This is a genomic window from Microbacterium dauci, from assembly GCF_030065535.1.
Classification (GTDB): Bacteria; Actinomycetota; Actinomycetes; order Actinomycetales; family Microbacteriaceae; genus Microbacterium; species Microbacterium dauci.
The window spans coordinates 282,913-389,878 of the sequence record NZ_JASJND010000007.1 but is presented as its reverse complement, the minus strand read 5'-3'; the positions used below and the strand labels follow the sequence as shown (position 1 = coordinate 389,878).

The following is a 106,966-nucleotide window of genomic DNA, read 5'->3' as shown; positions in this document are numbered from 1 at the left end:
GGTGATCGTCCAGGGGCCGTCGTCGGCGTTCACTCGGAACACGACGACCTCGCCCGCGCCCCACGAGGCACGGGCGTGGGGCGCGGCGGCGCCCCCCCCGCAACTCGGGTTCCATCTCGAGCTTCTTCAGCGCCTTAACCACGATCTTCCGCGCGGCACCATCCAGATCGCGAAGATCCTCTTTCGCGTCATCCGTTAGCTCCACACGAGCCATGGTCGGGTTCCTCTCAGTCGTCGAGTTCGATCCCCAGGTCGCTGATCACATCATCAAGGCTGTGACGCACGCCGGAATCGGCCGCCATACGCACGAGGGTCGCTGCAAAGAGGCGCAAGTCCTCTTCGAGTTCCTCCAAGTGGTCGAGTCGTTCCATCCGCTCGACCCCAACGATCGCTGCCTGGGGCTTGTTGTTCTTGAGCACAACGAGAGTCTCACCCTCACGCGCTCTGTCGATGTATGTAGTTGTGTTCTTCTTCACCTCTGTCACGGACACGAGGTTCTCAAGAGCCCACATCAGTTCTCCTCCGGTATAGGGGTTCGGAGACCCCTCACTACGAATAGTACATCGTTCGCGGCACCTCATGCAGTACCGAATTAGGTATCGAATCGCACACGTTGCTCATCGCGGCGCTGGCACGGGAGTGAAACCCGCCTGCGGCGAACCAATCTGCAGCTTCACGAGACTCTCGTTCGCCCGGTAGGCGTTCCATGTCCGGAACAGGTAGAAGAGCGCTTGCCCTGGCAGGATGCGCCGGGACGCGCCCGCCTGCAGGTCGTTGCTCACACGGCGCGAAAGCGTCAGGAACGGGTCGCCAGGACCGTTCTGGATGCCGTCACGGATGCGGTTGAAGAACTCGGCCGTGTCATCGACGTCGAGTTCGGAGAACTCGAGGAACGCGACGCCGAGCGCGCTGACCGGAAGTCGCAGGTATCGGTACATCAGACGGGCGTGGCGCGCCGCAAAGTCGATGTTGGGGATCGCCATCACCGCCTCAGCCATCTCCGTCTTCGTGAGCTGCGAGCTCCCGCCGATGTGCGATGCCGCGTGCTTCACGTCGCCGGCCTTCCACGCCACGTGCAGACGCGCGATCGCGCCGACGTCCTTCGCGTCAGCCTTCTCGGCGAGGCCGGTGATGATCAGCATGTCCCCCGTGTTGCGCGCGGAACCGGAGTCGAGCACCACAAGCGCTTCCTCGCTGATCCCCCGCACAACGAGCACCCACGCGCCCATGCCCGCCCCGATGATCGCGTGGCAGCGGTTCTGCCCGTCGATGAGTCGACCTGTGGTGTCGAACTTGATCGCCTCACCGGTGAGCACCCAGTTGTCGCTCTGGATGTCGCGGACGTAGCCGTTGATGCGACTCTTCTTGACGTTTCGGTTCCGGTCGATGTTCGCCGCGAGCCACGAAACAGCCATCTCCGGCGTCACGAAGACGTACTCGGCGGTCTCTCCGTTGGGCCCGATCGCGATCGAGTTCGAAGATTCGTCAGATTCCTGTGTTGTTGCAGCCTGAGCCGCGCCATTTTGCCTGGTCATACGGCTTTAGTACTGGGACAACGGAGCGGATGCACTATTGCACGGGGCGGAGAATCGATATTGCACAGATGTTGCACGGACTCCCCCAAGCAACAAACAACCCCCGGTTTATCGGGGGTTATCTTGTGCGCGATACTGGGATCGAACCAGTGACCTCTTCCGTGTCAGGGAAGCGCGCTACCGCTGCGCCAATCGCGCCTGTACAGGCTGTTGAGTTGTGAGTGGAGGTGGCGACGGGATTCGAACCCGTGTGGACGGCTTTGCAGGCCGCTGCCTAGCCACTCGGCCACGCCACCGTGTGTGGTTTGACCCACGTGACGCGATCTCCCCTGAGGGAGATCCCCACACTCGAGCGGATGACGAGATTCGAACTCGCGACCCTCACCTTGGCAAGGTGATGCGCTACCACTGCGCTACATCCGCGTGCCCCCTGGTTGCCCCGGGAACTCGATCTACATTAGACGAGATTCGGCCGGGCGCAAAACCGACGGCACCCCGCGCGTGTCCGCCTGCCCGGTTCGGGAGACGGCCTCGGATCCGGTATGCTCGATCACCGGCCCACGTGGCCGAATGGGCGATTGGCGCAGTTGGTAGCGCGCTTCCTTCACACGGAAGAGGTCGTGGGTTCGAGTCCCGCATCGCCCACCACAGAAGCCCCGCTGCACTGGCAGCGGGGCTTCGTCGTTCCGCCGTCATTCGACCGTCCAGCCCAGGCGTTCCGCCAGTTCCAGCGCAACCCGGTCGAACGTCTCCTGCGATACGGCCGCGCCTTCGCGTCTGACGCCGTCACGCGGCACGAGGTACGCCTGGTCGATATCGACCCAGGAGGCGCGCCCTGCACGGTCCCAGGGGCCGCTGCCGATGCCGATCGCGGCATCCGCTCGGTCAGGCGCGCGACTTGTGAGCTTCATCGCGAGCATGCGGCCGTCGTCCGACCGTGCGAGCAGCAGGAGCGGGCGGTCCTTCCCCTGCGATGGGTCCTCCTGGAACGGCACCCATCCCCAGACAACCTCCCCCGCGTCGGGCCGACCATCGGGCTGCGCCGCGTAGCGGAGACGGACGGACGCGGGCACGGGGATCTCGACGATGGAGCCCGCACCGGCCGACGGTGCCGCACCCTGCCCGATCATTCCGGGCACCTGGGACGACCTGGCATCAGGACGCTCCGGCGCGAAGATGCGGAGGACTCGCGAGAGAAGACCCATGGCCGCCACGGTAGCCGACGTCGGGCACGACAGAAGGGGCGCCGCGTAGATCCGCGACGCCCCTTCTGGGGAGAGCTGAAGGTCAGTCGACCAGCGCGTAGCCCTCTTCACCGTGAACGGTGGTGTCGATGCCTGCGACCTCGTCTTCGTTCTTCACGCGGAAGCCGATCGTCTTCTCGATCGCGATGCCGATGATGAAGGCGCCGACGAAGGAGTAGACGAGGACCGCGAGCGCCGCGACCGTCTGCGAGACCAGCTGGCCGGCGTCGCCGCCGGTGAACAGGCCGGTGCCGGTGGCGAAGAAGCCGAGGTAGATCGTGCCGATGAGGCCACCGACGAGGTGCACACCCACGACGTCGAGCGAGTCGTCGTAGCCGAGCTTCCACTTGAGCTCGATCGCCAGGGCACAGACGGCACCGGTGATGACACCGAGCAGCAGAGCCCAGCCCGGCGCCAGCGCGGCGCACGCGGGGGTGATGGCGACGAGACCGGCGACGGCACCCGAGGCGGCGCCGACCGAGGTCGCCTTGCCGTCCTTGAGCTTCTCGATGAGCGTCCAGCCGAGGATGGCCGCGGCAGTCGCACCGAGCGTGTTGATGACGATCGTGCCGACAGCCTGGTCCTCGGTGCCGAGGAGGCCGAAGGTACCTTCAGCGCCGGCGTTGAAGCCGAACCAGCCGAACCAGAGGATGGCAGCGCCGAGCATGACGAGCGGCACGTTGTGGGGCTTGTGGAGGCCCTTCTGGAAGCCGACGCGCTTGCCGAGGACGAGCGCGAGAGCGAGGGCGGCTGCACCGGCGTTGATGTGGACAGCAGTACCACCGGCGTAGTCGATGACGGCCGGAAGACCGGTCTCGTCGCCCCAGTTGAAGATCCAGCCGTCGCCCCAGACCCACGCAGCAACGGGGAAGTAGATCAGCACGGCGAAGAGGCCCGCGAAGAGCATCCAGGCACCGAACTTGGCGCGGTCTGCGATCGCGCCCGAGATGAGGGCGACGGTGATGATCGCGAAGGTCGCGCCGAAGGCCGCACCGACGAGCGTGTCGCTGTCAGCAGTGGCGAGACCGAAGTCCGCGAAGGGGTTGCCGGAGAAGGCGAACGTGCCGCCGCCGAGGCTCATGTTGAATCCGAAGAGGATCCAGAGCACGCCGACGAGGCCCATCGCGCCGAAGCTCAGCATCATCATGCTGACGACGCTCTTCGCCTTGACGAGTCCTCCGTAGAAGAACGCCACGCCGGGCGTCATGAAGAGTACGAGGGCTGTCGCGGCGACAGACCACGCGAGGTTTCCGCTGTCCATGAAGTTCCTCACTCATGTGATGTGTATCTCGGTCCCGGAGCAACGCTGAACATCGGGAGTCGCGAAGCTTTCGGGCGCGATCAGTCTGACGGTGCGCCATTACCGCTGGCGGGCGCGTCGCGTTTCGTTCGTGTTACACGACCACCGGTCAGGTAAACATCACGTTTCGTGAGGCAGTGAGCTCGCTACGCGCCGACCGGGGAATGCGTGAGAGCGACGAGGCGCGAGATGGCGCGCAGATACTTCTTGCGGTAACCGCCGGCGAGCATGTCGTCGCGGAACACACGGTCGAGCGCGACGCCCGTCGCCCGGATCGGGATCTGCGCGTCATAGGCGCGGTCGACGAACGCCACGAAGCGCAGCGCGGCGGACTGGTCGTCGAACGTTGTGACGTCTCGGAGTCCGATCGCGCCGATCTCTTCGATCAAGCGGATGTAGCGGGAAGGGTGCACGGTCGCGAGGTGCGCCACGAGCGCGGCGAACTCGTCGTCTGCGACGAGCGTGTCACCCGCGGCATCCGCGAGTGCAGCTTCGTACTCCTCGGAGTCGAGCACGATCGCGTGCCCGTCGACGGCGCGCTGACGGTAGTCGGTGCCGTCGATACGGAGGGTCTGGAAGTGTGCCGACATGGCGTGGATCTCGCGGAGGAAGTCCTGCGCCGCGAACCGACCCTCGCCGAGTGCGTTCGGGGGCGTGTTCGACGTCGCGGCCAGCTTCGTGCCGGTCGGCACGAGCTCGGCGATCAAACGGGTCATCACCATCGTGTCGCCCGGGTCGTCGAGTTCGAACTCGTCGATGCAGAGCAGGTCCGCACCGCGGAACAACTCCACGGTCTTCTGGTAGCCGATGGCGCCGACGAGCGCCGTGTATTCGATGAACGAGCCGAAGTACTTCCGTCGCGCCGGCATCGCGTGGTAGATCGAGGCGAGGAGGTGGGTCTTGCCAACACCGAACCCGCCATCGAGGTAGACGCCCGGCTTCATCTCGGGCTCGCGCTTGGCCCGACGGAACAGTCCGCCGCGCGCCGGCACTGCTCCCCCGCCGCTGAACTTCTCGAGCAGGTCCTTCGCTTCCTGCTGCGACGGGTACGCGTCGTCGGCGCGATACGTCGCGAACGTCGCGCCGTCGAACTGCGGCGGAGGGGTGAGCGCGGCGACCATCTCCGCGCCGGTCACCTGGGGGTGACGGTCGGTGAGACGCACGATGCCGGTGGAGGTGCGGGACACCCCTCAACAGTAGTCGCGTGCGAGGATGACGACGTGTGGGTGACCGAGGTGCTGCCGTCGACCGCTGATCGAGTGGATGCCGCCACCGCAGTCGGCCGCGAGTGGCTCGAGCGGCGCTACGCCCGTGACGATCGCGCGTACGTCCGACTCAACATGATCACGACCCTGACGGGCACCGCGGCGGGCACGGACGGAACCAGCGAATCGCTGACGAATCGTGTCGACCGGACGATCCTCGGCATCATCCGCGCGGCCGCCGACGTCGTCGTCGTCGGGGCGCAAAGCGTGCGGGCCGAGGGCTACGTCGTGCCTCGACGCGCGAGGCTCGCCGTCGTCTCGCGGTCAGGCGACCTCGCAGGGCACCGGCTCACGCTCGACCCGGACGGCCCTGAAGATCAGGTACTGGTGCTCGTGCCGGCATCCGCTCCGCCGGTCGATGCGGTCCCCGGCATGACCGTCGTGCGACTCCCGGATACCGAGCAGATCACGCCCGTCCGCATCGTCGAGGCGCTGTCGTCGCGCGGGCTCACCCGCATCGTCTGCGAGGGCGGCCCATCAATCGCGACGCAGTTCGCCGACGCAGGGATGATCGATGAGTACTGCCTGACTGTGGCACCGGTCGTGACCCCGAGCGGGACGCCCATCGTCGCACCAGCCACGCAGCCCGCGACCGAGCCGGTCGGGATGCTCGTCGATGGGGCGGGATTCAGCTACCTGCGGCTGCGGGTGCGCTGAGCCCCTGGCCGTCGAGCCACTCGCGCACCACCGAGGCCCAGCGATCCTCGTCGTAGTTCCAGAGCTTCGTGTGGCGCGCGATTGCGAAACGCTCGAGCTGCACGATGTCGGGGCGAGCGGCAGCCAGCGCGTATGACGCGCTCGGCGGGACGAAGTCGTCGCCGTCACTGTGCAGGATGAGCGTCGGGCGGTGCAGCTCGTCGGCGCGGGCGACCAGGTCGAGCTTCTCGAACGGGATCGCCGCGTCCGCGCCGGTGACGCGGCTCCCCCACCCCTGGTGCAGCGCTTCGAGCGCGAGCTCCGCCAGGGGCTTCGGGACCTTGATCTGCCGCGCCTGATACGTGAGGACACGACGCCAGTCGACGACCGGTGAGTCGAGCACGACGCCGGCGATCAGGTCGCGGTGCGCGGAGTTCAGCGCGAGCTGGAGCGCGATCGCCCCGCCCATCGACCAGCCCATCAGGACGATCCGACGCGCACCTCGACGCCGCGCGAAACCGAGCGCGCGGTCGACGTCGCGCCACTCGGTCGCGCCGAGCGCGTACGAGCCGCCACGGCTTCGCGGCGCCTCACCGTCGTTGCGATACGAGACCAGCAGCGAGGTGATTCCGGCCGCTCGGAACACCGGCACCGCACGGAGCGACTCGGAACGGGTCGTCCCGCGACCATGGATGTGGATCGCCCACACGTCGGTCGCCTCCGGCGCCGGGAAGAGCCAGGCAGGGCACGAGCCGAGCGCGGTCGGGATCGATTCCGAGCTGAAAGGGACGTGCAGCTCCTCAGGCGAGCTGAAGTACCACCCACTGAAGGCAGCCTCGCTCGCGAGCCGATCGGTCGGACCGATCTGCGTGAGCAGTTTGCGTGTGACCTGCGTGGCATCCGCCGACAGCACCGTGCCGAGCTTCACGTAGTCCTGCGTCCCGGTCGTGAACAGCCCGTACCGGCCCGGCAGCACGGTGTCGGGGGTGCGGTTGACGGTGATCGTCTGCGCCGCCGTGTCGACGTCGAGCAGTTGGATGTCCGGCACCCGAACCGCCGGCATCACGACGCGGCGGGCGACACGACCGGCAAGGAGTGCGAGCAGCCCGGTGACGCTGATCAGTGCCGTCGCGAGGGCGACGACCACACTGCGGAGGGCGATGACGGTGCGCTCGTCGGCCGCGACGGGAACGGCGCGCCTGGAAGCCTTCATGGTGCCCTCACTCTAGTCTGTCGACGTGAACGAACCCGCGGACGGCTCTCTCGCCTTCCTTGCCGCCGCCGAGTCGTTGCGCGCGCTGACGTTCCGATCCGACTTCGTGGTCCGCGAGATCCCGGCGCCGTCGCAGCTCGCGCCCGAGGCGATCGCCTTCGCCGGCGACGTCCGGCCCGAAACCCACGACGACTCGCCCTACGGCACGGGCCGCATCGTGATCCTCCACGATCCCGCCGAGCCCGACGCGTGGGGCGGTCCGTGGCGGATCGTCTGCTTCGCGCAGGCGCCGCTCGAGCCCGAGATCGGGACCGACCCGCTGCTCGCAGATGTCGCGTGGTCGTGGCTCGTCGATGCGCTCGCCGCACGTGGGGCGACGTTCCACGCCGCATCAGGGACGGCGACCAAGACGCTCTCGAAGGGCTTCGGGACGCTCGCCGCAGAAGGAGACGGTGCGCAGATCGAACTGCGTGCCTCGTGGTCGCCGGACGGCGACCTCGCACGACACATGGACGCCTGGGGAGAGCTGGTGTGCATGCTCGCCGGCCTGCCGCCGGGGTCCGAGGACATCGCCGTGTTCGGCGGACAGCGGAGCTTGCGTGGCTGAGTACGACGTCATCGGGGATGCCACGACAGCGGCATCCGCTGCAGCGGCATTGGCGGCGGGCACCGGTCCCGTCGCCGTCGACGTGGAGCGCGCATCGGGGTTCCGATACTCCCAGCGGGCGTATCTGATCCAGGCCTACCGGCGCGGCGCCGGCGTGTTCCTCTTCGACCCTCCCGCTATCGGCGACATGAGCGCGTTGCAGGACGCCATCGGCGACGAGGAGTGGGTCCTCCACGCCGCCAGCCAAGACCTCCCCTCATTGCGCGAGGACGGCCTCGAACCGCCACGGATCTTCGACACCGAACTCGCAGCACGCCTGCTCGGCCACGAGCGTGTCGGTCTCGGCGCAGTCGTGGAGCACACGCTCGGCATCACCCTCGCGAAAGCGCACAGCGCGGCCGATTGGTCGACCCGCCCGCTGCCGCAGTCGTGGCTGGAGTACGCGGCGCTCGATGTCCTCCACCTCGTCGACGTCCGCGACGCGCTCGTGGCTGAGCTCGAGGAGCAAGGGAAGACCGAGTTCGCAGCCGAGGAGTTCGAGGCCGTGCGCACGCGGGCGCCGAAGCCGGCGCGCGAAGAGCCGTGGCGACGACTGAGCGGACTCCACAGCGTTCGCGGGCGCCGCGCGCTCGCCATCGCCCGCGCACTCTGGACGGCGCGCGAGGAGTATGCGCGCGAACAAGATGTGTCCCCCGGTCGACTCGTTCCCGACCGCGCGCTCGTCGCCGCCGTCGCTGCGAACCCCGCGACGAAGGGCGACCTCGCACGGGTGAAGGAGTTCACCGGCCGCGCGAGCAGGTCGCAGCTCGACCGCTGGTGGGCGGCGATCGAGGCCGGCCGCGCAGACCCCGCACTGCCGTCGGAACGAGGGTCCGGCGATGGGATGCCACCGCCGCGGGCGTGGGCGGATCGGAACCCTCCTGCGGACGCACGGCTGAAGGCCGCGCGGCCGGCCGTCGAGGAGCTGGCGACGGCCCTCGCTATGCCGACGGAGAACCTCCTCACCCCCGACACGCTCCGCCGCGTCGCGTGGAACCCCCCTGCCGAGATCACCGTCGAGACCGTCGGTGCCGCGCTCGCGGAGTGGGGGGCTCGGGACTGGCAGATTGGGCAGACCGCACAGGTCATCGCCGCTGCGTTTGTGGATTCCGTCAACGCGCCCGACGAGGCATCCGAATCTCCTTCGTAGGTTCGAACCAACCGATTTTCACGGGCGGAGGGCCTCCATAGGCTGGGTGCGAACCCAATCATTGGAGGCAGTGTGGCCGAGCTTTCGGACGTCTACTTCGTCGACGGAATGCGGACCCCTTTCGGGCGCGCCGGCGAGAAGGGCATGTACTGGAACACCCGCGCCGATGACCTCGCCGTCAAGGCGACCATCGGCCTGATGGAACGGAACCCGTCGGTTCCCGCTGAGCGCGTCGACGACGTCGCGATCGCGGCGACGAGTCAGACGGGCGAGCAGGGCCTCACCCTCGGGCGCTCCGTCGCGATCCTCGCGGGGCTCCCGCAGACCGTGCCCGGCTTCGCCATCGACCGGATGTGTGCGGGCGCGATGACCAGCGTCACGACGATGGCGGGTTCGATCGGCATGGGCATGTACGACGTCGCCCTCGCCGGCGGCGTCGAGCACATGGGGCACTACCCGATCGGTGGCAACGCCGACCCGAACCCCCGCTTCGTGGCCGAGAAGATGGTCGACCCGGGCGCGCTCAACATGGGCGTCACGGCCGAGCGCATCTTCGACCGTTTCCCGCAGCTCACGAAGGAACGCTCCGACCGATTCGGCATGCTGAGCCAGCACAAGGCGCAGGCCGCGTACGACGCCGGCAAGTTCCAGCCCGACCTTGTGTCTGTGGCCGTGAAGGATGCCGCCGGCGCGTGGGGCCTCGCCACCGAGGATGAAGGGCGTCGCCCGCAAACCACCATGGAGGACCTGGCCGCGCTGAAGACGCCGTTCCGTCCGCACGGTCGCGTCACCGCCGGCACCTCCTCCCCGCTCACCGACGGCGCGACGATGTCGCTCCTCGCCGGCGGCGGCGCCGTCAAGGAGCTCGGCCTCAAGCCCAAGATGCGCCTCGTCTCGTACGCCTTCGCCGGCGTTCAGCCCGAGATCATGGGCATCGGTCCGATCCCCTCAACCGAGAAGGCCCTCAGGAAGGCCGGCCTCACCATCGACGACATCGGTCTGTTCGAACTCAATGAAGCCTTCGCGGTCCAGGTCATCTCGCTGCTCGACCACTTCGGCATCGCCGACGACGACCCGCGAGTGAACCAGTGGGGCGGGGCGATCGCGCTCGGTCACCCGCTGGCGGCATCCGGCGTCCGCCTGATGATCCAGCTCGCGGCGCAGTTCGCCGAGCGCCCCGACGTCCGCTACGGCCTCACCGCCATGTGCGTGGGTCTCGGCCAGGGCGGCTCGGTCATCTGGGAGAACCCGCACTACAACGGCAAGAAGAAGTGAGACAGCCGCAATGACGAACTACGAAGCGATCGACTTCTCCCCGCTCCTCGCGATGTCCGACACCGAGGTCGTGACGCAGTCGCCCGTGCGCGACGTGACCCTGCCGAGCGGCAAGGTGCTCGCGCTGATCACGCTCGACAACGGTCGTGACCACACCCGCCCGAACACGCTCGGCCCAGCGACCCTCACCGCTCTCGGCGGCGTCCTCGACGGGCTGGCCTCGCGTGCCAAGGCCGGTGAGATCCACGCCGTCGGCATCACCGGAAAGCAGTACATCCTCGCCGCCGGCGCCGACCTCAGCGAGGTCGGCAACGTCGGATCGAAGGAGAACGCGCGCCTCATCGCGCAGCTCGGCCACCACGTGCTCGGTAAGCTCTCCGACCTCGGGGTGCCGTCGTTCGCGTTCGTCAACGGCCTGGCCCTCGGCGGCGGTCTCGAGATCGCGCTCAACTCGACCTATCGGACGGTGGATGCCTCGGCCGCGGCGATCGCACTCCCCGAGGTGTTCCTCGGCATCATCCCCGGCTGGGGCGGCGCGTACCTGCTGCCGAACCTCATCGGCATCGAGAACGCGCTCGAGGTCGTCGTCTCGAACCCGCTCAAGCAGAACCGGGTGCTGAAGCCCGCGCAGGCGTTCGAGCTCGGCATCATGGACGCGATCTTCCCGGCAGCGACCTACCTCGAGGACTCGCTCCGCTGGGCGGACGGGGTGCTCGGCGGCTCGGTGAAGGTCGTGCGGAAGAACGAGCCTGGCAAGATCGAGCGCCTGACGAAGTGGCCCATCGCGATCAAGGTCGCGCGCGGCATGCTCGAGTCGAAGATCGGCACCGTGCCCCGCTCCCCGTATGTCGCGCTCGATCTGCTCGACAAGGCGAAGGGCGGCTCGAAGGCAGACGCGTTCGCCCGTGAGGACGAGGCGCTCGCCGACCTCGTGACGGGTGATCAGTTCGCGGCATCCATGTACGCCTTCGACCTCGTGCAGAAGCGCGCGAAGCGTCCGGTCGGCGCCCCCGACAAGGCGCTCGCGAAGAAGGTCACGAAGGTCGGCATCATCGGTGCCGGTCTGATGGCGAGCCAGTTCGCGCTGCTGTTCGTGCGGCGCCTGCAGGTGCCGGTGCTCATCACCGATCTCGACCAGACCCGCGTCGACAAGGGTGTCGCGTACATCCACGATGAGATCGGCAAGCTCGAGGCGAAGGGTCGTCTCGACGCGGATGCCGCGAACAAGCTGCGCGCGCTCGTGACCGGTACGACGGACAAGAGCCTGTATGCGGACTGCGACTTCGTGATCGAGGCGGTCTTCGAAGAGGTCGGCGTGAAGCAGGCCGTCTTCGCCGAGATCGAGGCCGTCGTCGCGGAGGACGCGATCCTCGCGACGAACACCTCCTCGCTCTCGGTCGAAGAGATCGGCGCGAAGCTCGCGCACCCCGAGCGGCTCGTGGGGTTCCACTTCTTCAACCCGGTGGCGGTCATGCCGCTGATCGAGATCGTGAAGACGCCGACCACCTCGGAAGCCGCTCTCTCGACCGCGTTCGTCGTCGCGAAGGGCCTCGGCAAGAACGCCGTGCTCACCGCCGACGCACCCGGTTTCGTCGTCAACCGGCTGCTCGCGAAGGTCATGGGTGAGGCGGCGCGCGCGGTCTACGAGGGCACTCCAGTGGCCGACGTCGAGAAGGCGTTCGGCCCGCTCGGCCTGCCGATGGGGCCGTTCCAGCTCATCGACCTCGTCGGCTGGAAGGTCGCGGCGCACGTGCAGGACACGATGGTGCGGGCGTTCCCGGACCGGTTCTACGCCAACGAGAACTTCCACGCGCTCGCCGAGCTCGGCGACGTCGTCGAGAAGGACAAGGGTGGGCGCGTCACCGGTTTCACGAAGGAAGCCGCGAAGCTCGTCGCCACCGTCGCCGGTTCTACGCCGACTCCCGCCGCAGAGATCCTCCGTCGGGTGCAGGACGGCCTCGCCCAGGAGATCAAGCTGATGCTCGACGAGGGCGTCGTGCCCGAGGTCGAGGACATCGACCTGTGCCTGATCCTCGGCGCGGGGTGGCCGTTCATCGACGGCGGCGCGACGCCATACCTCGATCGCGAGGGCTCGAGCGAGCGCGTGTTCGGTGACACATTCCACCACCCGCCGATTCGCGGCGTCGCAAACTGACGCGAACGCACGACAGCGGCCCCGGGCTTCGGCTCGGGGCCGCTTCGCGTTGACAGCTGACCTGGCTCGGGCGTAGTTTCTGAACATGTTCAGTTCTGAGCTTTCGACCGGCTCGACCGAGACCAAGAGCGACCGGACACGGCGGCTGCTCCGCGACATCGCGCTGCGCTCGTTCCGTGAACGCGGATACGACGCGACGACGATCCGCCACATCGCCGCGGAGGCGGGCGTCTCGGTGGGCACGACGAACTACCACTTCGCCTCGAAGAACGATCTCGTCCAAGAGCTCTACCTCGACGTCCAGGACGCGCACGCGGCACGCGCCGCCGAACTGTCGGGCAGCACGACCGGCCTGATCGACCGGCTCCGGATCGCCTACGAGACGGGGCTCGACGAGATCGAGCCGTACCATCCGCATGCGCCGGAGTTCCTCTCCGCCGCGATGTCACCGCGCTCGCCGATCAACCCCCTGTCGACCGACTCTGCCGATGCGCTTCGCATCACCGAGTCGGTGTTCCGTGCCGCGGTCACCGGAGCGGACCACCGGCTCCCCGCCGACATCGCCGAGAAGCTCCCCCGCGTCTTCGTGCTCGGGCACCTGCTGCTCGCGCTCTTCTGGGTATACGACTCGTCGCCGGAGCAGCGGCGAACGCGCCTGCTCCTCGGCGCAGGTCTCACGCTCCTGGGCCGGGTCCTCCCGGTCGTCGGTCTTCCCGGTGTGCGTGGTCCGGTCCGGCAGCTGCTCGACCTCGTCGACGAGGTACAGGCGTGAGCGTCGGCGCCGTGTCGGTCTCGCCTCGCACCGCTGCGGAACCGATGGCGTTCACGGGAGCGGAGTTCCGCCGCGGGGCAACAGAAGCGTGGGGGTGGTATCTGCTCAGCGTCGTTGTGTGCTCCGTGATGTACGGACTCATTGCGATCCCGATCGCACTCCTCTGGGCAACGCCGGTATCGCTCGCGGCAACACTCGTCTGGGCACCGATCGCGTATGCCCTCGGACTGGCCCTGCGGCGAACCCGCGCGATCGCCGTCCACCTTGCGGCGTTCACCCTGCTCGGCGGGGTCGCCGGAGTGGTCACGATGCTGCTCTTCCTCGCGGCGACCGGGGACATCGACATGGCGAACGGGTGGCTCTGGCTGTACGGACCCTTCGCATTGACTCCCACGCTCGCCGTCCCGTTCGCGTGGTGGCGAACCGCTCGCCGTGCGTTGCGCTCGGACCGTGGCGAAGTGCCCATCAAGCGCGACCCGGATGCCGCCGCTGAGGACGCCTCGGTGATCCGACTCACCGAGCGCACGGACGAGTTCGACGCGCGGTGACTCTGCTCAATCCTGCGCGGCGCGTACCCGCAGATCGCGGGCCAGGTGGTCGCGCTGCTCCAGCAAGATGCGGCGCAGTGCCCCAGGGGCGTCGGTGTTCGCCTCGAGCCACGCGTCGACCGCGGTCGTGTTGTCCGTCGCCGGGAAGAGTCCCCGCACCAGGCGGGCCGCGAGCTCGATGCTCCGCCCACGCCACGTCGGCAGGATCCGCGCGAAGTAGTCGTCGTCGAAGGCGCTGATGAGGTCTCGCCGTCCGGCCGAGCGGATGCCGCGGATCGTGGCGTCGAGATGGTCGTTCGACAGCGACTCGTCGTTCCAGGCGCGGACCCATGCCTCGGCGCGGGTCGCGGCATCGGGCGCAGCCGCGCGCGCAGCGACCGCAGCTGTGCGGCCCGACGCCGTCCCATCGCGCTCGAGCATCGCCGCGATCGCGTCCTCGCCCGCCGTGCCCGTCGCAGCACCGGCGACGACGAACGACCAGCGCAGGTCGGGGTCGAGCACGAGACCCTTGGGAGCCGCGTCCGTCAGGAGCCGCTCGATGTCGGCGGACTTCGTCGTGCTGTGTTCCGAGGCGGCCGCGACCGCGCGTGCCCAGATCAGCTGCGCATCGGATGCCGGTGCGGCATCCGTCATCGCGTCCCACGCCACCGCGAGCCACGCGTCAGCCGCGGACTGGCGCCCGGCAGCCGGCACGTAGTGCGTGACGGTGAAGAGTGCCTGGGCGACGACGTCGGCGAGCAACGCCGCGTTCGTCTCCGCCGGAGCATGCCGAGCCACGATCGAGAGGAAGCGGCTCGCAGGCAGCTCGCCATCACGCGTCGCGTTCCAGAGCGAGGCCCACACGACGCCGCGCACGAGTGGTGCCTCGAGGGTCGAGAGTCCGCGGTCGACGGCATCCACCGATCGCGGATCGAGACGGACCTTCACATACGAGCGGTCGTCGTCGTTGAGGACGAGCAGGTCGGCGTCCGCGAGCTGGGATGCGTCGACCTGCGTGGATGCGCCGACAACGTCGAACTCGGTACCGCCCGCAGGCGCGAGCACCTCGCCATCGAAGCGATAGGCGCCGAGGCGAAGTCGGTGGGGCCGGACGATGTCCTGCGCCACCGTGAACGTAGCTCGCTCGAGCGAGACGGTCGGCAGCCCCGTCGTCTCGAGCCAGACCGCACTCCAGGTCCGCAGGTCGCGACCCGACGCGCGCTCGAGCGCGACGAGCAGATCCTCGAGGGTCGTGTTGCCGAACGCATGCTCTGCGAAGTAGCGCTGCGCGCCGCGGAAGAAGGCATCCTCGCCCACGAAGCCGACGAGCTGCTTCAGCACCGACGCGCCCTTGGCGTACGTGATGCCGTCGAAATTCAACTTCGCCGCCTCGAGGTCGGGGATGTCGGCGACGATCGGGTGCGTCGTCGGCAGCTGGTCCTGCGCGTACGCCCACCCCTTCCGCCGGCTCGCGAACGTGACCCAGGCGTCATCGAATCCGGCCGCGGCGGCAGCCGTGTGCGAGCCCATGAAGTCCGCGAAGGACTCCTTCAGCCACAGGTCGTCCCACCACCGCATCGTGACGAGGTCACCGAACCACATGTGCGCCATCTCGTGCAGGATCGTGTTCGCCCTCGCCTCGCGCTGAGCCCGCGTCGCGCGGCCACGGAACACGTACGCCTCGGTGAACGTGACGAGGCCGGGGTTCTCCATCGCACCGAGGTTGTACTCGGGGACGAAGATCTGATCGTACTTGCCCCACGGATAGTCCTGCCCGAAGGCCTCGGTGAGGTACGACAGCCCGCGGCGCGTGACCTCGAGGATCTCATCCGCATCGAGGTGCTCGGCGAGCGATGCGCGGCACAGGATGCCGAGCTCGACGCCGCCCCACTCGCCGCCGACACGGTGGTACGGACCGGCCGCCACTGCCGTGATGTAACTCGAGATGGGCAGGGTCTCGGCGAACGAGACCCGCATGCCGCCGTCGATCGATGCCCGCTCGAGCTCCGCCCCGTTGCTCAGGACGACCCACTCGCTCGGCGCGGTCACGCGGAAGCGCCATCGAGCCTTCATGTCCGGCTGCTCGAAGCACGGGTACACGCGTCGGCAGTCCGCAGGTTCGTATTGGGTGTAGAGGTAGACGGCGTCGTCCACGGGATCGACGAACCGGTGCAGGCCCTCCCCCGATGCGCTGAAGCGGCCGCGCGCCGTGATGCGGACCTCGTTCTCGGCAGAAGGTCCTCGGAGCAGCACACGAGCACCGTCCCATTCGACGGGCACGTCGACGCCGTTGACGCTCACCTGATCGACGGCATCGCCGATGAAGTCGACCCAGGTCTCCGCGGTGGTCGCCGAGAAGCGGAGCGTGCTCACCGTCGCGAACGTCGACTGCGCGGCATCCGTCGCCGATCGCAGATCGAGATCCACGTCGACGGTGTGCAGCCGCACCGCGGCGGAGCGGGCAGCGGTCTCATCACGGGTCAGGTTCGCGGAGCTCATCCGTCCATCGTGTCACGCGGATGCCGCAGCGCGACCCAGCTCAGGACTCGCCGTGCCGTGCTTCGTCGGCGAGCCAGATCGCGCCCGTATCGGTCGCGGGACGGGCCATCGGGATGCGCGTGCCGAGCACCTGGGCCACGACGTCCTGCGCGATCTTCGACGGCGACAGACCGGCGTCGTCGAGGATCTGCTCCCGTGTCGCGTGATCGATGAAGCGATCGGGCAGGCCGAGCTCGTCGACCGCGGTCGAAACCCCCGCCTCGCGGAGCACTTGGCGCACACGCGTTCCGACACCGCCGACGCGGATGCCGTCCTCGATCGTGATGACGAGGCGATGGCTCCGCGCGAGTTCGACGATGGAGGGCTGGATCGGCACCGCCCACCGTGGATCGACCACCGTGGCACCGATCCCCTGTGCCCGCAGGCGCTCGGCGACGTCCATCGCGAGGTGCGCCATGGGGCCGATCGCGACGATCAGCACGTCCTCGGCGTCGCTGCGGTAGAGCACGTCGGCGCCGTCTTCGCGTCGCTCGACCGCGTCGAGCGTGACCGGAACCGCACCCTTCGGGAAGCGGACGACCGTCGGCGCGTCATCGACCTCGATGGCTTCGTCAAAGAGCTCACGGAGTCGCTCGCCGTCGCGAGGAGCCGCGATGCGGATACCGGGCACGAGTTGGAGCATCGCCAGGTCCCACACGCCGTGGTGACTCGGCCCATCCGGCCCGGTGACGCCGGAGCGATCGAGCACGAACGTGACGCCGGCCTTGTGCAGCGCGACATCCATCAGCACCTGGTCGAAGGCGCGGTTCATGAACGTCGCGTAAATCGCGACGACGGGATGCAACCCGCCGTATGCGAGTCCGGCCGAAGAAGCGACGGCGTGCTGCTCGGCGATGCCGACGTCGTACACACGGTCCGGGAACCGCTGTGCGAACTCCTGGAGACCGGTCGGACGGAGCATCGCGGCAGTCATCGCGATCACATCCTCGCGGCGCTCGCCCGCTGCCACGAGCGAGGACGAGAACACGTCCGTCCACGCGACGGCGTCCGAGGTGCCGATCGGCTCGCCGGTCGAAGGGTCGATCTTGCCGACGGCGTGGAACTGGTCCGCCTCGTCGCGGCGTGCGGGTTCGTACCCGCGTCCCTTCTCGGTGATGACGTGGACGATGACCGGCGCGCTGTATTCCTTCGCCAGCTGCAGCGTCTCTTCGAGCGCCTCGAAGTCGTGGCCGTCGATGGGGCCGAGGTACTTGATGTCGAGATTCGAGTAGAGCGCCGCGTTGTTGGTGAACCGGGACAGGAACCCGTGCGTGCCGCCGCGGACCCCGCGGTATACCGCCCGGCCCATGGGACCGAGCAGCCGGAAGAACCGTGCCGAGCTCTCGCGCAGGCTCTCGTAGCTGTCGGCGGTGCGGACGCGGTTCAGGTACCGCGCCATGCCGCCGATCGTCGGCGCGTACGAGCGGCCGTTGTCGTTCACCACGATGACGAGATTTCGGTCGTTGTCGTCGGTGATGTTGTTGAGCGCTTCCCACGTCATGCCGCCGGTGAGGGCTCCGTCGCCCACGACCGCGACGACGTGACGGTCCTTCCGACCGGTGCGCGTGAGCGCACGGGAGACACCGTCAGCCCAGCTCAGCGAACTCGACGCGTGCGAGGACTCGACGACGTCGTGCTCGCTCTCCGAGCGCTGCGGGTAACCTGCGAGGCCGCCGCGCGAGCGGAGCCCCGAGAAGTCCTGCCGCCCGGTGAGGAGTTTGTGGACGTACGACTGGTGGCCGGTGTCGAAGATGAACGGGTCGTTCGGCGAGTCGAAGATGCGGTGCAGCGCGATGGTCAGTTCGACGACGCCGAGGTTGGGACCGAGGTGACCGCCGGTGCGCGCCACGTTCTCGACGAGGAAGTCGCGGACCTCGGTCGCGAGGGTACGCAGCTCATCTCGCGAGAGCCCATCAAGGTCTCGCGGACCGTGGATGCGCTCGAGAAGACTCATGACCCGAGTCTACGCGGGCAGACGCAGAGAGCCCCGACGCGAGACGGCGTCGGGGCTCTCTTTCAGGCGATCGTTCAGACGAGCGAACGCAGCACGTACTGCAGGATGCCGCCGTTGCGGTAGTAGTCCGCCTCACCGGGGGTGTCGATACGGACGATCGCATCAAACTCGATCGTCTGCTTGCCCTCGGCCGAGAACTCGCTCGGCTCTGCGGTGACCTTGACCGTCTTCGGCGTGACGCCCTCGTTCAGCTGCTCAAGACCCGAGATCGAGACGATCTCGGTGCCGTCGAGGCCGAGCGACTTCCAGCTCTCACCGGTCGGGAACTGCAGCGGGACGACGCCCATGCCGATGAGGTTCGAGCGGTGGATGCGCTCGAAGCTCTCGGTGATGACCGCCTTGACGCCCAGCAGGCTGGTGCCCTTGGCCGCCCAGTCGCGCGACGAACCGGAGCCGTACTCCTTGCCACCGAAGACGACAAGCGGGATGCCCTGCGCCTGGTAGTTCTGGCTCGCGTCGTAGATGTACGACTGCGGGCCACCCTCCTGCGTGAAGTCGCGCGTGAAGCCGCCCTCGACGATCTGGCCGTCGTTGACGGCAGACACGAGCTCGTTCTTGAGGCGGATGTTGGCGAACGTGCCGCGGATCATGACCTCGTGGTTGCCGCGACGCGAGCCGTAGGAGTTGAAGTCCTTCTGCGCGACGCCGTGCTCGGTGAGGTACTGCGCGGCGGGCGTGCCCGCCTTGATGTTGCCGGCCGGGCTGATGTGGTCGGTGGTGACCGAGTCGCCCAGCGTCGCCATGACGCGTGCACCGGAGATGTCCGAGACCGGGGTCAGGTCCATCGACATGCCGTCGAAGTACGGCGCCTTGCGGACGTACGTCGAGTCCTCGTCCCATTCGAAGACGGGACCGGTGGGCGTGGGCAGGTTCTTCCAGCGCTCGTCGCCGTCGAAGACGGTCGAGTACTGCTTGATGAACTGCTCGCGGGAGATCGAGTGGTCGATGACCTCCTGCACCTCGTCGGGCGAGGGCCAGATGTCCTTCAGGAACACGTCGTTGCCGTCCGCGTCCTTGCCGAGGGCGTCGGTCTCGAAGTCGAAGTTCATCGACCCGGCGAGGGCGTAGGCGACGACGAGCGGCGGCGACGCGAGGTAGTTCATCTTCACGTCGGGGCTGATGCGGCCCTCGAAGTTGCGGTTGCCCGAGAGGACGGCTGTGACGGCGAGGTCGTTCTCGTTGATCGCCGCCGACACCTCTTCGATGAGCGGACCCGAGTTGCCGATGCAGATGGTGCAGCCGTAGCCGACCGTGTAGAAGTCGAGGCCCTCAAGCGCTTTGTCGAGACCGGACTTCTCGTAGTAGTCGGTGACGACCTTCGAGCCGGGGCCGAGCGTCGTCTTGACCCACGGCTTGCGCTTGAGACCCTTGTCGACGGCCTTCTTGGCGAGCAGGCCCGCCGCGATCATGACCGACGGGTTCGACGTGTTGGTGCACGACGTGATGGCTGCGAGCGTGACCGCACCGTTGTCGAGCAGGTAGCTCTGACCGTCGGGGGTCGTGACCTTCACCGGCTTGGATGCCGCGTGGCGCGCCCCGCTCGAGATGAGCGACGGCACGTGCTCGTGCTGGTGCGAAACGCCGCCGACGGCGACGTGCTCGTGCTCGACACCGGGCGCGGTGCCGGGGTCGGACGCGGGGAAGGTGCCTTCGAGCTCGACGGAGTCCTCTTCGGCGGCATCCGCGTAGTTCAGGATGTCCTTGCCGAACTGGCTCTTCGCCTCGGAGAGGAGGATGCGGTCCTGCGGACGCTTCGGGCCGGCGATCGAGGGGACGACCGTCGAGAGGTCGAGCTCCATGAACTCGCTGAACTCGAGGTGGCGGGCCGGGTCGTGCCAGAGCTTCTGCTCCTTGGCGTACACCTCGACGAGGGCGACGGTCTGCTCGTCGCGGCCCGTGAGGCGCAGGTAGTCGAGCGTGACATCGTCGATCGGGAACATCGCGGCGGTCGAGCCGAACTCGGGGCTCATGTTGCCGATGGTCGCGCGGTTCGCGAGCGGCACCTGAGCGACACCTTCGCCGTAGAACTCGACGAACTTGCCGACCACGCCGTGCTTGCGGAGCATGTCGGTGATCGTGAGGACGACGTCGGTCGCGGTGACACCCGACGGGATCTCGCCGGTCAGCTTGAAGCCGACGACGCGCGGGATGAGCATCGAGACGGGCTGGCCGAGCATCGCGGCCTCGGCTTCGATACCGCCGACGCCCCAGCCGAGCACGCCGAGGCCGTTGACCATCGTGGTGTGCGAGTCAGTGCCGACGCAGGTGTCGGGGTACGCACGGAGCACGCCGTCGACGGAGCGGTCGTAGATGACCTTTGCAAGGTGCTCGATGTTGACCTGGTGGACGATGCCGGTGCCCGGGGGGACGACCTTGAAGTCGTCGAACGCCGTCTGACCCCAGCGGAGGAACTGGTACCGCTCGCCGTTGCGCTCGTACTCGATCTCGACGTTGCGCTCGAGTGCGTTGTCGGAGCCGAACAGGTCGGCGATCACCGAGTGGTCGATGACCATCTCAGCGGGCGAGAGCGGGTTGATCTTGCTGGGGTCGCCGCCGAGCGCGGTCACGGCCTCGCGCATCGTGGCGAGGTCGACGATGCAGGGCACACCCGTGAAGTCCTGCATGACCACGCGTGCCGGCGAGAACTGGATCTCGGTGTTCGGCTCGGCCGCCGGGTCCCAGTCGCCGAGCGCCTGGATCTGCTCCTTGGTGACGTTCGCGCCGTCCTCGGTACGCAGGAGGTTCTCGAGCAGCACCTTGAGGCTGAACGGGAGCTTCTCGTAGCCGGGGACGGTGTCGACGCGGAAGATCTCGTAGTCGGTGTCGCCGACGGTCAGTGTGCTCTTGGCACCGAAGCTGTCAACAGTGGACACGTGTGCTCTCCTTCATCGGCGGGCGCGGGCGACATGGCCCACACTCCCCCATCTTCCCCGCGCTCGCCGTCGGCGGCTAGTGAGGCCGTCCTAACCTGCGAGGTGCGGAAAACTATCTTGATGTCGAGATAAATCTATCACGCGTCGCGACGCGGATACACCGCACGCACGGCGAGCCATGTGACCGCGACGAGCGGCGCGAACAGCGGCAACCCCATGATGAGTTTGAGGGTGCCGAGAAGCGCGACCTCGCCCGCCAGGTAGAGCGGCAGCTGTACCGCAAGCCGAGCGAAGAAGAGCGCGGCCCACGCGATCGCGAGCCAGAAGAACACGCGTCGCTTGCGCTGATCCCGGCGCCACGCGACACCCTCGTTCATGAGGAACCCGACGGCGAGGCCGATCAGCGACCAGCCGATCACGGCCGAGACGAGGAACGCCGTGCCGTAGACGGCATTGGTGATGAGGCCGGGGACGAAATTGTCCTCGCCTCGCCCCGTGAAGAGCGCGAGGGCGGCGGCCACACCGGCCGCGATCAGCCCACCGAACGCAGCACTCGCGGGCGAACGCTGGATGAGTCGGACAGCGGTGAACACCACGGCGAGGCCGACCGATCCGGCGAGCGAGATGACGAGGTCTTGTCCCGTCAGCGTGTAGAGCAGGACGAAGGCGAGGCCTGGGAGGACCGACTCGACGACACCGCGCCAGCCACCCATCGCCCGCCAGACCACACGACCGGTCGTCGCCTCATCCGCGGGATCGAGCCCGGCGCGTCGCGCGGCTTGGCCCAGTGCCTGCCCGACGAGTTCGGACGCGGACGGCGACGGCGGCTCGAGTCCCGGGCGAGCGTCGTCCGGGCGCTGCGACTCGCTCATGCGCCGGGGGTCGCGGGCATCTTCAGCGGGATGAGGTCGCGCGGGGGCATCGGGGTCCCGCCACGGACGACGACGATCGAGCGGAACAGGTCCTCGATCTGTGCCGCGGCGGCCGGGTCGCCGGCAGCCGCGCCACCGACGACGCCGCGGAGGAACCAGCGGGGGCCGTCGACGCCGACGAAGCGCGCGAGCCGCTTGCCTGCGGCGCCTTCCGCGCCGACGACCGGCACCTCGGCGAGCAGTTCGGGGCCGAGCGGACCCTCACGCTCTTCCACGCGGCCACCCTGTTCACGGATCTGCGAACGGATCTGTTCGCGCGTCTCCTCCCAGAGCCCCGAGGACCGCGGCGCGGCGAACGGCTGCACCTGCAAGGTCGAACCGGCGTAGTCGAGGCCGATGGCGACGATGCGCTTGGTCTGCTCCTCGACCTCGAGGCGAAGGTTGAGTCCCTCGCGCGGGAGGATCTTCACTCCGCCGAGGTCGATGTAGGGGCGGACCGGGTTGGCCTCGGTCTCGTCGAACGGGCCGTTCTCGGCTCGATCGGACGGCGCGGACTTGAGGGCGATCTCGTCGGTCATGCGGTGAGTCCTGTCGTGTAGCCGGTCGATCCGAAGCCACCCTCGCCACGCACACTGTCGGGGAGGGTCTCGACCGGGATGAAGTTCGCGCGCGGGACGGGCATCACGATCAGCTGCGCGATGCGGTCGCCGGGCGCCACGTCGAACGATTCCGTGGCATCCGTGTTCAACAGCGTCACCTTGATCTCGCCGCGGTAACCGGCGTCCACGGTGCCCGGGGAGTTCACAACGGTGATGCCGTGCTTGGCGGCGAGGCCGCTCCGGGGGACGACGAAGGCGACGTACCCGTCGGGCAGCGCGATGCGGACGCCGGTGCCGATGAGTGCACGCTGTCCGGGTGCGAGATGCGCGGCCTCCGAGGCCACCAGGTCGGCGCCGGCATCGCCCGGATGGGCGTAGACCGGGACCGCAGTCGAGATAATGGGAACGTCAACGGATTCCGTCACCCCCCGAGGCTAATGCACAACGTCGAACACGCCACGTCCGCCAACGCCTATCGCGAACGGCTGAGTCCATCGCTCTGGTTGCTCGTCAGCGCGGCGGTGTGCGCCCCGATGGCAGCCATCGTGTTCGTCCCGGTGGATCAGACGCTCGCGCTCGCGATCGGACTCGCCGTCGGCGTCGCGATCGTCGTCGCCCTCATCGGGAGCGCACCGGTCGTGTCGATCAGCGGCGACGAGCTGCGGGTCGGCCGCGCCCGCATCCCCCTGGCCGTGCTCGGCGAGCCTGAATCGCTCACCGGAGAGGAAGCTCGCGCGGCCCGTGGACGCGACCTCGGCCGCGATGACTGGCACCTGCTCCGCGGTGGCATCGACGGCGTCGTGCGTATCGCCGTGAAGGACGAGAACGACCCCACGACGCGATGGGTGTTCTCGTCACGCACCCCGGAACGGGTGGCGGCGATCATCACCCGCGCGCAGCGGGGTCGTTGACGTCAGAACCGAGCGTGTCGCTCAGGCGCACTCGGTGCAGATCGCACCGACCGAGGTCTGGTGGTCGATCTGGGTACGGTGCTTCACCAGGAAGCACTCGATGCAGGTGAACTCGTCTTCTTGAGCCGGGAGGACGACGACGTCGAGATCGACGTCGGAGAGGTCTGCGCCGGGGAGCTCGAAGCCGGCCGGGTTGTCGGAGTCCTCGTCGCCCGTCGACCCGGACAGCTTGTCCGGAACGCGCTCCTTGAGGGCCTCGATCGACTCACTGTCGTCTTCGGTCTTCCGGGGGGCGTCGTAATCCGTTGCCATGCGAGGATGTCTCAACTTTCGGGGTGTTGCTGTGGTGTTGTGGGAACCGTCGTCGGCGTCCGGCACCCGATCGGGCGGCCATAGTTTGCATCACCCACGTGGGATTCGCAAATGGACGGTTCCGCAGCGCCGTCATTCGAAGGCACGCCACCGCAAACTTGCGGCACGCCCGCGATATTCCCGTGCGCCGTCGAGGGTGCGTGCGACCATGTCAGCGCAGGTCGAAACGGCCCACGCTGAATCGCCGCGACCTAGGAGAAAGGGTGTTCGCATGGAACAGCTGAAAGTCATCGGCACCGAAGACGGCCGACTGATGCTCGCCACCGACGCGGGCGACCGCTTCTCGCTCGCGGTCGACGAATCGCTGCGCGCGCAGTTGCGCCGACTGCAGCGCGAGACCGAGCCGCGGGCCGTCCGCCCCAGCCCTCGGGACATCCAAGCGCACATCCGATCGGGCATGTCTGCCGAAGAAGTCGCCGAACTCCTCGGCGTCCGCCTGGAAGACGTGCAGCGCTTCGAAGGTCCGGTGCTGGCGGAACGTGAGCACATCGTCGGCCAGGCGCTCGCGGTGACCGTCCTCATCGGCGGCGAACTCGACCCCGGCGCGCAGCCGACGTTCGGTAACGCGGTGCGGGCCAAGCTCACCGAGGCGAATGCCACCGGTGAACGCTGGACGAGCTGGCGCGACCAGTCCGGCTGGGTCGTCAAGCTCGAGTTCACTGCGAACGAGGTCGACCACGATGCGCGATGGAGCTTTGACCCGCGCCGATCGAGTCTGTCGCCGCAGAACTCCGACGCGGTCCAGCTCTCGCGACAGGGATCACTGCCCGAAGGGCTCATCCCGCGTCTGCGCGCGCTCGACTCCTCGCCACTCAAGGACGCCACCCGCTTCGACAGTGCTGCGTTCGGTCCTCGCGGCGTCGTGGAGGTCGACGTCGACGACACCCCCGAAGCGCGCCCCTCCTCGTCGCCCGCCGTGCAACAGGCCGCGATCAAGCGCGCGCCCGATGCGCCTGTGACCTCCGCCGAGACGGCCGACCTGCTCGAAGCGTTGCGCCGTCGTCGCGGTCAGCGCGAGCCGATGCCGAGCGAATCGACGGCACCCGAGCGCGCGTCCTCGCCGGTCGCGCTGTTCGATGCGCTCGAACCCGGCTATGACGAAGCGGATGCCGCTGTCGAGGACGTCACCGACGACGCGGATGCTCCCACCGAGCAGACGCGTCGCAAGGGTCGCACCTCGATGCCGTCGTGGGACGAGATCGTCTTCGGCGCTCGCACCGAAGACGGCTGACCCGTGTCATCGCTCCGGGGGCGTCAGCGTTCCGGAGCGAACGCGCCGAGCCGCACGAGCGGCACGATGCGCTCTTGCTCAGTGAGCGATCCATGCTGGCCGACCATCTTCTGCGGCTTCTTGTCGAGTTCCCGATCGTCGTAGTACGCGACCGCCGAGCGCGCCGCGACGAGCACGTCACCGATACGCGGGACGACCCCAGCGTCGACGGCCGCGCCGAAGAGCCCGGCCTCGATCGCTTCGCTCCGGCTGAGCACCCACGACCGCTGCGCCTCGGCATCGCGCCAGCGCGCAAGCAGTGAGACAGCCTCGCCGTCCTCGGAGTACAGGTGGAGCATCCGGGGCTCGCCCCCGATGAGCCGGACGCCGTCGAGGAGCGGGTCACTGTCGGACAACAGCATCTGACGATGGCGCGGCACGTCGACCATCCCGTGGTCCGCGGTGAGCACCGCACCAGCCGCTCCGCCGAGCGCATCGTCGAGCGCCCGGGCCGCGGCATCCACGATCTCGAGCCCCGCCGACCATTCGTCGCTCTCCCAACCCTTCGCGTGCCCGAGACCGTCGAGCTCCGGCACATACGCATAGACGAGAGCGCCGGGATGCCGCAGCGCGAGATCCGCGGCGACCTCGACACGCTCGGCGATCGTCGACGCCGCGACGAACTGCGCGCCGCGCATGAGGGCACGGGTGAACCCGGTGTCCCGATACATCGCCTTCGTGACGACGAACACCGGTCGCCCATGCTGCGCTTCGCGGTCGAGGATCGGCTGCTGCAGCTGCCAGGTGAGCGGATCAAGCCCGTCCGTCTCGTACCCGCGGAGCTGGTTCGGCGCCTTGTCCGTCCCCGGCACGCGAGCGCGATAGCCGACGAGCCCGTGCGCGCCGGGCGCAGTGCCGGTGAGGAGGCTCCCCAACCCGGCCGCCGTCGTCGAAGGGAACACCGTGCGGGCGGCATCCTTCTTCGTCATCCGCTGGGTGAGGAACCGGGCATGCCCGGCGCGAGCCGTCAGATTGCCCCGACCGAGTCCGTCGACGAGGAGGACGACGCCGGAACGAGCCGGCGCGAACCAGCTGTCCCCACCTTCGAGCGCCGCGATCACATGCGGCACGACACCGGTGAGGCTCCGGGCTCCGGGCGGGTCCGCGGGTAGGCTGTGGGACATCCGGGCAAGTCTCCCATACGGCGCGACGGCCCCACCCGCACCGGCATCCGACCGCCCTCGACCTCGCACGATCAAGGGCTGAGCGAGGCCCGAGAACGATCGAGGACATGGCAGCTCGCAGCACTCCCCCGTCAGCACCCGCCGTCGAGCGCATCGAGGATGTCGACCTCGCCGACGAGATGCAGGGGTCGTTCCTCGAGTACGCCTATTCCGTCATCTACTCGCGCGCACTGCCCGACGCCCGCGACGGACTGAAGCCCGTCCAGCGACGCATCCTCTTCCAGATGGCCGAGATGGGACTCCGCCCCGACCGCGGTCATGTGAAGAGCGCCCGCGTCGTCGGCGAGGTGATGGGAAAGCTCCACCCGCATGGCGACTCCGCCATCTACGACGCGCTCGTGCGGCTCGCGCAAGATTTCGCGCTGCGGGTGCCGCTGGTCGATGGACACGGCAACTTCGGCTCGCTCGACGACGGGCCCGCCGCCGCCCGATACACCGAGGCCCGGCTCGCTCCGTCCGCGCTCGCGCTCACCGAGCACCTCGATGAAGACGTCGTCGACTTCATCCCCAACTACGACGGGCAGTTCCAGCAGCCCGAAGTGCTTTCGGCGGCGTTCCCGAACCTGCTCGTCAACGGCACGACCGGCATCGCGGTCGGTATGGCGACCAACATGGCGCCGCACAACCTCATCGAGGTCGTCTCGGCCGCGATCCACCTGCTCGAGCACCCCGAAGCCACGCTCGACGAGCTCATGGAGTTCGTCCCCGGTCCCGACCTTCCCGGTGGCGGCGTGATCGTCGGTCTCGACGGCATCAAAGAGGCGTACCAGTCGGGTCGCGGCACGTTCCGCACCCGCGCGAAGTCGTCGATCGAGTCGCTCGGTCCGCGCCGCACCGGCATCGTCATCACCGAGCTCCCCTACATGGTCGGCCCCGAGCGGGTCATGGAGAAGATCCGCGACGCCGTCACCGCGAAGAAGCTGACCGGCATCTCCGACATCACCGACCTCACCGACCGCAACCACGGCCTGCGCCTCGTCATCGGCATCAAGACCGGCTTCGACCCGAACGCCGTCCTCGAGCAGCTCTTCCGACTCACGCCCCTCGAGGACTCGTTCGGCATCAACAACGTCGCGCTCGTCGGCGGTCAGCCGCAGACGCTCGGGCTCAAGGAGATGCTGCGGGTCTACCTCGACCACCGCATCCAGGTCATCACCCGTCGCAGCCGGTTCCGCCTCGCACGCAAGCAGGAGCGCCTGCACCTCGTCGAGGGTCTCCTCATCGCGATCCTCGACATCGACGAGGTCATCCAGGTCATCCGCACGTCGGACGACAGCGAGATGGCCCGCACGCGCCTCATGGACGTGTTTGACCTGTCGCAGCTGCAGGCGGAGTACATCCTCGAGCTTCGTCTGCGCCGCCTCACCAAGTTCTCCCGCGTCGAACTCGAGACCGAGCGCGACACGCTCAAGGCAGACATCGCGGCGCTCGAAGAGTTGCTCGGCAGCGATGCGCTTCTCCGCCGTCAGGTGGCGGTGGAATTGGATGCCGCGGCCGACGCCTACGGCACCCCGCGGCGCACGCTCCTGACGAACGGCGGCCCCGTCGCCCCGCGTGGGCGCGCCGCGGCGCCGGCCGACCTCCAGATCGCCGACGCCCCGTGCCGCGTGTTCCTCTCGGCGACCGGCCGGATGATCCGTGCCGAGCTCGTCGCCGATGCGCCCGGCGGGGGCATCGTCACGCCCGCGCGCCGGTCGAAGCACGACGCGATCCGTTCGGCCGTCGACGCGACCACCCGCGGCGACCTCGGCGCCGTGACCAGCGCCGGTCGCCTGGTGCGCTTCTCCCCCGTGGATCTGCCGTCCGTGCCCGCCAACTCCGTGCAGCTCGGTGCCGGCACGAAGGCCGACCAGTACCTCGGGCTCTCGGGCGGCGAACACGTCGTCGCCGTGGTCAGGCTCGACGAGCCGGCACCGATCGCGCTGGGTACCGCACAGGGCGTCGTGAAGCGCGTCGCAGCAAGCGAGTTGCCCGCCGGCAAGCACGATGTCGAGGTCATCTCGCTCAAGCCCGGCGACACGGTCGTCGGCGCGGCGCCCGCCGCCGACGGCACGGAGCTCGTCTTCGTCGCGAGCGACGCGCAACTGCTCCGGTTCGACGCCGCGGCCGTGCGTCCCCAGGGTCGCGCGGCCGGCGGCATGGCCGGCATCCGACTCTCCGACGACGCACGGGTCATCGCCTTCACGGCCGTCACGGCAGGTGATGAGACCGTCGTCGCGACCATCGCCGGATCGACGTCGGCGCTCGCGGGCACCGACGCCGGCTCCGGCAAGGTCTCGGCCTTCGCGGAGTTCCCGGCGAAGGGCCGCGCGACCGGCGGCGTCCGTGCGCAGCGCTTCCTCCGCGGCGAGGACACGCTGACCCTGGCGTGGGTCGGCGAAGACCCTCGCGCGGTCGGCTCGGACGGTGCGGTGCGTCAGCTTCCGGAGCCGGGTGCGAAGCGGGATGCATCGGGGCAGACACTCGACGCCGTCATCGGCGCGATCGGCACCGTCGTCCGCTGAGTCAGCCTGCGAGCTTCGCCTTCACGTAGGCGACGACCGCGTTCGCGTGCCCGTGGCCGAGGCCGTGCTCATCTTTGAGGAGCGAAACGGCCTCCATGTGTGCGCGGGTGTCGAGCGCGCCGGCCGCAATGTCGAGCCAATGCTGGATCGGCTGGCCGTACGTCTTCTCGATGCTCGCGAAGTACGATGCCGGCCCCTTCGGCTTCTCGCCGTCGGCGAAGACCGGGGCCGGGACGCGGTGGGTGCTCACGACCTCAGGCTAGCGGCGCTCAGGCGTCGATCGCCTCGCGGTCGAGGCGATCGGCCGACGACACGATGAAGTCGCGTCGCGGCGCCACTTCGCTGCCCATGAGGAGTTCGAAGACGGATGCCGCCGACTCGGCGTCCTGCATGCGTACACGCCGGAGCAAACGACCATCGCGGGCCATCGTGGTGTCGGCCAACTGATCGGCATCCATCTCGCCGAGGCCCTTGTACCGCTGGATCGGCTCCTGCCACCGACGGCCGGACTTCGTGAGCTTCGCGAGGAGCGAATGCAGTTCCTTCTCGCTGTAGGTGTAGATCGTCTCGTTGGGCTTCGACCCGGGGTTCACGACGATGACACGGTGCAGCGGCGGGACGGCGGCATAGACACGGCCCGCTTCGACGAGTGGGCGCATGTAGCGGAAGAAGAGTGTCAGCAGCAGCGTGCGGATGTGCGCGCCGTCGACGTCGGCGTCGCTCATCAGGATCACCTTGCCGTAGCGCGCTGCCTCGAGGTCGAATGAGCGGCCCGAGCCTGCACCGATCACCTGGATGATCGCGGCGCACTCCGCGTTCGACAGCATGTCGCTGATCGACGCCTTCTGCACGTTCAGGATCTTGCCGCGGATCGGCAGCAGCGCCTGATACTCGCTGTTGCGGGCGAGCTTCGCGGTACCGAGCGCCGAGTCGCCCTCGACGATGAAGAGTTCCGACTCGCCGACGTCGTTCGTGCGGCAGTCCGCGAGCTTCGCCGGCAACGACGACGATTCGAGGGCGTTCTTGCGACGCTGCGTCTCCTTGTGGGTGCGCGCCGAGATGCGCGCCTTCATTTCCGAGACGACCTTCTCGAGCAAGAGCGCTGTCTGCGCCTTGTCGTCGCGCTTGGTCGACGAGAACTTCGCGCCGAGCTCCTTGTTCACGACGGATGCCACGATGTTGCGGACCGCGGGCGTGCCGAGGATTTCCTTCGTCTGTCCCTCGAATTGGGGTTCGGGCAGGCGCACGGTCAGCACGACGGAGAGCCCCGCGAGGATGTCGTCCTTCTCGATCTTCTCGCTGGCGCCGACCTTGAGCTTGCGGGCGTTCGCCTCGATCTGGCCGCGGACGACCTTCATGAGTCCCTGCTCGAAGCCCTGCTGGTGCGTGCCACCCTTGGGCGTCGCGATGATGTTTACGAACGAGCGGCCGACGGTCTCGTAACCGGTCCCCCACCGCAACGCGATGTCGACGTGGCACTCGCGCTGCACCTCCGTCGGCACCATCGCGCCGCTCGGCTGCAGCACGGGCACCGTCTCGGTGAAGTTTCCGACGCCCTCGAGGCGCCAGGTGTCGGTGATCGGCGCGTCGGGTGCGAGGAAGTCGGCGAACTCCGAGATGCCGCCGTCGAACCGGTAGCTGGTCTCGATCGGCTCCTCGCCGCGCTGGTCGAGGATGACGATCTCGAGACCTGGGACGAGGAACGCCGTCTGGCGGGCGCGCTGCTCGAGCTCTGACAGGTCGAACGCGGCATCCTTCGTGAAGATCTGCCGGTCGGCCCAGTAACGGATGCGGGTGCCGGTGACCCCCTTCGCGGCCTTCCCGACGACGCGGAGCTCGCTGGACCGCTCGTAAGGGCTGAAGGCGGAGCTCGGCGCGTCGCCTGCGAACGTGCCCGGCTCACCGCGGTGGAACGACATCGCGTAGGTCTTGCCGGCACGGTCGACCTCGACGTCGAGCCGCTCGGAAAGGGCGTTCACGACCGAGGCGCCGACGCCGTGGAGGCCGCCGGACGCGGCGTAGGACCCACCGCCGAACTTGCCGCCGGCGTGGAGCTTCGTGAAGACGACCTCGACACCCGTGAGCCCGGTGCGCGGTTCGACATCGACCGGGATGCCGCGCGCCTTGTCGCGCACCTCGACGCTGCCGTCGGCGTGGAGCACGATGTCGATGCGCGAGCCGTAGCCGCCGAGTGCCTCGTCGACCGAATTGTCGATGATCTCCCAGAGGCAGTGCATGAGGCCGCGCGAGTCGGTCGACCCGATGTACATGCCCGGGCGCTTGCGGACGGCTTCGAGCCCTTCGAGCACCTGGAGGTGGTGGGCGGAATACTCGGCGGTCACAATCCTCAAGCGTATCCGCGGGTGCCGACGCCGGCGGCTCGACACACGCGCGGTCACGGCACTGATACCGGCAGGTCACACAGGACCATACGCGCACAGCGAAATGTCATCGAATCGCGGCATACCTGCAACAGCACCGTGGTTGTATGTGATGAACGTTCCGCACCCGAACCACTGAGGAGGCACCTGACATGAGCACTTCAACCGCCACCGAGCCCGGAGCCGTCCTCGAATACCGCCTGACCGCGATGGACCGTTGCGACTCCTGTGGAGCGCAGGCCTACATCGCGGCGGAGGTGAACGGCAGCGAGCTGCTGTTCTGCGCCCACCACGGTCGCAAGTACGAGGAGAAGCTGCGCTCCGTCGCGACCAGCTGGCACGACGAGACCGCTCGCTTGAGCGAGGCTCCCTGAACGCTCCTCCCACACGGGAGATGACGAAGGGCCCCACCGATCGGTGGGGCCCTTCGTACGTGCGCCGGGTTCAGAACCCCACGGCCGCCTGGTAGACGGGCAAGAGACCGGTGCGGACACCGGACGCCGACGGCTTCGGCTGGAACACGCTGGAGTTGTGGTTGCCCTCGATGACGACCGGACCGTTCGGCGTGAGCGCGATGTCCCAGCCGACGTAGGGCGCTTCCGGAGTTCGCCGGGCGAGGGATGCCGCGAGGTCGAGCACCCGGTCGTACATCGGCACCTGGAACCCGACGATCGGCGTGCCGGTCGCGGGGTGTTCCCGGTAGACGTTGCTCTGCTTGTCGACGCCGGGGTACATCGCGACGCCCTCGTCGTCGAGCATCGTGAACATGCCACCCGAGGCGAAGTTGTCGATGACGTCGCCGTTGCCGATGCGGAGGACCGCGGCGAGCAGGTGCACGCGGTCGGTCGTGGTGTCGAGGAAGGTGATGATGCGGACCGTGTTGACCGCGTCGGCGTACAGCGTCGACATCTCGGGGTGCTGCACGATGAACTCGTCCAGAACGGTCTGTCCCTTCGCGGCGAGCTCGGCGCGGAACGCGGCGGCATCCGTGTCCGGCGTCACCTCGTGCAGGTCGATCCCGCCACCGCCGTGCCCCTCATTCGGCTTCGCGAGCACCTTCGCGTGGCGACCGAGGAACGCCGACAGCGCGGCGTCATCGATGTCGCGCAGGTCGACGGTCTCCCGCCCGAGCAGGTCGGCGTACTCGCGCGCGAATCGGCGCTTGTCCTCGAGCTTGGACCGCCCCTCGGGCGTGTTGTACATCCGCGTGATGCGGAACGACTTCGGGTGCGTCATCCACGTCGCGCGCTCGCGACCGTTCAGCAGCCGGATGTCCCACACCGCGTAATCGCGGAACGCCATGTCGTACCGGACTGAGCACCACAGCATGTCGGCGATGATGACCGGCACCGGTGCCTTCGAGACCTGCTGCACCGTGCGGGCGAACTCGACGAGGTTGCCGGGCCGGAGCTTCCGGGCACGGCGGATCAGGTACAGCAGTCGGACGCGGATGCGGCGCATGGCGGTTCCTCCGAAACGGGTGCGGTCAGAACCGCATGGCGGCACGGTACCGCGGCAGCAAGCCGCGGCGGATGCCGGAGACGGACGGCTTCGACTGGAAGACGCCCGAGTTGTGGTTGCCCTCGATGACGACGGGACCGGTCGGCGTGATCGCCACGTCCCACCCGATGTACGGGAAGGCCGGCACGCGGCGGGCGAGGCGATCCACGAGCGCGAGCACCTCTTCGTACAGCGGCACCTGGAACCCGGCGATCGTCACACCGGTGACCGGGTGCACCGCGAACGGGCGCCCCTCCTCGTCGCTGGCGGCATGGAGCGCGCGGCCGTCTTCGCCGAGCATCGTGTACATGCCGCCGTTGCTGAAGTTGTCGATCACGCCGCCGTTGCCGATCTTGAGGACCGCCGCCAGGACGTGCACCTCACCGTCAGGGTCGAGGTACGACACCATGCGCAGCGAGTTGACGCTCTGCGGGTAGAGCGAGGCCATGTCCTCGTGCTGGACCAGCACTTCCTCGACGAGCGCCTGGCCCGCGGCGAGCAGCTCCTCGCGGACGGCGGCCGCGTCGGTGATCTCCGCGGTGTCCCGCAGCGAGATGCCGTTGCCGCCGACACCGCCGGGGTTCTTGGCGATGATCCGCGGGTGCCGCGCGACGAAATCCGCGAACGCCGCGGCATCCGTCTGGCGCAGGTCGATCCATTCGCGACCGAGTTCCGCACCGAAGCGCGTCGCGAACTCGAGCTTGTCGTCGAAGATCGCGCGCTGCGCGTTGTCGTTCAGGCGTCGCGACAGGTGGAACGACTTCGGGTCGGTCATGTACGTCTTGCGCTCACGACCCTTGAGGATGCGGAAGTCCCACTCCGAATAGTTCTCGAAGGTGGTCTCGTACCGCACCGAGCACCAGATCATGTCGATGACGACCCACCAGAGCGGTGCGGACGAGAGCCGCGCCGACTGGCGTGCGAACTGCAGTACCCGGTCGGCGTCGAAGTTCACGATGCGCCGCACGAAGAAGCGGACGCGCCGGTAGAGGCGGTGCACGGCGCCCATGATCAGGCCTTCGACGGCCGGATGATGCCGAGCGGCGTGGACTGGTGTCCCTGGCCGAGCGGGTTGTCGGAGAGGATGCGCACGAGGCGCTGCTCCCCCGCGCGGTCGAGTGTGGACCCCAGGATATTGCCGCCGATGTCGTTGATGTCGACGACGGCGACCTCATTGGCGCCGCCCAGGCGCGCCTTCAGCCGCGCTGCGACGCCTGCGGGGTCCTTCGGGCCGAGCACGACGGCCTTGTTGTACGGCGGGATCGTGTGCGGCGTGGGGCCGTCGATCGAACGCGCCTTGTCGCCCGCGATCCGGTAGAAATCGCCGCGGCGACCGAACAGCTTCGTGATCGCGGCGACGCCGGCGGCGAAGACGATGCGGGGCGTGCCGCATTCGCGGAGCGCCATCTCCATCGTCTCTGGCATGCCGAGACCGATGCCGTACTTCGTCTTCACCACGTAGCGGGAGAGGAAGCGGGCGAGCGGGCGCGGCTGGATCTCTTCGACGAGGTAGGAGCGGCCCTGCGTGATCGCAACGATCTTCTCGGTCACGAACAGCAGGTCACCCGGCTCGAGCTCGGATGCCGCGTACTGCGTGACGATCGCCTCGATGTCCTCGCCGGGCATGACGACGTGCGTCCGGATCGGGATCCGGGCGTAGGTCGTGCCGTCGATCGCGCGGGTGAGGTCCTTGCCCTCGTTCGCGACGCCGCTCATTCGAGATAGTCCCGCAGCGACTGCGACCGCGACGGGTGGCGAAGCTTCGCCATCGTCTTCGACTCGATCTGACGGATGCGCTCGCGGGTGACCCCGAACGTGTCGCCGATCTGGTCGAGGGTCTTCGGCTGGCCATCGCCGAGGCCGAACCGCATGCGGATGACGCCGGCTTCACGCTCCGAGAGCGAGTCGAGCAGCGACTCGAGCTGCCGCTGCAGCATCGTGAAGCCCACCGCGTCCGCGGGGACCACAGCCTCGGTGTCCTCGATGAGGTCACCGAACTCGCTGTCGCCGTCCTCGCCGAGCGGGGTGTGCAGCGAGATGGGCTCGCGACCGTACTTCTGGACCTCGATGACCTTCTCGGGGGTCATGTCCAGCTCGCGGCTGAGCTCTTCGGGCGTGGGTTCGCGACCGAGGTCCTGCAGCATCTGACGCTGCACACGGGCGAGCTTGTTGATGACCTCGACCATGTGGACCGGGATGCGGATCGTGCGCGCCTGGTCGGCCATGGCGCGGGTGATCGCCTGGCGGATCCACCACGTCGCGTAGGTCGAGAACTTGAAGCCCTTGGTGTAGTCGAACTTCTCGACCGCGCGGATGAGACCGAGGTTGCCCTCCTGGATGAGGTCCAGGAACTGCATGCCACGACCCGTGTAGCGCTTCGCGAGGGACACGACGAGACGGAGATTGGCGCCCAGCAGGTGGCTCTTCGCGCGCTGACCGTCGCGGGCGACCCACTGCAGGTCGAGACCCAGCTGCGCCGACTTCTCGGCAGCGCTCATGTGCGAGAGCTTCTCTTCGGCGAACAGGCCCGCCTCGATGCGCATCGCGAGCTCGACCTCTTCGGCCGCATTCAGGAGCGGGACCTTGCCGATCTGCTTCAGGTAGTCCTTGACGGGGTCGGCCGTCGCGCCGGTGATCTGCGTCGAGTAGACGGGCACCTCGTCGTCGTCCGCGGAGGAGATGACGATCGCACCGGTGGGGAGCGGCTCGGTGAAGGCGGGCTTCGCGCCCTCCTCGTCGTCGTCGCCCTTGTCGTCCTTCTTGGCGTCGTCCGAGTCGTCGCTGTCGTCGCCGCCGTCGATCTCGGCCTCGTCGACCTCTTCGTCGTCCTCGGGCTCGTCGTCCTCGTCCTTGGCCTTCGCCCTGGAGGCGCGCGCCTTCGCGGGTGCAGCCTTCTTCGTCGCTGCACTCTTCGCGGCGGTCGTCTTCGTCGCGGCCTTGCGTGCGGGGGCCTTCTTCGGGGCGTCCGCCTCCACGGCGGCGGCCTCGGCGCCGTCCACAGCCTCGTCGACCGTCTTCGTCGTACGCGTGCGGGTGGTCTTCGTGCCTGAAGTCACGTCTCGCCTTTCACCGACGATCTTCCGCCGGGGTTCGGACACTAGTAAGACCCTTGTCAAGTCCGGCGCAGTGCAGCCGGAGCGCACCCCACCGTTTGACAACGGGTCATTTCGTCCATTCTCTCATACGTCTCGGATGCATGAAGGACGTGCCGGTGTCAACACCCGGATCGGTGCCCGCATTCCCGCGGGAGATGGTGTCGTCGGGTCAGCCGAGGCCGGGACGACGGTCGTCATCGCCGGACGGCCGGTTCGCGAGGAACCGTTCCAGTTCGGCGGCGAGCTCGTCCGCAGAGGGCAGGTCGCCCGTGTGGATGATCGGCTGTGCGTGAGTGGAACCCGCCATGTACGCGTCGTACCGGTTCTCGAGGTTCTGCAGCATCGTGGTCAGCTCGTCGCTGCCACCGACCTGATCGTCGACCTTCACGAGGTACTCGCGGTTCTCGTCTCGCAGGACGTCGCTGTCGAAGACGAGCCCGGTCGCGACGGAGATGCTGTCGAGTGCCGCGATCGCCGCAGCCGGGAAATCTGTCTCGGCGAGGTAGTGCGGCACGAGGAGGACGAATCCGGCCACCTCGGCGCCGGCCTGCGTGAGCCGGTATTCGACGAGGTGCCCCGCGGTCGCAGGCACCTGCGTGTGCGGCTTCCACACGGAGTGCGCCTCGGTGAGCGCGGTGCGCGTGCCGCTCACCGTCGTGCCGATGGGGCGCGTGTGGGGCACCGGCATGGGGATCGCGTGGACCCAGGTCACCGACCGCACTTCGAGCCCTTCGGCGAGCCCGACGATCGTGTCGGCGAACGCCTCCCACGCGAAGTCCGGTTCATAACCGGCGAGCAGGACGAAGGGCTGTCCGAGCGCGTCGTGCGCGAGCGAGAGCTCGAGCCGCGGCGGCTCGAAGTCGACGAGCCGATCGCCGTCGAAGGTGATGATGGGTCGGCGCGCCCGGTAGTCGAAGAGGACGTCGGCATTGAAGGAGATGACCGGCTCCGGCGCGTGCTCGGAGCGGAGGTGATCGGCGAGGCGGCTCACCGCGGAACCGGCATCCGTGAATCCGGTGAGCGCGATGACCAACGGAAGCCCCGCCGGTACAGGAGGGGCGGAGGCGACGCGCTCGTAGAGGGGTCCGGACAGCGGCATGCCTCCACTGTACGAGGCCTGCCGGAGGGGTCGGCCCGCCGCGTCCCGCTCTGAGCGAACGCGCCGTCCCTAGGATGGAGGTCATGCCGTACCCCGAGCTGACCGTGACCACTTCCGCGCTCCGAGACTCCGGCGCCGACGCCCTGCTGCTGGCTCTCCCGCCGCTCGACGGCGCGGCCGAGGCGATCGCCGACTGGCCCGGGCTCGACGCAGCACTGCGCGGTGTCGGATTCACCGGCGCCGCCGGATCGACCGTTCGCGTGCACGCACCCGAGTCGACCGCGCTCCCGCTCTTCGTCTTCGGGACAGGCGCGACGCCCACCGCAACGAGCCTCCGTGACGCCGTCGGCGCGGCCGTCCGCACTACGACCGGGTTCGCAACCATCGCGATCGCAGCACCCGCCAACGACGAGCTCTGGCGCGCGGCGGCAGAGGGTGCCGTGCTCGGCGGGTACCGGTTCGCCGGATACAAGAAGACGGATGCCGCGAAGCAGCGTGCGACCGCCGTGGTCGTCCACACCGCAGCCGAGGTCGCGGACGCCGATCGTGCCGCTGTCGACGCGCTGGGTGGCGCCGTCGCCCTCGTGAAAGACCTCGTGAACGTCCCCGCCGAGTGGATGGGACCGGCCGACCTCGCGGACCGCGCCGTCGCCGAGACGGCAGACCTGCCGATCGAGGTCGAGGTCCTCGACGAGGTCGAGCTCGCGGCACAGGGCTTCGGCGGCATCCTCGGCGTCGGTCAGGGCTCCGACCGGCCGCCGCGCTTCGTACGTCTCACCTACGCGCCCGCGGGCGCAGCGACCCACGTCGCCGTGGTCGGCAAGGGCATCACGTTCGATACCGGCGGGCTCTCGCTCAAGCCGCCGGCATCGATGGTCGGAATGAAGTACGACATGGCGGGCGCAGCGACGGCGCTCGCGGTCGTCAAGGCTGCCGCACAGCAGGCGCTGCCGATCGCAGTCAGCGCGTGGCTGTGCATCGCCGACAACATGCCGTCGGGTCGCGCGACCCGTCCGGGCGACGTGCTCCGCATGCTCGACGGTACGACCGTCGAGGTGCTGAACACCGACGCCGAGGGGCGACTGGTCATGGCCGACGGACTCGTCGCCGCGAGCCGGACCAACCCGGACGTGCTCATCGACGTCGCAACCCTCACCGGTGCGGTCATCACTGCGCTCGGAAACCGCCACACGGGCGTGATGGGCGACGACGAGGCGGTCGCCGCGTACCTCGCCGCCGCGGAGCGTGCCGGCGAACTCGCATGGCAGCTGCCGCTGCCCGCACACATGGAAGACGAGCTCGACTCCCCCATCGCCGACCTGCAGAACGCGAAGATCGGCGACCCGGCGGGCGGCACGATGTTCGCCGGACTCTTCCTGCGCCGCTTCGTCGGACGCACCGGCGACGACGCGGATGCGCCGCGCATCCCGTGGATCCACCTCGACATCGCGGGCAGCGGGACGACGAAGTCGCCGTTCGGCCCGAGCGAGAAGGGGCCGACGGGAGCGACCGTGCGGACCCTCCTCGCCTACCTGGAAGGACTCGCACGATGAACACCTTCGACGTCGTCGTCCTCGGCGGCGGCAGCGGCGGGTACGCCGCAGCCCTGCGCGCGGCCGAACTCGGCAAGTCCGTCGCACTCATCGAGAAGGACCGCCTCGGTGGCACCTGCCTCCACCGCGGGTGCATCCCGACCAAGGCGCTGCTCCACACCGCCGAGATCGCGGACCACGTCCGTGAAGCGGCATCCGTAGGCGTCGACGCGACGCTTACCGGGATCGACCCGGCGCGGACCGCTGCGTACCGCGAAGGCATCGTCGCCAAGAAATACAAGGGTCTGCAGGGTCTCGTGTCCGGCCGCGGCATCACCGTTGTCGCGGGCGAGGGCCGGCTCGGTGCGGACCGCGCCGTCATCGTCGGCGAGGACGTCTACCAGGGTGCGGACGTCGTACTCGCGACCGGCTCGTACACGCGTACGATCCCCGGCATCGAGGTCGGCGGGCGCGTCCTGACCAGTGAGACCGCGCTCGAGCTCGACGTCATCCCGAACAGCGTCGTCATCCTCGGCGGCGGCGTGATCGGCGTCGAGTTCGCGAGCGTCTGGCGCTCGTTCGGCGCCGAGGTCACGATCGTCGAGGCGCTCGACCACCTCCTCCCAGCAGAGGACGAGACCTCGAGCAAGGCGCTCGAACGCGCGTACCGCCGCCGCGGCATCCAGAGCAAGCTCGCCACCCGCTGCGAGGGCGTGACGACGACGGATGCCGGTGTCTCGGTCGCCCTCTCGGACGGGACCACCGTCGACGCCGAGTACGTGCTCGTCGCGGTCGGTCGCGGTCCGGTCACCGCCGGGCTCGGTTTTGAGGAGGCGGGTATCGCACTCGACCGCGGCTTCGTGGTCGTGGACGAGCGGCTGCAGACCGCAGTGCCGCACGTCTGGGCGGTCGGCGACATCGTCCCCGGCCTCCAGCTCGCGCACCGCGGGTTCCAGCAGGGCATCTTCGTCGCCGAGCAGATCGCGGGGCTCTCGCCCATCGCGGTGCCGGAGTCCTCGATTCCCCGCGTCGCGTACTCGCACCCCGAGGTGGCATCCGTCGGTCTCACCGAGGCGCAGGCCCGCGCGGCCCACGGCGACGCGGTCGTCGCCTACGAATACAACCTCGCCGGCAACGGCAAGAGCGAGATCATCGGCACCGGAGGCATCGCCAAGGTCGTCCGCGTCGCCAACGGCCCGATCGTGGGCGTGCATCTCGTCGGCGACCGCGTCGGCGAGCTCATCACCGAGGGTCAGTTGGCCGTCGGTTGGGAGGCGCACCCCGAAGACCTCGCACCCCTCATCCACGCCCACCCCACCCAGAGCGAGGCGTTGGGCGAGGCGTTCCTCGCACTCGCGGGCAAGCCGCTCCATACCGTCTGACCACCCCTGTCGGGCGGGACTAGGCTAGACAGCACACGCACTTTCTTGAAGGAGACACAGTCATGAGCACATCCGTGGTCCTCCCCGCGCTCGGTGAGAGCGTCACTGAGGGAACGGTCACCCGCTGGCTCAAGAAGGTCGGGGACACGATCCAGGCCGACGAGGGGCTGCTCGAGATCTCGACCGACAAGGTCGACACGGAGATCCCGTCGCCGGTGAGCGGCGTCATCGAGGAGATCCTCGTCGAGGAGGACGAGACCGTCGAGGTCGGCGCCGTCCTCGCGAAGATCGGCGACGGCTCGTCCGCACCGGCCGACGCCCCCGCTGACGATGCAGCGCCCGCCGAGCCCGAGGCAGCCCCCGCGGAGGAGGCTCCCGCAGCCGAGGCTCCCGCAGAGCAGGCGCCCGCCGCCGAGGCAGCCCCCGCCGCATCGGGCGACGCGAAGGATGTCGTGCTCCCCGAACTCGGCGAGAGCGTCACCGAGGGCACCGTCACCCGCTGGCTGAAGCAGGTCGGCGACGACGTCGCAGTCGACGAGCCGCTCCTCGAGATCTCGACCGACAAGGTCGACACCGAGATCCCCTCGCCGGTCGCCGGCACGCTGACCGAGATCCTCGTCCAGGAGGACGAGACCGTCGCCGTCGGCGCCGTGCTCGCCCGCGTCGGCTCGGGTGCTCCGGCGCCCGCCGCCGAGGCTCCGGCTCCCGCCGCCGAGCCCGCGAAGGCCGAGGAGCCCGCGAAGGCCGAGGAGCCCGCTCCGGCCGCCGAGCCCGCCAAGGCCGAGGCTCCGGCTCCCGCCGCCGCTCCGGCACCGGCCGCCGAGCCCGCGAAGGCCGAGGCACCTGCGCCCGCGGCATCCGCTGATGACGACGTCACCTACGTGACGCCCCTCGTCCGCAAGCTCGCGCAGCAGCACGGCGTCGACCTTGCCACGGTCACCGGCAGCGGTGTCGGCGGACGCATCCGCAAGGAGGACGTCCTCAAGGCCGCCGAGGCACCGAAGTCCGAGGCACCCGCCGCGGCTCCGGCAGCCGCAGCGCCCGCACCCCTCGAGGTCTCGCCGCTGCGCGGCACCACGCAGGCGATGTCGCGTCTGCGCAAGGTGCTCGCCAGCCGCGCCGTCGAGTCGATGCAGCAGACCGCGCAGCTCACCACGGTCATCGAGGTCGACGTCACCAAGGTCGCGAACTACCGCGACAAGGTGAAGGCGTCGTTCCTCGAGAAGACCGGCGACAAGCTGTCGTTCATGCCGTTCTTCGCGCTCGCCGCGGCAGAGGCGCTGAAGGCGTTCCCGATCATCAACGCGACCGTCGACGGCGACCAGATCGTCTACCCGGCGTCCGAGAACCTCTCGATCGCGGTCGACACCGAGCGCGGCCTGCTCACCCCCGTCCTCCGCGACGCCGGTGACAAGACCATCGCCCAGATCGCGCACGAGATCGCCGACCTGGCCGACCGCACGCGCAACAACAAGCTGAAGCCCGACGAGCTCGCCGGCGGCACGTTCACGCTGACCAACACCGGTTCGCGCGGCGCGCTGTTCGACACGCCCGTCGTGTTCCTGCCGCAGTCGGCGATCCTCGGCACGGGTGTCGTCGTGAAGCGTCCGGGCGTCGTCTCGATCGACGGCAAGGACGCGATCGGCGTTCGCTCGTACGTCTACCTCGCCCTGTCGTACGACCACCGTGTCATCGACGGCGCCGACGCAGCCCGCTTCCTGAGCGCCGTCAAGGCGCGCCTCGAGGCGGCGCAGTTCGAGGCACAGCTCGGCGCGTAACGCGCACTGGCGTCATGGCTGGTCTGCGAGGTCGTACACCTCGCGGACCAGCCATTCGTCGTTTCGGCGCACGATCACGACGACCTGCGCCGGTGCATCGCCGGACACCCGGAGCGCCGCCACTCCCCCGTACTCGTCGATCACCTCGACGGTGAAGTCCCCGACCGCTGCCGGAATGGATGCCGCCTGGTGCGGCTCTTCCCAGAACCCGTCGCACCGCTCGGTGCACCCCGCGACGGCACGCACGAGCGCCGCACCCTGCACCGCGATGTCGTCGTCGGGGTCGGCGGCCGGCGCGGACGTCGCCGGTGACGAAGGCGGCGCGGGGGTGGTCGACGCGGTCGGGGACGCGGTCGCGGTGGTCGACGAACGCGGGTCGGGGCCCGGGTCGGCTGTCGCCGGCCAGAATAGCCCGGCTGCCACCACGGCGGTTCCGGCCGCTCCGGCGAGGAGCACCGCACGACGTCGGTGTGGGCGCCGTGCAGTCGGACGCGAACGGCTTCGCATCGCGGCGAGGGACACACCCACGCCTCGCAGCCGGTCGGCGAACTGTCGGTCGAGCGCCCCCGCGATCGTGTCGACCAGCGACGCGACGACGCTCGAAGACCGCCGCGCCTCGGGAGCGTTTGCGACGCGCGTGGCGTGCGGCGGCGCGGCATCCGCTCGTGGAGCGAGCTCGAGCGGCCCTGGCAGCGCAACCTCGAACAGCGCCGCTTCGACACGCTCCGCTTCGCGGCGCAGCGACCGTGCGTCCGAGAGCGCTGTCGCTGCATCTGCGAGGAGGGATGAGAGTTCGGTTGATACTCGCGTGCGGAGCGCCTCCAAGATCGACGCGGCCTCGACGCGCCACGCCGCCGAGCCGGTGAGCGCGAGCATCGGCCTGCCTGCGGTGGTCACCCACCACGACCCGACCTCGGCGCCCACCGCGTCTGCCTCCGCAGCCCCGCGGAGCATGCTGACCGCGACCGTCACAGCTGCGCCCGCAGCATCGACCCCGCCCGCCTCCACCAACGCTCCCAGACGGAACGGGCAGTGTTCGACGACGACCCGATCGCCCGCGAGCGTCCGGCCGGCGTCCATCGGCGCCAGCACGTGCTCGGCCTCACCCGCCGCCCAGGCCGGCGAGGACGCGAACACGGCCGCGTCGATCCAGACCGTGGGTGGATCTCCGCCGCAAAGAGTGCCTGCGAACGGCGCATCCGCGAGCGTCAACTCGCGCAACGTCTGCGGTGGTGCGAGGGGGATCGGCTCCATCACCCCAGCGTCACGCTCGCGATGCGGGCCCGTCGGTGCCGCGAGCGCTCCGGTGGAGAGCTCGCGGCCCGGCACGGGTGTGAAGAAGTCGGCGGCACGCAAAAGGTAGGCTGAGCACATGGCATCGCGCAGTACCGCTCCTGAGAAGCGTCCCGGCTTCTTCTCCCAGATCCGCTCGCTCTACACGTTCACGCAGGGCGAGTTCCGGTGGCTGCCGTTCGCGCTGATCGGCGTGATCGTCCTCGGTGTCGGCGTCGGCGTGCTGATCGGGTTCCTGATCCCGCCGTTCGCGATCTGGAGCGTCATCCTCTGGGGCGTCAGCGGCCTGCTCCTCGGCTTCCTGCTCGCGATGATCACCCTGACGCGGCTCTCGACGCGCGTCATGTACAAGAAGCTCGACGGCATGCCCGGTGCCGCCGGCCACATCCTCTCCACCGGCCTCGGCCGTCGCTGGGTGACCAGCGACATGCCCGTCGGCGTGAACCCCCGCACGCAGGACGCCGTCTACCGTGCCGTCGGCCGCGGCGGCGTCGTCATCGTCGGAGAGGGCGCTCGCGGGCGCCTCACGCGCCTCGTCAGCGACGAGCGCAAGAAGGTCTCGCGCGTGGCATCCGGTGTGAACATCGAGGTCATCTACGTGGGCCACGAAGATGGTGACGTGCCCATCTCGCAGCTCGCGAAGACCATCAAGTCGCTCCCGAAGACGGTGGACCGTGCGACGCTCGCCGCGGTCGTCAAGCGCATCGATTCGGTGTCGCAGTCGGTCACGTCGCTGCCGATCCCGAAGGGAATCGACCCGGCACGCGCACGCGCACAGCGCCCGCGGTGATCCGCCGACGCTGATCGCTCAGGCGCGGACGAGGACCGTGCCGACGATCTTGTCGTGGATGCCGCGCTGGTCGGCATCCCAGATCACGGCGGGGATGACGAGCACGAGCAGTGCCGTGCGGACGATCGGCCGCCACAGGCCGACCCATCCCCCACGCTCCATCTCGACTCGCATCCCGAGGATGCGGTGCCCCGGGCTCCCGCCGATCGTCGGGATGAAGATGATCTGGAGCGCCGCGAACACGATCATCGGCGCGAACATCGTCCAGCCGGCCTTTTCAGGCAATGCGAACTGGTCGTACCCGAAGAACGCGGTCGCGATGATGGTCGCGGCCGTCCAGTCGATCAGGAGCGCCAAGATCCGCCGTCCTGGACGTCCGATGCTGCCGCGTCCGGATGTGGGGCGGCCCAGCCGTTCACCGGGGTATTCAGAGGCTGGAGCGGTCACAGAACCCAGCCTAATCGGGCTCGCGTAACCTCCCTGAAACACGCGGGATACTGCAGAGCAACTGGATCGGGATAGGTTCGAGGGGCGCCTGATCCGACAGGCGACGCCAATCGCATCCGATCTTGGAGACTCCATGTTCAAAGATTCATCCGAGGTGCTCGCGTACATCAAGGACGAGGACGTCAAGTTCCTCGACATCCGTTTCACGGATCTCCCCGGTGTGCAGCAGCACTTCAACATCCCGGCCTCGACCGTCGACGAGGAGTTCTTCACGGTCGGCCAGCTCTTCGACGGTTCGTCGATCCGCGGCTTCGCGAACATCCACGAATCCGACATGCAGCTGATCCCGGATGTCACCACCGCGTACCTCGACCCGTTCCGCGAGGCGAAGACGCTCATCATGGTCTTCGACATCTACAACCCGCGCACCGGCGAGATCTACGCCAAGGACCCGCGCCAGGTCGCCAAGAAGGCCGAGAAGTACCTCGCCTCGACCGGCATCGCCGACACCGCGTTCTTCGCCCCCGAGGCCGAGTTCTACATCTTCGACGACGTCCGTTACGAAGTGAAGCAGAACGCGAGCTTCTACTCGGTCGACTCCGAAGAGGGCGCCTGGAACACCGGCCGCACCGAAGAGGGCGGCAACCTGGCCAACAAGACCCCCTACAAGGGCGGCTACTTCCCCGTTTCGCCCGTCGACAAGACGGCCGACCTCCGCGACGACATCTCGCTGAAGCTCATCGACGCAGGCCTCCTGCTCGAGCGTGCGCACCACGAGGTCGGCACCGGCGGTCAGCAGGAGATCAACTACCGCTTCGACACCATGGTGCACGCGGCCGACGACATCCTGAAGTTCAAGTACATCGTCAAGAACGTCGCCGAGGAGTGGGGCAAGGTCGCGACCTTCATGCCCAAGCCGCTGTTCGGTGACAACGGCTCCGGCATGCACACGCACCAGTCGCTGTGGAACGACGGCGAGCCGCTGTTCTACGACGAGAAGGGCTACGGCGGCCTGAGCGACATCGCTCGCTGGTACATCGGCGGCATCCTGGCGCACGCGCCCGCCGTCCTCGCGTTCACCAACCCGACGCTGAACTCCTACCACCGTCTGGTGAAGGGCTTCGAGGCGCCGGTCAACCTGGTGTACTCGGCCGGTAACCGTTCGGCTGCCATCCGCATTCCGATCACGGGCTCGAACCCCAAGGCCAAGCGCATCGAGTTCCGTGCGCCGGATGCCTCGGGCAACCCGTACCTCGCGTTCGCCGCGCAGCTGATGGCCGGCCTCGACGGCATCATCAACCGCATCGAGCCGCACGAGCCGGTCGACAAGGACCTCTACGAGCTGCCGCCCGAGGAAGCCAAGAGCATTCCCCAGGTTCCGAACTCGCTGCTCGACTCGCTCGAGGCGCTCCGCGCCGACCACGAGTTCCTGACCCGTGGCAACGTGTTCACGCCCGAGCTCATCGAGACGTGGATCGAGTACAAGATCGAGAACGAGATCCAGCCGCTGGCCCAGCGCCCGCACCCCTTCGAGTACGAGCTGTACTTCGGAGTGTAGCCAGATGACGCGGAAATCCGGGGCTTAGTCCGCAGGGAGTCCGCAGAATCTCACAGAGAGCCCGTCAGCATCCGTGCTGGCGGGCTCTCTGCCTACCCCGCTATGACGCCAGCACCGGAAGGCCTCACCGTGGTCCCAGAACCGTCGTTCAGCACTCGCGAGATCGCCCTCGCTGGCCTCGCAGACGCCTCACAAGCCATCCGACGCGCAATCGACGCGGACGATGAAGCGAGCATCCTCACTCGGACTGCGGAGGCATTAGGTCATCTGTACGCGCTGTGGAGCGCCTACGGCGTGAATGGGAAGCAGCAGGTGGCATGGGCTGCGTCTGACGTCGAGCGTCGCAATGTTGTCGCGATGGTCTACGTTCGCGGCGAGGTCGCTCATCGGGGCGTGCACGCCGCGATGGCGGTGGGGTTCGGGGAAGGCCCATACGGTGTCGGGCCATTCGGGGGCGGCTGGCTCTGGCGCGAGTGCCCGGCGCGGCCCGGCTACGAGGCCAGCGCAGTGCTCTACGAGGAGCAGGCGCTCTGGTGCTGGGTGTACGAACCGCTCGAGCGGGCGCTCGCATGGTTTGCCACACACGAACCCCCTGCCCGGTAGATCAGCCGGCGTCCGTTGCCGCAGCCACTGGGACTCGCAGTGCAGCGCTCACGGCCGCTCGCGACGATTCGTCGCGGTCGGGCCACATGTGCCCGTAGGTGTCGAGCGTCGTCTTCGCGGACGCGTGGCGTAGTCGCGCCTGGACGGTCTTGATGTCGAGGCCAGCGGCGATGAGCAGGCTAGCGAAGTAGTGCCGCAAGTCGTGAATTCGGAAGCCGGCAGGTAGCCCGTCGACAGCCTCACGCGCAGCAGCGAACGCCTGCTCGATCGTGTAAGGCGCGACGGGCCGACCGAACGCACCCACGACGATCGTGTCACTCCCCCAGCGCACGGGGTTCGCGTTCAGCAGCACCGCGAGCTCGGTCGGGATCGGAACCGGATTCTTCGAGGTGTCAGTCTTCAACGGTTCGGCCGGGTACTGAATAGCCGGCGTCACGATGCCCCGCATGAAGTCGACGTCCCGGACGCGCAGCACGGCGATCTCCGCGACCCTCAAGCCGACGAACGCGCCGAGCAACACCACCGGCCGGAAGTGCTCTGGCAGCGCGTCATGCAACGCCCACACCTGCTCCGTCGTCGCGACGTACGGTCGCTGTTTGGGGGCTGGCGGCGATGTCTTCCGAGAGCACGGCGACTTCGCGACGAGGCCGTCGTCGATCGCGTCAGTGAAGACCTGCGACAAACGACGGTGCAGCGCGTACACCGTCGACGGTGCGTAGCGAGCCTGCAGTGACGTGACCCACGTGCGGATCTCCGAGGGTCGAATATCGCGCATGGGCCGATCCCCAAGCTCCGCGACGATCACCTTCAGGTGGACGCGCGCCTGACGCGCCGTCGATGCCTTGTGGCGCTCGTAACCGCTCATCCAGGTCTCGGCCCACTCGCCAAGCGTCGTACGCGCTCGAGCGGGAGTTACGTGCGTTCCTGCGGCTACCGCGGCCTGCTGCTCGACGAGCCAAGCTTCGCCGTCCCGCTTCTTCGCGAAGTGGCGGGCGTGTTCCTTGCCGGCGTCGTCGCGGTAGCGTGCCCGCCAGGCCCCGTCAGGCCTCTGCTTGATGCTCGCCATCGGCGATCACCTTCGGCTCATATCTAGAAATCAACGCATCAATCGGCCTGACAGATGCCCAGCGCTCCGGGCCGCCCTTCGCGTACTCGATGAAGTGCAGGAGTGCGGCTCTCGCAGAGTCCAAGTGATCAGCGGGCTCGCTCGTGACGATGCCCCAATCCTCGATCTCACTGTCGACCGATTCGCCCGTCTCCTTGCGGTACGCCGCCGCCTCCCGCACGAGTGCGCGTGCTTGCGCTTCGTACCGCGCAGCCCACAGGAGCATCTGGGCGCGCGACTCCTCTGCCCGGACCATCTGGTTGTAGAAGGTCAGAGCCGCCGGGTAGTCGACGAGATCCTGCAAGTCGACCCCGAGCACTTCCGCGATGTCGATCGCCTCGCCGAGACGCAGCGGCCGCTCGCCCTTCTCGACGGCGACGACGGTCGGCTGGGTCCACTTATGGCCCCGCTCACGCATGCGATTCGCAAGCTCGGTCTGTGAAACGGAATCGCGAAGGCGGGCGAGATTCTCACCGATCAGGTCGTCGTGCTGGCTCATGATCGCCAACGGTATCAGGTTTCCCGTGGTTTGACTTGACGAATCATGATTTATGGGTATTGTGATTCTCGAAGTCGAGGTTCGGCTTTCCTGATATTCCGGAGCTACAGATGACAGACAAGTTGCTACTCGTTGATGAGGTCGCCACGCGGCTCCGTCGATCGAAGAACCAGCTCTACTGGATGATCCAGCAGGGCACCGCGCCGAAGCACGCGAAGATCGCCGGCCGACTCACCTTCAGAGAGTCCGACGTCGAGAAGTTCATCGAGGACGCGTTCGAGGAGGTGTCCTAAGTGCCCCGCATCGGCGACCCGCAGCCCGATCTCCAGAAGATCCGGCTAGGACTCGGGCTCACGACCGAGGAAGCCGCGCGACGCATCGGCATCACTGCCAGTGTCCTCGTCCATTACGAGGCGAAGGGCTACGGGTACGACCCCGCGCACGACGCCCTCGCGCTGGACACGTACATCGTCTACGCCATCGGCGCGTACTCCAGCGATGAAGTGTTCCGCGCCGCATTCCCCATCAAAGAAGAAGACCGCCCCGTTGCAGCGGGACGGCCTTCGAGTCACCTGAAAGGCAACTAACTCATGAACACCGTACACCCCACCACCGACACTCCACTGGCCGGCCCGTTCACGAGGGCGATCGCGAAGGAGCTCCGAGCTCGAATCGACGACATCTCGGTCGCGAAGCTCATCCTGATCGCGCACAACATCGGGATGACCGTCGCCGAGTTCTGGGAACTCATCTCGGGCAACGTCGAGATCACCACGAACCAAATCGACTGGATCGCGGACCACCTCGGCGTCACGCCCTACGAGATCGTCGCCTACGCGGAGATGAACGCATGAGCGCCTCGACGCGGTACAGCGACTACACCGTGACGATCGGCGAGGACTACAAGACCGACTGCTACTACACCGAGTTCGTCAACGATCCGAGCCTCACGATCCGTGTGTTCTACACCGTGACGCGCATCCCGTCCCGCAAGGAGTTCGTCATCAAGTTCCTGCGGAACGTGACCCCCGACGAGCGCGCACTCATCACGAAGAAGCTGCTCCCTCGCGCCGCCTACTTCTTCAGCAAGTGGGAGCGCACCATGCGAGGCGGGATCGCCCGCGAGCGCGTCCCCGGATCGACGGCGTGGCAGTACCGGGTCGCGATGGGCAAGGCGGTCAGCGACCCCCTCGTGCAGCTCGAGCTCGAGATGATGATCGACCTCACGCGGGAGGTGTCCACCACCTGACACCAAGGGTGTCCACGGTCACGGACACCCTCCCCCCTCTGTAGCTCAGTGGATGAGCGCCCGCCTTCTAAGCGTGGACGACGTCGGTTCGAATCCGACCAGAGGGACGCAAGAGGAAGGAGCACACGATGACGAACCGAAGGGAATGCCGCATCCGGCGCGAGACCAGCGCCACCAACTCCAACATCATCCAACGACACGAGTTCGACCCCGCATCCGGCTGGTGCGTCTGGGGCTGCGGATGCCGCAACGACGGCCGCACCGTCAGCGCCAAGGACGGCCGGATCTTCGACCAGGGACGCGAGTACACCGCCGAGGACCTGGAGCACTTCCGCGAGTACCTCGCCCACCGCTACCCCCGACCTGTGTCAAATGACACACCCGCCGACGTCGCCCACCTGCGACTCACCGTCCCCGGAGACACCATCCGATGAGGTTCCCGAAGCAGTTCGCCACGAGCGGCGCACTCGCGCGTACGCGCATCAGCGCTGGCGATTCCCGACTGCTGCTCGCGCTCATCAGCCTCGCGGGCGAAGACAACGTCACCGAACCCACCACCCAGACGGAGCTCGCCGACATGGCCGGCCTGTCCCGAAAGAGCGTCCGCGCCTGCCTCGAACGGCTCGCCTTCCACGACCTCGTCGCCTACGAGTCGAAGCGCGGAACCACCACTCAGTACACCGTCATGCCCGCCTATCAAATGGCACCCTCACGGGCCATTAGGGTGCCAACTTATCCACAGGCAAATGGCACCCCTGAGGGTGCCAAATCAGGGGACCAAATGGCACCCCTAGAGGTGCCAACTCCTAAGAGCGAACCCACGCGCGTACTAAACACACCTTCCGGACAGCACCAAAACCACCCGTTTGCGGTGAACGCGCTCCGCACGCTCCGCACCGATCGCAAGCTCCCGCTCTCACCCGAGGAGCTCATGCGCTACGCCTACCGCCTCGGCAACGGCGACCCCTGGGACGGATACCTCCGCATCAAACAAGCCACCGAAGCCAACCTCACCGGCGCAAAAAACCTCGCCGCCGTCATCCGATCCCGATTGGACGCAGCATGACCGTCTGGGCAGAACAACCACGCGACGGCGGCTCAGCCGTCTGGGGATGCACCACCTGCGACCGCGGCGAATGGTGCTGGGACCACACCACCGCCATCCTCGAAGCCCGCACCCACGCACGCACCCACGGCACCACAAGCGTCAACATCATCGGCCGCAAACACGGACCCACACCCAAACACGACACCCGCATCCACGAACTCCACCAACAAGGACTCACCACCCGCGCCATCGCCACACTCATCGGCATCACCCACACCACCGTCGCCAAAGCCCTCCGACGCATCGGCACCACCACATGACCGCCAAACACGCCACACCCGAATGGCGACGCACCGTCCGCCTCGTCCGCGCCCAAGTCGCACAAGCCTGGGCACGCGGCAACGACGTCACCTGCTGGCGACACGGCCACCTCATCCCCGAAGGCGCACCCTACGACGTCGGCCACATCCACCCAGACGGAGGCGAACACATCGACAACGCCGCCCCCGAATGCAGACGCGGCAACCGCAGCCACGGCGGCAAACTCGGCGCACGCATCACCAACGCCCGACGCACACCCACCCGCACCACACGACTGGACACACCCACATGGGCATGACACGAGTTTTTCTAGAGCGACCACGAGCAACCCCCGCCTACGGCTCGACACGCGCCCCTCTCCCCGCAAGTGAGGGCGAATGAAGTCGCCGACGCTGGCGGATCTCGCCGAAGAATCGACTTGGTTGGAGTGGCGTTCGCTGATCCCCGCCCCGGTCCAGGTGACCGAGCTCGTCACGACGGAGGAGACGCGTCGCGAGTTCCTCGAGGGCGCGCGGCTGCTGCGGATGGACAAGCGTCCCCGTGGTGGCGATCGGCAGCCGGGTCCGTCTCCGCTGCAGTTGAACATCGCCGACATGCTCAACGCCGGCCGGAAGTTCAACGGCATCCTCGAGCCGCGTCGCTCGACGAAGACCACCGCCATCCAGGCCGTTATCTTGGGGCGCTGCTCGCTGCGTGAGGACTACTTGGCGGGCTGGACGATGACGAAGAAGGACGGTGGCCAGAAGACGGGCGAACGCTTCCGGAAGGACATCGTCATGCAGCTCGACCGTCTGTACCCGGACCCGAAGACGCGCCCGTTCATCGTCAACACCGGCAAGGGCACCGAGCACATTCGGTGGCCGCACGGCTCGTTCTTCAACGCCTACGCTCCCGGCAATGAGGCCTTCACGTCGGGCGCGTACGACATCGCGTGGGTCGACGAGGCGCAGGACGCGACGCCGCAGATGACCGAAGACCTCATGACGTCCATCCCGCCGACTCTCGACGGCCGCGTCCTTCCTCAGATGGTCGGCTCGGGGACGGCGCCCGACTACCAGCAGGGCAACCTCCTGTGGCAGTTGCTGACGATGCAGAGGGCTGGCGTCATCCGTCACGGCGTGGAGCAGGACATCGACCCCGCGGAGCTCGAAGCCTGGGAGCCGACTGAGGAGCACCCCCTTGGGCACGTGCGGGAACTGATCGAACTGCATCACCCGGGTATCGGGTTCACCACTCCCCTGTCGGACGTCGAGGACAACTTCAATGCGATGACCTCGAAGGCGTTCCAGCGCGAGTACTTGTCACTTCCTGGCGAGGAGGGTTCCGCAACCACATTGATCAAGCAGCCGGTGTGGACGTCCTCCGTCGCTGACATGCCGTTCTCGACGGTCACGCCGCCGCCCGTGCTTGCGATGGCCGTCGCGATCCACAAGGACGGCGCGTGGGCGTCGATCGCGATCGCGTGGAAGGGCAAGAAGGACCGCCGGCACGTCGCCCTGATCCACCACCAGGAGGGCACCGAGGGGTTCCGCAAGCAGGTGCTGCTGAAGGCGCGCTCGCTCCGCCGTCGCGTCGTGTACGACGAGGGACGCCCCACCGAGACGGTTGAGATCTCCCCGCTCCTCGCGGGACGCCCACCGATCCAGGCTCGTGCGCTCCGTCGCGCCGACATTCCCCGCGCCGCGGTGCTGTTCATGAAGACCCTCAACGCCGGAGACCTCGTCCACTACGGGCAGGACCCTCTCGACCGTGCAGCCGAGCTCGCCGTGCGCCGCGGGTTCGGCACTTCGGGGGCGTGGGCTTTCGGTATCCCTGACGAGCGGAACGCTCCCGAGGGCGACGTCACCCCGCTCGAGGCGTGCTCCCGAGCCCTCTACGCCCTCGATGACGAGAAGGCGGCCAATACCCGCGTCGACATCGTCGGGAACTAGCACACATACCACTGGAAACAGTTTCCAACCTGGGGTTTGTCACCATTGAAGGGATGGGACTTTGGAACTGGCTCGTACAGGGGACGTGGAACACACCAGCCCCTGTTTCGCCGTTCTCGCCGCAGGACTCGCTCGAGACCGCGATCGTTGGGGAGCTGTTCGGCGTAGACCCCCGCATCGTCACGGTCGACACTGCGATGCGCGTCCCCGGCCTCAAGCGTGCGATCCAGATGCATCAGGACGTCGTCTCCACGATGCCCCTCGTGCAGTACGACGGTGGCGGTGTGCGGTCCGCAGAGCAGCCCGGATGGCTGCAGTCCTCGGCTTCCGGCGTCCCGCCACTCGTCCGCACGAAGGGCCTGGTGAAGGATCTCGCGCTCGGCGGGCAGGCACTCCTTGGATGTCAGCTCGAGGACGACCGCATCGTGGATGCAATCCACATCCCGCAGGCGTTCTGGAAGATCACGAACGCGCAGCTCGAGGTGCAGGAAGCCATCGACGCGAAGTACCGTCAGCGGCTGATCTACATCCCCCTCGGCGACAGCGGCATCCTGCAGGACGGCGTCGACACGATCCGGCAGGCACGGGCGCTGGATCTCGCGCGCCTCGTGCGGCTCTCGTCGCCTCCGGCCGGCACCGAACTGCACCTGACGGACGCACGGTTCGATGAGATGACTCGCAAGCAGAAGCAGAAGCTCGCTCGCGACTACTCGCAGACCCGCACGGAGACCAGCGTGTCCGTGACTCCCTCGTACGTCGAGGTGAAGGAGCACGGCGACAAGGCGGTCGACCTGTTTGCCGATGCGACCAACAGCATCCGCCTCGACCTCGCGAATCACTGCGCGGTCCCCGCCGCCGCGATCGAGGGTGCAAAGGCCGGCGGCGGGGGCGACATGTCCTACAGCAACACGTCGACCGAACGCTCCGAGCTCTGGGATCTCGGCTCGCGACGCTACGCCGATGCGATCGCCGCACGCCTCTCCCTCGACGACGTCAGCGCACCCGGAACCTACGTCGCCTTCGACGTGTCCGACGCGTTCACCACACCCACACCGACCACCGCACCGGTCCGGGAGGACTGACCTATGGAACCTGTCATCATCGACGCCGGCACCCTCGAGTTCTCCGAGGATGACCTCACCGCCACCGGCCTGCTCATCCCCTACGGCGTCCCCGCGCGCTCGAACCTCGGCACGTTCACCTTCGCACCCGGCGATATCACCTTGGACGAAGATCTCACCGGGATGTCGCTCAACATCGAGCACAAGCGCGAGCACGTCGTCGGTGCCTTCTCGAAGGTCTGGGAGCAGCCCGAGGGCGTCATGGCGACGTTCAGCTATCGCCGCAACGCCGCCGGCAGACGCGCATTCGAGGAAGGCAAGACGGGCGATCGCAAGCACCTGTCCGCCGAGGTCGCTGAGGTCCGCATCCGCGACGGCAAGGCGCTCCCCGGCTCCGTGCTCTTCGCCGCCGCCCAGGTCAAGCGACCCGCCTTCGAGGGCGCGACGCTTCTCGCCGCCGAAGACACCGAAGCCGTCGAACTGGACACGACCCTCGCACCCGACGAGGAGGGGCACCTCACGGTTCTGTCCTCCGCGCTCCCTGCAGACATCACCGTCAACACGCCAGATGGCGAGACGGCGACCTACACCCCCGAGGCCGCCCCGGCTGAGGACAACCCAGAAGGAGGGTCCACCGTGACCGCCACCGCAACCGAGCCGGGGACGCAGACTCCGGCCACGACCGTCCCCACCACCCTGCTCGCGGGTCAGCAGTCCGCCGCCGAAGAGGCATCCCTCGGGACCATCTTCGCCAGCATGGCGCAGGTCAAGACCGGCATGTCCGCACCCGACGCTGAGACGCTGCTCGCCGCGCTCTCCGACATCAAGTACAACGCGACCGGCGGTCTCACCACCGCTGCGTCCGGTGTGCTGCAGCCCGCCTGGGTCGGCAAGCTCTGGCAGGGCAAGCGATACCAGCGCAAGTACCTCGACCTGTTCACCCACACCTACGGCGGCATCCAGCTCGGCGGACGCAAGGGCTTCACCCTCGCGCAGGGCACCGCCCTCGTCCAGAAGTGGAACGGCAACAAGTCCGACATCCCCTCCGGCACCGCCACCACCGGCACGAAGTCCTCGAGCATCCAGCCCTACGGGTACGGCGCAGACGTCGCCCGCGAGTGGTACGACCTCGAAGGCGGCGCTGACGTCCTCCAGGCCTTCTTCGAAGGCGTCGTGGACTCCTACGCGAAGGTCACCGACGAGGACGGCCTCAAGGCAGTCTTCGAGGCCGCATCTCGCACCTCGGCGGCACTCGACCGCCTCGTCGCACCGGGCACCTTCCCCGACGTCGCCGGCCACGACTACCCGACCGCGATGGGCATGGTCATCCAGGCGATCGAAGCGATCAGCGACGCGGACGACGACGCCGCTTCGGTCGTCGTCAACCCGACCGCATGGAACCAGCTCCTCTACACCCCGAAGGAGCTCATCCCCGAGTACGTCTCGTTCGGCGTCACCGCCGGCAGTGGCCAGGGCGCCGCGGACGGCAAGGTCGTCATCAAGAAGGCCGCGCAGTCCTTCTTCCCCGGCACGGTGCCCACCGAACCGCAGGTACTCGCTGGCGCGAAGAACGCGATCGAGTTCCGGGAACAGGGCAGCACCCCGATCCAGATCGACGCGCTCGACATCGCCAAGGGCGGCATCGACAAGGCAGTCATCGGCTACCTCGAGACCTTCGTCGTCCGCCCCGAGGCGCTCGTCCTCATCGGAACGAAGCCGGCCTGATTCATGGCCCGCTGGTTCACACTCCTAGAGGCAGACGGGGAGGCGCGCGCACACGCCGCCCTCCCCGAGCTACCCATCGAGAACGTCGAGCTCTGCGAACTGCTGCTGTCGGTGGCGCGCGAGCAGGTGCTCGACTTCGCGGCGGATGATGAACCGGCGGTCCAGGTCGCTGACCTGCTCGAGAACCTCGGTGTCGAGGAGGGGCGGATCGCTGCGGTCCTCACCCTCCTCGACCTCGAGGCTGCTCCCACCGCCATCCCAGACCGCTACGCGTTCGCGCAACTGCAGCAGGCGAAGAACCTGTGGCTCGCGGGCAAGGGCGAGGACGGACCCGACGGGTTCGCGTACTCACCGCGCCCGCTGACCAAGGACATCCAGCGCATCATCCGCCCCACCTCGGGGGTGCCAGATGTTTTCTGACCTCGCTGGCCTCCGCGCGGACGTGAAGGCGCGGCTCAAGCCGCTCCTGCCAGGCATCCGTATCGAGGATGCGCTCACTCCGGCGGTCGACACAGTCGTGCCGGTTCTCTACTTCGAGTTCACCGAGATCTCATCGTCGGTCCAGGGCGCCGCGCTCGACCGGCAGACAGTCGCACCGCAGATGGACGCGGTCCTCGCCTCCGCGGGCAGCGGCGACGAGGACGGTGCAGACGCACAGATCCTCAACCTCGTACACGCGCTTCAGCGCTCCGACGACATCTTCTGGGACACCGCCCGCAAGGAGCGCCTCGCCAACGGCGCAATCGCCTGGCGGGTCACGCTCACCCTCCTGTCGCACATCCCCATCCAGACCCCCACCGAGGAGTAATCATGGCCACCATCCGAAACGCCGCCTACTTCGGGACGACGGGAACCCTCACCGTCGATGACGACGAGCACTACGGCGTCACCAGCTGCGCGCTCATCCCGACCGCCCCTTCCGAGTCCGTCATCGACATCTCCGGCGACATCCAGTCCTTCGTGGGCGACAACGCCTGGGAACTGCAGATCGCCTTCCACCAGGATTGGAAGACGGCCGGCTCCCTCTCGAAGCGCGCAATCGAATGGCACGGGCAGACGAAGGACATCGTCTACACGCCCCAGGACGGCGGCGACGCGATCGCCGCGACGGTGCGGTTCAAGGCAGCGCAGGTGGGCGGCGACACTGGCCGTCACTCCGCCACCCTCAACCTCGGTGTGATCGGGCAGCCGACGTTCACCGCACCTGTCGGGGGCTGACCGGGATGGCCAGTGGACGCATCAGCCTGCTGGTCGACTCACCTCTGCGGGACATGCTCATCGCGGCGAGGGGTCTGCCCGCCGAAGTTCGCAAGCAGATCGGCGTGCAGACCAAAGCCGCGGCCGAACCGATCTGGTTCGGGGAGACTCGGGATCGCGCCGGAACACGCCTGCAGCAGCGGGCGCTCGTGAACCCGGCACGCGTGGGCGTGACCGCTCGGAACGTGTTCCTCCGCTCCGGGTCGGTCGGCAAGCTCGCCTCTGGCACGCCCGTGTCGGCCATCGCGAAGGCTGCGGAGTTCGGCGCTGACCCCACGAAGCAGATCACGCAGCGATCCCGGAAGGGCAACCGCTACTCCCGGCGCCTCGGCAACGCGTTCGGCATCCCCCGCCGTGGCGGCAACACGTTCCACCCTGCAGCCCGCGACAGCATCCCCCGCTTCGCAGCGCTGTGGGTGCAGACCGCCGTCCGCACGGCGCTCGATGCCCTCGAACTGAAGGGGAAGTGATGGCGTCCGTTCACGAGATCGGGATCGCGGCGAACACCCGAGAGTTCGACGAGGGCATCCGCTCCGGCGTCGTGAAGCCGCTCGGCGACGCGGAGGAGGCATTCACCGACCTAGCGACCGCCGCGGGTCGAGCGTCTCAGGATGGCGCTCGGAGTCTCGACAAGCTCGAGGACGAGCTGCGCGACGTGCAGAAGGCGTCCAAGCGTGCTGACGACAGCATGCGTGACCTCGGCGACGGTGGCAAGCGTGGCTTCGACCGCGTGAAGGGTGGCGCATCCGAGCTCTCGCAGGAGATGGGCCAGAACCTCGGCGAGGCGGTCTCCTCGTTCCGCGGCGACATGTCCGACCTCGGCCAGGTCGGGCAGGACACGCTCGGTGGACTCGCCGCGACGCTCGCCGGTGCTGGACCTGCTGGCCTCGTAGGCGCCGCTGCACTCGCTGCTGGCGCGGTCGGCCTCGGTGCGGTGACCGCCAGCCTGCAGGAGGCCGACGAGAAGCAGCAGGCGCTCGCAGAATCCGCCGCAGAGTGGGCGAGCGCGTACCAGGAGAGCGCCGGCAAAATCGTCTCCGCCTCGCATGTGGTTGCCGAGGTGCAGGACATCGCGACCAACGAGGAGCGCTACAAGCAGGCCAAGCAGAACGCCACCGACTGGGGCACTGATGTGGCCACCGCGATGCGCGCAATGGCCGGCGATGCGACCGCTCTCGAGGTCGCGACGTCGTCGCTGAATGACAAGCAGCGCGAATGGGGCGAGGTGCTCCGTGAGACCTCCACCGGCTCGGGCATGTCCTACGACAAATCGACGATGACTGCAGAGCAGCGCGAGCTCGGCCAGGAGATCGCCCGCGGCACCGAAGCGCTCGGGCTCCAGAGCGAAGCGATGCGTCTCGGGAAGGAGCAGGCCGAGAACGCCTCGCGCGCGCTGTACGACTACGCCACCAGCGCGGGCACCGCGACGGACAAGACCGACGACCTCGGCAACACGATCTACAAGCTCCCAGACGGCAAGGAGATCGTCATCGACGCGGACGCGAAGACCGCGCACGAAGACCTCGACGCCCTCGAGCAGCGTGAGCTTGCCGAGAAGACAGTCACCGTCCGCACGGTCGTCGATGACAGCGACTGGCGGAACTACACGCCCGCCGCGAAGAACGGGACCATCCGCGCCCGCGTGCACGGCGCAAACGGACGGCTCTGGGAGTAGCAATGCACATGATTCGCGAAGCCTCGCTCGGCGGGATGTTTTCCGACCCCAACCCGCCGCACTACTCGAACCTCCCCTGGGTGAACCCCACCGCGGTCGAGGGCTACGAGTCCACCGTGCAATCGCAGAACATCGTCCACCAGATCCTCGGCTCACGGTTCCCGGACGTCACCTTCCGACCCGCCACTCTGCGAACGGGAACGCTCACCCTGCACTTCAACTCGACCCAAGAAGCAATGCGAGCGGAGACGCTGCACAGGTACGGGCAGGTGCTGGCGCTCGACCTGAAACTTCCCCACGGCCTCAGCGATCGCTGGACGCCCGATGGCTCCCGTGCCGGAAACGAGGACGAACGACGCAGCCTCCTCGGCTCCGCGGAGATGTTCTACGTCGTGAGCGGCGACGTCACCAGGACGCTCACCTCGACGCAGTCGTGGCGACTGCGGGTCGACTACCAAGAGGTCGACGGGCCGAACGCCCGAAGGTTGTGGGGCGTGTGGCGATGAACTCAACCCACACCTACACTGCCGAGATCGCGGGCGAGGATCTCCCGATCATCGACGGCAGCATCTCCCTCGATGCTGGCCGCTCCCCCCATGTACAGGCGAACATCCAGGTGCCAATGCGGTTCCTGGAGCTGCTCGACCCGCGCGACGCGCCCCGCGTCATTCTCGACGTCAAAGCGATCTTCCAGGGCGAGGACGGGCCCGTGGTGCAGGAGCGCACCTTCAACCTCGGAGTGCGCCGGCGGCCTGCTGCTTACGGCTCCGGCATCATCACCGTGGATCTCGCGTCCGATGAGGCGCTGCTTGGTGACTACCGCCCGCTCGCGAACGTCACAGCGATGGCCGGGATGACTTCGATCCGCGCCGTCGTCTCGTACGTGCTCGACCGAGCGATCCCGGGCGCAGTCCTCGCGCCCTCCGACGATCGCGCCCCGGTGGGTGAGGACGCCGACGAGGAAGCGCTGCTCTGGAAGGCCGGCGAGTCCGCGATCGAGTTCCTGCACCCGCTCGTGCAAGCTCTCGGGCTCCGTCTCGTGTGCGACGAGGCGCGTGTGTGGACCCTACGTGACGCGAACTACACCGGTGACGGTGACGTCCTCAACCTCACCACCGGCGTCAACCTGATCGAAGCGCAAGACACCATCGACCGGGACGGAGACCTCTGGTTCGATGCCCGAATCACCCGCTACCGGTGGACCGACTCCGGAGGTGCGCAACGGGAGCGAGTCGACGCGTTTGCGCTCCGCACGCCGTACAGCCGCGCCAGTCTCGTGACCCTCAACTCCCCCTACCCTGGCCCGGGCCGATCCGAGTACGCCGTCAGGCGGGCGCAGCAGCGCGGGCGCGAGGTATCGGCAACCATCGTCGCGGACTGGAACACACGAGCCGAGCAGCCGGCCACCTTCACGTTCCCCGACGCCCCCACACAGTTCGGTGCGATCCAGACCGTCGAGTTCAACCTTGCCAACGATGAGATGACTGTCACGGCTCGCACGATGGACACCTCCCAGACACCCGAAGACCCCACTGAAGAGCCCGCTGAACCTGTGCGCCTCCGAGAGACCGTCACCTTCAGCGGCGACAACCGCTATCGGCTTCACCTCCTCATCGAGTCGGTCTCGCAGAACGTGCTCACGAACACGTCACTACTTCGCCGCCGCGTCTGGCTCGAGAAGACCGCAGGCGACGGCAAGTGGAACGCGGATAACGACAGCACCTGGTCGCTCAACATCGGCGGGAAGACGAAGGGCAGTTCCGGTTTCGCCTACGACTTCCGACGGTCAACACCCCAGACGATCTCGCTACTCAACGACACCGTCACGATCACCCACGAGAGCGACGGCACGAAGACGGTGTCCTGGTCAGTGACCGCGACCCTCGATAACGCTCTGCCGATCGGAACCGCCTCCGCCACCGGCTCCCTCGATCTCCCCACCATCGTCCGCACCAGCGGGGCTTGAAAGGCGCTTCAAATGACCTGGCTCGACGACTTGGAAGGGCTCGACTACAGCCGTGAGCTCGCCTTCGAAGCGATGCTCGGCCCAGCCCGGGGTTATGCGATCGCGCGGTGGAATCTCTCAAACAACGTCTACTTCCATCCCGAGGATCGTGCCGCGATTGCATGGCTCGCCCTGACTGAGGTGATCAATCAACTAGACGAAGGGAGTATCGACTTCCGCGCATGGACGTGGGTGTGGGCATGCGTCAAGAACCGGGTCGACAGCGGCATCACCAACGCGAAAGCGAAGTGGGCAACACGAATCACCGACTTCCGAAGCATCTCGCCGCGCCCCGAGTTTCCCAATGCCGATCCGGCCGCGGTCTTCACTTCACTTCGCACTCAGCAGCACGATGGACTCCTTCTCCGGCAGTTGGCGGACGTCATCGCGCTTCTTCCGCGAGTGAACAAGATCCCGCTGGCGCTCTTCTTCTTCGAAGGCATGTCCTCAAGGCAAATCGGTGGGATGGTCGGGGCGACAGACAAGCCCGCACGGACATGGATCCATAACAACACGGCCTATCTGCTGCACCACGCAATGCGCCTCGTGCTCGACAAGGGACCCAACGACGTGCCGCGCGTTCCGGCTATCCGAGAGGACTACGAAACGCCACTGCAGGACGCCGCCGAAGCGTATGTGCAGGAGACCTACGGATGCGACTTGCCCTCATGGCTCGGGTGGGTGCAGATCGCCTACCGAGTGGACGTCTCCTACATTCTGGACATGCTCGATTCTGGCAACGGCATCAAAGTGCAGCCGTCACTGCGCGCCGTGAAGCTTGACTATGACGCCGATGCCAACATCCTCGACGGCCTCAACCCTCCTCCGTCGAGCGTGGCGGACGTTGCGGCTCGCACCGGATGGGCGGAATCGCGTTCCAGGTACGCCATCGCCACGTGGCGAACCCGGCACGGTATCCAAGCCCCAAAGAATGGTGCTGAAGCAAAAGCAGCAGCGTCTGATGCAGGCCGTACCTTGGTGGCATGAGCTACCAGGACCGGGTCACTTTCCACTGCTTCGACATCCTCGTTGCTCTGCAATCCGACGACGACGAGGCGCACACGGCTGCTGACGAACGCCTCAAAGCCTCCGACGTCCATCCAGTGCACGTCGCGGTGAAGTTCGCCGGCATGGTCGAAGCATCTATCCCTGCTGAGCGCCGCGCCGCGTGGCACAAGTACATCGTCGACCAACTTGAAGCAGCACGCCTGCTCGCAGCCGCGGACCTGCCACCGGAAAAGGACGACCCGCTCGGGCCTTAGCCAAACCCCGGCAGGTCGTCTCCCCCGGTTGGTCGTTCAACCCAGGGGATGTCGATGCGTGTCCCGTCCCACCCGCATTCGTAGCCCCCGTCGATCTCACGCATCACGGTGCCGCAGGTTGGGCACTCGGGTTGGCCTGTGTCGTCGAGCGGGTCGGTCATGGCCTCGAGGATAGACCGCCGTTCAAGTCCGGGTAGATGCCGCCTGGAGGTGGACCGGGGCTGAGCGTCGCGATGTAGGCGCGGTGGACGAGCATCGTCGCGTCTCTGAGGCTTGGCGATCGCACGAGCTCAGCGTCGCGAAACCACGCACGGTAGAAGACGAGCTCACCCTGCCGGCGTATCTCGACCCGGCCGTAAGCGTGACCATCCGGGGTCGTAAGCGTCCACGTTCCAGTAGGACGCTCGACCGTGGCAAGCATTGGATGCCACCGTTCTGCCACGCGGATCATCATCACCCCGGGCGCCGACACTGCGAAAGCCGCGGCCAAGTTGGCCGAGGTTCCCTCGCCTCGTCCGCACCGAGTCCGCAAAAAGTCCGCAGAACGCCGGAATCACCCATGATTCCCCGTTGATCTACGCCGCGAAAACACGCGGAACTCAGCATCTCCCACGACACCCCGTCACCCCGGGAGGAGTACGAGCTGTACTTCGGGGTCTGATCCGTCGGATACCGAGAAGCGCCCGCCAGGTTCGCCTGGCGGGCGCTTCCGCGTTGTGCGCTCAGCTCGTGAGTGCGCCGAACGAATGCAGGCCGAGCTCGGCGCTGAGCAGGTCGGCCGCCATGTGGCCCCGCACGCTCGTCCCCCGCTCGTCGAGCGGCGGGCTGATGACCGCTGCGCCGAGGACGCCCGGCGCGGCGAGGACGACCGCTCCCGAGACGCTGGATTTGGCCGGCACCCCGACGCTTCGCATCCACCGACCGGACCCGTCGTAGACACCGCAGGTGGCCATCACGGAGACGACATCACGTGCAACAGCCGGGGACACGACCAGGTCCCCCGTGACTGGATTGCGGCCGCCCGCCGCGAGCGTCGCACCCATCACGGCCAGGGCTTCGGCGTCGACGAGCACGGCACAGGCGCGAGCGTATGCCGCGACCGCATCGTCGGCGGAGATCGCGAGTGTTCCCTCGGACCGCATCAGGTGCGCAAGCGCGTGGTTGCGATCACCGAGAAGATGCTCATCCTCGGCGACCTCCTCATCGACCGACAGCGGCCGTCCGGCGAAGGCGGAGAGGCCGCGAAGGATGCGTTCGCTCCGCTCGTCCGCCGACCCGCCGTGCACCAGCGCGGCGGTGAGGATGGCGCCCGCGTTGACCATCGGGTTCGGTGGTCGTCCGGTACCGCTTTCGAGTTTGACCGCGTCGAAGGCCTCGCCTGTCGGTTCGATCCCGACGCGGTCGAGCGCATCGCCGTCCGTGTCGGCCAGCGCGAGTGCGAAGAGGAAGGGCTTCACCGCGGACTGCACGCTGAACAGCACATCGGCATCACCCCCTGATGACGCCACGCCGTCGACGCCGACGAGCGTGACACCGAGCAGGTCCGGATCCGCTGATGCGAGCGCGGGGATGCTCTCGTCGACGGCGCCACCGCGGTGGGTTCGCACCCGCGCGATCAGCTCGTCGAGATCGACATCCATGATCGATCGCGCGCCCCGACCTTGGTGCGCCGGCGCGGTGCGTTCGACGCGCACGGGTCAGTGACCCGAAAGGTTGAGGTCCTGCGGATCGACCGTCACCTCACCGACGTCGTCCGGCCCACCCGTCCCCGGCGCGACCTGCACCTGCGACTCGTCGATGTCCTCGTCCACAGAGACACCCATGCCTTCGTCCTGCTTGCGCGCGGTCTCGCTCTCGCTCCCCGGGCTGTAGGCAGTGTCGTGAGCGAGGTCATTCCGCGCCGAGTGCTGACTCTCGGTGGCTGGCGTCGGCTCGTCGGTACGATCGTGCTGCGTATCCATATCGGGCACGCTACGGAAGCCTGTCCCTGCGCACCCGGGCCTTGACAGCTTTCGTGCGCGCAGTTGTCGATCAGACGATCGAGGTCACACGGCCGCCGTGGAGTTCGACGACGCGGTCGGCGCGCTCGACCAGCAGCGGGTCGTGGGTCGAGACGATCGCGGCGAGCCCACGCTCGTGGACGAGCGTTCCCAAGAGGTCCATGACGCTCGCCGCGGTGCGCGAGTCGAGCTGCCCGGTCGGCTCGTCGGCGAGGAGCACCTGCGGCGCGCCCGCGATCGCCCGCGCGATGCCGACCCGCTGCTGCTGCCCGCCCGAGAGCTCCGTCGGGCGCTGCTCGGCGTGACGTTCGAGACCGACCAGCCGCAGCGCCTCCGCCACGCGCTCGTCGCGCTCCCCCGCCGCCACCCCGGCGATGCGCAGCGGCAGTTCCACGTTCTCGGCTGCCGACAGCACCGGGATCAGCCCGAACGACTGGAAGACGAACCCGAGGCGCTCTCGCCGGACCGTCGCGAGCGCATCCTCTGACAGCGCCGTGGCATCCACATCACCGAGCAGCACGCGACCGGACGTCGGCCGGTCGAGCCCGCCCAGCATGTTCAGCAGCGTCGTCTTGCCCGCACCCGACGCGCCGCGGAGGACGACCAGCTCCCCCGGCTCGGCATGGATGTCGATGTCCACGCACGCTTGCACCTCACCGGCAGGCGTCGAGAACGTGCGGGTGAGTCGCTCACCACGGAGTGCGGCGATCATGATGCGTCCTCCTCGGATGCCGCGCCGCGCGCAGGCTGCCCCGGCCACACGCCCACGTGATCGGGCTCGAGCGCCAGGCGCACGCGTTCGCGAAGGTCGAGCGCCGCGACGAACTCGTCCGGGAGTTGGAGTCTGCCGACGCGGTCGAGCACCGCGTACTCCTCGGCGATGTGCTCCTCGACACCGTGCTCGTCAACGCGCGTCGACCGCAGCACCTCAGTCGATGTGCGCCCGTCGCGGATCTGCACCGTGCGGGCGACGTGCTCCGACACGGTCGGGTCATGGGTGACGATGAGCGTCGTGACGCCGAGCTCGCGGTTCACCGAACGCATCGCCTCGAGCACCTGGACGCTCGTCTCATCGTCGAGCTCACCGGTCGGCTCGTCCGCGAGCAGCACGCGCGGTTCGTTCGCGATGCCGACCGCGACCGCGGTCCGCTGCTGTTCGCCACCCGACATCTCGGCGGGACGGCGATCAGCACAGTGCCCGATCTCGAGGAGCTCGACCAACTCGGCGACGCGCTGCCGACGACCGGAGCCGCCACGGGTGCCGATCGCGAGCGCCGCGGCGATGTTCTCTGCGGCCGAGAGATACGGGAGCAGGTTCCGCGACGTCTGCTGCCAGACGAAGCCCACGCTGTGCCGCCGGAACGACACCCGCTCCTTCTCCTTCATCGTGAGCAGATCGTGCCCGGCGACGCGCGCGACGCCCGCGGTCGGCTGGTCGAGGCTCGACAGGATCGACAACAGCGTGGACTTGCCCGATCCCGAGGCGCCGACGACGGCGACGAGCTCGCCGCGGCCGACACGCAGGTTGAGTCCCTGCAGCGCCTGGACCTCGATGCCGGGGCCGCTCCGAGACGGCACCTTGAAGATGCGGACGAGATCCGTGCAGAGGATGTCGACCCCCTCATCGTTGCGTGCAGTCATCTCGTCATCCTTCCTCGACGGTACGGAGCGCGGATGCCGCGCCGGTCCGACGCGCCAGCAACAAGGCCGCGCCGGTCAAGACGGCGGCGGTCACGATGAAGCCGCCCGCGGTGGCGGCGAGCAGCAGCGGGTCCACGGCGTAGCCGGGCGGCTCCGATGACCCCGTGAAGGGACGCAGGTCGACCGCGGCCATCACGACGAGCGGGACGAGTGCGCCGAAGAGCGTCCCCGCCACCACCGCGGCAACCGCGGGCGGCGTGATCTCCCACGCCACGAGCCCGCGGGAAACCCGCCGCGGCGCGCCGAGCGTCCGCAACAGCGCGACGATCCGTGCTCGCGGCGCGGCTGCGAGCACGAGGGTGATCGCGACGGCGGCGGCGCTCAGCAGCGCGGCGAGCACCGTCGCCGCACCGAGCGCGGCACGGACCCCCTGGACCGCGGCGCCCTCCTGCACGTCCGCGAGGACATCCGTCTCCGCGTCGATGACAGCGATCGGCCCCACGATCGCGCGGATGGCCTCTTCGACCGCGGTCGCATCGGCCGCCGCGTCGAGGCGCACCACGATCGTCCGATCGGACGGATCCCGGCCGAGCACCTCTTCGGCCGCCGCCGCGTCGATCGCGACCCAGTTCTCGCGCGCCCCGGTCGGGACGGGGCCGCGAGTGACGCCGGCGACGTCGACGGGCACGCCGCCGAGCTCCACCTCGCCTGCGTCGCCGATCGCGTCGGCGGCGACCCCCGAGGCGATGATCGACACTGGTGCGGCGACGGGAGCAGCACCCTCTGGGAGCAGCCCGGGGCCCTCGCCCTGGACGGCGCGAAGGGCTGCGGCATCCACGACGAACACGACCGTGTTGCGGTCACGTCCGTCGATCGACAGTTGCGAGGTTTCCGCGCCCGAGATACCGGTGGCCGCGGCCACCCCATCGACGTCGCCGACAGCCTCGAGCTGTGCGGCCGTGAACATCGCTCCGTCGATGCGCATGTCGCCGCCGATCTGTGCGCGGGAAGACTCACGCGCGCCCGCGTCGATCACGGACAGGAGCACGCCACTCGAGACGGCGACAGCGACGCCGACGACGAGTGCGAGCACCGGCGTGATGCCGATCGCCGGATCGCGGAGCGCCCGAGCCGACCCAAGGAACCCGACCACGCCGGGCCGACGTGCGGCGCGCGTGCCCAACCACCGGAGCGGCAATGGATACAGGCGGAGGGTGAGGACGCACGCGGTCAACGAGAGGAGCAGTGGCGCTGCGGCGAGGAGCGCATCGGGCTGCTCGGCGTAGCCGCGTACGAACAGCAGCGTCGCGGCGACCGCGGTGAGGACGAGCAGCACACCTTCACCGATGACGCGGAGCCTGCTCCCCCGCGCGTCGAGGTCTGCGCGAGCACCGCGTTCGGCAGCGGCGGGGGCCAGCACCGCGAGGATCGCGACCGGCACGATGCCGACGGCGGCCGCGCCGACATACGACGCCGACGTCAGGGGCACACCCCACACCGCAACCGCCACGAAGAACGCCGCGATCGCACCAGCGAGCGCGGGCAGCGTCGCCCAGGTCACGCCCTCGAGCGCGAGGATGCCCCTCAGTTGCGCGTGAGAGGCGCCGCGCGCCGACAGGAGCCGCAGGCTCGCGCGGCGCCCCTCGAGAATGAGCCTTGCAGCGAGGACGAGCACCGCGACCGCGACACCGAGCGGCCCTGCGATGAGCATCGCGACGACGCTCATCGTGGCGGACTGCTGTGCGATCGCGCGTTCGAGTTCCGCCGTCACGCCGGCGTCGAAGCGGAGGCTCAGGATGCCGCTCCCGTCGGCGCTCTCCCCGACGGGGTGACCCACCGCTGTGAACCCTCGCAGCGCCGCGACGACCGCATTCGCGTTCTGCGCATCGATGTCCGGCGTGGAGACCGAGAACCACATGTCAGTCCGGTACGTCCCTGGGAACGCACCGCCGTATCCCATCCCTGCGGGGTGTGCGAACCCGGTCACCGTCACTTGGCGCGGCGCGTTGCCATCGTCGAAGACGTTGGCGTCGAGGATCGATGGAGTGTGCTGCCAATACTCGGCGTCGGGGTCGCGAGGCATGAACGTGCCGACGAGCGTGACGTCGACGTCACCCTCCCAACTCGGCACCGCCCGCGTCGTGTCCACCTCCCAGCCGGCCTCCTCCGCGGCACGATCGGACAGCACGATCTCGACCGCGGCGACCGCCTCAGCGGGATCGGGCAGTCGACCCGAGCTGAGCTCGATCTCCTCCTCGTAACCGGGTGCGTACGCGACACCGACCTTCTGCGGCGCGGGATCCGTCGCCGAGGGGACCGAACGGGCGACGGCGCGCAGCGGACCAAGCACCTCGGGTAGTGGGGCGTCGGCGTCGAGGCGGATCGCCTCGGCGGCATCCAGGAACAGTCCCCAGACCTCGTCTGTCGTGAGCCCCGTGCCGACGGCCGCGATTTGCGGGAACGTGCCGGCCGTGGCGGTGAGGTCGCGGGCCGGCCCCGAGAGGCCGTCGATACGGTCACGGATGGTCGCGTCGGCGAGTTGGACGGCCGCGGTCGGCGCGAGCGCCGCAAGGAAGGCGAGCACCACGGTGATCATGGCGAGCACGGCGCCGCCGCCCGTGCGCGCCCGGAGGTGGCGCGCGAGCAGGCCGAGTGGCCGTGTCCGGGCGCTCATCGGTCACCTTCCGTCACGGTCGCGGTGCGTGCGTGGCGCTGCGTCACCGCGGCGGCTGCGGCGATCACGCTCGCGAGCCCGGCCACGAGCGCCGCCAACGCGATCGCGAGCGGTGGGAGATCGAAGACCATCGACGTCGCACCGATGACACCGAGCCCCGGCGTGGAGGCGCGGACGAGTTCGGGAACGGCGATCAGGCCGATACCGGCGCCGGCGAGCCCGCCGAGCAGGAGCGCGGTCGCTGTGACGGCGGTCAGTTCGCCGGCGCGGATCGCCGCCTGCCGGGTCGCGGTCAGCCCCAGCGCGCGGAGCACGGCGACCTCGCCTCGCCGCGCGTGCGCGAGGGTCTGCGCGCTCGCGAGGACGGCGATCAGCGCGAGGATCGTCGACCCGACCGTCGCGATCCACCACCCAGGGATGAGCGCACCCACGAGGCGCGTGCCGGGGTCGGCGACGGCGGTCAAGACGGGGCGGTCGCCGAGGATCTCACTCACGGATGCCGCGGCCTCGGGAGCGGCATCCACCCACACGGAGTTCGGGGCGACGATCGACGAGCCCCGCTGGAGCTGACTGTGCAGCAACGACTCGAGTGGCGTGAAGACCGCGAGCTCGGTCCCGGCGCCCGGGATGGCTGGGATGATCGACGCGACGACGGCGTCGACTCGACGCCCGCTGCCGGCGTACCGCAGGTCGAGCGGATCTCCCTCGGCGACGCCGGTCCGCGCCGCGAGTGCCGCACTGACGGTGACCGGAAGCGCACCGGATGCCGCGGGTCCGGCCAGCCACAGGACCACATCGGGGCCGTTCGTCTCGAGGGTCGCGGAGCCGGTCACGGCGAGCTCGGTCCCCGCGACGACGTCGTCGATGGTGACGTCGACCTGCCGGGTGCCGAACCCCGGCGGCGTGCCGGCAATGACAGCCAGCAACCGCCATGGCGCCGAGCCCGCCGGCAGCGACGCTTCAGCGGTGAGCACGACCGTGCCGGAACGGATGAGCGGCCGGTCGTCCTCGAGAGGGAGTGTGACCGGTGCGCCGGTGCCGTCGAGAAGGATCGCAGTGAGGCGGATGGTCGGCAGCCCGGCCGACACCTGTGCGCGGTCGCCTTCGACGATGGCAGGCTGCTCCACAGCACCGAGCGTCGCCCGCACCTGGAGCGTCTCTGCGTCCGCTCCCAGCCGGATCGTCTCGACGGGCTCGGTCTCGGGGACGAGCGAATCAGCGGCGCGCAGGCCGGCGGTGTCGATGACGTCCGCGACGGCGGCGGTCGGCAGGGCGATGAGCTCGCCGACGGCGTCCCCGATCTCGACCTCCTGCACCGTCGCTGGGGCGACCGCGGTCACACCCTCGAGGGCTGCGATCTCGGGCAGCCGTGCCGGGTCGAGGGACTGCGGGTCGAGATCGACCCGGACGGCAGCGCCGGCTCGCAGCGCGGCTGCGTCTCGGGTCGCGCCCTCCCACGTTCCGGCGTAGGCCGACACGAACACCGCCTGCGCCGTGGTGAGCGCGACCAGCAGGACCGCGACCGCGGCGACGGGCAGCGTGCGGCTCACTTGCCGGGCCGAGAAGCCGGGCTGCACGGCCGTGCCGCGCGCCGCCAATGGCGCCCACGCGGTCGCGAGGAGCCCGAACACAGCGAGCGCCACGATGGCGCCGGCGGCGAGCAGCACCGTCGGCGCCGCAGCGGCGATCGGATCGGCCACGCCACTCCGGGCGGACGGAAGCTGCCAGAGCACAAGCCCGGCCGCCAGCAGCACGAGCACGACCGCACTGCCCGACGCGATCCGCGTCGCGCGCGCTCGTCTCGCGGCACCTGCCCGCCGAATCGCCAGGGCGAAGACGAAGAGGAGTGCGAGTGCGGATGCCGCCGTCCCCGGCGCTGCGGCGGCGATACCGGAGAGCGGCATCCCGAGCAGTGTCGCGAAGACCGCTGCGGCCACAGTGCCCGTGAGCGCACCGGCGCCCACGACGACCACGCCCTCGACGAGCGCGAGCAGCGTCGCCTGGCCGCGCGACAGGCCGCGGGCGCGGAGCGTCGCGTCCTCGTGGGCGCGCGCGATGCCGACGAGACGCCCGAGCTGGGCGACCGCAGTGGCGCCGCCCAGCACGATCAGGATCACGAGCGCCGGCGCGGCAGCCTCGAGCGCCCGTGCCCCGTCGGCAACTTGCGATACGACGAGCTCAGGGTCGGCGCCGGGGCCGGGATCGACGGTCGACGTCGCGGCGTCGTGCAGCCACGAGAGGGTGAAACCGACCGTTGCCACTGCGACGGCGACGGTGCCCGCGGTGCTGAGGAGCAGCCCCCGCTGTGCGCGCACCCGTGCCCAGAACAGGCGTGCGGCCGGGCGGACCGACGGGGGCGAGGACGTCACGATGTCAGGGCGTCCCCGTCGTCGGCGAGTGCGGTGCGGCGTTATCGTCGTCGTGCCGGTCTGATCCGCCGCGGAGCCGCGAGACCAGCAGGATGACCCCGACGATCGCGAGACCCGCGATGAGGCCGGCGACGGCGGACACGAGCGTCTCCCCGATCCACACGACCACGGGTCCGAGCGCGTGCAGGAGGTGTTCGACCTCGTGCAGCACGTCGGTGAAGAACGTGAGGCCCACGCCGCCGAGGTTCTCGAGGACGAGGTGCCCGCCGACCCACAGCATCGCGACAGTGCCGATGATGCTGATCGCGCGGAAGACCGCGGGCATCGAACGGACGATGCGCGTGCCGTTGTGTCGCACCCGACGGATCGGGCTCTTCGCCATCCGGAGACCGACGTCGTCGATCTTCACGAGGAGCGCGACGACGCCGTAGACGATGCCGGTCATCATCACGGCGATGACGGCGAGGATGGCCAGCGTCTGCCAGATGTCGAGGCCGGGGTCGAGATTGGCGAGCGAGATGAGCATGATCTCGCTTGAGAGGATCAGGTCCGTGCGGATCGCACCCCAGACGAGCTTCTTCTCGTCGCGCGCACCCTCGTCGTGGTGGCCGTGCGAGAACCCGAACCACTCCAGGACCTTCTCGGCGCCCTCGTAGCAGAGGAACGCACCGCCGAGGATGAGCAGGTATGGCAGCACGTCCGGCGCGAACGCGGTCAGCAGGAGCGCAACGGGAATGATCAGCAGGAACTTGTTCGCGATCGACCCGAGCGCGATCTTGCCGACGACCGGCAGCTCCCGTGCGGGCGTGATGCCCTGCACATATTGCGGCGTGACGGCCGCGTCGTCGATCACCACACCAGCCGACTTCGCCGATGCTTTGAGCGCGGCGCTCAGGATGTCATCGACGACGGCGAGCAGACCAACGGACATGCGACCCCCTCATGCGGATGCGGCCGCGCGGCGACCGCAGATCCACCGTAGGACACGTCACCCGTAGAAGAGGGATTCGAAGGAGCGGCGCGCCCGTCGCGCAGTGCGGAGCCAATCCTCCTCGACGACCGTCGCCGAACGCGGCGGGTACTCGAGCAGGCGCCCGATGCCGTCGAGCTTGCCGCGGTCGGCGGGGAGCACGTCGCTCGTCTGCCCCGACAGCAGCGTGTTCGCGGAGCGCAGGCGACTCGCCAGCCACCAGGCATCCGACAGTCGTTTCGCGGATGCCTCGGGCAGCAGGCCCGCACCGAGGGCGGCCGCGAGCGCCGCAGTGGTCGAGGTCGTCCGCAGCCCCTCGACGTCGGCGCCGTGCTGGAGTTGCAGCAACTGAACGAGCCACTCGACGTCGCTGAGCCCGCCCGGACCGAGCTTCAGGTGGCGCGCGCGGTCCACACCCTGCGGCAGCCGCTCGTTTTCGACGCGCGCCTTGATGCGCTTGATCTCGCGAAGCCCCTGTGGGTCGGGGTTCACGGGGAACCGCAGGTCGTCGGCCAGCGCCATGAACTTCGCGATGAGCTTGACACTCCCCGCGACGCCGCGTGCGCGCAGCAGCGCCTGCGCCTCCCATGACAGCGACCACCGCTGGTAGTACTCCGCATAGGACTCGAGCGAACGCGCCATCGGACCGTTCCGCCCCTCGGGCCGGAGGCCCGCATCGAGGTCGAACGGGGCACGGTGGTCCTCGGAGTGCTCACGCAACCCCTGCACGATCTTCAGCGCGAGCTCTTGCGCCCGCTGCGTCGGGACGCCGTTCGCCTCGTAGACGTACATGACGTCGGCATCCGACCCGAAGCCCAGTTCGGCGCCACCGAACCGGCCCATCGCGATGACTGCGAAGTCCATGTCGTCGTCCTCGGGCGGCACGACATCGCGCCACACGGCACGGAGCGTCGCCTGGATCGCGACCTCGTTGATCGAGGTGAGTCCCTCGGCGAGTTCAGCGATGGACAGCTCGCCGAGGAGCGCACCGAGCGCGAGCCGCAGCAACTCGCGGCGCCGGAGTGCCCGCACCGACCGCATCGCGTCGCCGATGTGCTCGTGGCGGGTCTGGATCGCGCGCGCCTCCTGCTGCAGCGCGAACCCCGTTCGCGGCCGCAGCTGCTCCGCCGAGTCGAGCCAGGCGACCGCCTCGGGGATCCACTCCATGAGGTCGGCCGCGTATCGAGAACCCGACAACACACGGGTGAGACGCTCGGCGGCACCCGACGAGTCACGCAACATCCGCAGGAACCACGGGGTGTCGCCGAGCCGCTCGCTGATGCGGCGGAACGCGACGATCCCGGCATCCGGGTCGACGCCGTCCGCGAACCAGCGGATCATCACCGGCATGAGGTGCCGCTGGATCGTGGCCTTGCGGCTGAGCCCGCTTGTCAGCGCGCCGATGTGGCGCAGCGACCCTGCCGGATCGCGGAACCCGATCGCCGCGAGGCGGTCGTGCGCCTGCGACGGCGAGAGCGTCTGTTCGTCGGCAGGAAGGGCCGCGACCGCCGACAGGAGCGGGCGGTAGAACAGCCGCACGTGGATGTCGCGCACCTGCTGCTTCACCGACTCCCAGAGCGCCGCGACCCCGGCAGCGTCGGCAGCGCGGCCGCTCGCCCGCGCGAGCACGCGCAGGTCGTCGGCATCGTCGGGCATGAGGTGCGTGCGCAGCAGGCGCCGCAGCTGCAGGCGGTGCTCGAGGACCCGGAGGGTGCGGTAGTGCTGGCCGAAGGCTGCGGCATCCATCCGTCCGATATAGCCCTCGCTCACGAGCGCTTCGAGCGCGTCGAGGGTGCCCCGCTGACGGATGCGGTCGTCGGCGAGGCCGTGCACGAGCTGCAACAGCTGCACCGTGAATTCGATGTCGCGGATGCCGCCCGGCCCGAGCTTCAACTGCCGCGGCACCTCGGCTGCGGGGATGTGGTCGGTGACGCGTTCGCGCATGCGCTGGACGCTGTCGACGAAGTTCTCACGGGCCCCGCTGGTCCAGACCTTCGGCGCGACAGCCGCGCAGTACTGCTCGCCCAGTTCGAGGTCTCCGGCGAGTGGGCGCGCCTTGAGCAGCGCCTGGAACTCCCAACTCTTCGCCCAGCGGTCGTAGTACGACAAGTGCGAGTCGAGCGAACGGACGAGCGCCCCCTGCTTCCCCTCGGGGCGGAGGTTCGCGTCGACCTCCCACAGCGCAGGCTCGATCTCCACGTCGGCGATCCCGCGCATCGTGAGGGTCGCAAGACGCGTCGCGATGTCGATCGCGCGCCCCTCAGCGAGGTCACTCCCCTCTCCTGCTCCCCCGACGAAGATCACGTCGACGTCGCTGACGTAATTGAGCTCGCGGGCGCCGGTCTTGCCCATCCCGATGATCGCGAGGCGGGTTGCGGCGACCTGCTCGCGCGGGAACATCGCGGAGGCCTTCGTGCGAGCGACGCACAACGAGGCATCGAGCGCTGCGCCCGCGGCATCCGCGAGCGCGGCGGCGACGGCCGGCAGCACCGATGTCGCATCGGACGCCGACAGGTCGAAGGCCGCGATCCGGGCGATGAGTCGCCGGTACCGCACCCGCAGCGCGTTCCATGCGCCGTCATCGGATGCCGCTGCGAAGCCGTCCTCGCCCACACCGACCGATTCGCGGAGTTCTCGCTGCATGTCGGCGGCTGACGGAAGCGCAGCGCCGGCACCGGTCAGTTCACCGAGCTCGGACGGATGCCGCAGGAAGAAGTCGGCCAGCCCCTGCGAGGCGCCGAGGAGCAACCACAGCACCGCGCCCGCGTCTGCGAGAGCGGAGCGGAACGCCGCGGCGTCCCGTCGCGCGATCCGGACCGACGCCTGCACGGCGCCGTCTGGGTCGGCGGCGCGCTCGGCGCTGCGGAGAAGATCCTCGCGCGCGACTCCGGTCAGCTCACTGAGCTCATCCAACGCTTCGGAGGACGCCGACAGGTCGGCGAATCCGGCGCGGGCGAGATCGGTGAGCGCGACCCTGCGCTCTGATGAGGCCATGGCCTCAGAGCATCTCGAGGTTCTTCTGCAGTTCGAACGGCGTCACCTGGGCGCGGTACTCCTGCCACTCGCGACGCTTGTTCAGCAGCACGTAGTTGAAGACCTGCTCGCCGAGCGTCTCGGCGACGAACTCCGACTCCTCCATGTACTCGAGCGCGTGGTCAAGGCTCGCGGGAAGCGACCCGTAGCCGAGCGCGCGACGCTCCGCATCGCTCAGCGACCAGACGTTGTCCTCCGCCTCGGCGGGGAGCTCGTACTCCTCTTCGATGCCCTTGAGGCCCGCGGCGAGCATGAGCGCATACGCGAGGTAGGGGTTCGCAGCCGAGTCCAGCGCACGGTACTCGACGCGCGTCGAGCCGCCCTTGTTCGGCTTGTACATCGGCACGCGAACGAGCGCGGAACGGTTGTTGTGGCCCCAGCAGATGAAGCTGGGCGCCTCATCGCCGCCCCAGAGGCGCTTGTACGAGTTCACGAACTGGTTCGTGACCGCAGAGATCTCGTTCGCGTGGCGCAGGAGACCGGCGATGAACTGGCGACCGACCTTGGAGAGCTGGTACTGCGCGCCCTCTTCGTAGAACGCGTTCACATCACCTTCGAAGAGCGACATGTGCGTGTGCATGCCGCTGCCCGGGTGCCCGCTGAGCGGCTTCGGCATGAACGTCGCGTAGACGCCCTGCTCGATCGCCACCTCCTTGATCACGGTGCGGAAGGTCATGATGTTGTCGGCCGTCGAGAGCGCGTCGGCGTAGCGCAGGTCGATCTCGTTCTGACCGGGGCCGGCCTCGTGGTGGCTGAACTCCACCGAGATGCCGAGGTCTTCGAGCATGCGCACCGAACGACGACGGAAGTCGTGCGCCGTGCCGCCGGGGACGTTGTCGAAGTACCCGGCGGAGTCGACCGGCTCGGGCCCGTTCGGCCCAACAGTCGAGGACTTCAGCAGGTAGAACTCGATCTCGGGGTGCGTGTAGAAGGTGAACCCGGCGTCCGCCGCCTTCGCGAGCGCGCGCTTGAGCACGTTGCGCGGGTCTGCGACGGCGGGCTGCCCGTCGGGCGTAGTGATGTCGCAGAACATGCGCGCCGTCGGGTCGATCTCGCCGCGCCACGGCAGCGTCTGGAACGTCGTCGGGTCGGGGTGCGCGAGCAGGTCCGACTCGTACGTGCGGGTCAAGCCCTCGATCGCCGAGCCGTCGAACCCGAGGCCTTCGGCGAACGCGCCCTCCACTTCGGCGGGTGCGATCGCGACCGACTTGAGGGTTCCCGTCACGTCGGTGAACCACAGCCGGATGAACTTGACCCCCCGTTCCTCGATCGTCCTCAGAACGAAGTCACGCTGCTTGTCCATCGCATCCTTCCCCGCGGGTGGATTGTCAGACTATCGGTCCGACGCGTCGCCCGAGGAACCCTTCGCGGGCGTGCCCCAGTTGTCGTCGGCCGCATCGTCCGCCGCCCAGGCTCGCGAGCGCTCCGCGAGCAGCTCCGGAGCCTTCGCGGCTTCTTCGGCGGTTGCGAAGGGACCGGCTCGGTCGACGGCGGGCGACTCGAAGCCGCGCTCCACCTGCTTCGTCGTGAGGTTGTACCAATACTGCTCGGTGTCGCTCATCACAGCCTCCTCGGCATCGCGGATGCCACCATCCTACGAACCGCTCCCGGCTCGCGGTCTAGGCTCGGTACCATGACTACGAGCGCGACAACGGCCGTCGGCATCGACATCGGCGGGACGGGCATCAAGGGTGCCCTCGTCGATTTGGCGGACGGCAGCCTGCTGACCGACCGCATCAAGGTCCCCACGCCCAAGGGCGCCGAACCCGACGACGTCCTCACCGCAGTGAAGTCGGTGCTCGAGACACTCGAGGTCACCGACGCCTCGGTGCCGCTCGGGGTCGCGTTCCCCGCGATCGTGAAGCACGGTCGCACGATGTCGGCCGCGAACGTCGCTCAGACGTGGATCGGCTTCGAAGCCGAGAAGTTCTTCGAGGACGGCCTCGGCCGCGAGATCCATTTCGCGAACGATGCCGACGTCGCCGGCGTCGCTGAGGTGCGCTACGGCGCCGCGAAGGATCGGGACGGCCTCGTCATGCTGACCACGCTCGGCACCGGCATCGGCACGGCGATGATCTACAACGGTGTACTGATCCCGAACACCGAGCTCGGGCACCTGCACCGGCCCGGCCACAAGAAGGACTTCGAGCACTTCGCGGCGTACTCCGCGATGGAGCGCGATTCGCTCGAGTGGGACGAGTGGTCGGCGCGCCTGCAGCCGTACTACAGCCACCTCGAATTCCTCTTCAGCCCCGACCTGTTCGTCGTCGGCGGCGGGGTATCGAAGCACGCGGACAAGTTCCTGCCGCTGCTCGATCTGCAGACCGAGATCGTTCCTGCCGTCCACCGCAACAACGCCGGCATCATCGGCGCAGCAGCCCTCGCGCTCGCAGGTGAGAAGCCCGGCGCGCTCGAAGGGACCATCGAGGACCTCGCGAGCACCGCGAGTTCCTGACCCGTCGGGAGAGGCGAATGGGCCGGCCTGTACGCCGGGTTCTGTCCGGGGGCCGAAGCCCCGTGGACGGTCATCTCTCTCGGCGACGCGTTGCCGCGCCGCTCCAGCGGCCTACCCGGGGACTCGGCGAGCCGCGTCAACATCCCCTGTCTGGCCTTGCTCCGGGCGAGGTTTACCGTGCGGGTCGTGTCACCATGACCCCGGTGGTCTCTTACACCACCCTTTCACCCTTACCCGGGCCGAAGCCCGGGCGGTCTGCTCTCTGTGGCACTGTCTCGCGGATCACTCCGGGTGGGTGTTACCCACCGCCCTGCCCTGTGGAGCCCGGACGTTCCTCGGTGCGCTTGCGCGCCACGCGACCGTCCAGCCGACCCATTCGCGTCCCCGATTCTACGCGGCGCTCAGTCCTTCGCCGCGTCGGCGCGGATCTGCAGGTCGAGGCGGAAGTCGAGCGGGAAGTCACCGAACAGAAGCCGAGTCGCGGATGCCGCGGCATCCGTCACGGCCGCAGCAGCGTGCTCGGCTTGCTCGGCGGGCGCGTGCACGATGATCTCGTCATGCAGGAAGAACGACAGATGCGCTCGACGTGACTGGAGGATGCCGGAGCGCGGCGCGCCGCGCTCCTCGGCGACCGGCGGCAACGCGGCCAGGCGGGTCCGCACGTCCGCGAGCCACGCGAGCGCCCACTCGGCAGCCGTCCCCTGCACGACGAAGTTGCGGGTGAAGCGGCCGCGGTCGCGCGCTGCGCGCTGGGCGCGCGCTCGGTCCGCGTCGGCGGCGTCCGGATCGCCGGCTTGGCCCTGCGCATCGTGCCACCAGCCTCCCGGCGGCGGGCTCGTCCGCCCGAGCCACGTCGACACGACGCCACCCTCCTCGCCGATGCGGGCCGCGTCGTCGACGAGGCCCATGGCCCGGGGGTACGCACGCCGCAGCGCGGGAACAAGGCGGCCGCTGTCGCCGGTCGTCGCGCCGTACATCGCGCCGAGGATCGCGATCTTCGCCTCTTGTCGTGACGCGACCACGCCGCGCGCGACGATGCCCTCGTAGAGGTCGGTTCCGCGAGCGCTGTCGGCCAGCGCCGTATCGCGCGACATCGCCGCGAGCACACGGGGCTCCAGCTGCGCGACATCGGCGACGACGAGCACCCACCCGGGATCGGCATGCACCGCGGGGCGGAGCTGGCGGGGCAACTGCAGTGCACCGCCGCCAGACGATGCCCAGCGCCCGGTGACGACACCGCCCGGCACGTACACCGGACGGAACCTGCCGTCGGGCGCCCACTCCTCCCGCCACGCCCAGCCGTTCGCACTCAGCAGCCGGGTCAACTTCTTGTACTCGAGAAGCGGCTCGATCACGGGGTGGTCGTACTCCGCGAGCTCCCACTTGCTGGTCGACGCCGCGAGGACACCGACCCGATGCAATGCCCGCAAGAGCTTCGGCTGCGAGTCGAGGCTCGCCGCCGGGTCGCCGAGCGCCGCGCGCACCTCGGCGGCGCGCTCCTCGACCCGGCTCGGCAGGCGCCCCGACGTCGGTCGCTCCCCCAGCAGCCCCGCAAGGATGCCGTCGTGCACGTCGCCGTCCCACGGCACTCCGGCGGCGTGCATCTCGACGGCGATGAGCGCGCCTGCAGACTCCGCCGCAAGCAGCAATCGGAGCGCGCCGGAGGCCGACTCGAGCGCCGCGCGCTGCCGAGCGAACTCCGCAAGCGCCGCGTCGATGCCGTGCGGCACACCTGTCGGACCTTCGACCCAGTCGAACAGGGTCGCCGCTCCTGCGTCGGGTGTCGCGGCAGCGGCATCCCATTCGGTCGCCGCCCGGATCGGACCGGGAACCGACACGGCCGAGCTGTCGCGCAGGATCGCGTGGCACAACCGTAAATCGTGGCATCGAGCGATGCGGACGGATGCCGCGACCAGCGGCGCGTACCAGTGGAAGGCGTCGCTCCACACCCAGCGCGTCTCCGGTGCAACGCTCGCCGCATGCCCGGCGAGCTCGGCCCGCGGCATCCGCCGACGCGAAGACTCGACGCCCGCGGCATCCAACTCGACGAGATCGACGAGCCCATCCGATGCCGCGCCGACGACGACGAAGGCGACACCCTGCGTGGGTGCCGCCGTCTCGCTCACCGCGTCACCGTCGCGATCGGTCTCACAGGCCGGAGTCGTAGTCCCGGACGAGGATGCAGCCACACTCGGGGCAGTGGATGACGGCGTCTTCGGCCGCGGCGCGCACGACGTTCAGGTCGGTGCCGCTGAGGACCATGCGGCATCCACCGCAGGTCCGGTGCTGCAGATAGCCGGCGCCCACACCACGCGCGGCGAGCCGCTCGTAGACGGCGAGCAGCGGCGCCGGGACGGACTCTGCGACTGCAGCGCGATCGCGGGTCGCGGCGTCGAACGCCGCCGTGGCGGTCTCGACGGAGGCCTTGCCCTCGGCGCTCAGCCGGGCACCCTCGTCGTTCGTCGCGGCGATCAGCGCCTCCTGCGCGGCCACGGCGGACTCGGCGCCCTCGAGACGCTCCATCACTTCGAGCTCGGCGTCTTCGAGGTCGCTCTTGCGCTTGGCGAGCGACGCGATCTCGTGCTCGAGGCCCTGCGCCTGCTTCGGGTTCGTCGACGCGGCCAGGAGCGCGGCGTCACGCGCACTGCGCGCGTCGACGATGGCGACGTCCGACTCGATGCGTGCGAGCTCTGCCTTGGCGTCGTCACGCAGACCGAGGAGCCGGGTCAGCTCGGTCGACTGGGTGGCGCGCTCGGCGAGCAGCTCCTTCACCCGCGCGGCCTGCGCCGGGTTGCGGCGGGCGGCGTCGGCACGACGGATGTCCTCGTCGAGGGACGCAAGGTCGAGCAGGCGCTTCTGATCGGCGGGTGCAGCGTTCACGTGGGCCCTGCCGGGATCGAACCGACGACATCCACGGTGTAAACGTGGCGCTCTACCAGCTGAGCTAAAGGCCCTGGTGCGTCCAGTCTACGAGGCGCACCGACGCTGCTCCGGGTCGCGCGCCCGCACGTGAGGTGCGCGGCGATCCGGAGGTGGGCGGAATGGGTAGGCTGAGGACAAGCGAGTTGTGTGAGGCGAACAAGCCCGCACTCGCCCGATCCCTCATTCCTGGCACGATCTGCCAGGCGACGAAAGGCCTCTTGTGACTGTCAACGATCAGGATCCGTACTCGCAGGGCCCGCAGGACAGCGACCCGGAAGAGACGTCGGAGTGGCAGGAATCCCTGCAGCAGCTCGTCGACGCCCGGGGTGCCGGCCGCGGCCGCGAGATCATGCTGAGCCTGCTGCAGCGCTCGCGCGACCTGCACCTGAACGTGCCCCAGGTCCCCACCACGGACTACATCAACACGATCGCTCCGGAGAACGAGCCCGACTTCCCCGGTGACGAGGAGATCGAGCGCCGTTACCGCCGCTGGATCCGTTGGAACGCCGCGGTCACCGTCCACCGCGCACAGCGCCCCGGCATCGGCGTCGGCGGCCACATCTCCACCTACGCCTCCTCTGCAGCGCTGTACGAGGTCGGCTTCAACCACTTCTTCCGTGGCCCGGATCACGCCAGCGGCGGCGACCAGATCTTCTTCCAGGGACACGCCTCCCCCGGCATGTACGCGCGGTCCTACCTCGAGGGCGGCCTGACGGCACAGCAGCTCGACGGCTTCCGCCAGGAGGCATCCGCTGCCCCCAACGGTCTGCCCTCGTACCCGCACCCGCGCCTCATGCAGGACTACTGGCAGTTCCCGACCGTGTCGATGGGTCTCGGACCGATCAACGCGATCTACCAGGCCATGACCAACAAGTACCTCACCAACCGTGGGATCAAGGACGTGTCCGACGGTCACGTCTGGGCGTTCCTCGGCGACGGCGAGATGGACGAGGTCGAGAGCCGCGGCCAGCTCCAGGTAGCCGCCAACGAGGGTCTCGACAACCTGACCTTCGTCGTCAACTGCAACCTGCAGCGCCTCGACGGCCCGGTTCGCGGCAACGGCAAGATCGTGCAGGAGCTCGAGAGCTACTTCCGAGGCGCCGGCTGGAACGTCATCAAGGTCGTCTGGGGCCGTGAGTGGGACGACCTGCTCTCGCGCGACTCGGACGGCGCGCTCCGCAACCTCATGAACGTCACCCCCGACGGTGACTTCCAGACCTACAAGGCCGAGAGCGGCGCGTTCGTGCGCGAGCACTTCTTCGGCCGCGACGAGCGCGCCGCAGCGCTCGTCAAGGACTACTCCGACGAGCAGATCTGGAACCTCAAGCGCGGCGGTCACGACTACCGCAAGGTCTACGCGGCGTACAAGGCTGCGATGGAGCACAAGGGCCAGCCCACGGTCATCCTCGCGAAGACCGTCAAGGGCTACGGTCTCGGTCCGCACTTCGAGGGGCGCAACGCGACGCACCAGATGAAGAAGATGACCCTCGACGACCTCAAGCTCTTCCGCGACCAGATGCACATCCCGGTCACGGACGCGCAGCTCGAGGAGAACCCCTACGAGCCGCCGTACTTCCACCCGGGTGAGAACGACGAGACGATCCGCTACATGGTGGAGCGTCGTCGCGACCTGGGCGGCTCGCTCCCCCAGCGCCGCAGCACGTCGACCGCGGTCAGCCTTCCCGACGACAGCGTCTACGCGCTGCCGAAGAAGGGCTCGGGCACGCAGGAGATCGCCACGACCATGGCGTTCGTCCGCCTCCTGAAGGACCTGCTCCGCGCGAAGGACTTCGGGCACCGGATCGTCCCGATCATCCCCGACGAGGCGCGCACGTTCGGCATGGACGCGTATTTCCCGACGGCGAAGATCTACAACCCGAACGGCCAGAACTACACGTCGGTCGACCGGGAACTGCTGCTCGCGTACAAGGAGAGCCCGCAGGGCCAGATCATGCACGTCGGCATCAACGAGGCCGGCGCCCTCGCCGCCTTCACCGGTGTCGGCACGTCGTACGCGACGCACGGCGAACCGCTGATCCCGGTGTACGTCTTCTACTCGATGTTCGGCTTCCAGCGCACCGGCGACGCCCAGTGGGCAGCCGGTGACCAGATGGCGCGCGGCTTCATCATCGGCGCCACCGCCGGTCGCACCACCCTCACGGGTGAGGGCCTGCAGCACGCCGACGGCCACTCGCACCTGCTCGCCTCGACGAACCCTGCGACCGTGTCGTACGACCCGGCCTACGGCTACGAGATCGCGCACATCGTGCAGGACGGCCTGAAGCGCATGTACGGCGGGGAGCACCCCGACCCGAACGTCATGTACTACATCACGGTGTACAACGAGCCGATCGTGCAGCCGAAGGAGCCCGAGGACGTCGACGTGGATGGCATCGTCCGCGGCATCCACCGGGTCTCTGTCGGTGAGGGTGACGGCCCCCGCGCGCAGATCCTGGCGTCGGGCGTCGGCCTCGCCTGGGCGCACGAGGCCCAGCAGCTGCTGAAGGATGACTGGGGCGTCGTGGCCGACGTCTGGTCGGTCACGAGCTGGACGGAGCTTCGCCGCGACGGCCTCGCCGCCGACGAGCACAACTTCCTGCACCCCGCCGACGAGCCGCGCACCGCGTACATCACGGACAAGCTCGCCGGTTCGGAGGGCCCCGTGGTCGCGGTCAGCGACTTCATGCACGCCGTGCAGGACCAGATCCGCCAGTGGGTGCCCCGCCGGTACGCGACGCTCGGCGCCGAGGGCTTCGGCTTCTCGGACACCCGCGCGGCCGCTCGTCGCCAGTTCAAGATCGATGGCCCGTCGATCGTCGTGAAGACGCTTCAGTCGCTCGCCGAGGACGGCGTCGTCGACCGCTCGCTCGCCGCGCAGGCGATCGAGAAGTACCGTCTGCACGACGTCAACGCGGGCACGTCGGGCAACGCCGGCGGCGAGTCCTGACGATCGGGATGTCCGAACGACCGACCGCCCAGGAGAAGGCGGAGACACTCGCGTGGCTCCGCCGGATCTCGGGGGATCTCGCGACGACCACGCTGCGGCGACTCGAGGAGTCGCTGCCGTGGTACGCCGAGATGCCCCCGGGGCGGCGGTCGGCGGTGGGCCTCGTCGCGCAGTCGGGGATCTCTTCGTTCATCGATTGGTACGACGACCCCGGCTCCACGTCGTGGATCGCAGCGGACGTCTTCGCCTCGGCTCCGCGTGAGCTGCTGCGGAGCATCAGCCTGACGCAGACGCTCCAGCTCATCCGCGTCACGGTCGAGACCACCGAGGACCGGGTCGCCGGTCGTGGCAACGGGCTTCGCGAGAGCATCCTGCACTACTCGCGCGAGGTCGCCTTCGCCGCCGCAGACGTCTACGCCCGTGCCGCCGAGGCACGCGGTCTGTGGGATGCCAGGCTCGAAGCACTCGTCGTCGACTCGATCCTCACCGGCGAAGCCGATGAAGAACTCCCGAGCCGGATCGCAGCCCTCGGCTGGCACGGTCACGGCGAGGTCGCGGTGCTCGTGGGTACGATGCCCCCGCAGCTCGACGTCGACCAGGTCCGCCGCACCGCGCGGAAGCTCGGTGTGGATGTGCTGATCGGGGTGCAGGGCTCGCGGCTCGTCCTCGTGATCGGCCGCGCCGAATCGGGCCGTGACGACCTCGAAGAGCTCGCGTTCGCCGAGATCGCCGCGCGCCTCGAACCGGGGTTCGGTGCCGGACACCTCGTGCTCGGCCCGACGGCGCCCGCGTTGCTCGACGCCGGCATCAGCGCTCGTGCCGCCCTCGCCGGGTTCGCCGTCGCGAAGTCGTGGCGCCATGCGCCGAGGCCGGTCGACGCCGACGATCTGCTCCCCGAGCGCGCCCTCGCGGGTGATCCGCTCGCGAAGGCGACGCTCATCGAGCGGATCTACCGGCCGCTGCAGGCCCACTCCACCGACCTCGTCACGACGCTGTGGAGCTACCTCGACAACGGCCGATCCCTCGAGGCGACGGCCCGCGAGCTGTTCGTGCACCCGAACACGGTCCGGTACCGCCTCAAGCGCGTCTCGGATGTCATCGGATGGGATGCCACGGGTCCGCGCGAGGCGCTGATCCTGCAGACCGCCCTCATCATCGGCTCGATCGGCGGGGACGTCGCTCGTCGCCGTGTCCCTCGCCGCGGGTGACCGCGACCTGACACACTGTCGGTTGTCCGACGCGCACAAGGCATCGGACGTTTCTTGTGCGCACACCGACAGCACCACCCCGAACCTTCTTGCAAGGATGGAAACCGTGATCATTGCCGTCTTCCCCGGACAGGGGTCTCAGACACCGGGCTTCCTCGCCCCTTGGCTCGAACTGGACGGCGCGCGCGAGACGCTCGCCGCGTTCAGCGAGCAGTCAGGCGTCGACCTGATCGCCGCCGGCACCGAGTGGGATGCGGACCGCATCCGCGACACGCAGGTCGCGCAGCCGCTCATCGTCGCGGCGAGCCTGCTTTCGTGGCAGGCGTTCGGCACGCAGACCGACACCGCGGCGATCGGCGGCATCGCCGGGCACTCCGTCGGTGAGATCCCCGCGCTCGTGGCATCCGGCGTCCTCAGCGCCGACGACGGCCTGCGCCTCGTCGGCATCCGCGGGCGTGCGATGGCCGAAGCTGCAGCAGCCGAGCAGACCGGCATGAGCGCCGTGCTCGGCGGCGACGAGGCAGCCGTGCTCGCCCGCCTCGAGGAGCTCGACCTCACCCCCGCCAACTACAACGGCGGCGGCCAGATCGTCGCGGCCGGCGCGCTCGCGCCGCTCGGCGAACTCGCCACCGAAGCGCCGCGCGGCACCCGCGTGATCCCGCTCCAGGTCGCCGGCGCATTCCACACGCGGTACATGGCTCCGGCTGTGGACACCCTTCGTGCCGCTGCGGCGGACGTCGCGGCATCCGACCCCACCCGCACCCTGTGGAGCAACCGCGACGGCGGCGTCGTGGCCGACGGCCGCACCGCGCTCGACCTGCTCGTCGCGCAGGTCGCGAACCCCGTCCGCTGGGACCTCTGCATGGCGTCGTTCGCCGAGCACGGCGTCACCGGCATCATCGAGTTCTCGCCTGCCGGTACGCTCGTCGGCCTCGCCAAGCGCGCCCTCCGCGGCGTACCCTCGGTCGCGGTGAAGACGCCCGAGGACCTCGCCGCCGCGACGGCACTGCTGACCGGAGAGAGCGCATGACCGCCACCCTGATCCAGCCCACCGGCCCCGCCCACACGCGCATCTACGCGTACGGCGCGGCCCGAGGCGAGAACGCCGTTCCGAACGACGACATCATCGGTCCGATCGACTCGAGCGACGAGTGGATCCGCCAGCGCACCGGCATCATCACCCGCGTGCGCGCGGACGCGACGACCGACGCCGTCGATCTGGCGACGGATGCCGCAGCCGAGGCGATCCGCCGTGCCGGCATCAGCCCCGAGCAGGTCGACGCGGTCATCGTCGCGACGATCTCCAACCCGAAGCAGACGCCGTCGGTGTCGGCGATCGTGGCCGACCGCGTCGGCGCCAACCCCGCCGCGGCCTACGACCTGAACGCGGCCTGCGCCGGGTTCGCGTACGGCGTCGCACAGGCGGACGCACTCATCCGTGCCGGCGCCGCCACGTACGCCGTGGTCGTCGGTGCCGAGAAGCTCAGCGACATCGTCGACCCGACCGACCGGTCGATCTCGTTCCTCCTCGGCGACGGCGCGGGCGCCGCGGTCGTGGGCCCGAGCGAGACCCCCGGCATCGGCCCCACCGTATGGGGCTCGGACGGTTCGAAGTCGGACGCGGTGGGCATGAACCACACGCTGACCGAGTTCCGCGACGGCACCGCCCCGTGGCCGACCCTCCGCCAGGAAGGCCCCACGGTGTTCCGCTGGGCCGTCTGGGAGATGGTGAAGGTCGCCCGCCAGGCGATCGAGGCAGCCGGCATCACGCCCGATGACCTGGCCGCCTTCGTGCCGCACCAGGCCAACATGCGCATCATCGACGAGTTCGCGAAGCAGTTGAAGCTGCCCGAGAGCGTCGTCGTCGGGCGCGACATCGAGACGACGGGCAACACGTCGGCGGCATCCATCCCGCTGGCGACGCACCGCCTGCTCGAAGAGCACCCCGAGCTCAGCGGCGGCCTCGCCCTGCAGATCGGGTTCGGCGCCGGACTCGTGTTCGGTGCACAGGTCGTCGTCCTCCCGTGACGACGTCCGCTTCAGACCTAAACTGACAAACGGCCCGCCGGGCCCGACCCCCACCAGAAGGAGAACACCATGGCATTCACCAACGACGAGGTCCTCGCCGGCCTGGCAGAGCTCATCACCGACGAGACCGGCATCTCGGCCGACGAGGTCGCGCTCGAGAAGTCGTTCACCGACGACCTCGACATCGACTCGATCTCGATGATGACGATCGTCGTGAACGCCGAGGAGAAGTTCGGCGTCACGATCCCCGACGAAGAGGTCAAGAACCTCAAGACCGTCGGCGACGCCGTCACCTACATCTCGTCCAACCAGGCTTGACGCGCGCCCGGTGGGGGTTCGCCCCCACCGGAGCCGCACGAGGGAACCATGAGCAACAACACGCGCATCTTCGTCACCGGTATCGGTGCGACCACGCCCATCGGCGGCACCGCCCCCGAGAGCTGGGACGCCCTGCTCGCCGGTGTGTCCGGCGCCCGCTCGCTCGAGCACGAGTGGGTCGAGAAGTACCAGCTGCCGGTGACCTTCGCCGCTGAGGCGAAGATCCGTCCCGACACGGTGCTCGACCGCCCGATCGCCAAGCGCCTCGACCCGTCGTCGCAGCTCGCGATGGTCGCAGCGCAGGAGGCATGGGCAGACGCCGGTTCGCCCGAGGTCGACCCCGAGCGTCTGGGCGTCGAGTTCGCCACCGGCATCGGCGGCGTGTGGACCCTGCTCGACGCGTGGGACACCCTCCGCGAGAAGGGACCGCGTCGGGTCATGCCGATGACGGTGCCGATGCTCATGCCGAACGCCGCAGCCGGCAACCTTTCGCTGCACTTCGGCGCCCGCGCCTACGCACGTACCTTCGCGAGCGCGTGCGCCTCGAGCACCGAGTCGCTCGTGAACGCCGTCGAGCACATGCGCGCCGGCCTCGCCGACGTCGTGATCGCGGGCGGCAGCGAGTCTGCGATCCACCCGATCACGATCGCGTCGTTCGCCTCGATGCAGGCACTGTCGCGTCGCAACGACTCCCCCGAGACCGCCTCGCGCCCCGGCAGCATCGACCGTGACGGCTTCGTCATGGGCGAAGGTGCGGCCGTGCTGATCCTCGAGACCGAGGAGCACGCCAAGGCCCGGGGCGCGAAGATCTACGCCGAGATCGTCGGCGGCGGCGTCACCGCCGATTCGTACCACATCACCGCCAACGACCCAGAGGGCACCGGCGCCGCACGCGCCGTGCGCCTCGCGCTCGAGATGGCGGATGCCGCGCCCGACGAGGTCACGCACATCAATGCGCACGCCACGTCGACCCCGGTCGGCGACCCGAACGAGTACGTCGCCCTGAAGTCCGTGTTCGGCGACCGTGTCGACGAGCTCCCCGTGTCGGCGACGAAGGCCTCCACCGGCCACCTTCTGGGTGGCACCGGCGCGCTCGAGGCGATGTTCACGGTGCTCGCGCTGCGTGACCGCGTCGCACCGCCGACCATCAACATGACCGAGCAGGACCCTGCCGTCCCGTTCCGCCTCTCCGGCGAGCCGACGCCCCTCGGCGACGGCGACCAGTTCGCGATCAGCAACTCGTTCGGCTTCGGCGGCCACAACGCCGTCGTCGCGTTCCGATCGGTCTGACGCCGCAGCAGCCACAGAGAAACGCCCCCGGGAAGCCACCGGGGGCGTTTCTCATGGATCAGGCGGGGGTGGCGCTCCCCCGGTCTCCGGGAAGCCATCCGAAGCCGGTCGTGGCGCCGCTCGCGTGAGCGAGGTCCGCGCCCGCCTGAAAGTCTGTTCGGTTGTGGAGTGTCAGCCTCGGCCGGATCGTCTCAGCCGACCTTGTGGAGCCAGACGACGGGTGCGTCGTCGCTCGCGTGACGGAAGGGTTCGAGTTCCTCGTCCCACGCCGATCCGAGCGCAACGCCGAGTTCCCGTTGCAGTTCGAACGCGTCGCCGGCCGCGATCTCCATCGCGTAGCGGATGCGGTCCTCACCGATGACGACGTTGCCCGCGGCATCCGTCTGGGCATAGTGGATGCCGAGGCTCGGGGTGTGCAGCCAGCGGCCCCCGTCACTGCGGGGCGTCGGGTCTTCCGACACCTCGTAGCGCAGGTGTTCCCACCCACGGAGCGCGGTCGCGAGGGATGCGCCGGTACCGGCGGGGCCCTCCCAGTAGAACTCGGCACGGCGGCTGCCATCGAGGACCGGCTGGTCGGCCCACTCGAAGTTCACGGCATGACCGAGCGCACGTCCCGCCGCCCACTCCAGGTGGGGGCACAACGCGCGTGGCGCAGAGTGAATGAAGATCACTCCACGCGCCTGTGGTGTCGCCATCGTTCGCTCCGTTTCGATCAGGTACGTCTTCCCCTACGACCTGATGGAGCGGGCTCCGGCGATGTGCTGTGAGGTTGTGCAGCCATTATCGCCCGATCCGGCACGGAATGACAAGGCTGTGATTTCGTAGGGCGGGTGGGACTTGAACCCACGATCGTCGGGTTATGAGCCCGCTGCCTTAACCAGCTTGGCCACCGCCCCCTGTCGGGACGAGCCTAACGCGAGCGTCGTTCCTCGTCGTTCACGGGCGGCTCGGGCCAGACCTTCGCGACAGCCTCGTCGAGGCGAGTGGGCGAGAGCCGCGACGGCTTCTCCTCCCCCGCACCGCTGCCGCGCTGGATCAGAATCTCCTGGCTCTCGCTGACCACCTGTGGATGGTGCCGCGCGAGCTGGAAGACACCGACGATCGCGAGCGCGCCGGCGACCGCGAACCCGATGTACGCGCCGACGGGTGCGCCCTGCGCCTCGTTGAGGACCGTGAGACCGATGACGATCGCGACAATCGGGTCGATGACGGTGAGACCCGCGATGACGAGATCGGGAGGGCCCGACGAGTATGCGGTCTGGACGAAGTACGCGCCCATGGCGGTGCCCGCGAGCAGGCCGACGACGCAGAGCATCGTGAGCCACTCGAAATCACCGCTCTGGATGCGGCTGATGACGACCTTCGCGAGCGTCGCCACGAACCCGTAAACGATGCCGGCGGCGACGATGTAGAACAGCGCACGCATCCGCTTGCGGAGCGTCAGCCACATCGTGCCGAGGAGCACCACGACACCGAAAAGGATCCAGAGGACGGTGAGGAGCTGCGGGTCGGTGAGGTCGCGGTCTGTCGCATAGAGGGCGGCGACCGTGACGAAGACGAGGATGCCACCGAGACAGAGCGCGATGGCGAGCACCGAACGGCCGGTCGGCTTGTGGCCAGTGATCCGGGCGTTGAGCAACGTCGTGATGACGAGCGAGATCGCGCCGATCGGCTGCACGAGGATCAGCGGCGCGAACGAGAGCGCTGCGAGTTGGCACACGATCGCGAGGCCGAGCATGACCGTGCCGAGCACCCACGACGGGCGCCGCAGCAGGCGGACGAGCTGTCCGCCGGTCAGTCCCGACACAGCGTCCTTGGCGGTCTCGGCTTCGACCTTCTGCACGCCGCGGTGCTGGTACTGCGCACCGAACGACATGAACACCGCGCCGAGGACGGCGAGCGGGATGCCGATCAGGATGCGGGGGTCGCGGAACACCCCGACCAGTTCGTCGGTGATGTCCTCGATGGGCGTCGCCAGCTCCAGCACGCCCTCGACGATACCTGGCGGACCGGTCGGTAGGCTGGCGACGTGGCCGTACTCCCGATTCGCATCATGGGCGAACCTGTCCTCCATTCCATCGCCGCACCCGTCGACGAGGTGACCGACGAGGTTCGCAACCTCGTCGCCGACATGTTCGAGACGATGGATGCCGCTCCCGGTGTCGGGCTTGCTGCACCTCAGGTCGGCGTGGGCCTGCGGATCTTCACGTACAACTACGAAGACGACGAGGGCGCCCCGTGGCGCGGCGTCATCATCAATCCCGAGCTGTGGCAGCGGCCGCTCGAACCGGGCGCGCCCGACCCCGACGACGAGTCGGAGGGATGCCTCTCATTCCCGGGTGAGCGTTTCGCACTGCGACGCTCGAATGAGGTCCTCGTCACCGGCACCGACCTCGAGGGTGCGCCCGTCGAGATCCGGGTGAGCGGGTGGCGTGCGCGCATCATGCAGCACGAGTTCGATCACCTCGACGGCATCCTCTACATCGATCGTCTCGACGACTCGGACTGGAAGACCACGCAGAAGATCGCGCGCAAGCGCGGCTGGGGCAAGCCCGGCGCGAGCTGGCTCCCCGGCGTCGACGAGCTGGACGCGTGAGCGACGTGTCGGTGCAGGATGTCTCGATCGGCGGCGACTCGATCCGCCTCGGGCAGTTCATGAAGTTCGCCGGTCTGCTCGACTCGGGCGGTGACGTCAAGGAGGCGATCATCGACGGCGAAGTCGAGGTCAATGGCGAGATCGACCGCCGACGCGGCCGACAGCTCCAGATCGGCGACGTGGTCACCCACGCCGGTCGCAGCGTCCGCGTGCGCCCCTGACGGGTTCTCACTCCGGGACGAACTCCTGACGAAGGCGACCATCGGTCGCTCGCTCGATGTGCCCGAAGTCGTGATCCGAGTTCAGCACGATCGCGTCATTCACGACCGCGTATGCGGCGATGAGGCAGTCGAACGCTACAGCGGCGCGCGGCATCCCGCGCTCCCAGAGCGCCCTCTGCAACGTGATGGCAAGCGATTCGCTCGGATGCTCGAAAGCTGGCAGCAACACGGCCATGTCCGCTGCAAGATCCTCGTACTCCTCTGCCGAGCGAGCGGAATGACAGTACTCGAGCACCTGCGGCGGACAGGTGATGATCAGGTGGTGCGTCGCCACAGTTCGAAGACGAGACGCGATCTGCGCACTGCGTCCGGCGGAAAAAGGCCCCCACCGCGAGCGGTGAGGGCCTGTGGCTCCCCGGCTTGGACTCGAACCAAGAACCTATCGGTTTGCAGCCGCGCGCCCTGCGCCCGCTTGCGGCGTAACGATCGGATCACACGACACGCCGACGTAATACAGCCCGGTTAGATTTGCGGACGCTATGGGGGAACACGCACTACTGGATCGGTACGAGACGTGGCTGCTCGCGTCCGATCGCTCGGGGACAACGATCACGCTGCGCATGCGGCACGCCCGCGACCTCGCGTCGCGCATGGACGTCCTGACGGCCACCGTCGACGACGTCGAGGCGCTGATGGCCAAGCGCCGGCACCTGGCCGCGGAGACGCGCAAGTCGCAGCTCGCGTCGTGGCGGGTGCTGTTCGGGTGGGCGCACCGGCGCGGCCTGCGGCCCGATGACCCGACGATCGACATCGGGTCGATCCGCGTCCCGACGCGGCTGCCCAAGGTCGCGCCGGATGCCGCGGTCGAGGGCGCGCTGGCCGGCGCGAGCACGCGCGATCGCGCGCTCGTGCTGCTCGCCCGCTACGGGCTGCTGCGGCTCGAGGAACTGACCTCACTGCCGCTCTCGGCGCGCGACGGCGACGCGCTGCGCTTCATCGGCAAGGGGAACAAGGAACGGACGATCAAGGCGAACCAGCCGCTGCTGTTCGCCCTGCACGCGCAGGAACGCGAGGTGCTCTCGCTCGACCCTCGGGAGCGGTTCTACTTCCCCGGCGCCGTCGACGGGCACCTCCACAAGATGAGCGTGAACAAGATCATCACGCGGGTCGTCGGTTGGAACCCGCATAGCCTGCGGCACGCCGGCGCGACCGCGGCCTACCGGGCGACCGGCGATATCCGGGCCGTGCAGGCCATGCTCGGGCACGCCTCGCTCGCGACGACGCAGCGGTACCTGCACCTTGACGACGAGTCGATGCGCAGGGTCGCCGAAGCGACCGCGATCAAGCCGGCACGCCTCGGACTCGTCGCGGCCTGAGATAGTCTCCCCCGCATGGGGATCGACTTTCAGCAGCTCGGATGGGCTGCCCTCGGGTACGGCGTCGCGTTCACGCTCATCAGCCTGCTCGTGCTCTGGCTCATCATCTACACGGCCGTGCGGGCGGCGACGGGCGCCGCGCTGCGGGCGCATCAGGACGATCTGAACTTCCAGCAGGTCACGCGTGCCGACCGCGAGTCACGCGGCCAGCACGCGGACCTGTCTTAGACGTTCGTCGCGATCGACGGCGATCCCGTGCCGGTGCGCGATGCGGCGATCCCCTTGAGGAACGACAGCAGCGCGCCGGCGCCGGCCCCGACGCCGAGGGCAGCCCACGACGTCGGCTCCTGGATCACGAACGTGGTCGCCGACGCGACGGCCAGCGCGCCGCCGGCTGCCGACGTCACCACGCGTTCGCTCAGATCGGCCCAGAACGCGCCGGTGTAGATCGGCGCGCGATCGTTGCCGGCGGCTCGAGCGAGGGCGCGCCGCTGCGCGCGGGTGGGAAAGGTCATCCTGTGTCTCCTTCGATGGGCGGGTTGATGATCTTGTCGAGCGATTCCGGGATCGGGATGTTGTTGCGGTAGAGCACGTCGACGACGCCGCGGAGCGCGAACCATAGCTGGCGGTTCTCGCGCTCGAGGCGCGCGACGCGGCCTCGGCGTGCCGCGATGAACCCGCCGATGAGCGCGAACACGCCGGCGATCGCTGCCGCGATCACGAGCGCGACGCCGGCGGGAATGTCGATCACTTCGCAGCCCGGAACCGGCGAGCGTTGAGCGGGAGCCGGTGCCGGCGCATCTCCTGCCACTCGAGGAACGAGTAGCGACGGCCGGTCTTGCGATCGATGATGTAGGCGTGGACGTGGGGGCCGGTCGTCTTGCCGGTGTTGCCACTCACGGCGACCTTGGTGCGCCACAGACGGCGCGTGCCGTAGCGGTACAGGTTGTTGCGGCTGAGGTGCTGCACGTAGAGCGTGAAGCGGCTCCCGACGACGCGGAGGCTCAGGCCACCGTCGGCGTTCGAGTACGGCTCGACGCGGCCCGTGAACGGCGCGTGGACGATCGTTCCCGTCGGCGTCTCGTAGTCGGTCGCCGGCCCGACGCCGCGGCGGGCGTGGGCGGCGGTGTCGCCGCTGATCGGGTACTGCCAGAACATCTTCCCCATGATGGATTCGTGCCTTTCGTGTGATGGTCGGTGCGAGGTGGACCGGTCAGGCCGCCTCGAGGTAGGTGCAGCGGCTGTCCATGATTCGGGTGCCGGCGGCGGCTGCGGCTGCCATGATCCCGGCGAACGTCGCGTCGACGAACGTCGCGTCGACGGCGTTGATGATCCGGGTGTTACCGAGGTAGACCTGGAGCGAGTCGCCGACCGCGCGGACGCGGAGCGGAACCTGGTTCGGGATCGGCCCGACCTCCGCGGTAGCGATCGCGGTCGCGACGCCGGCGACGCGCTTCCAGAGCCGGATGAGGCCGCCACCGCCGGACGAGTTGACGAACAGGTGGTTGTCGGCGTCGACGCCGCGGAACAGGAGACCGCCGCCGGTGTCGACGCCGTCGCGGTTGGCGTAGACGAGCTCGAAGTCGCCGTCGGGCGTGAGAGTGTCGACCACGGCGAGCTGGAGCTGCGTGCCGGATGCCGCGGCGACGATCGCGGAGCCGTTGTTGATCGCCCAGGTGCCGCGCCACGGTACCCACGGCTTGCCGTCGGGTGTCGTGCCGAGGCCGGCTGCCGTGTTGGTGCGGTCGAAGCTGTCGTCGTACCCGTAGGTCTCGAGCAGCGGGAGCATGCTGCCGGGTGCGGGTGCGCCGGGCAGGCGGAAGATGCGGACGGGATCGGCCATCAGATGAGCCCTCTCTCGATGAGGTGGTGGAGGATGAACCACGCCTGGAGCCAGTTGCCCAGCTCGTTGAGGTGGACGCTGGTACCGCCGCCGGTGCGGAATCCCGGCGGGACGACGCCGGCGGCGACGTGGTCGAGGTCGGCCTGCGTCGGGGCATAGCTGGCGAACGCGCCGGCATCCGCGATCGCGGCCGATGAGGCGAGGTACTGACGGACGGGGCACCAGGCGTCGCCGTACTCGGCCGCGAACCAGGTCTCCATCGCTGCGATGAAGTCGCCGCGGACGGTGCCGGGTGCCTCGCTGATGCCGCGGTCGAGCAGTCCCCAGATGACGAGCGGCCCGGTGTGGCCGCGGGTGAGGTCTTCGTACCAGCCCTGCACGTCGGCGATCGTCTGCGTGCCGGCCTCGATCAGCGGCTCGTTGTTGATGCCCATGCCGACATAGAGCAGCCGGTGCTTGTCGCGGGGGTTGCCGCGGAACTGGAGCGACGCGGCCGGCACGACGGCTCCGGGCGTCTGGCGGGTGAACACGCGCGTGTCGCCGATGCGCTCGAGCGTGCCGGGGATCGACACGCCGGCGGGGGTGAGCGCGAGGACGGGCACAGGCGCGGTGACGCCGGCGCGCCACGGGTCGACGTCGAGGCCGGTGATCGTGACAGCGCCGGCTGCGGGGATGCTGCCGCCGGCGGGTGCGCCGGTGATCCACAGGCCGCCGCCCATGAACGTGATTTCCTCGGCCCGCGCGCCCGATCGACCCCAGCCGACGATGGGCCGGTTCGCCATACGGCTCAGGACCGGGCACCATCCGTCGACGGTGGGGTTGGCGAGGTCGGCGCCGTAGGTCGTCGAGTCGCCGCGGGCGACGTCGGCGGTTGTGTCGGACTCGGCGAACGTGGTCGTGCCGTCGATGCTGATCGATCCGGCGACCTCGCCGGTGTCGTAGACGAACAGTGCGACCTTGCCGGGCGCGTGGACGTCCCGGCGGGTCTCGACTCCGATCACCTTGCCGAGTTCGCCGTATAGCGCCTCAGCGGCGGCGTGCCGGCCGAGCGCGTACTCGGTGGGCCGGCCGTGGTCGTCGACCTCGAGCGCGTTGCGGTACCGGCGTCCGCCCTTCTCGAACGGGATCGCGAGCGCGGGCCGACCCTCGCCGGCTGCCAGCCGGTCGTCGTGCGTGACGATCTGGCGCGTCGCGAGGGCCGCGTCGACGGCTGCGCCGGCGCGCTGCGCGAACGCGGGGTTGGCGCCGTCGAACTGCTCGTCGATGAACTCGTCGATATCCTCGGCCATCTGCTGCAGCTCGGCGCCGAGGTTCTTGGCCTTGCTGGCGCCGTCGGGGTAGCGGATGCCGTTCGGGGTGGTACCGGTCATGCGGGTACTCCTTGGGTGACGTTGCCGAGGTCGGCGATCGTGAGGTCGGGATCGAAGTCGTCGAGCGTCGGCTCGGTGGATGCGCAGAGCTGCGCGACGGTGACGCCCTCGGCGGTGAGCATGGCCGGCGCGAGCGTGACGTCGGCCGTCCAGCCCTCGTGATAGACGAGAGTGCCGCCGATGAGCTGATGCGCGGCCGCGGCATCCAGGGCGACGTTGAACACGCTGCCGGGGAAGTAGAGCGCGCGATCGCTGCGCACGTAGGTCTCGATCGCGAGTTCCTCGATCGTCGAGTGATACTCGAACTTGCGGAAGTCGAACCGGACCGTGGGCAGGGTCAGCTTCTCGTTGAGCTGGTCGAGCATGTCGGCCGTCTCGGCTGCGAGCGAGCGCTGCCATGTGTCGATGTAGGTGTCGTCGGGCTGGGTGCCGTACTGCCGGTTCGCCATGAAGTTGCGGGGGTTGATCGACACGCCGTTCACCTGCGTCTCGTAGTGCAGGTGCGGGCCGGTCGACAGGCCCGTGTTGCCGAGGGTGCCGACGACGTCGCCCTGTTCGATCGGCTCGCCGGTGGCGTACTCGGGCTGCTCTTGGAGGTGGGCGTAGAACGTGCGCAGGCGGTCGCCGTTCGCGTCGAGGCCGTGGTCGATGATGACGTTGTTGCCCCAGTCGGGGTGGGTGCGCTTGCCGGCGTACTTGCCGGGGGCGGCTGCCTTGACGTCGGCGCCCTCGAACGCGGTGCCGCCGGCGAAGTCGATACCGTCGTGGAAGCCGTCGCCGATGCCGGGCCTGGGGCCGAACTCGGCCGAGACGTAGTCGAGCGGGAACGGCCAGACAAAGTCACCCGTGTTCGCTTCGGACACGAGGATCGTGAACACGTCGTTCTCGACGCGGTGCTCACGCCGGCCGAGGTCGACCGAGTTCCGGGTGGTCTCGTGCTCGACGGTGATCGTGACGTCCTCGAGCCACGTCGCGAGCTTCGGGGTCGTGACCTGCACGACGTCGATCGCGTCGCGGAGGCCAGTGGTTGCTTCCTTGCCGTTGGGTAGAACGACGGTGCGGGCGGGGACCGCGCGGCCGGGGATGCCGTCGATGAAGTCCACGCGCAGCATGCCGCCGACGTACTTGAGAGCGAGTCCGCTGGTCTCGGTGGGCTGCCCGATGTCGATGCTGTTGTCGGATGGCCGGTACAACACGTACGCGAGCGGGTGAGCCTGATAGAGCCGTTCGATCAGCTCGAGCAGGCTGAGGCCGTCACCGAACGCATGCCAGCGCACGAGGGGCTGCTGCGGGGTCGCCGGGTAGGGGTTGCTCCACGCGATCGAGTCGACGATGTTCTCCGCGCCGGCATCCATGATGTGCTCGACGCGGCTCGCCACGGTGCCCGGTGGCCAGTAGCCGGGGCCGAGTTCGCGGATGCCCTCGGGGTCGTTGCCAGGGCCGGGAACGATCGCCTGGCCCAGCTCGGCGATCTTGCAGCCGGCGGAGAGCTTGAGCAGCCACACACGACGCGCGGCGCCGTTTGCGGGGTCGGTGACGGTGCGCTGCTCGAGCGCGTAGTCGTCGAGCCGGCCGCGGTAGATTACGCGGCCATCGGCGCGGGTGACGGTGATGCGCTGGCCGGTGAGGTGGGTCGCCGAGGACAGGTGCCCGTCGGTATCGAGCACCTCGAGGTAGAGCTGCGCCGCGGCGGCACGCTCGAGCTGGTTGCGCCGGCCCCAGGTGATGCGGAGGCCGGCGAGGGCAATCCGCTTCGTGGTCGACCACTCGGCCGCGAGAGTGACGCCCGCGATGCGGACGGTGGGTGCGTCGGTCAGCGCCATTGGGTGCCACCTCCGCTCGGCGTGCGGCCCGTCTTCCGGTCGTGCGAGTCAAGAACCTCGCGCACCTTGCGGGCGGTGCCGTCCGAGTCGATCGCGCCCTGCACGGTGAGATTCGTCGTCGACCGGTTGTCGATGACCGTGCCGCCGCCGTCGCCGGCTCCCGCGCCGCCGGCGGGCGGCGGCAGCGTCGGGTCGGACGGCACGTCGGTCGTGGTCACGCTGATGTTCCCGTCGATGCCGAGCAGATCCTTGAGCCAGTCCGGCATGACGTCGTTCGCGAGGCGCGCAATCCACGCGATCGCGTCCTGAATCCAGCCGATGAAGCTGTCGATGCCGCGGTTCCAGTCTTCGACGAGACCGTTCCACCAGGCTGAGATGAACATGACGGCCAGCTCGAAGCCGAGCTGGACGCGGGCGAACCATTCGACGAGGTTCCCCCACACTTCCTCGCCGGCCGCGGCGATCGCGTCCCAGTTCTCGACGATGAGCACGCCGATCGCGATGACGATCGCGATGGCCGCGGCGATCGCGAGGATGATCCACGTGATGGGCGACGCGAGCCATGCGGCGTTGCTCGCCCAGGTCGCCGCGGTCGCTGCGGCCTGCACGGCCGCGTAGAGCTTCAGTGCCCCGTTCAGGGCGATGATCCCGACGGAGATGACGCCGATCGCGCCGGCGAGCACGGTCACCAGTTCGGTGTTCTCGCTCATCCAGCCGGCGAGGCCGGCGAGCAGTTGCGCGCCCTCGGCCATGAGCGGCAGCAGCTGCTCACCGAGCGCGGCGGATGCGTTCTCCCACTCGGCCGACGCGCGCTGCGCCTGGCCGGCGGCGGTGTCCGACTCGCGGGAGAACTGGCCCTGCGCGTCGGCGGTCTGCTCGAGCAGCAGCGCGAGCGTCGCCTGCGTCTCGGCCGCGCGGAGCGCTTCGCCGGTGAGGTCGGACTGGCCCTGCGCTGCGAGGCGGGCCGCGATGTCAGCGGCCTTGATCGACACGCCGTAACGCTCGATCGGGTCGCGCTCGCCCCGGAGCAGCGACGAGAGCGCCGCGACGGCGTCGCTCGTCGTGCCGCCGAACGTGGCCGCGAGGTCGGAACCGAGGCCGATCAGCGACTCGGTCTGGTCGCCGGCGGCCGACAGGCTCATGCCCATGTTCTTGAGCTGCGCGCCGAGGATCGCGGCCATGTTGGAGTACGCGGCCTGCGAGAGTCCGACCGCGTCGGCGGCATCCTCGGCGTTGTTGTGGATGCTGCGGGCGTACTGCCCAAACACGCTGTCGACGGCGCCGGCGGACTGTTGCAGCTCGCTCGCCGAGTTCCCCGCGACGGCCGCGAGGGTCGTCAGGCCGGCGAGGGCGATGCCGGCCGTTCGCGACGCGTTGTCGACGCGCTGCTGCATCGTGGCCGCGGCGCCGTCGACGCGCCCGAACGCGTCGACGGCCCCGTTGGCATCGCCGATGATGCGAATGGCGAGGATCGCGGTGTTACCCACGGGCGTTCTCCTGTTCTTCGGCGATCTTCTCGAGCACGTGCATGGCGGTCGCGTAGTCCTCGAGGCGTGGGCCGGCTTCGCCGCGCCACGCCCAGGGGGCGACCTTGAATCTCAGTCCGAGGACGACGGAGAGGTGTTCGACTCCTCCGTCGGGGTACCTTCCCCCAGGCCCTCGACCTCCAGCGACGAGTCGCCGGCGTCGTCGCGCTCGGCCTGCACGTCCAGCGCAGCGGTGGCGCCGGTGGTGAACTCTTCCCACGTGAGTTCGGTGATGCCGGCGCGGCGGGCGGCGGACCACGCCATGAACGGCTCGAGCTTGAGCGCGTTGTCGGCGAGCGGTCCCCAGCCCTTGTTCTTTCGCAGGGTCTGCTCGAACTTGAGACGGTCCTCGAGGGTCGGCTGCACCGAGGCGGTGTGGCCGTCGGCGAACGTGATTTCCAGCTTGCGAGCGGGCATTTCAGAGTCCTTTGATCTTGTGGAGGGTGAGGTCGATGTACCGCCGGTAGAGCGGCAGCCACGTCGGCTCGGACTGCTGAGCACCGAGCGACGCGAACGGATTCGGACGGATGTTTCGCTTGGGCCAGCCCCAATGGATGGGGCCGGCGTAGCGGACCTTCGTGTTGTTTCCGATACGGACGATCGCGGCCGTCTTCGTGCCGGCCGCGCGGATCGTCGCGGCGAGCCGGCCCGACACGGTCGGGACGAGCTGGCGGGTCCGCGTCGCCGCGATCCCCGCCGCCCGGCCGTGAACGAACTTCAGGTCGTTGAGGTTGTCGCCGGCAGCACGGAGACTCTTGCGGAGCTGGCGCCCGCCCTCGACCCCGTACTGCGCAGCCATCAGACGAGCTCGCCCGGCGTGGGCGCCCCGATGAGGGGGAACTCGAGGTCGTTGGTGTTCTTCTTCTTGACGTCGCCGCCGATCCCGATCGGGCGGATGCGGACGGTGCCGGAGTAGTCCGTGCCGCCGTCGTTGTTCGGCGTCCACACGAACGGCATCTCCTTGCCGGCGTTCGCGATCGCGAAGTTCTGGAGGCTGTCGAACTCGAAGTTGTCCAGGATCGTGCCGGTGAGTGCCCACGTCGTGGTGTCCTCCCCCGCGACCTCGGTCCCGTCGAGCACGGCCACGGGGTCGTCGCTCGAGGTCGACGGGACCAGGGCCGTCTTCGTGAGGTGGCCGGCCCACTCACGTTCCGATCCGGTCTCGCCGATCTTCAGCGAGCCGGGGCCAAGGGTGCGGGTCATGGGGTCTCTCCTTCTGTGTGCTTGATGAAATGGACTATGTGCGTTCGATTGGTGGCTACTCGGCGCGCTCGATGAGTAGGCCGAGGAACATCATGTCGCCGGGGTAGGTGTCGGCGGCGGTGCCCGCGTTGCGGTAGAGGCGGAAGGCGCGTGGTCGGCCGTCTGCGAAGCGCTCGGCGGTGTACATGCGGGTCGCGCGCACGGCGTTCGTCGTGAGGATCGTGACCGTCTGGTAGTCGCCGGTCGTGAGTCCAGCCGGGACGGTCCCCGATGCGTTCGCGTTCATGCTCGATGTCACTCGGCCGTGGTCGAGGCGGAAGACCAGCGCGTCGCCTGCGGTGCCGTCAGCGGCCTTGTTCCACAGCACCCACACGTTGGCGGACTTCCACGTCGGCGGGATGTCTACGAGCGCCACCACACCCTCGGGCGTGGTCGGGTCGAGCGCCATGTATGGGAAGCTCAGCCCGGTCACGCCGACTGTCGGTGAGCCGGTGGACGGGATGAACGTGTACCCCGGCACGAAGATGCGATCTTGCCGGGCAGGGGTGCCGCGCGGCGTCGGGTCGGCCGCGCGCTTGAAGTAGCGCTTGGCCGCCTCGAACCACACAGCCGACCCTGCTGCGTTCGGGTGGAAGTTGTCCGACGCGAGCAGTGCGGAGTAGTCGCCGTAGTCGATGAACGCCTGTGTGGCGTCGATCAGCCCGAAGCCCTCCGCCGAGGCGACCGCACGCACGTCGGCCACGCGCGCCAGGTGGTTCGCTGCGCCGGTCTCACCTGGCGAGATGGGCGGCTGGGCTGCCCACACGTACTCGGCGCTGGGGAACTTGTTCATGATCCAGCGGGCGAGTTCGAGCACCTGGATTCGATAGGTGGCCGAGGTCGAGTTGTACCCGAACGAGTTGATGACTGTTGTCGGCTCGACGGGGATCATGGCGTTGAATCGCGCCACCGACGTGATCGGGTAGTCGTAGCCCGCGCCGGGGTGGGACCCGTTGTACACGGTCAGCGTGCGCGTCCCGGTGCCCGTCTGGATGGTGGCGAGCGCGCCGTATCCCTGCGTGGCGTCGTCCCACAGGTAGTAGCGGATCGTGTAGGCGGGGAACTGCTGTCCGAGCCACACGACGAGGCGGTAGACCCATTCGGTCGTCTCGTTACCCGTCGAGTCGCCCAGCACGGCGAGCACGGCGTCAGCCGCACCACGCGCCATGACGCTCGTCAGACCGTTGGCCTGACCTCGGGCGAGGCCGACCGTAGCCGTCTCCACCTCGTCAACAATCGTGCGCGATAGCTCAGGCGCGGAGAGGCGACCTTCCCCGGTCAGCTCTTCGAGAGCAGCGACCTTGCTCGCGACAGGGGCGAGCGATTCTGCGACCAAGCGCAACTCCGCTAGAGCGGCCTCCCATGCGGCGATCGCGTCGCTTCCCGGACGAGTGTCGAAGGTCTCTGGGTCGACGTCGGGGAGGTTCTTGAAGTCGATCGCGGCGCCGGCGGGGATGCTCGTGTACCGGTACAGGGGCGCGACGCCGGCGATGTGGGGGTCGATCGTCCAGCGGATGCAGTAGCGGCCGTCGGTGGGCGGCACGCTGATGTCTGCGAGGTCGCGGATCGTGACGGGGCGTGCGAACACGACGTCGGCGCCGTCGATGACGGTGGCGGGCGCGTGGCGTGCCCAGCGCTGCAGCGTGACGGTGACTGTCGCCGCGCTGGGCGCGGGGAGGTCGTCGGCGAGGCCGCGGAGCCTTACGAGAGTCATCGTCAGTCCAGGTCGTTGAGGGTGAGTGTGTAGGCAGGGATCGTCTCGCCGCGCAGCGGCTGGAATCCGCCGGGTTCGCCGGTGGCGAGGTTGATGCGGCCGGCGAGGACGTCGATGATCTGGTCGATGCGCTCCCACGCGGCGAGGTAGTTGTCTGCGGGGCCGGCGACGACGTGCAGCTCGTAGGCGGTCTGGACGTCGCCGAACGGGCCGTCGAACGTGAGGCGCGGCGCGGCGACGAGGACGACGCCGTGTCGTGCCGCTGACTCGACGTGCTTGCTGTCGAGCGTGCTGAGCACCTTGGGGAGGTCGGCGGCGTCGAGCGCTGCGCGGATTTCGTCCACGAGCTGCTCGGCGCGTTCGATGCGCGGGGATGCCACGGTCAGAGTCCCATCACGAGGTACCGGCGCAGCAGCGGGTACGCGGCGGTCATCGGGTCGCGGTTGATGCGGAACGGCTGCGCCTCGACGCCGCCCAGCTCGACGACACCGTTGCGGCTCGCCTTGCGGTAGTAGAGGTCGGCGCCCACCTCGAGGATCGCCCGCGCCACCACCGGCGCCGGAACCCCGAACGGGTTCTCGGCGCCGCCGATGAAGTCGTGGACCATCTGCGTTGCGAGGGTCTTCGACTCACCGGCGAACTCCACGTCGTCGCCGACAGCGTCGACGTACCACGTGAGTTCGGTGGGGGCGGATTCGGGCATGGTGGATCAGGCCGCCGGGGTGATCTCGACGGCCTGGATCGCGTCGGGGAACTGCGACGCGGCTGCGAGGTAGCCGTACTGCGAGACGGCCTCGGTGAGGTTGACGATGTTCTGGTCCTGGAGGCGGCGGGGCGCGCCCGGCGACTCCCAGGTGGTGATGCCGAGCCGGTCGTGGAACTCGAGCGTGTTGTCCGGTGCGCTGGGCAGCAGCTTGAACTGAACGCTGGCCAGGTCGCCCTTCACCTCGCGCAGGTCGAGTTCGCCGACCTGGTTGGTGCCGGTCCCCCAGACGCGCATGAGGCTGTTGCCGTTGGTGTCCTCGAGGCGGATGAGCTTCTTGAACACGTCCTTGGAGACGTAGCCGCCGTCGAGGTTGAACGAGAGGTCGTCGAACAGGCCGGCGGCATCGACGATGAGGTCGAGCCAGTCGTATGCGGTCGCGTTGGCCGCGATCGACAGCTCGGGGGCGCCCTCGAGCTTCGTTTCGATGATGCCGAGCAGCAGGTCGCGCACGACCTGCTCGGTTGCGCGCGCGTACTCGAGGTTCATGGCCGTGTAGCCGGTCGACAGGTATGCCTCGCTGCCGCGCTCGATCTGCTGCTTGGTCCATTCGGTCCAGCCGCCGTACGTTTCGACGGGCGTCGTGTCGGACTTGAGGCTGATCTTCCCCTTGACGAGGTTGTCGCCCTCCGCGGCCTGCTTCGCGACGGCGATGCTGTTCGTGTTGAGCTGGAGGTACTCGAGCGTCATCCCGGACTCGGGCAGCGGCAGGATGCTGAACTCGTTCATCACCTTGCGCTGGCGGCGGAGCAGGTGGATCGCGTCGCGGACCCACGTGTTGGGCTGCTCGTCGTCGGCGGTCGTCGAGCCGGTGTAGGCGGCCTGGCGCTCGAGGAACGCCTGCGCCTGGTCGTCGCCGGCGGCGAGGGCCTTGATGAAGTGGCCGAACGAGGCGAACTGCGGGCCGCGGTCGGGGGTCGCGGAGCCGAGGCCGGCGAGGCGGGTCTCGAGGACGCGGCTCTGCGCGTCGGCGTGATCCTTGAGCGCCTGGTCGAGGTCGTCGCGCGTGATTTCGGGCATGGTGTTTTCCTTTCGGGGTGACGCCATCGCGGCGACGGGGATGGGTGCGGATGCCGCGGCGCGGCCCGCGTGGGCGTACATGGACAGGTCGAAGAGGTTCGAGGCGTCGGTGTCGTCGTCCTCGGTGGTGGTGTCGAGGCGGTCGGCGAGGCCGGCGTCGACGGCTTCCTGGGCGCTGTACCAGGTCTCGGCCTTCATGCGGTCGCGCCAGTCGGCGGCGTCGCCGCCGGCCTTCGCGGCGTACATGGCGGAGATGTTCGCGCTGATGCGGTCGAGGTCGTCGCCGGCGGCGCGCATGTCGGAGGCATCGCCGATCGCGTAGCCCCATGCCTCGTGGATCATCAGCTCGCTGTTCTCGGCCATGATGACCTCGTCGCCGGCGCAGGCGATGAAGCTGGCAGCGGATGCGGCGATCGCGTCGACGGTGACGACGATGCGGGCCGAGTGGCTGCGGAGCGCGTTGCGGATCGCGATGCCGTCGTAGACGTTGCCGCCGGGCGAGTTGATGTAGACGTTGATCGTGTCGACGTCGAGCGCGCGAATCTCGGGGACGAGCGCTTCGGCGTCGACGCCGCTCCACCAGCCGCCGATCGCGCCGTAGATGTGGAGGTCCGCGGCGCGGTCCTTGGTCGCGATGTTGTAGCGCGACTCGATGCGCTTGGTGAGGGCGGCGAACCGCTCGCGGGAGGTGGACTCAGGCACTGATCGGCTCCTTGGGCGCTGCGGGCGTGGGTTTGCGGTTGGCGAGTTCGGTGCGCTGCTCGTCGGTGAGGGGCGTCATGCTCTCGAGCGCCCGCACCTCGTCGACGGTCGCCCATCCGGTCTGCGGGTTGAGCGAGAGCGCGTGCGCCTCGTACCTGGTCTTGGTGTCGGTGCGCAGCAGCGCGTCGACCTTGAAACGGGCTTTCTGGCCGCGGGGCAGCAGGTCGGTGAGCGCCTGCTCAATCTCGCGCAGCGACTTCATGAGGCCGAACCGGACGTACCCGATCCATTCCTGCTCGACGTTGCTGTAGGTCTCGCTGTTGCCCTCGACGGCCACGAGCATGATCGACGCCGGCGCGCCGATGAGTCGGGCCATCTGGATCGTCGAGTACTGCTGCGTCTCGAGGAACTGGACGTCGGACGGCTTGAGGAACAGGGGCGTGTACGACAGTCCCTTGCCGAGCACGCGGAGCCGCTCGGAGTTGTTCTTCTCGTCGTCGCGCGGCGTGCCGTCCTGGTTGCGGCCGTACCAGACGTGCTTGTACTTGTCGGCGTCGCCCGGTGCCAGCTCGGCCTCGGTGCTGAGCACGCCGTCGGGGATGCTCGAGTCGCTGAGCCACATGGCGCCGTAGTCGCGGGCGTCGAGGGCGCCGCGGACCTCGATCTGCGCGGCCTGGATGGGACCGAGGCCGCGGCGCATGCCGGGGATGCGGAGTAGCTGGAGGTGCTTGACCTCGTCGCGCTTGAGGGTGAGTCCGCGCCAGCCGAACGTGATCGTTTCGCGGTTCTCCCGGTCGTACTCGACGTTGACGCGGACCTCGTTGGGGTTGAGGGCGACCAGGTTGATGACGCGGCCGGCGCCGTCGCGGATGATGCGCCAGAACGCGTTGCCGTCGATGTAGAGCGAGGTGACGGCGTATTCGATGAACGCGGACTGGCTCTCGTCGACGTCGGGCTGCTCGACGAGCGGCGGCGTCTTGATCGCCTGGCCGTCGCGCTCGACGGCGATCGAGAGCTGGCAGGCGGCGGTCGCGTGAATCTGGATGCCCCGGTAGACCGTCGAGAGTGAGAGGGCACGTTCTGTCGTGACCGCCGTCTGCCGCTCGCGTGCCGGCGGTCGGACGTCCCCGGCGTACTCGGGCGATTCGGCCATGTAGGCGACGAACGCCGCGAGCTGCTCGCGGACCTTTGACCAGAACGACATGCCGGCCAGCGTGGCGATCGCGGCCCGTTGGGGCCAAGCTTCGTGATGCCGAGCGATATCCGGTGATATCTCGTGATATCCGGTGATACGCGTCAGCCGAGCTGCATCGCCATGATCGGGGGCAGGTGGTGGACGCCGTACGAGCCGAGGCTGGCCGACTCGAGCGCGCTGATCGACCCGACGGACGCGCGCCGGCCGAATAGCCATGTGCCGTCACCGGCGAACCGCTTCGTGGCGAGTTCGGCTGCGGACTCGAGCTTGTCGTGGGGCTTGTATCGCCACGTCGGGCCAGCGGGGTTGACGATGCCGGCGACGGTCGCCTGGGTCGCCGCGATCGCGTCGGAGAGGGTGAGCGGGATCAGCTCGAACCCGTCGCGCTCAGCCTCGTCGTGCAGGGATGCCGAGGGGCCGTGCGGGTCGATGATGAACCCGGCGTCGGGGTACTTCGCGCGCAGCTCGCGCAGCTTGTCGATTGCGCCGTAGGTCGAGTCCATCCAGCCGCCCTTGACGACAGCCGAGAGCGTGCCGGCATCGTGGAGCTGCGTCGCGGTGATCGTGGTGTCGACGCCGTCGACGCCGACGGCCGCGGCGAAGCACACGCGGCCGGGGGCCGGCGGGGTGTCGTCCTTGAACGCCGCGGCCTTCCACGGGTCGATCGGGATCACTCGCTCGGTGGCGCCGGTGCGCCGGTTCCCGAACGCTCGAGCGAACTCGCCGGGAGAGTCGGCGAACTCGGCCCTGAACGCCTCGAGTCCTTCGCGGTCGAACAGGTACCCGGCGCCGGGGTGGCGAGCGTAGATGCGGTCGAGGTTGAACGGGTCGTCGTCGGGGAGGATGCCCCAATCGAAGAACGCGATAGTGGGGTCGGGTGTGCTGCTGCGCGCCTCGTCCAGCATGGCGTTGAGCGCGGTCGATTCGACGGTGCCCTCAGTGGAGAAGATCCAGGTTTGCGGGCGCTGGCCGGTGACCATCTGCCGTGTGAGCTTCGTCGCGCTGAACGACTGCCGGAGGATCGCGTACTGCTGGCTCGTCCAGTACCAGAACTCGTCGAGGCTGACCTTGTCGGCTTGCTTGCCGTCCAGCGCTCCCTCGACGGGCGGGAACGGGCGGAACTTGCTGCCGTTGACGAACGGGAGGCCGGCGGAGCCGTTCGATCGACGGGCGCGGGGCGCGAGCTTCCGGATGCCGCATTGCTCCCAGAGCTCGACCATCTCGAGGAACTTCTCGGTGGCGTGCTGGCCGCTCTGCGCGGTGTACCAGGTGCGGCGGTTGCGGCCCATGAGGGCGTTCTGAATTGATGCCGCGAGGTCCATCGTCGTCTTGCCGGCCTGCCGGGGCACGGTGATGAGCACCGTGGAGTAGACGAACAGGCCGCGGTCGTCGACCTCGAGGGCGACGTCGGCGGCGTACCGCTGCCACGGCAGCAGCGGTTGCCCCATCTCGGCGGCGACGGCTGCGAGCTTCGCGCCGTGGGTGCGCCGGCTATAGTCCCTCGCCGTCGCCTTCCGGGGCGGCGTCAAGTTGGGCGGGAGCAGCAAGCGCGTCAAGGAGTCGCCTCATCTCGGGGGTCAGGTGGGAGTCGTCGGGCGTCTCGTCGTCGGTGGCCGGCTCGAGCTGCTGCATGATCGCGATGAGCTGCGCGACGTCGTTCGCGACGGACCGGCCCTTGGTGTTGCCGCGGTCGATGCTGATCGCGAGCTGGATCGCGGCTTGCTTGAGCGTGCGGAGCGTGCCGACGAGCGGGCGCGTTTCCTCGAGTTCGCGGAGCGCCATGCGCGTCTCGCTCTCGGTCGCACCCTGCCCGTAGCTGCCGGCGGCGGGCGCGTCGAGGCCGGGCAGCGTTTCGCCGGTCATCCTCCGCGCTCGCATTCTTTTTTTCTGGCCCGACCTGGGGAGATGAGGGTCGGTCGCGGGGCTTCCTGTGATGCGCGGTGTCGGAAAAGCGGCATGAGGTCACCAATCAGGCGCAGACGAGGCCTCGACGGGCATCGGCTTGGTGGCAGGGGTGGCCTCGGGGTGCTGCGCGTACCAGCGATCGATGATGCGCAGTGCGACGGGCGAGCGCATGGTGCGTGCTCGCTGCTCGACGATGGTGCGGCCTGGGTCGATGGTCTCTACGTGCCAGCGCAGGGCGGTGTACTCAGCGAGCTGTGCTGCGCTGGGCATGGTGTGGATGATCCACACGGTGATGCGATGGGGCAGGCGGGTAGCGGCGTTGATCGCCGCCCGGCGTGCTGCCTGTGTGACGCGCTGTAGGTGC

The 106,966-nt window shown here is 68.7% G+C and carries 108 protein-coding genes, 7 tRNA genes and 1 other RNA gene (1 of these 116 cut by a window edge); 51 read left to right on the top strand and 65 right to left on the bottom strand.

Annotation, left to right across the window (positions count from 1 at the left end):
• On the top strand, window positions 1-199 hold a 199-nt coding region (locus QNI14_RS13420; protein WP_283717120.1), incomplete at its 5' end, for a hypothetical protein.
• 28 nt (window positions 200-227) lie between these two features.
• Here the strand turns inward: QNI14_RS13420 and QNI14_RS13415 are convergent.
• From QNI14_RS13415 to QNI14_RS13395, 5 genes are all read right to left on the bottom strand, one after another.
• Window positions 228-512, bottom strand: a complete 285-nt coding sequence (locus tag QNI14_RS13415; protein ID WP_283717119.1) for a type II toxin-antitoxin system Phd/YefM family antitoxin — start codon at window positions 510-512, stop codon at window positions 228-230.
• Window positions 513-617: 105 nt separating this feature from the next.
• The gene (locus QNI14_RS13410; protein ID WP_283717118.1) at window positions 618-1,415 is read right to left on the bottom strand and encodes a hypothetical protein; all 798 of its coding nucleotides are present in this window, start codon (window positions 1,413-1,415) and stop codon (window positions 618-620) included.
• Between the two features lie 246 nt (window positions 1,416-1,661).
• Window positions 1,662-1,733, bottom strand: a tRNA-Val gene (locus QNI14_RS13405).
• A gap of 24 nt (window positions 1,734-1,757) precedes the next feature.
• Window positions 1,758-1,831 (bottom strand) — tRNA-Cys (locus QNI14_RS13400).
• 55 nt (window positions 1,832-1,886) lie between these two features.
• Window positions 1,887-1,958 (bottom strand) — tRNA-Gly (locus QNI14_RS13395).
• A gap of 149 nt (window positions 1,959-2,107) precedes the next feature.
• On the opposite strand from QNI14_RS13395, the gene QNI14_RS13390 reads away from it, so the two are divergent.
• A tRNA-Val gene (locus tag QNI14_RS13390) sits at window positions 2,108-2,183 on the top strand.
• Between the two features lie 44 nt (window positions 2,184-2,227).
• On the opposite strand, the gene QNI14_RS13385 is transcribed toward QNI14_RS13390, so the two are convergent.
• The 3 genes from QNI14_RS13385 to zapE form a co-directional block, all read right to left on the bottom strand.
• The gene (locus QNI14_RS13385) at window positions 2,228-2,740 is read right to left on the bottom strand and encodes a type II toxin-antitoxin system PemK/MazF family toxin (RefSeq protein WP_283717117.1); all 513 of its coding nucleotides are present in this window, start codon (window positions 2,738-2,740) and stop codon (window positions 2,228-2,230) included.
• An 82-nt stretch (window positions 2,741-2,822) separates the two neighbouring features.
• Entirely contained in the window at window positions 2,823-4,040 is a 1,218-nt protein-coding gene (locus tag QNI14_RS13380) for an ammonium transporter (protein ID WP_283717116.1), read from the bottom strand.
• Between the two features lie 185 nt (window positions 4,041-4,225).
• A complete protein-coding gene (gene zapE, locus QNI14_RS13375) occupies window positions 4,226-5,266 on the bottom strand; it encodes a cell division protein ZapE (protein ID WP_283717115.1) in 1,041 nt (346 codons plus the stop codon).
• Between the two features lie 33 nt (window positions 5,267-5,299).
• On the opposite strand from zapE, the gene QNI14_RS13370 reads away from it, so the two are divergent.
• Window positions 5,300-6,001, top strand: a complete 702-nt coding sequence (locus QNI14_RS13370) for a dihydrofolate reductase family protein (protein WP_283717114.1) — start codon at window positions 5,300-5,302, stop codon at window positions 5,999-6,001.
• Here QNI14_RS13370 and QNI14_RS13365 read toward each other — a convergent pair.
• The gene (locus tag QNI14_RS13365; RefSeq protein ID WP_283717113.1) at window positions 5,973-7,193 is read right to left on the bottom strand and encodes an alpha/beta hydrolase family protein; all 1,221 of its coding nucleotides are present in this window, start codon (window positions 7,191-7,193) and stop codon (window positions 5,973-5,975) included. The two genes, QNI14_RS13370 and QNI14_RS13365, sit on opposite strands and share 29 nt — an antisense overlap.
• Window positions 7,194-7,218: 25 nt before the next feature.
• Here QNI14_RS13365 and QNI14_RS13360 point away from each other — a divergent pair, with 25 nt between their 5' ends.
• From QNI14_RS13360 to QNI14_RS13335, 6 genes are all read left to right on the top strand, one after another.
• A complete protein-coding gene (locus QNI14_RS13360) occupies window positions 7,219-7,800 on the top strand; it encodes a DUF3000 domain-containing protein (protein ID WP_283717112.1) in 582 nt (193 codons plus the stop codon).
• Window positions 7,793-8,989 carry a ribonuclease D gene (locus tag QNI14_RS13355; protein ID WP_283717111.1) on the top strand — a complete coding sequence of 399 codons (1,197 nt, stop codon included), beginning with the start codon at window positions 7,793-7,795 and terminating at the stop codon, window positions 8,987-8,989. The genes QNI14_RS13360 and QNI14_RS13355 overlap by 8 nt, the downstream gene beginning before the upstream one ends.
• A 72-nt stretch (window positions 8,990-9,061) precedes the next feature.
• Complete coding sequence (locus QNI14_RS13350) at window positions 9,062-10,264, top strand: thiolase family protein (RefSeq protein ID WP_283717110.1); 1,203 nt, start codon at window positions 9,062-9,064, stop codon at window positions 10,262-10,264.
• 10 nt (window positions 10,265-10,274) lie between these two features.
• Window positions 10,275-12,419, top strand: a complete 2,145-nt coding sequence (locus QNI14_RS13345; protein WP_283717108.1) for a 3-hydroxyacyl-CoA dehydrogenase NAD-binding domain-containing protein — start codon at window positions 10,275-10,277, stop codon at window positions 12,417-12,419.
• Between the two features lie 85 nt (window positions 12,420-12,504).
• Entirely contained in the window at window positions 12,505-13,191 is a 687-nt protein-coding gene (locus QNI14_RS13340; protein ID WP_283717107.1) for a TetR/AcrR family transcriptional regulator, read from the top strand.
• Window positions 13,188-13,739, top strand: coding sequence for a hypothetical protein (locus tag QNI14_RS13335; RefSeq protein ID WP_283717106.1), 552 nt, complete (start codon window positions 13,188-13,190; stop codon window positions 13,737-13,739). Before QNI14_RS13340 ends, QNI14_RS13335 begins: the two co-directional genes overlap by 4 nt.
• A 6-nt stretch (window positions 13,740-13,745) precedes the next feature.
• Here QNI14_RS13335 and pepN read toward each other — a convergent pair whose 3' ends face one another.
• The 6 genes from pepN to dut all read right to left on the bottom strand — a co-directional run bounded on the left by pepN (window position 13,746) and on the right by dut (window position 23,039).
• Complete coding sequence (gene pepN, locus QNI14_RS13330; RefSeq protein WP_283717105.1) at window positions 13,746-16,217, bottom strand: aminopeptidase N; 2,472 nt, start codon at window positions 16,215-16,217, stop codon at window positions 13,746-13,748.
• Window positions 16,218-16,257: 40 nt separating this feature from the next.
• A complete protein-coding gene (gene dxs, locus QNI14_RS13325; protein WP_283717104.1) occupies window positions 16,258-18,210 on the bottom strand; it encodes a 1-deoxy-D-xylulose-5-phosphate synthase in 1,953 nt (650 codons plus the stop codon).
• A 74-nt stretch (window positions 18,211-18,284) separates the two neighbouring features.
• The gene (gene acnA / locus QNI14_RS13320) at window positions 18,285-21,143 is read right to left on the bottom strand and encodes an aconitate hydratase AcnA (RefSeq protein WP_283717103.1); all 2,859 of its coding nucleotides are present in this window, start codon (window positions 21,141-21,143) and stop codon (window positions 18,285-18,287) included.
• Between the two features lie 137 nt (window positions 21,144-21,280).
• A complete protein-coding gene (locus tag QNI14_RS13315) occupies window positions 21,281-22,015 on the bottom strand; it encodes a DUF3159 domain-containing protein (RefSeq protein WP_283717102.1) in 735 nt (244 codons plus the stop codon).
• Window positions 22,012-22,593, bottom strand: coding sequence for a DUF3710 domain-containing protein (locus QNI14_RS13310; protein WP_283717101.1), 582 nt, complete (start codon window positions 22,591-22,593; stop codon window positions 22,012-22,014). The genes QNI14_RS13315 and QNI14_RS13310 overlap by 4 nt, the downstream gene beginning before the upstream one ends.
• Window positions 22,590-23,039: a dUTP diphosphatase gene (gene dut, locus QNI14_RS13305; RefSeq protein ID WP_283717100.1), complete on the bottom strand. Its 450-nt coding sequence runs from the start codon at window positions 23,037-23,039 to the stop codon at window positions 22,590-22,592. The genes QNI14_RS13310 and dut overlap by 4 nt, the downstream gene beginning before the upstream one ends.
• Window positions 23,040-23,051: 12 nt before the next feature.
• Between dut and QNI14_RS13300 the strand changes: the two genes are divergently transcribed.
• Complete coding sequence (locus QNI14_RS13300; RefSeq protein WP_283717099.1) at window positions 23,052-23,525, top strand: DUF3093 domain-containing protein; 474 nt, start codon at window positions 23,052-23,054, stop codon at window positions 23,523-23,525.
• A gap of 21 nt (window positions 23,526-23,546) precedes the next feature.
• Here QNI14_RS13300 and QNI14_RS13295 read toward each other — a convergent pair whose 3' ends face one another.
• The gene (locus QNI14_RS13295) at window positions 23,547-23,837 is read right to left on the bottom strand and encodes a DUF4193 domain-containing protein (RefSeq protein WP_283717098.1); all 291 of its coding nucleotides are present in this window, start codon (window positions 23,835-23,837) and stop codon (window positions 23,547-23,549) included.
• Window positions 23,838-24,108: 271 nt separating this feature from the next.
• Here QNI14_RS13295 and sepH point away from each other — a divergent pair, with 271 nt between their 5' ends.
• Window positions 24,109-25,128: a septation protein SepH gene (gene sepH, locus QNI14_RS13290; protein WP_283717097.1), complete on the top strand. Its 1,020-nt coding sequence runs from the start codon at window positions 24,109-24,111 to the stop codon at window positions 25,126-25,128.
• A 23-nt stretch (window positions 25,129-25,151) separates the two neighbouring features.
• On the opposite strand, the gene QNI14_RS13285 is transcribed toward sepH, so the two are convergent.
• Complete coding sequence (locus QNI14_RS13285) at window positions 25,152-26,291, bottom strand: alkaline phosphatase family protein (protein WP_283717096.1); 1,140 nt, start codon at window positions 26,289-26,291, stop codon at window positions 25,152-25,154.
• Window positions 26,292-26,398: 107 nt separating this feature from the next.
• On the opposite strand from QNI14_RS13285, the gene QNI14_RS13280 reads away from it, so the two are divergent.
• A complete protein-coding gene (locus QNI14_RS13280) occupies window positions 26,399-28,855 on the top strand; it encodes a DNA gyrase/topoisomerase IV subunit A (RefSeq protein WP_283717095.1) in 2,457 nt (818 codons plus the stop codon).
• Window position 28,856: 1 nt separating this feature from the next.
• On the opposite strand, the gene QNI14_RS13275 is transcribed toward QNI14_RS13280, so the two are convergent.
• Window positions 28,857-29,105 carry a DUF4287 domain-containing protein gene (locus QNI14_RS13275; protein WP_283717094.1) on the bottom strand — a complete coding sequence of 83 codons (249 nt, stop codon included), beginning with the start codon at window positions 29,103-29,105 and terminating at the stop codon, window positions 28,857-28,859.
• Window positions 29,106-29,124: 19 nt separating this feature from the next.
• A complete protein-coding gene (locus tag QNI14_RS13270) occupies window positions 29,125-31,197 on the bottom strand; it encodes a DNA gyrase/topoisomerase IV subunit B (RefSeq protein ID WP_283717093.1) in 2,073 nt (690 codons plus the stop codon).
• Between the two features lie 191 nt (window positions 31,198-31,388).
• On the opposite strand from QNI14_RS13270, the gene QNI14_RS13265 reads away from it, so the two are divergent.
• Window positions 31,389-31,610 carry a DUF7455 domain-containing protein gene (locus QNI14_RS13265; RefSeq protein ID WP_184217789.1) on the top strand — a complete coding sequence of 74 codons (222 nt, stop codon included), beginning with the start codon at window positions 31,389-31,391 and terminating at the stop codon, window positions 31,608-31,610.
• A gap of 70 nt (window positions 31,611-31,680) precedes the next feature.
• Here the strand turns inward: QNI14_RS13265 and QNI14_RS13260 are convergent, their stop codons facing one another.
• From QNI14_RS13260 to QNI14_RS13240, 5 genes are all read right to left on the bottom strand, one after another.
• Entirely contained in the window at window positions 31,681-32,697 is a 1,017-nt protein-coding gene (locus QNI14_RS13260) for a sugar-transfer associated ATP-grasp domain-containing protein (protein ID WP_283717092.1), read from the bottom strand.
• Between the two features lie 25 nt (window positions 32,698-32,722).
• Window positions 32,723-33,745, bottom strand: coding sequence for a sugar-transfer associated ATP-grasp domain-containing protein (locus QNI14_RS13255; RefSeq protein ID WP_283717091.1), 1,023 nt, complete (start codon window positions 33,743-33,745; stop codon window positions 32,723-32,725).
• Window positions 33,746-33,747: 2 nt separating this feature from the next.
• Complete coding sequence (locus QNI14_RS13250; protein WP_283717090.1) at window positions 33,748-34,452, bottom strand: coenzyme F420-0:L-glutamate ligase; 705 nt, start codon at window positions 34,450-34,452, stop codon at window positions 33,748-33,750.
• Window positions 34,449-35,792, bottom strand: a complete 1,344-nt coding sequence (locus QNI14_RS13245; RefSeq protein WP_430539284.1) for an RNA polymerase sigma factor — start codon at window positions 35,790-35,792, stop codon at window positions 34,449-34,451. Before QNI14_RS13245 ends, QNI14_RS13250 begins: the two co-directional genes overlap by 4 nt.
• Window positions 35,793-36,000: 208 nt before the next feature.
• Window positions 36,001-36,930, bottom strand: coding sequence for a proteasome assembly chaperone family protein (locus QNI14_RS13240; protein ID WP_283717089.1), 930 nt, complete (start codon window positions 36,928-36,930; stop codon window positions 36,001-36,003).
• 83 nt (window positions 36,931-37,013) lie between these two features.
• On the opposite strand from QNI14_RS13240, the gene QNI14_RS13235 reads away from it, so the two are divergent.
• From QNI14_RS13235 to sucB, 3 genes are all read left to right on the top strand, one after another.
• On the top strand, window positions 37,014-38,483 hold the full coding sequence (locus QNI14_RS13235) for a leucyl aminopeptidase (RefSeq protein WP_283717088.1): 1,470 nt from the start codon (window positions 37,014-37,016) through the stop codon (window positions 38,481-38,483).
• On the top strand, window positions 38,480-39,844 hold the full coding sequence (lpdA, locus tag QNI14_RS13230; protein WP_283717087.1) for a dihydrolipoyl dehydrogenase: 1,365 nt from the start codon (window positions 38,480-38,482) through the stop codon (window positions 39,842-39,844). The genes QNI14_RS13235 and lpdA overlap by 4 nt, the downstream gene beginning before the upstream one ends.
• Before the next feature lie 62 nt (window positions 39,845-39,906).
• The gene (gene sucB, locus QNI14_RS13225) at window positions 39,907-41,622 is read left to right on the top strand and encodes a 2-oxoglutarate dehydrogenase, E2 component, dihydrolipoamide succinyltransferase (protein WP_283717086.1); all 1,716 of its coding nucleotides are present in this window, start codon (window positions 39,907-39,909) and stop codon (window positions 41,620-41,622) included.
• Window positions 41,623-41,634: 12 nt separating this feature from the next.
• On the opposite strand, the gene QNI14_RS13220 is transcribed toward sucB, so the two are convergent.
• Entirely contained in the window at window positions 41,635-42,876 is a 1,242-nt protein-coding gene (locus QNI14_RS13220; RefSeq protein ID WP_283717085.1) for a hypothetical protein, read from the bottom strand.
• A gap of 118 nt (window positions 42,877-42,994) precedes the next feature.
• Between QNI14_RS13220 and QNI14_RS13215 the strand changes: the two genes are divergently transcribed.
• Window positions 42,995-43,705, top strand: a complete 711-nt coding sequence (locus QNI14_RS13215) for a DUF4191 family protein (protein WP_283717084.1) — start codon at window positions 42,995-42,997, stop codon at window positions 43,703-43,705.
• 18 nt (window positions 43,706-43,723) lie between these two features.
• Here the strand turns inward: QNI14_RS13215 and QNI14_RS13210 are convergent, their stop codons facing one another.
• Window positions 43,724-44,152 (bottom strand): RDD family protein, encoded by a 429-nt coding sequence (locus QNI14_RS13210; protein ID WP_283717083.1) that lies wholly within the window; start codon window positions 44,150-44,152, stop codon window positions 43,724-43,726.
• A gap of 133 nt (window positions 44,153-44,285) precedes the next feature.
• Here QNI14_RS13210 and glnA (QNI14_RS13205) point away from each other — a divergent pair, with 133 nt between their 5' ends.
• Both glnA (QNI14_RS13205) and QNI14_RS13200 read left to right on the top strand, forming a co-directional pair.
• On the top strand, window positions 44,286-45,710 hold the full coding sequence (gene glnA, locus QNI14_RS13205) for a type I glutamate--ammonia ligase (protein ID WP_283717082.1): 1,425 nt from the start codon (window positions 44,286-44,288) through the stop codon (window positions 45,708-45,710).
• A 102-nt stretch (window positions 45,711-45,812) separates the two neighbouring features.
• The gene (locus QNI14_RS13200) at window positions 45,813-46,313 is read left to right on the top strand and encodes a hypothetical protein (protein ID WP_283717081.1); all 501 of its coding nucleotides are present in this window, start codon (window positions 45,813-45,815) and stop codon (window positions 46,311-46,313) included.
• Window position 46,314: 1 nt separating this feature from the next.
• Here QNI14_RS13200 and QNI14_RS13195 read toward each other — a convergent pair whose 3' ends face one another.
• The gene (locus tag QNI14_RS13195; protein ID WP_283717080.1) at window positions 46,315-47,379 is read right to left on the bottom strand and encodes a tyrosine-type recombinase/integrase; all 1,065 of its coding nucleotides are present in this window, start codon (window positions 47,377-47,379) and stop codon (window positions 46,315-46,317) included.
• Window positions 47,354-47,917, bottom strand: coding sequence for a helix-turn-helix domain-containing protein (locus QNI14_RS13190; protein WP_283717079.1), 564 nt, complete (start codon window positions 47,915-47,917; stop codon window positions 47,354-47,356). Before QNI14_RS13190 ends, QNI14_RS13195 begins: the two co-directional genes overlap by 26 nt.
• Window positions 47,918-48,027: 110 nt before the next feature.
• Here QNI14_RS13190 and QNI14_RS13185 point away from each other — a divergent pair, with 110 nt between their 5' ends.
• From QNI14_RS13185 to QNI14_RS13085, 21 genes are all read left to right on the top strand, one after another.
• Window positions 48,028-48,210: a helix-turn-helix transcriptional regulator gene (locus QNI14_RS13185; RefSeq protein ID WP_283717078.1), complete on the top strand. Its 183-nt coding sequence runs from the start codon at window positions 48,028-48,030 to the stop codon at window positions 48,208-48,210.
• Window positions 48,211-48,504, top strand: coding sequence for a helix-turn-helix domain-containing protein (locus QNI14_RS13180; protein WP_283717077.1), 294 nt, complete (start codon window positions 48,211-48,213; stop codon window positions 48,502-48,504). It begins immediately after the preceding gene.
• Between the two features lie 3 nt (window positions 48,505-48,507).
• A complete protein-coding gene (locus QNI14_RS13175; protein WP_283717076.1) occupies window positions 48,508-48,771 on the top strand; it encodes a hypothetical protein in 264 nt (87 codons plus the stop codon).
• On the top strand, window positions 48,768-49,166 hold the full coding sequence (locus QNI14_RS13170; RefSeq protein WP_283717075.1) for a hypothetical protein: 399 nt from the start codon (window positions 48,768-48,770) through the stop codon (window positions 49,164-49,166). Before QNI14_RS13175 ends, QNI14_RS13170 begins: the two co-directional genes overlap by 4 nt.
• Window positions 49,167-49,200: 34 nt before the next feature.
• Window positions 49,201-49,273 (top strand) — tRNA-Arg (locus tag QNI14_RS13165).
• Between the two features lie 21 nt (window positions 49,274-49,294).
• Entirely contained in the window at window positions 49,295-49,600 is a 306-nt protein-coding gene (locus QNI14_RS13160) for a hypothetical protein (protein WP_283717074.1), read from the top strand.
• Window positions 49,597-50,232 carry a helix-turn-helix domain-containing protein gene (locus QNI14_RS13155; protein ID WP_283717073.1) on the top strand — a complete coding sequence of 212 codons (636 nt, stop codon included), beginning with the start codon at window positions 49,597-49,599 and terminating at the stop codon, window positions 50,230-50,232. Before QNI14_RS13160 ends, QNI14_RS13155 begins: the two co-directional genes overlap by 4 nt.
• A complete protein-coding gene (locus QNI14_RS13150; protein ID WP_283717072.1) occupies window positions 50,229-50,534 on the top strand; it encodes a helix-turn-helix domain-containing protein in 306 nt (101 codons plus the stop codon). The genes QNI14_RS13155 and QNI14_RS13150 overlap by 4 nt, the downstream gene beginning before the upstream one ends.
• Window positions 50,531-50,833: a hypothetical protein gene (locus tag QNI14_RS13145; protein ID WP_283717071.1), complete on the top strand. Its 303-nt coding sequence runs from the start codon at window positions 50,531-50,533 to the stop codon at window positions 50,831-50,833. The genes QNI14_RS13150 and QNI14_RS13145 overlap by 4 nt, the downstream gene beginning before the upstream one ends.
• A 79-nt stretch (window positions 50,834-50,912) precedes the next feature.
• Window positions 50,913-52,466, top strand: coding sequence for a hypothetical protein (locus tag QNI14_RS13140; RefSeq protein WP_283717070.1), 1,554 nt, complete (start codon window positions 50,913-50,915; stop codon window positions 52,464-52,466).
• Between the two features lie 53 nt (window positions 52,467-52,519).
• Window positions 52,520-53,548 (top strand): hypothetical protein, encoded by a 1,029-nt coding sequence (locus QNI14_RS13135; RefSeq protein WP_283717069.1) that lies wholly within the window; start codon window positions 52,520-52,522, stop codon window positions 53,546-53,548.
• Window positions 53,549-53,551: 3 nt separating this feature from the next.
• Window positions 53,552-55,252, top strand: a complete 1,701-nt coding sequence (locus QNI14_RS13130; RefSeq protein WP_283717068.1) for a hypothetical protein — start codon at window positions 53,552-53,554, stop codon at window positions 55,250-55,252.
• A 3-nt stretch (window positions 55,253-55,255) separates the two neighbouring features.
• On the top strand, window positions 55,256-55,672 hold the full coding sequence (locus QNI14_RS13125) for a hypothetical protein (protein ID WP_283717067.1): 417 nt from the start codon (window positions 55,256-55,258) through the stop codon (window positions 55,670-55,672).
• On the top strand, window positions 55,662-56,060 hold the full coding sequence (locus tag QNI14_RS13120) for a hypothetical protein (RefSeq protein ID WP_283717066.1): 399 nt from the start codon (window positions 55,662-55,664) through the stop codon (window positions 56,058-56,060). The genes QNI14_RS13125 and QNI14_RS13120 overlap by 11 nt, the downstream gene beginning before the upstream one ends.
• Before the next feature lie 2 nt (window positions 56,061-56,062).
• Window positions 56,063-56,470, top strand: a complete 408-nt coding sequence (locus tag QNI14_RS13115; protein ID WP_283717065.1) for a hypothetical protein — start codon at window positions 56,063-56,065, stop codon at window positions 56,468-56,470.
• Window positions 56,471-56,475: 5 nt separating this feature from the next.
• Window positions 56,476-56,979 carry a hypothetical protein gene (locus tag QNI14_RS13110; protein WP_283717064.1) on the top strand — a complete coding sequence of 168 codons (504 nt, stop codon included), beginning with the start codon at window positions 56,476-56,478 and terminating at the stop codon, window positions 56,977-56,979.
• The gene (locus tag QNI14_RS13105; RefSeq protein WP_283717063.1) at window positions 56,979-58,184 is read left to right on the top strand and encodes a hypothetical protein; all 1,206 of its coding nucleotides are present in this window, start codon (window positions 56,979-56,981) and stop codon (window positions 58,182-58,184) included. Before QNI14_RS13110 ends, QNI14_RS13105 begins: the two co-directional genes overlap by 1 nt.
• An 8-nt stretch (window positions 58,185-58,192) precedes the next feature.
• Window positions 58,193-58,690 (top strand): hypothetical protein, encoded by a 498-nt coding sequence (locus QNI14_RS13100; RefSeq protein ID WP_283717062.1) that lies wholly within the window; start codon window positions 58,193-58,195, stop codon window positions 58,688-58,690.
• A complete protein-coding gene (locus QNI14_RS13095) occupies window positions 58,687-60,150 on the top strand; it encodes a DUF859 family phage minor structural protein (protein ID WP_283717061.1) in 1,464 nt (487 codons plus the stop codon). The genes QNI14_RS13100 and QNI14_RS13095 overlap by 4 nt, the downstream gene beginning before the upstream one ends.
• A gap of 12 nt (window positions 60,151-60,162) precedes the next feature.
• Window positions 60,163-61,176 carry a sigma-70 RNA polymerase sigma factor region 4 domain-containing protein gene (locus tag QNI14_RS13090; RefSeq protein ID WP_283717060.1) on the top strand — a complete coding sequence of 338 codons (1,014 nt, stop codon included), beginning with the start codon at window positions 60,163-60,165 and terminating at the stop codon, window positions 61,174-61,176.
• Entirely contained in the window at window positions 61,173-61,451 is a 279-nt protein-coding gene (locus QNI14_RS13085) for a hypothetical protein (protein ID WP_283717059.1), read from the top strand. The genes QNI14_RS13090 and QNI14_RS13085 overlap by 4 nt, the downstream gene beginning before the upstream one ends.
• Here QNI14_RS13085 and QNI14_RS13080 read toward each other — a convergent pair.
• The 11 genes from QNI14_RS13080 to QNI14_RS13030 form a co-directional block, all read right to left on the bottom strand.
• A complete protein-coding gene (locus tag QNI14_RS13080) occupies window positions 61,448-61,612 on the bottom strand; it encodes a hypothetical protein (protein WP_283717058.1) in 165 nt (54 codons plus the stop codon). The genes QNI14_RS13085 and QNI14_RS13080 overlap by 4 nt on opposite strands.
• A 561-nt stretch (window positions 61,613-62,173) precedes the next feature.
• The gene (gene glsA / locus QNI14_RS13075) at window positions 62,174-63,091 is read right to left on the bottom strand and encodes a glutaminase A (RefSeq protein ID WP_283717057.1); all 918 of its coding nucleotides are present in this window, start codon (window positions 63,089-63,091) and stop codon (window positions 62,174-62,176) included.
• Between the two features lie 57 nt (window positions 63,092-63,148).
• Complete coding sequence (locus QNI14_RS13070; protein WP_283717056.1) at window positions 63,149-63,412, bottom strand: hypothetical protein; 264 nt, start codon at window positions 63,410-63,412, stop codon at window positions 63,149-63,151.
• A 70-nt stretch (window positions 63,413-63,482) separates the two neighbouring features.
• Window positions 63,483-64,163: an ABC transporter ATP-binding protein gene (locus tag QNI14_RS13065; protein ID WP_283717055.1), complete on the bottom strand. Its 681-nt coding sequence runs from the start codon at window positions 64,161-64,163 to the stop codon at window positions 63,483-63,485.
• Window positions 64,160-65,092, bottom strand: a complete 933-nt coding sequence (locus tag QNI14_RS13060) for an ABC transporter ATP-binding protein (protein ID WP_283717054.1) — start codon at window positions 65,090-65,092, stop codon at window positions 64,160-64,162. Before QNI14_RS13060 ends, QNI14_RS13065 begins: the two co-directional genes overlap by 4 nt.
• A 4-nt stretch (window positions 65,093-65,096) precedes the next feature.
• Window positions 65,097-67,766: an FtsX-like permease family protein gene (locus QNI14_RS13055; protein ID WP_283717053.1), complete on the bottom strand. Its 2,670-nt coding sequence runs from the start codon at window positions 67,764-67,766 to the stop codon at window positions 65,097-65,099.
• On the bottom strand, window positions 67,763-70,135 hold the full coding sequence (locus QNI14_RS13050; RefSeq protein ID WP_283717052.1) for an FtsX-like permease family protein: 2,373 nt from the start codon (window positions 70,133-70,135) through the stop codon (window positions 67,763-67,765). The genes QNI14_RS13055 and QNI14_RS13050 overlap by 4 nt, the downstream gene beginning before the upstream one ends.
• Window positions 70,136-70,139: 4 nt before the next feature.
• Window positions 70,140-71,066 (bottom strand): DUF808 domain-containing protein, encoded by a 927-nt coding sequence (locus QNI14_RS13045; protein ID WP_283717051.1) that lies wholly within the window; start codon window positions 71,064-71,066, stop codon window positions 70,140-70,142.
• A 57-nt stretch (window positions 71,067-71,123) separates the two neighbouring features.
• Window positions 71,124-74,099, bottom strand: a complete 2,976-nt coding sequence (locus tag QNI14_RS13040) for a bifunctional [glutamine synthetase] adenylyltransferase/[glutamine synthetase]-adenylyl-L-tyrosine phosphorylase (RefSeq protein ID WP_283717050.1) — start codon at window positions 74,097-74,099, stop codon at window positions 71,124-71,126.
• Window positions 74,100-74,103: 4 nt separating this feature from the next.
• Window positions 74,104-75,441, bottom strand: a complete 1,338-nt coding sequence (gene glnA / locus QNI14_RS13035) for a type I glutamate--ammonia ligase (RefSeq protein ID WP_283717049.1) — start codon at window positions 75,439-75,441, stop codon at window positions 74,104-74,106.
• Between the two features lie 30 nt (window positions 75,442-75,471).
• Window positions 75,472-75,699, bottom strand: coding sequence for an SPOR domain-containing protein (locus tag QNI14_RS13030; RefSeq protein ID WP_283717048.1), 228 nt, complete (start codon window positions 75,697-75,699; stop codon window positions 75,472-75,474).
• Between the two features lie 72 nt (window positions 75,700-75,771).
• Between QNI14_RS13030 and ppgK the strand changes: the two genes are divergently transcribed.
• A complete protein-coding gene (ppgK, locus tag QNI14_RS13025; RefSeq protein WP_283717047.1) occupies window positions 75,772-76,593 on the top strand; it encodes a polyphosphate--glucose phosphotransferase in 822 nt (273 codons plus the stop codon).
• A 14-nt stretch (window positions 76,594-76,607) separates the two neighbouring features.
• Here the strand turns inward: ppgK and rnpB are convergent.
• The 4 genes from rnpB to QNI14_RS13005 all read right to left on the bottom strand — a co-directional run bounded on the left by rnpB (window position 76,608) and on the right by QNI14_RS13005 (window position 79,547).
• An RNA gene (gene rnpB / locus QNI14_RS13020) (RNase P RNA component class A) lies at window positions 76,608-76,968 on the bottom strand.
• Window positions 76,969-76,994: 26 nt separating this feature from the next.
• Entirely contained in the window at window positions 76,995-78,719 is a 1,725-nt protein-coding gene (locus tag QNI14_RS13015) for a bifunctional 3'-5' exonuclease/DNA polymerase (protein WP_283717046.1), read from the bottom strand.
• A gap of 22 nt (window positions 78,720-78,741) precedes the next feature.
• Entirely contained in the window at window positions 78,742-79,473 is a 732-nt protein-coding gene (locus QNI14_RS13010) for a zinc ribbon domain-containing protein (RefSeq protein ID WP_283717045.1), read from the bottom strand.
• A 1-nt stretch (window position 79,474) separates the two neighbouring features.
• Window positions 79,475-79,547, bottom strand: a tRNA-Val gene (locus QNI14_RS13005).
• Between the two features lie 188 nt (window positions 79,548-79,735).
• Between QNI14_RS13005 and aceE the strand changes: the two genes are divergently transcribed.
• The 6 genes from aceE (at window position 79,736) to QNI14_RS12975 (ending at window position 87,306) form a co-directional block, all read left to right on the top strand.
• Window positions 79,736-82,462, top strand: a complete 2,727-nt coding sequence (aceE, locus tag QNI14_RS13000) for a pyruvate dehydrogenase (acetyl-transferring), homodimeric type (RefSeq protein WP_283717043.1) — start codon at window positions 79,736-79,738, stop codon at window positions 82,460-82,462.
• Between the two features lie 8 nt (window positions 82,463-82,470).
• Window positions 82,471-83,670 carry a PucR family transcriptional regulator gene (locus QNI14_RS12995; protein ID WP_283717042.1) on the top strand — a complete coding sequence of 400 codons (1,200 nt, stop codon included), beginning with the start codon at window positions 82,471-82,473 and terminating at the stop codon, window positions 83,668-83,670.
• 106 nt (window positions 83,671-83,776) lie between these two features.
• The gene (locus tag QNI14_RS12990; protein ID WP_283717041.1) at window positions 83,777-84,700 is read left to right on the top strand and encodes an ACP S-malonyltransferase; all 924 of its coding nucleotides are present in this window, start codon (window positions 83,777-83,779) and stop codon (window positions 84,698-84,700) included.
• The gene (locus QNI14_RS12985) at window positions 84,697-85,698 is read left to right on the top strand and encodes a beta-ketoacyl-ACP synthase III (RefSeq protein WP_283717040.1); all 1,002 of its coding nucleotides are present in this window, start codon (window positions 84,697-84,699) and stop codon (window positions 85,696-85,698) included. The genes QNI14_RS12990 and QNI14_RS12985 overlap by 4 nt, the downstream gene beginning before the upstream one ends.
• Window positions 85,699-85,767: 69 nt before the next feature.
• A complete protein-coding gene (locus tag QNI14_RS12980; RefSeq protein WP_283717039.1) occupies window positions 85,768-86,016 on the top strand; it encodes an acyl carrier protein in 249 nt (82 codons plus the stop codon).
• A gap of 48 nt (window positions 86,017-86,064) precedes the next feature.
• On the top strand, window positions 86,065-87,306 hold the full coding sequence (locus QNI14_RS12975) for a beta-ketoacyl-[acyl-carrier-protein] synthase family protein (RefSeq protein WP_283717038.1): 1,242 nt from the start codon (window positions 86,065-86,067) through the stop codon (window positions 87,304-87,306).
• A gap of 191 nt (window positions 87,307-87,497) precedes the next feature.
• Here the strand turns inward: QNI14_RS12975 and QNI14_RS12970 are convergent, their stop codons facing one another.
• The 3 genes from QNI14_RS12970 to QNI14_RS12960 form a co-directional block, all read right to left on the bottom strand.
• Window positions 87,498-88,001 (bottom strand): DUF3145 domain-containing protein, encoded by a 504-nt coding sequence (locus QNI14_RS12970; protein ID WP_283717037.1) that lies wholly within the window; start codon window positions 87,999-88,001, stop codon window positions 87,498-87,500.
• A 127-nt stretch (window positions 88,002-88,128) separates the two neighbouring features.
• Window positions 88,129-88,202 (bottom strand) — tRNA-Ile (locus tag QNI14_RS12965).
• Window positions 88,203-88,216: 14 nt separating this feature from the next.
• Window positions 88,217-89,293: a DMT family transporter gene (locus tag QNI14_RS12960; RefSeq protein ID WP_283717036.1), complete on the bottom strand. Its 1,077-nt coding sequence runs from the start codon at window positions 89,291-89,293 to the stop codon at window positions 88,217-88,219.
• A gap of 42 nt (window positions 89,294-89,335) precedes the next feature.
• Here QNI14_RS12960 and def point away from each other — a divergent pair, with 42 nt between their 5' ends.
• Entirely contained in the window at window positions 89,336-89,902 is a 567-nt protein-coding gene (gene def, locus QNI14_RS12955) for a peptide deformylase (RefSeq protein ID WP_283717035.1), read from the top strand.
• Window positions 89,899-90,123 (top strand): RNA-binding S4 domain-containing protein, encoded by a 225-nt coding sequence (locus tag QNI14_RS12950; protein WP_283717034.1) that lies wholly within the window; start codon window positions 89,899-89,901, stop codon window positions 90,121-90,123. The genes def and QNI14_RS12950 overlap by 4 nt, the downstream gene beginning before the upstream one ends.
• A 7-nt stretch (window positions 90,124-90,130) precedes the next feature.
• Here the strand turns inward: QNI14_RS12950 and QNI14_RS12945 are convergent, their stop codons facing one another.
• Window positions 90,131-90,457: a PIN domain-containing protein gene (locus tag QNI14_RS12945; RefSeq protein WP_283717033.1), complete on the bottom strand. Its 327-nt coding sequence runs from the start codon at window positions 90,455-90,457 to the stop codon at window positions 90,131-90,133.
• A gap of 205 nt (window positions 90,458-90,662) precedes the next feature.
• Here QNI14_RS12945 and QNI14_RS12940 point away from each other — a divergent pair, with 205 nt between their 5' ends.
• A complete protein-coding gene (locus QNI14_RS12940; RefSeq protein WP_283717032.1) occupies window positions 90,663-91,499 on the top strand; it encodes a tyrosine-type recombinase/integrase in 837 nt (278 codons plus the stop codon).
• 15 nt (window positions 91,500-91,514) lie between these two features.
• Complete coding sequence (locus QNI14_RS12935) at window positions 91,515-91,727, top strand: hypothetical protein (protein WP_283717031.1); 213 nt, start codon at window positions 91,515-91,517, stop codon at window positions 91,725-91,727.
• On the opposite strand, the gene QNI14_RS12930 is transcribed toward QNI14_RS12935, so the two are convergent.
• The 18 genes from QNI14_RS12930 to QNI14_RS12845 all read right to left on the bottom strand — a co-directional run.
• On the bottom strand, window positions 91,724-92,014 hold the full coding sequence (locus QNI14_RS12930; RefSeq protein WP_283717030.1) for a holin: 291 nt from the start codon (window positions 92,012-92,014) through the stop codon (window positions 91,724-91,726). The two genes, QNI14_RS12935 and QNI14_RS12930, sit on opposite strands and share 4 nt — an antisense overlap.
• Complete coding sequence (locus QNI14_RS12925) at window positions 92,011-92,250, bottom strand: hypothetical protein (RefSeq protein WP_283717029.1); 240 nt, start codon at window positions 92,248-92,250, stop codon at window positions 92,011-92,013. The genes QNI14_RS12930 and QNI14_RS12925 overlap by 4 nt, the downstream gene beginning before the upstream one ends.
• Complete coding sequence (locus QNI14_RS12920; RefSeq protein ID WP_283717028.1) at window positions 92,247-92,666, bottom strand: M23 family metallopeptidase; 420 nt, start codon at window positions 92,664-92,666, stop codon at window positions 92,247-92,249. The genes QNI14_RS12925 and QNI14_RS12920 overlap by 4 nt, the downstream gene beginning before the upstream one ends.
• 46 nt (window positions 92,667-92,712) lie before the next feature.
• Window positions 92,713-93,342, bottom strand: a complete 630-nt coding sequence (locus QNI14_RS12915; protein ID WP_283717027.1) for a hypothetical protein — start codon at window positions 93,340-93,342, stop codon at window positions 92,713-92,715.
• Window positions 93,342-94,712: a hypothetical protein gene (locus tag QNI14_RS12910; protein WP_283717026.1), complete on the bottom strand. Its 1,371-nt coding sequence runs from the start codon at window positions 94,710-94,712 to the stop codon at window positions 93,342-93,344. Before QNI14_RS12910 ends, QNI14_RS12915 begins: the two co-directional genes overlap by 1 nt.
• Window positions 94,709-96,535, bottom strand: a complete 1,827-nt coding sequence (locus tag QNI14_RS12905) for a M23 family metallopeptidase (protein WP_283717025.1) — start codon at window positions 96,533-96,535, stop codon at window positions 94,709-94,711. The genes QNI14_RS12910 and QNI14_RS12905 overlap by 4 nt, the downstream gene beginning before the upstream one ends.
• Window positions 96,526-98,022 carry a phage tail tape measure protein gene (locus QNI14_RS12900; protein ID WP_283717024.1) on the bottom strand — a complete coding sequence of 499 codons (1,497 nt, stop codon included), beginning with the start codon at window positions 98,020-98,022 and terminating at the stop codon, window positions 96,526-96,528. Before QNI14_RS12900 ends, QNI14_RS12905 begins: the two co-directional genes overlap by 10 nt.
• A 111-nt stretch (window positions 98,023-98,133) precedes the next feature.
• On the bottom strand, window positions 98,134-98,478 hold the full coding sequence (locus QNI14_RS12895; RefSeq protein ID WP_283717023.1) for a hypothetical protein: 345 nt from the start codon (window positions 98,476-98,478) through the stop codon (window positions 98,134-98,136).
• 1 nt (window position 98,479) lies between these two features.
• Entirely contained in the window at window positions 98,480-98,860 is a 381-nt protein-coding gene (locus tag QNI14_RS12890; RefSeq protein WP_283717022.1) for a hypothetical protein, read from the bottom strand.
• Window positions 98,860-99,264: a hypothetical protein gene (locus tag QNI14_RS12885; RefSeq protein WP_283717021.1), complete on the bottom strand. Its 405-nt coding sequence runs from the start codon at window positions 99,262-99,264 to the stop codon at window positions 98,860-98,862. The genes QNI14_RS12890 and QNI14_RS12885 overlap by 1 nt, the downstream gene beginning before the upstream one ends.
• A gap of 55 nt (window positions 99,265-99,319) precedes the next feature.
• Window positions 99,320-101,017, bottom strand: a complete 1,698-nt coding sequence (locus QNI14_RS12880) for an SGNH/GDSL hydrolase family protein (RefSeq protein WP_283717020.1) — start codon at window positions 101,015-101,017, stop codon at window positions 99,320-99,322.
• A 2-nt stretch (window positions 101,018-101,019) separates the two neighbouring features.
• A complete protein-coding gene (locus QNI14_RS12875) occupies window positions 101,020-101,397 on the bottom strand; it encodes a hypothetical protein (RefSeq protein ID WP_283717019.1) in 378 nt (125 codons plus the stop codon).
• Between the two features lie 2 nt (window positions 101,398-101,399).
• Window positions 101,400-101,720, bottom strand: coding sequence for a hypothetical protein (locus tag QNI14_RS12870; protein WP_283717018.1), 321 nt, complete (start codon window positions 101,718-101,720; stop codon window positions 101,400-101,402).
• A 6-nt stretch (window positions 101,721-101,726) separates the two neighbouring features.
• Window positions 101,727-103,502 carry a head maturation protease, ClpP-related gene (locus QNI14_RS12865; RefSeq protein ID WP_283717017.1) on the bottom strand — a complete coding sequence of 592 codons (1,776 nt, stop codon included), beginning with the start codon at window positions 103,500-103,502 and terminating at the stop codon, window positions 101,727-101,729.
• Window positions 103,495-104,706, bottom strand: coding sequence for a phage portal protein (locus tag QNI14_RS12860; protein ID WP_283717016.1), 1,212 nt, complete (start codon window positions 104,704-104,706; stop codon window positions 103,495-103,497). The genes QNI14_RS12865 and QNI14_RS12860 overlap by 8 nt, the downstream gene beginning before the upstream one ends.
• 92 nt (window positions 104,707-104,798) lie before the next feature.
• Window positions 104,799-106,253, bottom strand: coding sequence for a hypothetical protein (locus QNI14_RS12855; protein WP_283717015.1), 1,455 nt, complete (start codon window positions 106,251-106,253; stop codon window positions 104,799-104,801).
• Complete coding sequence (locus QNI14_RS12850; RefSeq protein ID WP_283717014.1) at window positions 106,189-106,560, bottom strand: hypothetical protein; 372 nt, start codon at window positions 106,558-106,560, stop codon at window positions 106,189-106,191. The genes QNI14_RS12855 and QNI14_RS12850 overlap by 65 nt, the downstream gene beginning before the upstream one ends.
• Before the next feature lie 99 nt (window positions 106,561-106,659).
• Window positions 106,660-106,966, bottom strand: the final stretch of a protein-coding gene (locus tag QNI14_RS12845; protein ID WP_283717013.1) for an HNH endonuclease. 377 nt of this gene lie beyond the right edge of the window; the window shows 307 of its 684 coding nt (coding positions 378-684); its start codon lies off the right edge, out of view; it ends in the stop codon at window positions 106,660-106,662.

What these genes read in the sequence shown, in the direction of transcription:
- QNI14_RS13250 (WP_283717090.1), bottom strand. Translation starts at nt 34,452, where the DNA reads ATGAGCGGCGTCGCGAACGAGGGCAAGGACCTCACCCGCGCGATCGAC.
- QNI14_RS13170 (WP_283717075.1), top strand. Translation starts at nt 48,768, where the DNA reads ATGAGCGCCTCGACGCGGTACAGCGACTACACCGTGACGATCGGCGAG.
- QNI14_RS13365 (WP_283717113.1), bottom strand. Translation starts at nt 7,193, where the DNA reads ATGAAGGCTTCCAGGCGCGCCGTTCCCGTCGCGGCCGACGAGCGCACC.
- glnA (WP_283717082.1), top strand. Translation starts at nt 44,286, where the DNA reads ATGTTCAAAGATTCATCCGAGGTGCTCGCGTACATCAAGGACGAGGAC.
- QNI14_RS12895 (WP_283717023.1), bottom strand. Translation starts at nt 98,478, where the DNA reads ATGCCCGCTCGCAAGCTGGAAATCACGTTCGCCGACGGCCACACCGCC.
- QNI14_RS13380 (WP_283717116.1), bottom strand. Translation starts at nt 4,040, where the DNA reads ATGGACAGCGGAAACCTCGCGTGGTCTGTCGCCGCGACAGCCCTCGTA.
- QNI14_RS13065 (WP_283717055.1), bottom strand. Translation starts at nt 64,163, where the DNA reads ATGATCGCCGCACTCCGTGGTGAGCGACTCACCCGCACGTTCTCGACG.
- QNI14_RS13110 (WP_283717064.1), top strand. Translation starts at nt 56,476, where the DNA reads ATGGCCAGTGGACGCATCAGCCTGCTGGTCGACTCACCTCTGCGGGAC.
- QNI14_RS12905 (WP_283717025.1), bottom strand. Translation starts at nt 96,535, where the DNA reads ATGGCGCTGACCGACGCACCCACCGTCCGCATCGCGGGCGTCACTCTC.
- QNI14_RS12980 (WP_283717039.1), top strand. Translation starts at nt 85,768, where the DNA reads ATGGCATTCACCAACGACGAGGTCCTCGCCGGCCTGGCAGAGCTCATC.
- QNI14_RS12880 (WP_283717020.1), bottom strand. Translation starts at nt 101,017, where the DNA reads ATGACTCTCGTAAGGCTCCGCGGCCTCGCCGACGACCTCCCCGCGCCC.
- QNI14_RS13195 (WP_283717080.1), bottom strand. Translation starts at nt 47,379, where the DNA reads ATGGCGAGCATCAAGCAGAGGCCTGACGGGGCCTGGCGGGCACGCTAC.
- QNI14_RS12995 (WP_283717042.1), top strand. Translation starts at nt 82,471, where the DNA reads ATGTCCGAACGACCGACCGCCCAGGAGAAGGCGGAGACACTCGCGTGG.
- sepH (WP_283717097.1), top strand. Translation starts at nt 24,109, where the DNA reads ATGGAACAGCTGAAAGTCATCGGCACCGAAGACGGCCGACTGATGCTC.
- QNI14_RS12910 (WP_283717026.1), bottom strand. Translation starts at nt 94,712, where the DNA reads ATGACCGGTACCACCCCGAACGGCATCCGCTACCCCGACGGCGCCAGC.
- QNI14_RS13135 (WP_283717069.1), top strand. Translation starts at nt 52,520, where the DNA reads ATGGGACTTTGGAACTGGCTCGTACAGGGGACGTGGAACACACCAGCC.
- QNI14_RS12915 (WP_283717027.1), bottom strand. Translation starts at nt 93,342, where the DNA reads ATGGCCGATCCCGTCCGCATCTTCCGCCTGCCCGGCGCACCCGCACCC.
- ppgK (WP_283717047.1), top strand. Translation starts at nt 75,772, where the DNA reads ATGACTACGAGCGCGACAACGGCCGTCGGCATCGACATCGGCGGGACG.
- QNI14_RS13090 (WP_283717060.1), top strand. Translation starts at nt 60,163, where the DNA reads ATGACCTGGCTCGACGACTTGGAAGGGCTCGACTACAGCCGTGAGCTC.
- QNI14_RS13235 (WP_283717088.1), top strand. Translation starts at nt 37,014, where the DNA reads ATGCCGTACCCCGAGCTGACCGTGACCACTTCCGCGCTCCGAGACTCC.
- glsA (WP_283717057.1), bottom strand. Translation starts at nt 63,091, where the DNA reads ATGGATGTCGATCTCGACGAGCTGATCGCGCGGGTGCGAACCCACCGC.
- QNI14_RS13040 (WP_283717050.1), bottom strand. Translation starts at nt 74,099, where the DNA reads ATGGCCTCATCAGAGCGCAGGGTCGCGCTCACCGATCTCGCCCGCGCC.
- QNI14_RS13185 (WP_283717078.1), top strand. Translation starts at nt 48,028, where the DNA reads ATGACAGACAAGTTGCTACTCGTTGATGAGGTCGCCACGCGGCTCCGT.
- dxs (WP_283717104.1), bottom strand. Translation starts at nt 18,210, where the DNA reads ATGAGTCTTCTCGAGCGCATCCACGGTCCGCGAGACCTTGATGGGCTC.
- QNI14_RS13150 (WP_283717072.1), top strand. Translation starts at nt 50,229, where the DNA reads ATGACCGTCTGGGCAGAACAACCACGCGACGGCGGCTCAGCCGTCTGG.
- QNI14_RS13345 (WP_283717108.1), top strand. Translation starts at nt 10,275, where the DNA reads ATGACGAACTACGAAGCGATCGACTTCTCCCCGCTCCTCGCGATGTCC.
- QNI14_RS12860 (WP_283717016.1), bottom strand. Translation starts at nt 104,706, where the DNA reads ATGTCGTTCTGGTCAAAGGTCCGCGAGCAGCTCGCGGCGTTCGTCGCC.
- QNI14_RS13410 (WP_283717118.1), bottom strand. Translation starts at nt 1,415, where the DNA reads ATGGCTGTTTCGTGGCTCGCGGCGAACATCGACCGGAACCGAAACGTC.
- QNI14_RS13145 (WP_283717071.1), top strand. Translation starts at nt 50,531, where the DNA reads ATGACCGCCAAACACGCCACACCCGAATGGCGACGCACCGTCCGCCTC.
- QNI14_RS13045 (WP_283717051.1), bottom strand. Translation starts at nt 71,066, where the DNA reads ATGTCCGTTGGTCTGCTCGCCGTCGTCGATGACATCCTGAGCGCCGCG.
- QNI14_RS13220 (WP_283717085.1), bottom strand. Translation starts at nt 42,876, where the DNA reads ATGGAGCCGATCCCCCTCGCACCACCGCAGACGTTGCGCGAGTTGACG.
- QNI14_RS13100 (WP_283717062.1), top strand. Translation starts at nt 58,193, where the DNA reads ATGATTCGCGAAGCCTCGCTCGGCGGGATGTTTTCCGACCCCAACCCG.
- QNI14_RS12970 (WP_283717037.1), bottom strand. Translation starts at nt 88,001, where the DNA reads ATGGCGACACCACAGGCGCGTGGAGTGATCTTCATTCACTCTGCGCCA.
- QNI14_RS13310 (WP_283717101.1), bottom strand. Translation starts at nt 22,593, where the DNA reads ATGACCGACGAGATCGCCCTCAAGTCCGCGCCGTCCGATCGAGCCGAG.
- QNI14_RS13160 (WP_283717074.1), top strand. Translation starts at nt 49,295, where the DNA reads ATGACGAACCGAAGGGAATGCCGCATCCGGCGCGAGACCAGCGCCACC.
- QNI14_RS13240 (WP_283717089.1), bottom strand. Translation starts at nt 36,930, where the DNA reads ATGCCGCTGTCCGGACCCCTCTACGAGCGCGTCGCCTCCGCCCCTCCT.
- QNI14_RS13415 (WP_283717119.1), bottom strand. Translation starts at nt 512, where the DNA reads ATGTGGGCTCTTGAGAACCTCGTGTCCGTGACAGAGGTGAAGAAGAAC.
- QNI14_RS12935 (WP_283717031.1), top strand. Translation starts at nt 91,515, where the DNA reads ATGGGGATCGACTTTCAGCAGCTCGGATGGGCTGCCCTCGGGTACGGC.
- QNI14_RS13280 (WP_283717095.1), top strand. Translation starts at nt 26,399, where the DNA reads ATGGCAGCTCGCAGCACTCCCCCGTCAGCACCCGCCGTCGAGCGCATC.
- QNI14_RS12930 (WP_283717030.1), bottom strand. Translation starts at nt 92,014, where the DNA reads ATGACCTTTCCCACCCGCGCGCAGCGGCGCGCCCTCGCTCGAGCCGCC.
- QNI14_RS13265 (WP_184217789.1), top strand. Translation starts at nt 31,389, where the DNA reads ATGAGCACTTCAACCGCCACCGAGCCCGGAGCCGTCCTCGAATACCGC.
- QNI14_RS12870 (WP_283717018.1), bottom strand. Translation starts at nt 101,720, where the DNA reads ATGCCCGAATCCGCCCCCACCGAACTCACGTGGTACGTCGACGCTGTC.
- QNI14_RS13140 (WP_283717070.1), top strand. Translation starts at nt 50,913, where the DNA reads ATGAAGTCGCCGACGCTGGCGGATCTCGCCGAAGAATCGACTTGGTTG.
- QNI14_RS13055 (WP_283717053.1), bottom strand. Translation starts at nt 67,766, where the DNA reads ATGAGCGCCCGGACACGGCCACTCGGCCTGCTCGCGCGCCACCTCCGG.
- QNI14_RS13300 (WP_283717099.1), top strand. Translation starts at nt 23,052, where the DNA reads ATGCACAACGTCGAACACGCCACGTCCGCCAACGCCTATCGCGAACGG.
- QNI14_RS13260 (WP_283717092.1), bottom strand. Translation starts at nt 32,697, where the DNA reads ATGCGCCGCATCCGCGTCCGACTGCTGTACCTGATCCGCCGTGCCCGG.
- QNI14_RS12975 (WP_283717038.1), top strand. Translation starts at nt 86,065, where the DNA reads ATGAGCAACAACACGCGCATCTTCGTCACCGGTATCGGTGCGACCACG.
- QNI14_RS13130 (WP_283717068.1), top strand. Translation starts at nt 53,552, where the DNA reads ATGGAACCTGTCATCATCGACGCCGGCACCCTCGAGTTCTCCGAGGAT.
- QNI14_RS13315 (WP_283717102.1), bottom strand. Translation starts at nt 22,015, where the DNA reads ATGAGCGAGTCGCAGCGCCCGGACGACGCTCGCCCGGGACTCGAGCCG.
- QNI14_RS13385 (WP_283717117.1), bottom strand. Translation starts at nt 2,740, where the DNA reads ATGGGTCTTCTCTCGCGAGTCCTCCGCATCTTCGCGCCGGAGCGTCCT.
- QNI14_RS12920 (WP_283717028.1), bottom strand. Translation starts at nt 92,666, where the DNA reads ATGGGGAAGATGTTCTGGCAGTACCCGATCAGCGGCGACACCGCCGCC.
- QNI14_RS13295 (WP_283717098.1), bottom strand. Translation starts at nt 23,837, where the DNA reads ATGGCAACGGATTACGACGCCCCCCGGAAGACCGAAGACGACAGTGAG.
- QNI14_RS12850 (WP_283717014.1), bottom strand. Translation starts at nt 106,560, where the DNA reads ATGACCGGCGAAACGCTGCCCGGCCTCGACGCGCCCGCCGCCGGCAGC.
- QNI14_RS12940 (WP_283717032.1), top strand. Translation starts at nt 90,663, where the DNA reads ATGGGGGAACACGCACTACTGGATCGGTACGAGACGTGGCTGCTCGCG.
- QNI14_RS13095 (WP_283717061.1), top strand. Translation starts at nt 58,687, where the DNA reads ATGAACTCAACCCACACCTACACTGCCGAGATCGCGGGCGAGGATCTC.
- pepN (WP_283717105.1), bottom strand. Translation starts at nt 16,217, where the DNA reads ATGAGCTCCGCGAACCTGACCCGTGATGAGACCGCTGCCCGCTCCGCC.
- QNI14_RS13200 (WP_283717081.1), top strand. Translation starts at nt 45,813, where the DNA reads ATGACGCCAGCACCGGAAGGCCTCACCGTGGTCCCAGAACCGTCGTTC.
- QNI14_RS13215 (WP_283717084.1), top strand. Translation starts at nt 42,995, where the DNA reads ATGGCATCGCGCAGTACCGCTCCTGAGAAGCGTCCCGGCTTCTTCTCC.
- QNI14_RS13070 (WP_283717056.1), bottom strand. Translation starts at nt 63,412, where the DNA reads ATGGATACGCAGCACGATCGTACCGACGAGCCGACGCCAGCCACCGAG.
- QNI14_RS13125 (WP_283717067.1), top strand. Translation starts at nt 55,256, where the DNA reads ATGGCCCGCTGGTTCACACTCCTAGAGGCAGACGGGGAGGCGCGCGCA.
- QNI14_RS13080 (WP_283717058.1), bottom strand. Translation starts at nt 61,612, where the DNA reads ATGACCGACCCGCTCGACGACACAGGCCAACCCGAGTGCCCAACCTGC.
- QNI14_RS13285 (WP_283717096.1), bottom strand. Translation starts at nt 26,291, where the DNA reads ATGTCCCACAGCCTACCCGCGGACCCGCCCGGAGCCCGGAGCCTCACC.
- QNI14_RS12985 (WP_283717040.1), top strand. Translation starts at nt 84,697, where the DNA reads ATGACCGCCACCCTGATCCAGCCCACCGGCCCCGCCCACACGCGCATC.
- QNI14_RS13175 (WP_283717076.1), top strand. Translation starts at nt 48,508, where the DNA reads ATGAACACCGTACACCCCACCACCGACACTCCACTGGCCGGCCCGTTC.
- sucB (WP_283717086.1), top strand. Translation starts at nt 39,907, where the DNA reads ATGAGCACATCCGTGGTCCTCCCCGCGCTCGGTGAGAGCGTCACTGAG.
- QNI14_RS13340 (WP_283717107.1), top strand. Translation starts at nt 12,505, where the DNA reads ATGTTCAGTTCTGAGCTTTCGACCGGCTCGACCGAGACCAAGAGCGAC.
- QNI14_RS13085 (WP_283717059.1), top strand. Translation starts at nt 61,173, where the DNA reads ATGAGCTACCAGGACCGGGTCACTTTCCACTGCTTCGACATCCTCGTT.
- QNI14_RS13115 (WP_283717065.1), top strand. Translation starts at nt 56,063, where the DNA reads ATGGCCACCATCCGAAACGCCGCCTACTTCGGGACGACGGGAACCCTC.
- QNI14_RS13190 (WP_283717079.1), bottom strand. Translation starts at nt 47,917, where the DNA reads ATGAGCCAGCACGACGACCTGATCGGTGAGAATCTCGCCCGCCTTCGC.
- QNI14_RS13255 (WP_283717091.1), bottom strand. Translation starts at nt 33,745, where the DNA reads ATGGGCGCCGTGCACCGCCTCTACCGGCGCGTCCGCTTCTTCGTGCGG.
- QNI14_RS13120 (WP_283717066.1), top strand. Translation starts at nt 55,662, where the DNA reads ATGTTTTCTGACCTCGCTGGCCTCCGCGCGGACGTGAAGGCGCGGCTC.
- QNI14_RS12885 (WP_283717021.1), bottom strand. Translation starts at nt 99,264, where the DNA reads ATGACCCGCACCCTTGGCCCCGGCTCGCTGAAGATCGGCGAGACCGGA.
- QNI14_RS13155 (WP_283717073.1), top strand. Translation starts at nt 49,597, where the DNA reads ATGAGGTTCCCGAAGCAGTTCGCCACGAGCGGCGCACTCGCGCGTACG.
- QNI14_RS13105 (WP_283717063.1), top strand. Translation starts at nt 56,979, where the DNA reads ATGGCGTCCGTTCACGAGATCGGGATCGCGGCGAACACCCGAGAGTTC.
- glnA (WP_283717049.1), bottom strand. Translation starts at nt 75,441, where the DNA reads ATGGACAAGCAGCGTGACTTCGTTCTGAGGACGATCGAGGAACGGGGG.
- QNI14_RS13030 (WP_283717048.1), bottom strand. Translation starts at nt 75,699, where the DNA reads ATGAGCGACACCGAGCAGTATTGGTACAACCTCACGACGAAGCAGGTG.
- QNI14_RS12890 (WP_283717022.1), bottom strand. Translation starts at nt 98,860, where the DNA reads ATGGCTGCGCAGTACGGGGTCGAGGGCGGGCGCCAGCTCCGCAAGAGT.
- QNI14_RS13060 (WP_283717054.1), bottom strand. Translation starts at nt 65,092, where the DNA reads ATGACTGCACGCAACGATGAGGGGGTCGACATCCTCTGCACGGATCTC.
- lpdA (WP_283717087.1), top strand. Translation starts at nt 38,480, where the DNA reads ATGAACACCTTCGACGTCGTCGTCCTCGGCGGCGGCAGCGGCGGGTAC.